Annotated in this window: 121 protein-coding genes, 34 tRNA genes and 8 pseudogenes (1 of these 163 cut by a window edge); 111 read left to right on the top strand and 52 right to left on the bottom strand. The window is 69.1% G+C overall.

What is annotated here, in order from left to right; all coding sequences use genetic code 11:
• The 5 genes from ACNAOU_RS22880 to ACNAOU_RS22860 form a co-directional block, all read left to right on the top strand.
• On the top strand, positions 1–746 hold the end of the coding sequence (locus ACNAOU_RS22880) for a fibronectin type III (protein WP_422758825.1). It extends 1,774 nt beyond the left edge of the window; 746 of the gene's 2,520 nt are visible here — the last part of the coding sequence; its start codon lies off the left edge, out of view; the stop codon is at positions 744–746.
• On the top strand, positions 734–1,567 hold the full coding sequence (locus ACNAOU_RS22875) for a hypothetical protein (RefSeq protein ID WP_422758824.1): 834 nt from the start codon (positions 734–736) through the stop codon (positions 1,565–1,567). The genes ACNAOU_RS22880 and ACNAOU_RS22875 overlap by 13 nt, the downstream gene beginning before the upstream one ends.
• Before the next feature lie 133 nt (positions 1,568–1,700).
• Complete coding sequence (locus ACNAOU_RS22870) at positions 1,701–2,366, top strand: hypothetical protein (protein WP_422758823.1); 666 nt, start codon at positions 1,701–1,703, stop codon at positions 2,364–2,366.
• Positions 2,367–3,201: 835 nt separating this feature from the next.
• Positions 3,202–3,474, top strand: a complete 273-nt coding sequence (locus ACNAOU_RS22865) for a hypothetical protein (RefSeq protein WP_422758822.1) — start codon at positions 3,202–3,204, stop codon at positions 3,472–3,474.
• 133 nt (positions 3,475–3,607) lie between these two features.
• Positions 3,608–3,865: a hypothetical protein gene (locus ACNAOU_RS22860; protein ID WP_193593887.1), complete on the top strand. Its 258-nt coding sequence runs from the start codon at positions 3,608–3,610 to the stop codon at positions 3,863–3,865.
• A 41-nt stretch (positions 3,866–3,906) separates the two neighbouring features.
• On the opposite strand, the gene ACNAOU_RS22855 is transcribed toward ACNAOU_RS22860, so the two are convergent.
• From ACNAOU_RS22855 to ACNAOU_RS22840, 4 genes and pseudogenes are all read right to left on the bottom strand, one after another.
• On the bottom strand, positions 3,907–4,743 hold the full coding sequence (locus ACNAOU_RS22855; protein WP_000480968.1) for an aminoglycoside O-phosphotransferase APH(6)-Id: 837 nt from the start codon (positions 4,741–4,743) through the stop codon (positions 3,907–3,909).
• Positions 4,743–5,545: pseudogene (gene aph(3'')-Ib, locus ACNAOU_RS22850) on the bottom strand (aminoglycoside O-phosphotransferase APH(3'')-Ib). Before aph(3'')-Ib ends, ACNAOU_RS22855 begins: the two are co-directional and overlap by 1 nt.
• A gap of 101 nt (positions 5,546–5,646) precedes the next feature.
• Positions 5,647–6,782: pseudogene (locus ACNAOU_RS22845) on the bottom strand (IS3-like element IS1133 family transposase).
• A 64-nt stretch (positions 6,783–6,846) separates the two neighbouring features.
• The gene (locus tag ACNAOU_RS22840; RefSeq protein WP_193593888.1) at positions 6,847–7,461 is read right to left on the bottom strand and encodes a recombinase family protein; all 615 of its coding nucleotides are present in this window, start codon (positions 7,459–7,461) and stop codon (positions 6,847–6,849) included.
• A gap of 125 nt (positions 7,462–7,586) precedes the next feature.
• Here ACNAOU_RS22840 and ACNAOU_RS22835 point away from each other — a divergent pair, with 125 nt between their 5' ends.
• Positions 7,587–10,472 carry a Tn3 family transposase gene (locus tag ACNAOU_RS22835; RefSeq protein WP_001138082.1) on the top strand — a complete coding sequence of 962 codons (2,886 nt, stop codon included), beginning with the start codon at positions 7,587–7,589 and terminating at the stop codon, positions 10,470–10,472.
• Between the two features lie 133 nt (positions 10,473–10,605).
• Here the strand turns inward: ACNAOU_RS22835 and ACNAOU_RS22830 are convergent, their stop codons facing one another.
• The 3 genes from ACNAOU_RS22830 to ACNAOU_RS22820 form a co-directional block, all read right to left on the bottom strand.
• Complete coding sequence (locus ACNAOU_RS22830) at positions 10,606–11,064, bottom strand: hypothetical protein (protein ID WP_422758821.1); 459 nt, start codon at positions 11,062–11,064, stop codon at positions 10,606–10,608.
• Between the two features lie 37 nt (positions 11,065–11,101).
• On the bottom strand, positions 11,102–13,237 hold the full coding sequence (locus tag ACNAOU_RS22825; protein ID WP_422758820.1) for a hypothetical protein: 2,136 nt from the start codon (positions 13,235–13,237) through the stop codon (positions 11,102–11,104).
• Between the two features lie 190 nt (positions 13,238–13,427).
• Positions 13,428–13,943, bottom strand: a complete 516-nt coding sequence (locus ACNAOU_RS22820) for a helix-turn-helix domain-containing protein (RefSeq protein ID WP_422758819.1) — start codon at positions 13,941–13,943, stop codon at positions 13,428–13,430.
• 135 nt (positions 13,944–14,078) lie between these two features.
• Here ACNAOU_RS22820 and ACNAOU_RS22815 point away from each other — a divergent pair, with 135 nt between their 5' ends.
• From ACNAOU_RS22815 to ACNAOU_RS22800, 4 genes are all read left to right on the top strand, one after another.
• Positions 14,079–14,618 (top strand): hypothetical protein, encoded by a 540-nt coding sequence (locus tag ACNAOU_RS22815; protein ID WP_422758818.1) that lies wholly within the window; start codon positions 14,079–14,081, stop codon positions 14,616–14,618.
• Between the two features lie 97 nt (positions 14,619–14,715).
• The gene (locus ACNAOU_RS22810) at positions 14,716–15,003 is read left to right on the top strand and encodes a hypothetical protein (protein WP_422758817.1); all 288 of its coding nucleotides are present in this window, start codon (positions 14,716–14,718) and stop codon (positions 15,001–15,003) included.
• 14 nt (positions 15,004–15,017) lie between these two features.
• Positions 15,018–15,740 carry a hypothetical protein gene (locus ACNAOU_RS22805; protein ID WP_422758816.1) on the top strand — a complete coding sequence of 241 codons (723 nt, stop codon included), beginning with the start codon at positions 15,018–15,020 and terminating at the stop codon, positions 15,738–15,740.
• 20 nt (positions 15,741–15,760) lie between these two features.
• A complete protein-coding gene (locus tag ACNAOU_RS22800) occupies positions 15,761–16,126 on the top strand; it encodes a hypothetical protein (protein ID WP_422758815.1) in 366 nt (121 codons plus the stop codon).
• A 327-nt stretch (positions 16,127–16,453) separates the two neighbouring features.
• Here ACNAOU_RS22800 and ACNAOU_RS22795 read toward each other — a convergent pair whose 3' ends face one another.
• Complete coding sequence (locus tag ACNAOU_RS22795) at positions 16,454–17,050, bottom strand: hypothetical protein (protein ID WP_422758814.1); 597 nt, start codon at positions 17,048–17,050, stop codon at positions 16,454–16,456.
• A 17-nt stretch (positions 17,051–17,067) separates the two neighbouring features.
• Between ACNAOU_RS22795 and ACNAOU_RS22790 the strand changes: the two genes are divergently transcribed.
• From ACNAOU_RS22790 to ACNAOU_RS22780, 3 genes and pseudogenes are all read left to right on the top strand, one after another.
• Positions 17,068–18,414: an SCO6880 family protein gene (locus ACNAOU_RS22790; protein ID WP_422758813.1), complete on the top strand. Its 1,347-nt coding sequence runs from the start codon at positions 17,068–17,070 to the stop codon at positions 18,412–18,414.
• Positions 18,308–18,574 carry a hypothetical protein gene (locus ACNAOU_RS22785; RefSeq protein ID WP_422758812.1) on the top strand — a complete coding sequence of 89 codons (267 nt, stop codon included), beginning with the start codon at positions 18,308–18,310 and terminating at the stop codon, positions 18,572–18,574. Before ACNAOU_RS22790 ends, ACNAOU_RS22785 begins: the two co-directional genes overlap by 107 nt.
• A 58-nt stretch (positions 18,575–18,632) precedes the next feature.
• A pseudogene (locus ACNAOU_RS22780) lies at positions 18,633–20,167 on the top strand (ATP/GTP-binding protein).
• Between the two features lie 534 nt (positions 20,168–20,701).
• On the opposite strand, the gene ACNAOU_RS22775 reads toward ACNAOU_RS22780, so the two are convergent.
• The 3 genes and pseudogenes from ACNAOU_RS22775 to ACNAOU_RS22765 form a co-directional block, all read right to left on the bottom strand.
• Entirely contained in the window at positions 20,702–21,385 is a 684-nt protein-coding gene (locus tag ACNAOU_RS22775) for a hypothetical protein (protein WP_422758811.1), read from the bottom strand.
• Between the two features lie 89 nt (positions 21,386–21,474).
• On the bottom strand, positions 21,475–22,245 hold the full coding sequence (locus ACNAOU_RS22770; protein ID WP_422759251.1) for a helix-turn-helix domain-containing protein: 771 nt from the start codon (positions 22,243–22,245) through the stop codon (positions 21,475–21,477).
• A gap of 70 nt (positions 22,246–22,315) precedes the next feature.
• A pseudogene (locus ACNAOU_RS22765) lies at positions 22,316–23,406 on the bottom strand (tyrosine-type recombinase/integrase).
• 185 nt (positions 23,407–23,591) lie between these two features.
• Between ACNAOU_RS22765 and ACNAOU_RS22760 the strand changes: the two are divergent.
• Together ACNAOU_RS22760 and ACNAOU_RS22755 are read left to right on the top strand one after the other, a co-directional pair.
• Positions 23,592–25,336: pseudogene (locus tag ACNAOU_RS22760) on the top strand (type IV secretory system conjugative DNA transfer family protein).
• Positions 25,329–25,739 carry a DUF4913 domain-containing protein gene (locus ACNAOU_RS22755; RefSeq protein ID WP_422758810.1) on the top strand — a complete coding sequence of 137 codons (411 nt, stop codon included), beginning with the start codon at positions 25,329–25,331 and terminating at the stop codon, positions 25,737–25,739. Before ACNAOU_RS22760 ends, ACNAOU_RS22755 begins: the two are co-directional and overlap by 8 nt.
• A 34-nt stretch (positions 25,740–25,773) precedes the next feature.
• Here ACNAOU_RS22755 and ACNAOU_RS22750 read toward each other — a convergent pair whose 3' ends face one another.
• Together ACNAOU_RS22750 and ACNAOU_RS22745 are read right to left on the bottom strand one after the other, a co-directional pair.
• Positions 25,774–28,335 carry a DEAD/DEAH box helicase gene (locus ACNAOU_RS22750; protein WP_422758809.1) on the bottom strand — a complete coding sequence of 854 codons (2,562 nt, stop codon included), beginning with the start codon at positions 28,333–28,335 and terminating at the stop codon, positions 25,774–25,776.
• Positions 28,336–30,192 (bottom strand): site-specific DNA-methyltransferase, encoded by a 1,857-nt coding sequence (locus ACNAOU_RS22745; RefSeq protein ID WP_422758808.1) that lies wholly within the window; start codon positions 30,190–30,192, stop codon positions 28,336–28,338.
• 199 nt (positions 30,193–30,391) lie between these two features.
• Here ACNAOU_RS22745 and ACNAOU_RS22740 point away from each other — a divergent pair, with 199 nt between their 5' ends.
• The 24 genes from ACNAOU_RS22740 (at position 30,392) to ACNAOU_RS22625 (ending at position 38,907) form a co-directional block, all read left to right on the top strand.
• Complete coding sequence (locus ACNAOU_RS22740; protein WP_422758807.1) at positions 30,392–31,633, top strand: IS256 family transposase; 1,242 nt, start codon at positions 30,392–30,394, stop codon at positions 31,631–31,633.
• 344 nt (positions 31,634–31,977) lie between these two features.
• Positions 31,978–32,060: transfer RNA gene (locus tag ACNAOU_RS22735), tRNA-Tyr, on the top strand.
• A 174-nt stretch (positions 32,061–32,234) separates the two neighbouring features.
• A tRNA-Met gene (locus ACNAOU_RS22730) sits at positions 32,235–32,313 on the top strand.
• Between the two features lie 139 nt (positions 32,314–32,452).
• Positions 32,453–32,525, top strand: a tRNA-Lys gene (locus ACNAOU_RS22725).
• Between the two features lie 24 nt (positions 32,526–32,549).
• Positions 32,550–32,640: transfer RNA gene (locus ACNAOU_RS22720), tRNA-Ser, on the top strand.
• A 20-nt stretch (positions 32,641–32,660) separates the two neighbouring features.
• Positions 32,661–32,737, top strand: a tRNA-Asp gene (locus tag ACNAOU_RS22715).
• 77 nt (positions 32,738–32,814) lie between these two features.
• Complete coding sequence (locus ACNAOU_RS22710) at positions 32,815–33,285, top strand: HNH endonuclease (protein ID WP_422758806.1); 471 nt, start codon at positions 32,815–32,817, stop codon at positions 33,283–33,285.
• Positions 33,286–33,445: 160 nt separating this feature from the next.
• Positions 33,446–33,518, top strand: a tRNA-Glu gene (locus ACNAOU_RS22705).
• Positions 33,519–33,615: 97 nt separating this feature from the next.
• Positions 33,616–33,692, top strand: a tRNA-Asp gene (locus tag ACNAOU_RS22700).
• A 58-nt stretch (positions 33,693–33,750) separates the two neighbouring features.
• A complete protein-coding gene (locus ACNAOU_RS22695; RefSeq protein ID WP_422758805.1) occupies positions 33,751–33,981 on the top strand; it encodes a hypothetical protein in 231 nt (76 codons plus the stop codon).
• A gap of 129 nt (positions 33,982–34,110) precedes the next feature.
• Positions 34,111–34,386 carry a hypothetical protein gene (locus ACNAOU_RS22690; RefSeq protein WP_422758804.1) on the top strand — a complete coding sequence of 92 codons (276 nt, stop codon included), beginning with the start codon at positions 34,111–34,113 and terminating at the stop codon, positions 34,384–34,386.
• A complete protein-coding gene (locus tag ACNAOU_RS22685) occupies positions 34,383–34,793 on the top strand; it encodes a hypothetical protein (RefSeq protein ID WP_422758803.1) in 411 nt (136 codons plus the stop codon). The genes ACNAOU_RS22690 and ACNAOU_RS22685 overlap by 4 nt, the downstream gene beginning before the upstream one ends.
• Positions 34,790–35,194, top strand: a complete 405-nt coding sequence (locus ACNAOU_RS22680) for a hypothetical protein (protein ID WP_422758802.1) — start codon at positions 34,790–34,792, stop codon at positions 35,192–35,194. Before ACNAOU_RS22685 ends, ACNAOU_RS22680 begins: the two co-directional genes overlap by 4 nt.
• Positions 35,191–35,490 (top strand): hypothetical protein, encoded by a 300-nt coding sequence (locus ACNAOU_RS22675; RefSeq protein WP_422758801.1) that lies wholly within the window; start codon positions 35,191–35,193, stop codon positions 35,488–35,490. The genes ACNAOU_RS22680 and ACNAOU_RS22675 overlap by 4 nt, the downstream gene beginning before the upstream one ends.
• Positions 35,491–35,585: 95 nt before the next feature.
• Positions 35,586–35,658 (top strand) — tRNA-Ala (locus ACNAOU_RS22670).
• Between the two features lie 156 nt (positions 35,659–35,814).
• Positions 35,815–35,890: transfer RNA gene (locus tag ACNAOU_RS22665), tRNA-Thr, on the top strand.
• A gap of 103 nt (positions 35,891–35,993) precedes the next feature.
• A tRNA-Gly gene (locus ACNAOU_RS22660) sits at positions 35,994–36,069 on the top strand.
• 22 nt (positions 36,070–36,091) lie between these two features.
• Positions 36,092–36,174: transfer RNA gene (locus tag ACNAOU_RS22655), tRNA-Leu, on the top strand.
• Positions 36,175–36,670: 496 nt separating this feature from the next.
• Positions 36,671–36,746: transfer RNA gene (locus tag ACNAOU_RS22650), tRNA-Ala, on the top strand.
• 271 nt (positions 36,747–37,017) lie between these two features.
• Entirely contained in the window at positions 37,018–37,563 is a 546-nt protein-coding gene (locus ACNAOU_RS22645; RefSeq protein ID WP_422758800.1) for a hypothetical protein, read from the top strand.
• A gap of 67 nt (positions 37,564–37,630) precedes the next feature.
• On the top strand, positions 37,631–38,323 hold the full coding sequence (locus tag ACNAOU_RS22640) for a hypothetical protein (protein WP_422758799.1): 693 nt from the start codon (positions 37,631–37,633) through the stop codon (positions 38,321–38,323).
• A 52-nt stretch (positions 38,324–38,375) separates the two neighbouring features.
• Positions 38,376–38,450 (top strand) — tRNA-Gly (locus tag ACNAOU_RS22635).
• A gap of 283 nt (positions 38,451–38,733) precedes the next feature.
• Positions 38,734–38,821, top strand: a tRNA-Leu gene (locus tag ACNAOU_RS22630).
• A 9-nt stretch (positions 38,822–38,830) separates the two neighbouring features.
• Positions 38,831–38,907 (top strand) — tRNA-Arg (locus tag ACNAOU_RS22625).
• 16 nt (positions 38,908–38,923) lie between these two features.
• Here ACNAOU_RS22625 and ACNAOU_RS22620 read toward each other — a convergent pair.
• A complete protein-coding gene (locus tag ACNAOU_RS22620) occupies positions 38,924–39,541 on the bottom strand; it encodes a hypothetical protein (RefSeq protein WP_422758798.1) in 618 nt (205 codons plus the stop codon).
• Between the two features lie 34 nt (positions 39,542–39,575).
• Here ACNAOU_RS22620 and ACNAOU_RS22615 point away from each other — a divergent pair, with 34 nt between their 5' ends.
• The 3 genes from ACNAOU_RS22615 to ACNAOU_RS22605 all read left to right on the top strand — a co-directional run bounded on the left by ACNAOU_RS22615 (position 39,576) and on the right by ACNAOU_RS22605 (position 40,491).
• Complete coding sequence (locus tag ACNAOU_RS22615; protein ID WP_422758797.1) at positions 39,576–40,208, top strand: hypothetical protein; 633 nt, start codon at positions 39,576–39,578, stop codon at positions 40,206–40,208.
• Between the two features lie 13 nt (positions 40,209–40,221).
• Positions 40,222–40,294, top strand: a tRNA-Pro gene (locus ACNAOU_RS22610).
• A gap of 120 nt (positions 40,295–40,414) precedes the next feature.
• Positions 40,415–40,491 (top strand) — tRNA-Ile (locus ACNAOU_RS22605).
• A 53-nt stretch (positions 40,492–40,544) separates the two neighbouring features.
• On the opposite strand, the gene ACNAOU_RS22600 is transcribed toward ACNAOU_RS22605, so the two are convergent.
• Positions 40,545–41,558, bottom strand: a complete 1,014-nt coding sequence (locus ACNAOU_RS22600) for a hypothetical protein (protein WP_422758796.1) — start codon at positions 41,556–41,558, stop codon at positions 40,545–40,547.
• Between the two features lie 109 nt (positions 41,559–41,667).
• On the bottom strand, positions 41,668–41,853 hold the full coding sequence (locus ACNAOU_RS22595) for a hypothetical protein (RefSeq protein WP_422758795.1): 186 nt from the start codon (positions 41,851–41,853) through the stop codon (positions 41,668–41,670).
• An 82-nt stretch (positions 41,854–41,935) separates the two neighbouring features.
• On the opposite strand from ACNAOU_RS22595, the gene ACNAOU_RS22590 reads away from it, so the two are divergent.
• From ACNAOU_RS22590 to ACNAOU_RS22565, 6 genes are all read left to right on the top strand, one after another.
• Positions 41,936–42,012: transfer RNA gene (locus ACNAOU_RS22590), tRNA-Val, on the top strand.
• 22 nt (positions 42,013–42,034) lie between these two features.
• Positions 42,035–42,111: transfer RNA gene (locus ACNAOU_RS22585), tRNA-Val, on the top strand.
• Between the two features lie 26 nt (positions 42,112–42,137).
• Positions 42,138–42,211: transfer RNA gene (locus tag ACNAOU_RS22580), tRNA-Pro, on the top strand.
• Between the two features lie 155 nt (positions 42,212–42,366).
• Positions 42,367–42,442, top strand: a tRNA-Asn gene (locus ACNAOU_RS22575).
• A 45-nt stretch (positions 42,443–42,487) separates the two neighbouring features.
• Entirely contained in the window at positions 42,488–42,790 is a 303-nt protein-coding gene (locus tag ACNAOU_RS22570) for a hypothetical protein (protein ID WP_422758794.1), read from the top strand.
• 27 nt (positions 42,791–42,817) lie between these two features.
• Positions 42,818–42,905, top strand: a tRNA-Leu gene (locus ACNAOU_RS22565).
• A 41-nt stretch (positions 42,906–42,946) separates the two neighbouring features.
• On the opposite strand, the gene ACNAOU_RS22560 is transcribed toward ACNAOU_RS22565, so the two are convergent.
• Positions 42,947–43,510, bottom strand: a complete 564-nt coding sequence (locus tag ACNAOU_RS22560; RefSeq protein ID WP_422758793.1) for a hypothetical protein — start codon at positions 43,508–43,510, stop codon at positions 42,947–42,949.
• A gap of 35 nt (positions 43,511–43,545) precedes the next feature.
• Here ACNAOU_RS22560 and ACNAOU_RS22555 point away from each other — a divergent pair.
• The 11 genes from ACNAOU_RS22555 to ACNAOU_RS22505 all read left to right on the top strand — a co-directional run bounded on the left by ACNAOU_RS22555 (position 43,546) and on the right by ACNAOU_RS22505 (position 45,687).
• Positions 43,546–43,618 (top strand) — tRNA-Ala (locus ACNAOU_RS22555).
• Positions 43,619–43,686: 68 nt separating this feature from the next.
• Positions 43,687–43,760, top strand: a tRNA-Pro gene (locus ACNAOU_RS22550).
• A 47-nt stretch (positions 43,761–43,807) separates the two neighbouring features.
• Positions 43,808–43,882 (top strand) — tRNA-Cys (locus ACNAOU_RS22545).
• A 38-nt stretch (positions 43,883–43,920) separates the two neighbouring features.
• Positions 43,921–43,994: transfer RNA gene (locus tag ACNAOU_RS22540), tRNA-Arg, on the top strand.
• A 125-nt stretch (positions 43,995–44,119) separates the two neighbouring features.
• Positions 44,120–44,707 (top strand): hypothetical protein, encoded by a 588-nt coding sequence (locus ACNAOU_RS22535; protein WP_422758792.1) that lies wholly within the window; start codon positions 44,120–44,122, stop codon positions 44,705–44,707.
• Positions 44,708–45,024: 317 nt separating this feature from the next.
• Positions 45,025–45,098 (top strand) — tRNA-Arg (locus ACNAOU_RS22530).
• A gap of 69 nt (positions 45,099–45,167) precedes the next feature.
• Positions 45,168–45,244 (top strand) — tRNA-Arg (locus ACNAOU_RS22525).
• 75 nt (positions 45,245–45,319) lie between these two features.
• Positions 45,320–45,392 (top strand) — tRNA-Arg (locus tag ACNAOU_RS22520).
• Between the two features lie 2 nt (positions 45,393–45,394).
• Positions 45,395–45,480: transfer RNA gene (locus tag ACNAOU_RS22515), tRNA-His, on the top strand.
• Positions 45,481–45,512: 32 nt separating this feature from the next.
• Positions 45,513–45,585: transfer RNA gene (locus ACNAOU_RS22510), tRNA-Thr, on the top strand.
• 29 nt (positions 45,586–45,614) lie between these two features.
• Positions 45,615–45,687, top strand: a tRNA-Thr gene (locus tag ACNAOU_RS22505).
• 95 nt (positions 45,688–45,782) lie between these two features.
• Here the strand turns inward: ACNAOU_RS22505 and ACNAOU_RS22500 are convergent.
• Positions 45,783–46,109: a hypothetical protein gene (locus tag ACNAOU_RS22500; protein WP_422758791.1), complete on the bottom strand. Its 327-nt coding sequence runs from the start codon at positions 46,107–46,109 to the stop codon at positions 45,783–45,785.
• 111 nt (positions 46,110–46,220) lie between these two features.
• Here ACNAOU_RS22500 and ACNAOU_RS22495 point away from each other — a divergent pair.
• A tRNA-Ser gene (locus ACNAOU_RS22495) sits at positions 46,221–46,315 on the top strand.
• An 83-nt stretch (positions 46,316–46,398) separates the two neighbouring features.
• On the top strand, positions 46,399–46,683 hold the full coding sequence (locus tag ACNAOU_RS22490) for a hypothetical protein (protein ID WP_422758790.1): 285 nt from the start codon (positions 46,399–46,401) through the stop codon (positions 46,681–46,683).
• 116 nt (positions 46,684–46,799) lie between these two features.
• Here the strand turns inward: ACNAOU_RS22490 and ACNAOU_RS22485 are convergent, their stop codons facing one another.
• Positions 46,800–47,228 (bottom strand): histone-like nucleoid-structuring protein Lsr2, encoded by a 429-nt coding sequence (locus ACNAOU_RS22485; RefSeq protein ID WP_422758789.1) that lies wholly within the window; start codon positions 47,226–47,228, stop codon positions 46,800–46,802.
• A gap of 47 nt (positions 47,229–47,275) precedes the next feature.
• On the bottom strand, positions 47,276–47,503 hold the full coding sequence (locus ACNAOU_RS22480) for a hypothetical protein (RefSeq protein ID WP_422758788.1): 228 nt from the start codon (positions 47,501–47,503) through the stop codon (positions 47,276–47,278).
• A 222-nt stretch (positions 47,504–47,725) separates the two neighbouring features.
• Between ACNAOU_RS22480 and ACNAOU_RS22475 the strand changes: the two genes are divergently transcribed.
• Positions 47,726–49,027: a hypothetical protein gene (locus ACNAOU_RS22475; RefSeq protein WP_422758787.1), complete on the top strand. Its 1,302-nt coding sequence runs from the start codon at positions 47,726–47,728 to the stop codon at positions 49,025–49,027.
• A gap of 22 nt (positions 49,028–49,049) precedes the next feature.
• Here ACNAOU_RS22475 and ACNAOU_RS22470 read toward each other — a convergent pair whose 3' ends face one another.
• Entirely contained in the window at positions 49,050–49,361 is a 312-nt protein-coding gene (locus ACNAOU_RS22470) for a hypothetical protein (protein WP_422758786.1), read from the bottom strand.
• 143 nt (positions 49,362–49,504) lie between these two features.
• Between ACNAOU_RS22470 and ACNAOU_RS22465 the strand changes: the two genes are divergently transcribed.
• The gene (locus ACNAOU_RS22465; RefSeq protein WP_422758785.1) at positions 49,505–49,765 is read left to right on the top strand and encodes a hypothetical protein; all 261 of its coding nucleotides are present in this window, start codon (positions 49,505–49,507) and stop codon (positions 49,763–49,765) included.
• A 134-nt stretch (positions 49,766–49,899) separates the two neighbouring features.
• Positions 49,900–51,117, top strand: coding sequence for a hypothetical protein (locus ACNAOU_RS22460; protein ID WP_422758784.1), 1,218 nt, complete (start codon positions 49,900–49,902; stop codon positions 51,115–51,117).
• A gap of 114 nt (positions 51,118–51,231) precedes the next feature.
• Here the strand turns inward: ACNAOU_RS22460 and ACNAOU_RS22455 are convergent, their stop codons facing one another.
• Positions 51,232–51,471, bottom strand: coding sequence for a hypothetical protein (locus tag ACNAOU_RS22455; protein WP_422758783.1), 240 nt, complete (start codon positions 51,469–51,471; stop codon positions 51,232–51,234).
• Positions 51,471–51,764: a hypothetical protein gene (locus ACNAOU_RS22450; RefSeq protein WP_422758782.1), complete on the bottom strand. Its 294-nt coding sequence runs from the start codon at positions 51,762–51,764 to the stop codon at positions 51,471–51,473. The genes ACNAOU_RS22455 and ACNAOU_RS22450 overlap by 1 nt, the downstream gene beginning before the upstream one ends.
• A gap of 374 nt (positions 51,765–52,138) precedes the next feature.
• Between ACNAOU_RS22450 and ACNAOU_RS22445 the strand changes: the two genes are divergently transcribed.
• From ACNAOU_RS22445 to ACNAOU_RS22430, 4 genes are all read left to right on the top strand, one after another.
• Entirely contained in the window at positions 52,139–53,161 is a 1,023-nt protein-coding gene (locus ACNAOU_RS22445; protein WP_422758781.1) for a hypothetical protein, read from the top strand.
• Positions 53,162–53,186: 25 nt separating this feature from the next.
• A complete protein-coding gene (locus tag ACNAOU_RS22440) occupies positions 53,187–53,546 on the top strand; it encodes a DNA cytosine methyltransferase (RefSeq protein ID WP_422758780.1) in 360 nt (119 codons plus the stop codon).
• Positions 53,456–54,190 carry a DNA cytosine methyltransferase gene (locus tag ACNAOU_RS22435; RefSeq protein WP_422759250.1) on the top strand — a complete coding sequence of 245 codons (735 nt, stop codon included), beginning with the start codon at positions 53,456–53,458 and terminating at the stop codon, positions 54,188–54,190. The genes ACNAOU_RS22440 and ACNAOU_RS22435 overlap by 91 nt, the downstream gene beginning before the upstream one ends.
• 163 nt (positions 54,191–54,353) lie before the next feature.
• Positions 54,354–55,049 carry a hypothetical protein gene (locus tag ACNAOU_RS22430; RefSeq protein ID WP_422758779.1) on the top strand — a complete coding sequence of 232 codons (696 nt, stop codon included), beginning with the start codon at positions 54,354–54,356 and terminating at the stop codon, positions 55,047–55,049.
• Positions 55,050–55,928: 879 nt separating this feature from the next.
• On the opposite strand, the gene ACNAOU_RS22425 is transcribed toward ACNAOU_RS22430, so the two are convergent.
• Positions 55,929–56,246, bottom strand: a complete 318-nt coding sequence (locus ACNAOU_RS22425) for a hypothetical protein (protein WP_422758778.1) — start codon at positions 56,244–56,246, stop codon at positions 55,929–55,931.
• A 132-nt stretch (positions 56,247–56,378) separates the two neighbouring features.
• On the opposite strand from ACNAOU_RS22425, the gene ACNAOU_RS22420 reads away from it, so the two are divergent.
• Entirely contained in the window at positions 56,379–56,687 is a 309-nt protein-coding gene (locus ACNAOU_RS22420) for a hypothetical protein (RefSeq protein ID WP_422758777.1), read from the top strand.
• Between the two features lie 213 nt (positions 56,688–56,900).
• Positions 56,901–57,428, top strand: a complete 528-nt coding sequence (locus tag ACNAOU_RS22415; RefSeq protein WP_422758776.1) for a hypothetical protein — start codon at positions 56,901–56,903, stop codon at positions 57,426–57,428.
• A 93-nt stretch (positions 57,429–57,521) separates the two neighbouring features.
• Here ACNAOU_RS22415 and ACNAOU_RS22410 read toward each other — a convergent pair whose 3' ends face one another.
• From ACNAOU_RS22410 to ACNAOU_RS22360, 11 genes are all read right to left on the bottom strand, one after another.
• Positions 57,522–57,944 carry a hypothetical protein gene (locus ACNAOU_RS22410; RefSeq protein ID WP_422758775.1) on the bottom strand — a complete coding sequence of 141 codons (423 nt, stop codon included), beginning with the start codon at positions 57,942–57,944 and terminating at the stop codon, positions 57,522–57,524.
• Between the two features lie 699 nt (positions 57,945–58,643).
• Positions 58,644–58,817, bottom strand: a complete 174-nt coding sequence (locus ACNAOU_RS22405; protein ID WP_422758774.1) for a hypothetical protein — start codon at positions 58,815–58,817, stop codon at positions 58,644–58,646.
• Complete coding sequence (locus ACNAOU_RS22400; protein ID WP_422758773.1) at positions 58,814–60,193, bottom strand: putative Ig domain-containing protein; 1,380 nt, start codon at positions 60,191–60,193, stop codon at positions 58,814–58,816. Before ACNAOU_RS22400 ends, ACNAOU_RS22405 begins: the two co-directional genes overlap by 4 nt.
• Complete coding sequence (locus tag ACNAOU_RS22395; RefSeq protein ID WP_422758772.1) at positions 60,103–61,545, bottom strand: zinc-dependent metalloprotease family protein; 1,443 nt, start codon at positions 61,543–61,545, stop codon at positions 60,103–60,105. Before ACNAOU_RS22395 ends, ACNAOU_RS22400 begins: the two co-directional genes overlap by 91 nt.
• A gap of 333 nt (positions 61,546–61,878) precedes the next feature.
• Positions 61,879–62,700, bottom strand: coding sequence for a patatin-like phospholipase family protein (locus ACNAOU_RS22390; protein WP_422758771.1), 822 nt, complete (start codon positions 62,698–62,700; stop codon positions 61,879–61,881).
• A 228-nt stretch (positions 62,701–62,928) separates the two neighbouring features.
• Positions 62,929–63,585 (bottom strand): hypothetical protein, encoded by a 657-nt coding sequence (locus ACNAOU_RS22385; protein WP_422758770.1) that lies wholly within the window; start codon positions 63,583–63,585, stop codon positions 62,929–62,931.
• Between the two features lie 14 nt (positions 63,586–63,599).
• Complete coding sequence (locus ACNAOU_RS22380) at positions 63,600–63,809, bottom strand: hypothetical protein (protein ID WP_422758769.1); 210 nt, start codon at positions 63,807–63,809, stop codon at positions 63,600–63,602.
• Between the two features lie 776 nt (positions 63,810–64,585).
• Complete coding sequence (gene pyk, locus ACNAOU_RS22375; protein ID WP_422758768.1) at positions 64,586–66,430, bottom strand: pyruvate kinase; 1,845 nt, start codon at positions 66,428–66,430, stop codon at positions 64,586–64,588.
• 369 nt (positions 66,431–66,799) lie between these two features.
• Entirely contained in the window at positions 66,800–67,114 is a 315-nt protein-coding gene (locus tag ACNAOU_RS22370) for a hypothetical protein (protein WP_422758767.1), read from the bottom strand.
• A gap of 14 nt (positions 67,115–67,128) precedes the next feature.
• Positions 67,129–67,335, bottom strand: a complete 207-nt coding sequence (locus ACNAOU_RS22365) for a hypothetical protein (protein WP_422758766.1) — start codon at positions 67,333–67,335, stop codon at positions 67,129–67,131.
• A gap of 12 nt (positions 67,336–67,347) precedes the next feature.
• Entirely contained in the window at positions 67,348–67,869 is a 522-nt protein-coding gene (locus ACNAOU_RS22360; RefSeq protein ID WP_422758765.1) for a hypothetical protein, read from the bottom strand.
• Between the two features lie 88 nt (positions 67,870–67,957).
• On the opposite strand from ACNAOU_RS22360, the gene ACNAOU_RS22355 reads away from it, so the two are divergent.
• The 3 genes from ACNAOU_RS22355 (at position 67,958) to ACNAOU_RS22345 (ending at position 69,134) form a co-directional block, all read left to right on the top strand.
• On the top strand, positions 67,958–68,128 hold the full coding sequence (locus ACNAOU_RS22355) for a hypothetical protein (protein ID WP_422758764.1): 171 nt from the start codon (positions 67,958–67,960) through the stop codon (positions 68,126–68,128).
• Positions 68,129–68,267: 139 nt separating this feature from the next.
• The gene (locus ACNAOU_RS22350) at positions 68,268–68,555 is read left to right on the top strand and encodes a type II secretion system protein (RefSeq protein ID WP_422758763.1); all 288 of its coding nucleotides are present in this window, start codon (positions 68,268–68,270) and stop codon (positions 68,553–68,555) included.
• Positions 68,556–68,900: 345 nt separating this feature from the next.
• Positions 68,901–69,134 carry a hypothetical protein gene (locus tag ACNAOU_RS22345; protein ID WP_422758762.1) on the top strand — a complete coding sequence of 78 codons (234 nt, stop codon included), beginning with the start codon at positions 68,901–68,903 and terminating at the stop codon, positions 69,132–69,134.
• A 58-nt stretch (positions 69,135–69,192) separates the two neighbouring features.
• Here the strand turns inward: ACNAOU_RS22345 and ACNAOU_RS22340 are convergent, their stop codons facing one another.
• Positions 69,193–69,354 (bottom strand): hypothetical protein, encoded by a 162-nt coding sequence (locus ACNAOU_RS22340; RefSeq protein ID WP_422758761.1) that lies wholly within the window; start codon positions 69,352–69,354, stop codon positions 69,193–69,195.
• Between the two features lie 311 nt (positions 69,355–69,665).
• Between ACNAOU_RS22340 and ACNAOU_RS22335 the strand changes: the two genes are divergently transcribed.
• Entirely contained in the window at positions 69,666–70,343 is a 678-nt protein-coding gene (locus tag ACNAOU_RS22335) for a hypothetical protein (protein WP_422758760.1), read from the top strand.
• Positions 70,344–70,401: 58 nt separating this feature from the next.
• Positions 70,402–71,208, top strand: coding sequence for a hypothetical protein (locus ACNAOU_RS22330; protein ID WP_422758759.1), 807 nt, complete (start codon positions 70,402–70,404; stop codon positions 71,206–71,208).
• A 189-nt stretch (positions 71,209–71,397) separates the two neighbouring features.
• Here the strand turns inward: ACNAOU_RS22330 and ACNAOU_RS22325 are convergent, their stop codons facing one another.
• Complete coding sequence (locus ACNAOU_RS22325) at positions 71,398–71,637, bottom strand: hypothetical protein (protein WP_422758758.1); 240 nt, start codon at positions 71,635–71,637, stop codon at positions 71,398–71,400.
• Positions 71,638–71,949: 312 nt separating this feature from the next.
• Between ACNAOU_RS22325 and ACNAOU_RS22320 the strand changes: the two genes are divergently transcribed.
• Together ACNAOU_RS22320 and ACNAOU_RS22315 are read left to right on the top strand one after the other, a co-directional pair.
• Complete coding sequence (locus ACNAOU_RS22320; protein WP_422758757.1) at positions 71,950–72,189, top strand: transposase; 240 nt, start codon at positions 71,950–71,952, stop codon at positions 72,187–72,189.
• A gap of 55 nt (positions 72,190–72,244) precedes the next feature.
• The gene (locus tag ACNAOU_RS22315) at positions 72,245–72,760 is read left to right on the top strand and encodes a transposase (RefSeq protein WP_422758756.1); all 516 of its coding nucleotides are present in this window, start codon (positions 72,245–72,247) and stop codon (positions 72,758–72,760) included.
• Positions 72,761–72,819: 59 nt separating this feature from the next.
• Here ACNAOU_RS22315 and ACNAOU_RS22310 read toward each other — a convergent pair whose 3' ends face one another.
• Both ACNAOU_RS22310 and ACNAOU_RS22305 read right to left on the bottom strand, forming a co-directional pair.
• Positions 72,820–73,488 (bottom strand): GNAT family N-acetyltransferase, encoded by a 669-nt coding sequence (locus ACNAOU_RS22310; RefSeq protein ID WP_422758755.1) that lies wholly within the window; start codon positions 73,486–73,488, stop codon positions 72,820–72,822.
• Between the two features lie 114 nt (positions 73,489–73,602).
• Complete coding sequence (locus ACNAOU_RS22305) at positions 73,603–73,848, bottom strand: hypothetical protein (RefSeq protein ID WP_422758754.1); 246 nt, start codon at positions 73,846–73,848, stop codon at positions 73,603–73,605.
• 47 nt (positions 73,849–73,895) lie between these two features.
• Between ACNAOU_RS22305 and ACNAOU_RS22300 the strand changes: the two genes are divergently transcribed.
• The 6 genes from ACNAOU_RS22300 (at position 73,896) to ACNAOU_RS22275 (ending at position 77,565) form a co-directional block, all read left to right on the top strand.
• A complete protein-coding gene (locus tag ACNAOU_RS22300; RefSeq protein ID WP_422758753.1) occupies positions 73,896–74,492 on the top strand; it encodes a hypothetical protein in 597 nt (198 codons plus the stop codon).
• Positions 74,493–74,630: 138 nt separating this feature from the next.
• Positions 74,631–74,852 (top strand): competence protein CoiA family protein, encoded by a 222-nt coding sequence (locus tag ACNAOU_RS22295; RefSeq protein WP_422758752.1) that lies wholly within the window; start codon positions 74,631–74,633, stop codon positions 74,850–74,852.
• Positions 74,853–74,967: 115 nt separating this feature from the next.
• Entirely contained in the window at positions 74,968–75,564 is a 597-nt protein-coding gene (locus ACNAOU_RS22290; protein WP_422758751.1) for a hypothetical protein, read from the top strand.
• A gap of 14 nt (positions 75,565–75,578) precedes the next feature.
• A complete protein-coding gene (locus ACNAOU_RS22285; protein ID WP_422758750.1) occupies positions 75,579–76,163 on the top strand; it encodes a hypothetical protein in 585 nt (194 codons plus the stop codon).
• A 176-nt stretch (positions 76,164–76,339) separates the two neighbouring features.
• On the top strand, positions 76,340–77,092 hold the full coding sequence (locus ACNAOU_RS22280; protein ID WP_422758749.1) for a hypothetical protein: 753 nt from the start codon (positions 76,340–76,342) through the stop codon (positions 77,090–77,092).
• Between the two features lie 143 nt (positions 77,093–77,235).
• A complete protein-coding gene (locus ACNAOU_RS22275) occupies positions 77,236–77,565 on the top strand; it encodes a hypothetical protein (protein ID WP_422758748.1) in 330 nt (109 codons plus the stop codon).
• A 31-nt stretch (positions 77,566–77,596) separates the two neighbouring features.
• On the opposite strand, the gene ACNAOU_RS22270 is transcribed toward ACNAOU_RS22275, so the two are convergent.
• The 3 genes from ACNAOU_RS22270 to ACNAOU_RS22260 form a co-directional block, all read right to left on the bottom strand.
• A complete protein-coding gene (locus tag ACNAOU_RS22270; RefSeq protein ID WP_422758747.1) occupies positions 77,597–77,908 on the bottom strand; it encodes a hypothetical protein in 312 nt (103 codons plus the stop codon).
• Positions 77,909–78,053: 145 nt separating this feature from the next.
• The gene (locus ACNAOU_RS22265) at positions 78,054–78,776 is read right to left on the bottom strand and encodes a hypothetical protein (protein ID WP_422758746.1); all 723 of its coding nucleotides are present in this window, start codon (positions 78,774–78,776) and stop codon (positions 78,054–78,056) included.
• Between the two features lie 165 nt (positions 78,777–78,941).
• On the bottom strand, positions 78,942–79,169 hold the full coding sequence (locus tag ACNAOU_RS22260) for a hypothetical protein (protein WP_422758745.1): 228 nt from the start codon (positions 79,167–79,169) through the stop codon (positions 78,942–78,944).
• A 181-nt stretch (positions 79,170–79,350) separates the two neighbouring features.
• Between ACNAOU_RS22260 and ACNAOU_RS22255 the strand changes: the two are divergent.
• The 4 genes and pseudogenes from ACNAOU_RS22255 (at position 79,351) to ACNAOU_RS22240 (ending at position 81,894) form a co-directional block, all read left to right on the top strand.
• Positions 79,351–79,637: pseudogene (locus ACNAOU_RS22255) on the top strand (DUF4193 domain-containing protein).
• Between the two features lie 106 nt (positions 79,638–79,743).
• Positions 79,744–81,012, top strand: a complete 1,269-nt coding sequence (locus tag ACNAOU_RS22250; RefSeq protein WP_422759249.1) for a DUF4832 domain-containing protein — start codon at positions 79,744–79,746, stop codon at positions 81,010–81,012.
• 146 nt (positions 81,013–81,158) lie between these two features.
• Positions 81,159–81,524, top strand: a pseudogene (locus tag ACNAOU_RS22245) (HAD family hydrolase); the annotation flags it as partial.
• A gap of 13 nt (positions 81,525–81,537) precedes the next feature.
• Entirely contained in the window at positions 81,538–81,894 is a 357-nt protein-coding gene (locus ACNAOU_RS22240; RefSeq protein ID WP_422758744.1) for an HAD-IA family hydrolase, read from the top strand.
• 59 nt (positions 81,895–81,953) lie between these two features.
• Here the strand turns inward: ACNAOU_RS22240 and ACNAOU_RS22235 are convergent, their stop codons facing one another.
• Positions 81,954–82,424: a hypothetical protein gene (locus ACNAOU_RS22235; RefSeq protein WP_422758743.1), complete on the bottom strand. Its 471-nt coding sequence runs from the start codon at positions 82,422–82,424 to the stop codon at positions 81,954–81,956.
• A gap of 10 nt (positions 82,425–82,434) precedes the next feature.
• Between ACNAOU_RS22235 and ACNAOU_RS22230 the strand changes: the two genes are divergently transcribed.
• The 9 genes from ACNAOU_RS22230 to ACNAOU_RS22190 all read left to right on the top strand — a co-directional run bounded on the left by ACNAOU_RS22230 (position 82,435) and on the right by ACNAOU_RS22190 (position 87,004).
• Positions 82,435–82,508, top strand: a tRNA-Cys gene (locus ACNAOU_RS22230).
• Positions 82,509–82,569: 61 nt separating this feature from the next.
• Complete coding sequence (locus ACNAOU_RS22225; protein WP_422758742.1) at positions 82,570–82,902, top strand: hypothetical protein; 333 nt, start codon at positions 82,570–82,572, stop codon at positions 82,900–82,902.
• Positions 82,899–83,213: a hypothetical protein gene (locus tag ACNAOU_RS22220; RefSeq protein WP_422758741.1), complete on the top strand. Its 315-nt coding sequence runs from the start codon at positions 82,899–82,901 to the stop codon at positions 83,211–83,213. The genes ACNAOU_RS22225 and ACNAOU_RS22220 overlap by 4 nt, the downstream gene beginning before the upstream one ends.
• A 309-nt stretch (positions 83,214–83,522) precedes the next feature.
• Positions 83,523–84,383: a hypothetical protein gene (locus tag ACNAOU_RS22215; RefSeq protein WP_422758740.1), complete on the top strand. Its 861-nt coding sequence runs from the start codon at positions 83,523–83,525 to the stop codon at positions 84,381–84,383.
• A gap of 244 nt (positions 84,384–84,627) precedes the next feature.
• Positions 84,628–85,044: a hypothetical protein gene (locus tag ACNAOU_RS22210; protein ID WP_422758739.1), complete on the top strand. Its 417-nt coding sequence runs from the start codon at positions 84,628–84,630 to the stop codon at positions 85,042–85,044.
• Positions 85,045–85,133: 89 nt separating this feature from the next.
• Positions 85,134–86,039 carry a metallophosphoesterase gene (locus tag ACNAOU_RS22205; protein WP_422758738.1) on the top strand — a complete coding sequence of 302 codons (906 nt, stop codon included), beginning with the start codon at positions 85,134–85,136 and terminating at the stop codon, positions 86,037–86,039.
• Positions 86,040–86,124: 85 nt separating this feature from the next.
• Entirely contained in the window at positions 86,125–86,412 is a 288-nt protein-coding gene (locus ACNAOU_RS22200) for a hypothetical protein (protein ID WP_422758737.1), read from the top strand.
• Positions 86,409–86,855, top strand: coding sequence for a hypothetical protein (locus ACNAOU_RS22195; RefSeq protein WP_422758736.1), 447 nt, complete (start codon positions 86,409–86,411; stop codon positions 86,853–86,855). The genes ACNAOU_RS22200 and ACNAOU_RS22195 overlap by 4 nt, the downstream gene beginning before the upstream one ends.
• A complete protein-coding gene (locus ACNAOU_RS22190; protein WP_422758735.1) occupies positions 86,852–87,004 on the top strand; it encodes a hypothetical protein in 153 nt (50 codons plus the stop codon). The genes ACNAOU_RS22195 and ACNAOU_RS22190 overlap by 4 nt, the downstream gene beginning before the upstream one ends.
• Before the next feature lie 93 nt (positions 87,005–87,097).
• Here ACNAOU_RS22190 and ACNAOU_RS22185 read toward each other — a convergent pair whose 3' ends face one another.
• A complete protein-coding gene (locus ACNAOU_RS22185; protein WP_422758734.1) occupies positions 87,098–87,922 on the bottom strand; it encodes a hypothetical protein in 825 nt (274 codons plus the stop codon).
• Between the two features lie 341 nt (positions 87,923–88,263).
• On the opposite strand from ACNAOU_RS22185, the gene ACNAOU_RS22180 reads away from it, so the two are divergent.
• The 11 genes and pseudogenes from ACNAOU_RS22180 (at position 88,264) to ACNAOU_RS22130 (ending at position 98,939) form a co-directional block, all read left to right on the top strand.
• A complete protein-coding gene (locus ACNAOU_RS22180; RefSeq protein ID WP_422758733.1) occupies positions 88,264–90,498 on the top strand; it encodes a hypothetical protein in 2,235 nt (744 codons plus the stop codon).
• A gap of 148 nt (positions 90,499–90,646) precedes the next feature.
• Entirely contained in the window at positions 90,647–91,060 is a 414-nt protein-coding gene (locus tag ACNAOU_RS22175) for a hypothetical protein (RefSeq protein WP_422758732.1), read from the top strand.
• Positions 91,061–91,242: 182 nt separating this feature from the next.
• Positions 91,243–92,385, top strand: a complete 1,143-nt coding sequence (locus ACNAOU_RS22170) for a FliM/FliN family flagellar motor switch protein (RefSeq protein ID WP_422758731.1) — start codon at positions 91,243–91,245, stop codon at positions 92,383–92,385.
• A complete protein-coding gene (locus ACNAOU_RS22165) occupies positions 92,385–93,011 on the top strand; it encodes a flagellar biosynthetic protein FliO (RefSeq protein ID WP_422758730.1) in 627 nt (208 codons plus the stop codon). Before ACNAOU_RS22170 ends, ACNAOU_RS22165 begins: the two co-directional genes overlap by 1 nt.
• On the top strand, positions 93,008–93,646 hold the full coding sequence (fliP, locus tag ACNAOU_RS22160) for a flagellar type III secretion system pore protein FliP (RefSeq protein WP_422758729.1): 639 nt from the start codon (positions 93,008–93,010) through the stop codon (positions 93,644–93,646). Before ACNAOU_RS22165 ends, fliP begins: the two co-directional genes overlap by 4 nt.
• Positions 93,647–93,654: 8 nt before the next feature.
• Entirely contained in the window at positions 93,655–93,942 is a 288-nt protein-coding gene (locus tag ACNAOU_RS22155; RefSeq protein WP_422758728.1) for a flagellar biosynthetic protein FliQ, read from the top strand.
• A 19-nt stretch (positions 93,943–93,961) separates the two neighbouring features.
• Positions 93,962–94,792 carry a flagellar biosynthetic protein FliR gene (locus ACNAOU_RS22150; protein WP_422758727.1) on the top strand — a complete coding sequence of 277 codons (831 nt, stop codon included), beginning with the start codon at positions 93,962–93,964 and terminating at the stop codon, positions 94,790–94,792.
• Between the two features lie 122 nt (positions 94,793–94,914).
• Entirely contained in the window at positions 94,915–95,997 is a 1,083-nt protein-coding gene (locus ACNAOU_RS22145; RefSeq protein WP_422758726.1) for an EscU/YscU/HrcU family type III secretion system export apparatus switch protein, read from the top strand.
• Positions 95,994–96,554 (top strand): FHIPEP family type III secretion protein, encoded by a 561-nt coding sequence (locus tag ACNAOU_RS22140; protein WP_422758725.1) that lies wholly within the window; start codon positions 95,994–95,996, stop codon positions 96,552–96,554. The genes ACNAOU_RS22145 and ACNAOU_RS22140 overlap by 4 nt, the downstream gene beginning before the upstream one ends.
• A gap of 34 nt (positions 96,555–96,588) precedes the next feature.
• Positions 96,589–97,281 (top strand): annotated as a pseudogene (locus ACNAOU_RS22135) (FHIPEP family type III secretion protein); the annotation flags it as partial.
• A gap of 83 nt (positions 97,282–97,364) precedes the next feature.
• On the top strand, positions 97,365–98,939 hold the full coding sequence (locus tag ACNAOU_RS22130; protein ID WP_422758724.1) for an FHIPEP family type III secretion protein: 1,575 nt from the start codon (positions 97,365–97,367) through the stop codon (positions 98,937–98,939).
• 232 nt (positions 98,940–99,171) lie between these two features.
• Here ACNAOU_RS22130 and ACNAOU_RS22125 read toward each other — a convergent pair whose 3' ends face one another.
• Complete coding sequence (locus tag ACNAOU_RS22125; RefSeq protein ID WP_422758723.1) at positions 99,172–99,879, bottom strand: HD domain-containing protein; 708 nt, start codon at positions 99,877–99,879, stop codon at positions 99,172–99,174.
• Positions 99,880–100,087: 208 nt separating this feature from the next.
• On the opposite strand from ACNAOU_RS22125, the gene ACNAOU_RS22120 reads away from it, so the two are divergent.
• Both ACNAOU_RS22120 and ACNAOU_RS22115 read left to right on the top strand, forming a co-directional pair.
• Positions 100,088–100,342 (top strand): hypothetical protein, encoded by a 255-nt coding sequence (locus tag ACNAOU_RS22120; RefSeq protein WP_422758722.1) that lies wholly within the window; start codon positions 100,088–100,090, stop codon positions 100,340–100,342.
• A gap of 174 nt (positions 100,343–100,516) precedes the next feature.
• Positions 100,517–100,747, top strand: a complete 231-nt coding sequence (locus tag ACNAOU_RS22115; RefSeq protein ID WP_422758721.1) for a hypothetical protein — start codon at positions 100,517–100,519, stop codon at positions 100,745–100,747.
• Between the two features lie 159 nt (positions 100,748–100,906).
• On the opposite strand, the gene ACNAOU_RS22110 is transcribed toward ACNAOU_RS22115, so the two are convergent.
• The 7 genes from ACNAOU_RS22110 to ACNAOU_RS22080 all read right to left on the bottom strand — a co-directional run bounded on the left by ACNAOU_RS22110 (position 100,907) and on the right by ACNAOU_RS22080 (position 104,851).
• Positions 100,907–101,500: a hypothetical protein gene (locus tag ACNAOU_RS22110; protein ID WP_422758720.1), complete on the bottom strand. Its 594-nt coding sequence runs from the start codon at positions 101,498–101,500 to the stop codon at positions 100,907–100,909.
• Between the two features lie 269 nt (positions 101,501–101,769).
• Positions 101,770–102,054, bottom strand: coding sequence for a hypothetical protein (locus tag ACNAOU_RS22105; protein ID WP_422758719.1), 285 nt, complete (start codon positions 102,052–102,054; stop codon positions 101,770–101,772).
• Positions 102,055–102,168: 114 nt separating this feature from the next.
• A complete protein-coding gene (locus ACNAOU_RS22100; RefSeq protein ID WP_422758718.1) occupies positions 102,169–102,987 on the bottom strand; it encodes a sigma-70 family RNA polymerase sigma factor in 819 nt (272 codons plus the stop codon).
• Position 102,988: 1 nt separating this feature from the next.
• Positions 102,989–103,210: a carbon storage regulator CsrA gene (gene csrA, locus ACNAOU_RS22095; RefSeq protein ID WP_422758717.1), complete on the bottom strand. Its 222-nt coding sequence runs from the start codon at positions 103,208–103,210 to the stop codon at positions 102,989–102,991.
• A gap of 32 nt (positions 103,211–103,242) precedes the next feature.
• Positions 103,243–103,617 (bottom strand): flagellar assembly protein FliW, encoded by a 375-nt coding sequence (locus ACNAOU_RS22090; protein WP_422758716.1) that lies wholly within the window; start codon positions 103,615–103,617, stop codon positions 103,243–103,245.
• 239 nt (positions 103,618–103,856) lie between these two features.
• Entirely contained in the window at positions 103,857–104,531 is a 675-nt protein-coding gene (locus ACNAOU_RS22085; RefSeq protein ID WP_422758715.1) for a hypothetical protein, read from the bottom strand.
• Positions 104,528–104,851, bottom strand: a complete 324-nt coding sequence (locus tag ACNAOU_RS22080; protein ID WP_422758714.1) for a hypothetical protein — start codon at positions 104,849–104,851, stop codon at positions 104,528–104,530. Before ACNAOU_RS22080 ends, ACNAOU_RS22085 begins: the two co-directional genes overlap by 4 nt.
• Positions 104,852–105,037: 186 nt before the next feature.
• Between ACNAOU_RS22080 and ACNAOU_RS22075 the strand changes: the two genes are divergently transcribed.
• Complete coding sequence (locus tag ACNAOU_RS22075) at positions 105,038–106,606, top strand: hypothetical protein (RefSeq protein WP_422758713.1); 1,569 nt, start codon at positions 105,038–105,040, stop codon at positions 106,604–106,606.
• A gap of 113 nt (positions 106,607–106,719) precedes the next feature.
• A partial coding sequence (locus tag ACNAOU_RS22070) for a hypothetical protein (protein ID WP_422758712.1) occupies positions 106,720–108,283 on the top strand: 1,564 nt, incomplete at its 3' end.

Genomic DNA, 108,283 nt, shown 5'->3' with positions numbered 1-108,283 from the left:
ACGTCAAGCCTGCCCCTCGGCCGGTGACTCAGCTGCAGTTCCCTCCGATCCCTTCAATCAGCACAGTCTCCGCTGCCGCTGGACAGACCAGGGACCTCGACGGCGCGAACCAGGTTGTCTGGGCACCGACCCTCTCCGCTACCGGTTACCTGCCGGCCCGCGTCACACCCATGACCAGCGCAGTCACCTGCCTTGCCGGCGACTGCCAGGCAGGCACCGGCGGTTTGACGAAGACATCACTGACGGATCCCGCGGCCAAGGGCACCCAGTTCGACTACTACGTCAAGGCGGTCAACCCGACAGGCGTAAGCGTCGATTTCTCGGCAAAGGTCAGGCTCACCCAGCGACCGGCCACCCCGGTCCTGAAAACCACCAAGGCACCGGACCTGAGCACCTCGGGTGCGACATTCGCTTCAACCGCTGACGCAGACGGCGGCAACGATCGCGCGAACAAGTTCTGCACCTCCGCGACCTGCAAGTACGTGCTGTCCCGGAACGGCACTCCAGTCTCAACCTTGGACCAGCCAGCAGCCGGCAGCGGATCACCGCTGACCTGGACAACCTCATCCAACCCCGAGGGCGAAACAGTGACTTTCTCTGCCCGGGCCAAGAATGAGGCCGTCACCAATGGCGGGTACAGCGACGTGGCCACCACCACGGTCAACACCTACCCAGGTGACTTCGGCGTAAACCAGTGGCTGGGGACTCCACCGGCAAGGGCCGGGAGCGCTTCATGGCAAACCTGACCAGCACAGACGTCGCCGGCTCAAGCTCATCCGTTGGCACGCCGGGTCAGACGACCGTCGGTTGGGGCGCTTCGGCCGGAGCAGTGTCCATCACGACCACCCGCAGGGCGGTCGCCAACGACACGGTGACGTCCGATCCTTCGCTGGGATTGCCCATGGCCGCCGACGATGACCCCAAAGTGTTTTCCGGCGGCGGTTCAGGCACGCAGTCCGGCAAGGCTGCCCCGGGGGCGACCTACAACTACACCGTGGTCGCCAAGGGAAAGAACGGGCTGACCCGAAGCCGCACAACCGCCAACCTGATCACACCGGCTGATCTGCCTCACCACGCCATCGTCCAGATCACTTGCTCCTACAACACCCCGAGCAACCAGCAAACGGCGCGGTGGGACTGGCCGGACCACTACGTTGGTGCTCGCATGATCGACCTGAACCACGCGCCCCTCTATGGCGCCTGGGCCGGAACTTCCATCTGGGGGCTGCAGCTGGATAAGGGGGCAGCCAACTTCGCGAACACCAGCGGCACGTGGCTGACACCGAGTGACGGCAACCCGAACGTCAACGCCGGGGCCGGCCACCCCTACTACTACGGTGTGACCTCCGGATTCGACATCCAGAACGCCGGGGCCAACGGCGGCCCGCCTTCGGCCCGGTTGAGGCTCACGCTGAGCGCCTACGCGACCTTCGACAGTGGCTGCGGGCCATACCACGGCACCTGGGACCAGCTGACCGAACCCACGTACCCGTGCTACGGCTACGTGCCCGGCCAGGCGTGCCAGGCCGTCAACAACAACAACCGACCACAGTGGAGAACCAAGTGAAGCCCCTCCGTAAAGACAGCCGCCGCAAGCCGGTCCACTACAGGACCGCTGCGGCCGCCGCCGCGGTCCTGGGCCTGTCGGCCTTGACCGCAGCCCTCCTCCTCTCTGGGGAGGTCCCGGTCAAGGCGCCCAGGTGGCAACCGCCATCCCGGCGCTGGCCCCCGCAGACGCGGACACCCTCGTCCTTGCTCCGTACTCGGAGTCGTGGTGGGCCAAGGTGGGCGCCATGGCCCCTGCAGACACAAGACTGGCCGAACTGAACGCTTCCTCCTTCAGTGGTGACATCAAGGCCATCGGATACTCCCGCAGCCAGGACCACGAAAAGCACGACATCCCGATGACCGGACCGTCGCGCTTGTTCTATATCGAAGCTTCCAGTACCGACGCTGCGCAGAAGATTGCCGAATGGCTCAAGAGTGCCAACGGGTTCGAGGGGAGGCGTGTCTTCGTGGAGGGAAGCACGGTGGTCATCGGACAGTCCTGGCTCACGTCGTTCAAGGCACCTGAGCAGACAATGGCCGGCGCGGGAGGCTACGCCGGAGTTCTCACAACGACAGAGGGGTCAATGTACCGCAACCCGGACAACGAAGTCCGGTCGCTGACTGGACCCGATGACACCGCTTCCGCAAGGGCACTCACTGCGGTCATGCGCAATGGGTTCGGCTTCACCGAAGGAACGACTTGGGTTGGAACAAGTCCCGACGGCACTTCTTGGAGCGGAGATTTCCGGTCAGGAGGGGTCGACCCGGAGCAAATCAACTTCACCGGGCCCGAGGCGCCTTGGACGCTACAGCAGTGAAGATCGGGGAGGTCACGAACAACAACGTAAAGTACACGGGCTTCTCCAGTGGGATGGACGGCATTCTCAGCAGTGCCGCCTTCCGGGCACCGGGGAAGGGAACGATGGGTTCAGGACAGGGGCTGGAAGCCCTGCCGTCATCAAGGACGAGGCTGTGTCGGCAGTGTCAAACGTAACGGCCTGGGGTGCGGCCGCGACGGGCATCTATTCAGGGAAGGAAAATGTCGCCACACAAGCGGTGTCGGCCAGCACCCGTTCCATGCAGATGACTTTCACGTATGGTGCAATCGAACAAGCATCCAAGTGAGAGACGAGTTGTTGACGCTTTGCTACCCGGCGTGTAATTTCTGAGAAATGGAGAATAACTTGAAGCGCACAATGACCGGCCTGCTCGCGGCCTCGGCACTGGGAGCCTCCCTGCTGTTCGGCGCCGCGCCCGTTCAGGCGGCAGGGTGCCCGGCGGGAATGCACTGGGTAAACCTCGGTGGCGCCATGGGCGGAACCTGCGCCCCGAACTCCAGCGGTGGAATCGGTAACGGCTCGGGCAGCGGGAATGTCGGCGGCCCAGGGGAGGCGGGGCCGGCACGGCACCTTCCGCACCCGGCTACCAGCCACCGGCGCCCCCGGTTTACCAGGCTCCCGCACCTCCCGTTTACCAGGCGCCCGCTCCGGCCACTGCACCTGCCCCCAAACCTGCACCGGGCTACCAGGCGCCCGTTCCCGCTCCAGCTCCAGCGCCGGTTTACCGTGCTCCGTTGGTCGGTGGCGGTGGCTCTGCCCCCTCTTACACCGCTCCGTCCTACACTGCTCCTTCGGGGGAGGCGGGGGAACCTACGTGAACCCCAGCACCGGGGCCGCAGTACAGCAGAATGCCCAGGGTGGATGGGTTGATGCCGCAACGGGCGCCGAGGTTGACCCCGCGGTCGCAGCTGAAGCACAGGCTGCCTCCGAAGCTCCTGCTGCGGAAGCCGCTGCGGCCGAGGCGAAGGCTGCTGAAGCTAAGGCAGCAGAGGAGAAGAAGGCTGCTGAGATCAAGGCGGCTGCCGCGACCGCTGCCATCAAGGCTAACGTCAAGGACGCCGTGGCGAAGGCCTGGGAGAGCCGCTAAACGCCCGATTAAAAAGCCCCGCTGCGCAGTCGAGCAGCGGGGCTTTTGCTGCCGCTTGTGGTTTTGTTCGCTTGGTGTAAGAAGATAGACTGTTACGGTAAATGCTTTTCCCGACGCACACCCTGGGAGTCCCATGACCACCGCCACCACAGCGAGCCCGCTGGAGTCCTACCAGCACGGCCGCGACAATTTCCTCTCCGTTGTGCTGGGCGCCATGGGAGAGCTCGAAACCTCTGTCCTGGAATTCCAGCACAAGCATGAAGGCCAGGCCCGCTCAGCGGGTGCTGACCTCGCCGAGGCCCTCCGCGAGAAGGCGCGGCTTGAAAGGGGTCGTTTGCGGGAGAGGGCGAAATCCTACGCTAAGGCTTTGGCCAACGATATTCTCCGGTAAGATTGATGTGTTCCCAGGGGATAGGAGAAGTCGCTTGATATCTAGTATGACGTCTGTCGCACCTGCTTGATCGCGGCCGCGATAGCTAGATCGCGTTGCTCCTCTTCTCCATCCGCGTTCCAAGCTGCGGAAAGGCACCCATAAGCGTACGCCTGGTCGAGCAGGCGACGCGGATCGACGTCCAGCGCACGAGAGAATGCGTCCGCCATCTGTGCAATGCGTCTAGGATCGAGACAAAGGTCGTCTCTGTCAGCCGGATCGTAGAACATATTGGCGGCGCCAAAGCCCACTTCACCGACCAGACCGACGGGATCTATCACCAGCCAGCCGCGACTGGAGAACATGATGTTTTCATGATGCAGATCGCCATGTAGCCCACGCAGTTCCGAGGCATTGCTCATCATTTGATCGGCTATAATCGCCGCGTGGACGTAGTCAGTTTGACAACCTGCGTTTTGATCATCGCGCGCCCGCTGAAACAAAGCTGCAAAGCGATCCCGGATCGGGAGAAGGGCAGAAGGCAGGGGTTCCTCAGATGCGGCATACAGCTTCGCCATTAGTTCCGCTGCAATTTCGGTCGCCTGGTAGTCGCCGTGCTCGGCAACGATGTGAGAGAGCATTCGCTCCCCGGCATATTCGAGCAACATCAGATTGTTCTCACGACCGAGCAACCGGACTGCTCCCCTCCCATTGCGCCATACCAGATAGTCGGCCCCGCGCAGTTCATCAGCAATGTCTTCTATAGGTTTCAATCCCTTGACGATTGCAGGAGTCCCGTCTGGCAATGAAACTTTCCAAACGAGGCTGGAAAAGGTGTCCGCAATGAGAACAGGTTGCGAAACGTGCCAATGAGCAGGAAAAACAGGCGGCATGAACATCAACCCCAAGTCAGAGGGTCCAATCGCAGATAGAAGGCAAGGCGTTCGCGGTCGGGGGCTTCGATCCCCAATACATTGAATAGGACAGCGAAGGCGCGCTCTGCTTCATCTGGCGCTGCCCAGTTCTCTTCGGCGTTAGCAATCATGAGTGCCAAATCGGCATAGCGATCTGCTGTTCCGAGCCGCCCAAGGTCGATCAGACCCGTGCATTGAAGAGTTTTAGGGTCCACCATGAAGTTCGGCATGCAGGGATCACCATGGCAAACAACCATATCGGTGCGCTCTTGGTCGAGCCGCACCGGTAGCTCTCGTTCGACACGAGCCAAAAGATCGAGCTGCGGCGTACTCTTGTCCTCGTCCGGTAAGAAGTCGGGATTGACGGCATTGCGGGACACCACATCAACGGCGCGTCCGAACATTCGCGACAGCCTGCGCTCAAACGGACATTGATCAACCGATAGGCTGTGAACAGCGCCAAGTTGCTGCCCCATTGACGGCCACGCTTTGAGCAAATCCGCTCCAGACAGATCAGCCGCCGGTACTCCCGGAATTGCCGTTATCACCAAGCATGCACCCTCCTGTTCCTCCTGCCAGTTGATCACCTCGGGGCAAGCCACACCTCGACCTTTGAGCCAAATGAGGCGGTCACGCTCTCCAGCGAGCTCACCGCGGCGGGAAGCAGGTGCGATTTTCGCGAAGGCATGCCCGTCACCACGTCGAAAAACAAAATCACCAGATTCTCCGCCTCTGACAGGCAACCAGTCAGAATGCGATTCACCAAAAAAATATTAGTTCGATTCAATGGAGGTTCCTTCAGTTTTCTGATGAAGCGCGGAGGTGGCTCAACCTGCGAAAAGAAACGAGTTGCTATGGACTTGCACCGGTTGTGTTCCGGTCTATCTCTCATTTTAAGCGGCTTTTTTTCTCAAATGCCACCGGCGATTTCCAGCCGAGTGTTGAATGTCTTCGGCGTGGATTATAAAAGCCATTTATATATTCGAAGATTGCAATCTCAATATCTCGCCTTGTTTGCCAGTGTCTGCGCCAAATCAACTCAGCCTTTAATGATTTAAAGAAGCTTTCTACTGCGGAGTTATCAAAACAATTGCCTTTCCCGCTCATGGACGGCAGCAATTGATGTTTGAGCAGTAGCTTTTGATATTCATGAGCGCAATATTGGCTCCCACGGTCTGTGTGTTGAATACAACCCGGTGGTGGTTTGCGTAAAGCCAACGCCATATTCAGTGCCCCTTAATGCAAGATCCTGCTTTAATCGATCACCTGTTGCCCAGCCAATCACGCGACGGGAATACAGGTCAAGGATAACAGCAAGATAGACCCATCCTTCTCTGGTCCAAACATAAGTGATATCGCCTGCCCATTTCTGGTTGGGTGCGCTTGCGCTAAAGTCTTGTTTTAATAGGTTCGGTGCAATGTTGAAGGTATGATGACTATCCGTTGTCCGTTTGAATTTACGCGTTCGAACAACTGTAATGTTATTCTGGCGCATCAAACGTCCAACCCGACGCTGCCCAACCTGCAGGCCCAGCGCTTTCAACTCTTCTGTCATACGCGGCCTACCATAGCTCCCCAAACACAACCGATGCTGCTCACGTATATGCGCTAGAAGTATAAGATCACGACGCTGGCGCAGTGATGGAGGACGGCGTTTCCATGCACGTAAACCACGATCTGTTACGCCCATCAAACGACATATGCGTGAACGTGAGAGAGAGCCACGGTAATCCGTAATAAACTGAAATCTCACAGCTTTTGTACTGCGAAAAATATTGCTGCCTTTTTTAATATCTCCTCTCCTCCCGAAGGATACGGTTCTCTTTGCGTAAACGTTCATTCTCACGCAGAAGATCAGTGTCTTGGGTAGGAATTTTAGTTTCATCGGAAATTGATGCGATCCATTTCCCAAGCGTGGAAAGCCCAATACTTAAATCTGACGCAACTTGACGGCGTGTTAAGCCACTAGTGAGTGCTATGCGAACTGCATCACGCTTAAATTCATCACTATGCTTTAATGACATATATGGTCTCCTTGATAACAAATAATGCTCTCAAAAAGACCGGAACGAAACCGAGGCAAGTCCACTACGTAAGTCCGAGAACATGCTTTCCATGGTCTCTGAGCTCGCCTTTGGGACCGACATATCGGTAGAGAGTGACGCGCTCGATGCCGAGTTCCTTGCAGAGATCGGAAACTGAAGTATCGCGCTGGGCCATGGCGGCTTGCGCGAGACGCACCTGAGCTTTGGTGAGCGCGAATTTTCGTCCGCCCTTGCGACCGCGCGCTCTCGCGGAGGCGAGACCCGCCATGGTGCGCTCTCGGATCAGATCCCGCTCGAACTCGGCCAAGGTGCCGAAGATTCCGAACACCATGCGACCGGACGCAGTCGTGGTGTCGATCTGAGCGCCCTTTCCAGTCAGAACCCGCAGGCCGATCTTGCGGTCTGACAGCTCCTTCACCGTGTTGACCAGATGGGCAAGCGATCGTCCGAGGCGATCGAGCTTCCAGACCACCAGCACATCGCCGTCACGCAATGACTTGAGGCAGGCAGTCAAGCCAGGGCGATCATCACGACCGCCGGAAGCAAGATCATCATAGATATTGTCCCGTTCGACACCTGCGGCGCGCAAGGCGTCGTGCTGCAGGTCGAGAGACTGCGAGCCATCGGCTTTGGAGACGCGGGCATATCCGATCAGCATGTATCACAAACGTTGGTTTGAGGCGGCGCTTCGGCCACGATTGCATTGACCTCTGGAAATGTATCTCAACCAGCTTCATAAACAAAGCGTCTTGAACGCTATCAGATTTTGAAAAAGGAACATGTATGCCGCGTCGCGTCACTCTAACCGATCGGCAGAAAGACGCGCTGTTGCGCTTGCCGACTTCACAGACGGATTTGCTCAAGCACTATACGCTGAGTGATGAAGACCTTGGGCATATCAGGCTGCGTCGGCGCGCTCACAACAGGTTCGGCTTCGCCCTGCAATTGTGTGTCCTGCGCTATCCCGGCCGGGTGCTGGCTCCAGGCGAACTGATCCCTGCAGAGGTCATCGAATTTATCGGAGCGCAGCTTGGCCTGGGTGCCGACGATCTCGTAGACTATGCTGCCCGCGAGGAAACACGGCACGAGCATCTTGCCGAGTTACGGGGGCTCTACGGCTTCCGCACCTTCTCCGGACGTGGTGCGAGCGAGCTGAAGGAATGGTTGTTCCGAGAAGCCGAGATGGCGGTGTCGAACGAGGATATCGCCCGTCGCTTCGTAGCCGAGTGCCGACGCACCCGCACTGTCCTTCCCGCGACATCCACGATCGAGCGGCTTTGTGCCGCGGCTCTCGTCGATGCCGAGCGACGCATCGAGACGAGGATCGCCAGTCGGCTGCCTATGTCGATCCGAGAACAGTTGCTGGCATTGCTCGAGGAGACGGCTGATGATCGGGTGACCCGTTTTGTGTGGCTGCGCCAGTTCGAGCCTGGCTCGAACTCTTCGTCGGCCAACCGGCTGCTCGACCGGCTCGAATATCTGCAACGCATCGATCTCCCCGAGGATCTGCTTGCCGGCGTTCCTGCCCATCGGGTGACTCGTCTGCGCAGGCAGGGTGAACGGTATTATGCCGACGGCATGCGCGATCTCCCGGAGGACAGGCGGCTTGCGATCTTGGCTGTTTGCGTCTCGGAATGGCAGGCGATGTTGGCCGACGCAGTGGTCGAAACCCACGACCGGATCGTCGGCCGTCTCTACCGTGCTTCGGAGCGTATTTGCCATGCAAAGGTCGCAGACGAAGCGGGGGTGGTGCGTGACACCCTGAAATCCTTCGCCGAGATCGGGGGCGCCCTGGTCGATGCACAGGATGATGGCCAGCCGCTGGGCGATGTCATCGCGAGTGGGTCAGGGTGGGACGGTTTAAAAACCCTTGTTGCAATGGCAACCAGGCTGACCGCCACCATGGCCGACGATCCGCTCAATCATGTGCTCGACGGTTATCACCGCTTCCGCCGATACGCTCCACGCATGTTGCGCCTGCTCGATCTGCGAGCTGCGCCCGTTGCACTGCCGCTTCTGGAAGCGGTGACGGCCCTTCGTACCGGTTTGAACGATGCCGCGATGACCAGCTTCTTGCGGCCCAGCTCGAAATGGCATCGCCACCTTCGGGCCCAGAGGGCTGGCGACGCTCGCCTATGGGAGATCGCGGTGCTGTTCCATCTGCGCGATGCGTTCCGCTCCGGAGATGTCTGGCTTACTAGGTCCCGGCGCTATGGCGATCTGAAACACGCACTCGTTCCGGCACAATCCATCGCGGAAGGCGGTCGTCTCGCTGTGCCATTGCGGCCGGAGGAATGGCTGGCAGACCGGCAAGCTCGCCTCGACATGCGGTTGCGCGAGCTTGGCCGTGCCGCTCGCGCAGGCACGATCCCGGGCGGGTCGATTGAAAACGGCGTTCTGCATATCGAGAAACTCGAAGCCGCCGCGCCGACAGGCGCCGAAGATCTGGTGCTCGATCTCTACAAGCAGATCCCGCCCACGCGCATCACCGATCTCCTGCTGGAGGTGGATGCGGCGACCGGCTTCACCGAAGCGTTCACCCATCTGCGCACAGGAGCACCCTGCGCTGACCGGATCGGGCTAATGAACGTTATCTTGGCGGAAGGGATCAACCTCGGCTTGCGCAAAATGGCGGATGCGACAAACACCCACACCTTCTGGGAATTGATCCGCATTGGACGGTGGCATGTCGAGGGCGAAGCCTATGACCGGGCGCTGGCCATGGTGGTCGAGGCACAGGCAGCGTTACCCATGGCCCGGTTCTGGGGCATGGGCACGTCGGCTTCGAGCGACGGACAGTTCTTCGTCGCTACAGAGCAAGGTGAGGCCATGAACCTGGTCAACGCGAAATATGGCAATACCCCGGGCCTGAAAGCCTATAGCCACGTCTCCGACCAATATGCGCCGTTCGCAACCCAGGTGATTCCTGCAACGGCAAGCGAAGCGCCTTACATCCTCGATGGCCTGCTGATGAACGATGCTGGACGCCATATCCGCGAGCAGTTCACCGACACGGGCGGCTTCACCGATCACGTCTTTGCCGCATGTGCCATTCTCGGCTACCGGTTCGCTCCGCGCATCCGCGACCTGCCATCCAAACGGCTCTACGCGTTCAATCCGTCGGCCGCCCCGGCGCACCTGCGAGCGTTGATCGGCGGAAAGGTCAACCAAGCCATGATCGAGCGCAATTGGCCCGACATCCTGCGCATCGCCGCCACCATTGCTGCCGGTACCGTCGCGCCAAGCCAGATTCTGCGGAAACTCGCCTCCTATCCGCGGCAGAACGAGCTCGCGACAGCCCTGCGGGAAGTCGGTCGCGTCGAGCGCACCCTGTTCATGATCGACTGGATTCTGGATGCCGAACTCCAACGGCGTGCCCAGATCGGGCTCAACAAAGGCGAAGCTCATCATGCGCTGAAGCGGGCAATCAGCTTCCACCGCCGCGGTGAAATCCGCGACCGTTCCGCCGAAGGCCAGCATTACCGCATCGCCGGCATGAATCTGCTCGCCGCCATCATCATCTTCTGGAACACCATGAAGCTCGGCGAGGTCGTTGCAAACCAGAAACGCGATGGAAAGCTGCTATCGCCCGATCTCTTGGCCCATGTTTCGCCGCTCGGATGGGAACACATCAATCTCACCGGAGAATATCGCTGGCCAAAGCCTTAGCGTAGGATTCCGCCCCCTCCCGCAAACGACCCCTCCTTGGCTGCGAGGCTTGCATGGCCCAGTGAATCCCAATTGGAATGAATTAAGTGGGACATCCGGCCGTGGCGTGTCGTGAGTCATGAGGACCGGGCCTTCACTTAGAAGCCCAGGGCCACGGCTGCTGCGGCGGCGAGCCAGGCGCGTTGGGTGGCGGGTTGGAGGGCGTCGTAGCGGATGGGTCCGTTGACGAGGGCGGGGTCGTAGGGGATGCGGGCGACGGCGCGGACGTGGGGGTGAAGGCGTCGGCGATGCGGCGGGCTTCGTCCTTGGCGCGTTTGAGGGCGTCGCTGGTCATGCTGTGTCTGGCGTCGGTGGATTCGGAGACGATGACGACGGCGTTGCGTGCGAGCTCGGCGTCGTGGCCGCCTCGGGATTGGAGGGTCTGGAGGGTCAGGCGTGCGGCCTCGGCCCGGTCTTCGATGGCTGTCACGGGGACGACGAGCTGGTTCGTGTGGTGGATCATCCTGCGCCAATTGGCGGCCCGGGCCGTGTTGCCGGAGTCCATGACGATGAGGCGGTAGTAGCGGGTGAGGACCTGGTGGGCGATGTCCACTTCTTCGGCGGTGACCTCGTGGTCGCCTTCGTCGTTCTCATCGGAGCGGAGGACGTCGTACTTGTCCGCGGTCTGGTGGTGGACGAATCGGGCGATCTCGGCGGCCTGGGCGCTGGGGAGAGGAGTGCCTGGGAGGAGTCGATGAGGTCCAGGACGCTGTTGTCGTGGCCGCCCTTCTCGGTCCGCCAGCCGAGCGTGCCCTGGGATTCGTTGTTGTCCCACGCGACGGTCGCGGCGCCGCTGTAGCGGGCGAGGATGGCGCTGAGCATGACGACGGTGGGGTCTTGTTGGCCCCGCCCTTGCGGTTGACGACGGCCACGGTGCGGGGGCCGGGCCAGTGCTGGCTCACGGTGCGGACGTCCTCGCGCTCTGCCAGTTCCTCGGCGGAGGGGCTCATCTTCAGGCCCAGGCGGCTGAGGGCGCCGCGCCAGCCCCGCGTGGCCGGCTGCAGCAAGGGGGCGCTGACGAGGAATGAGGTGTGCTTGAGGCTGCTCCGAGTTGCCGGCTTCGCAGCGGCTCCAGCGGCCGGGGCAGGTTCCTGCGTGCGCGCGATGGCGGCGCCGAAGGTCGCGGGCGCAGCGGGCCGGTGCCGGAGTTCCTCCTCGAGCGCAGGGGCGTCGGGGACGGGCGCGGGAGCGGGCTTTGGCGGCACGGGACCCTGCGGGCGCCGTGGGGCGGCCTTGGCTGGGGGCGCCTCGCTGACGGTGCCTTCGGGGGTGACGATGATGAGGCCTTGTCCGTCGGGGTCGGTGGTGCTGACCTTCACGGGTCGGCCGAGCTGGGCGGCGGTGTCGGTGATGAGGCCGAGGGCCTGGCTGAGGACGGCGGCTTCGTCGTCGGCCTGGATGGCGTGGGAGGTGCCGTTGATGGTGACTTCGCCGGTTCCGTCGGCACGGAGGACGGCGTCGATCCTGGGAAGTCGAGGGCCTGCGTTTCCATGGTCTGTCCTGTCCTTGATTGGCGCCTGTCGGGCCTTACTTGGTGCCGTCCGGGGTGTGAAGCGGTTGACCTGCCAGGGCTTGCCGGCCGCGGCGCGCAGCAGCTGCACGTCGTAGTCCCCGGCATCGGTGGGGAACACGACGTGGCAGCCGAAGCCGTTGGCCCGGTCGACTTTGAGGCGGCCGGGGCCGGTGATCTTCCTGACCGGGATGTCAGCCGGGTCGACGTACTGGTAGTCCGCGGCGGCCTGGGGGTGAGGAGCTGCCCCAGGTCCTGGATCCAGACCGTGTCGGCAACGGTGGGGCGCGCGTAGAGGTCCATGGCCTTGGTCGCCGTGTCGAGGGCGGAGGTCTTGCTCTGCTCGTCCCAGGCGATGCCGAGGGTGGGCGGGGCTGTGCCTCCGGGGGCCTGGGACCGGCCGCCGCTGCTGAGCGTCGCCGGCGCTGCGGCGGAAGCGCTGGGTATCTGCCCTTGGGGCGTGGTGCTGGAGGCCGGGGCCGAGCAGGCGGTGCACGCGAGCACGGCCGCGAGGGCTGTCAGGGTCCGTCTCATGGTTCCTCCGGGTGGTCGCTGCCGGGCAGGTACAGGAAGGCGCTGGGGGTGCCGTCCTGGACGGTGCGGGTGTAGTAGGCGTGGTCGTCCGGGGGCGGGTTGCCGTTGTAGCCCTCTTCGAGGTAGCTGCCGTCGCCGTTGACGGCCTTGACGATGCCGACGTGGCCGTAGGCAGGGTCGGCTCCGCCTGTGCCGGGGGCGTACCAGACGACCGCCCCGAGCCGGGGGTGTCGCCGGTGGGCCAGCCCTTGGCGTCCCAGGCGTCCTTCCAGGTCAGGGCCGAGCCGAGCATGTCGCCGTCGGGCCGGAAGGTGCTGTTGAGCACCCTGTAGGGGGCGCCGGCGCTGCCGAGCTGCTGGTTGATGCGCCAGAGGGCGAAGTCGGTGCATTCACGGTTGAACATGCCCAGGGGAGAGGCCTGGTAGAGCGGGGCCGTGCGCCAGGGCAGGTCATCGTCCCTGCCTGCGGTCCCGGGGATGCCGCAGGAGCTCTGACCGCCCGTGGTGGGCACATCGGCGAGGGCGGCGACGACTTCGGTGGCTGCTGGCCAGTAGGACTGGTAGTGGTAGGGGTCGGCGTTGCGCTGGACCCGGTGCGCGGCCGCGGTGGGGTCGAGCTGCTCCCACCCGCTGACCTTCTGAAGGGCCTTGAAGAAGTTGGTGGCGGAGACCGTGGGGTCCATCCGGTCCTGGTAGGACCCCAGACGCCGTTGTCGCGCTGCTGGAAGAGGCCGCGGGAGTCCGGGCCGGGCCCGTCGCCGTGGTCCAGTACGCGCAGGCCGGACTCTCCCATGGCCGTCATGACGGCAATGGTCTGGCCCCGTGCCGAGACGCCCAGGGCCTTTCCGGCGTTGATGACCAGGGCGGCGTTCTTCAGCTGCTCTCCCTGGTAGCCGGCGACGGCGACCTTGGGCAGCCTGCCCGCCTCGACGCTGACGCTTCCCCCGGTGGGCGAGCAGACGTCGGCGGCAGCCTGCGAGCCGCCGCCGGCCATGACGATGGCCAGGACAAGGAGGGCAGGAGTGAGGACAGCCCCTGTGACCAGGAGCGGTCCGCCCTTCTGAGACTGCATGTGCCCCCTCGCACTCGGAGTCCGCTAGGACTCGGCCTGGTCCTCTCCGGCTGCCTGGTCGCCGCCGGCCGTGGGTGTCCTACCTTCCCGGAGCGAGTTCCGGTTCTGCCCACCCAGTCTTTGACTTGATCTCTGGCGATCAGCCATGTCTTCTCGACTTGGTAGGCAGGGATCACCCCGGTCTGCAGCCAGCGGTAGACCGTGTTCCGGGACAGCCCGAAGATCTCCTCGAGGTCCTGGGGCGTCAGGCGCTCCGGGTACTTGGCGAAGAGCGCTTCCAGGTACTTGGGATCCACGCTCAGTCCATCCCACCGCATAGGTCCACCATAGCCCATGAATTGGTACTGTGGTGTACTAGGGGTGATTGAAAGTTACTAACGGCGTATCGGGGGCTCATGGGGGCCTTTCGTGTCAGACGGGACCAATACGATCTTCGCGGACATGACAGGGGGATGGTGAATGCCAGCGTCAGGAAATCGGTGGGTCGCCTTCGGCGCCGAGACCGAAGAGGAGCCGGCACCCGCCGCGGAGGAGCTTCCGCGTTCCTGCCCACCGGGGCCACCAGGCCCCAGCTCAGCGTCCCGGAGCCCGACCTCGCCGACAGGCTTCCCCGGCGCAGCGTCTCCGGGGCCGCCCCGGACTACTGGTGGCTCGGTGTCCACGGGGGCGCCGGCGAGACCTCCCTCGCACGCCTGGACAGGCGCACCAGGGCCGCCGACCACCACTGGCCCATGGCCGGGTCCGGTTCCACCGTCGTCCTCGTCGCCCGGTCCAATGTGCCCGGCCTGCGCGCCGCACAGCGGGCCGCCACCGAATGGGCCTCCGGCGCCGTCCCGGAAGTCCGCGTCGCCGGCCTCGTGGTCATGGCCGACGCCCCGGGGCGGCTCCCAAGGAGATCCGCGACTTCTCCCGGATCGTGGGCGGCGGCGTGCCCCACCTGTGGCACCTCCCTGGATCGAGGCATGGCGCCTCGGCCACGACGTGCCCCCTGAAGGACTTCCCAAGGAAGCCCGCACCGTGCTCGACCAGGTGCGGATCGCAGCAACCACCACCGCCGGACTGCCGGCCACCTAGAAAGAGGAAAAGCCCATGCTGTTCGCCAAGGCCATGGAATGGTCGAGCTTCGTCATCACCGAGATCCCCAACCCCGGCATGGGCGAGGCCCCTCCCGGCTCGGGCGGCCTCATCACGATCCTCAAATGGGTCGCCTGGATCGTCTTCGGCCTCGCCGTCGCCGGCATCCTGATCACCGCCGGGACGATGATGGTCAACAACCGCCGCGGCGAGGGCGGCGAGCACGCCGGCCGCCTCGCCTGGGTCCTGGGCGGATGCATCCTCGCCGCCTCCTCCGGCGGCATCGTCGGCGCCCTCGTCTGAAGAAGGGGCAGGCCATGACGGAACCGACAGTGAACGAAGACCAGAATCCGCTGACCAAGCCCAAGTTCATCATCTCGGCTGTTGTCGTGGCGGTCATCGCTGCGCTTGCCATCATCCTCGCCCTGATCCCCAGAAGCGGCGGAACGCCAGCCGCCGGACCGGCCCCCGCCGCAAGTACCAGCACCGGCCAGCCCAACCCCGCATCGGAGGCCAGCGTGTGCGGCCTCCCCTCCGGCGACCAGGCGAAGCCCGCTGCCGCCCCCGCCGACACCAAGTGGGAGCTGGTCGGGAAGATCGCCGCCCCCACCTCGCCCCAGCAGTTCGGCCCCGGAACGACAGAAGCCAACGGCCTCCGCTCATGCTTCGCGCACTCGCCCACCGGAGCCCTCTACGCCGCCGCCAACGTGACGGCCCTGTCCAGTGCCGGCAAGGCACGGCTCGTCTTCGAGGACCTCGCCGTTCCGGGGCCCGAACGTGACGCGGTACTGAAGTCTTCTCCGAGCGCAGCCCCTGATTCCGTGACCGCGCAGGTCGCAGGCTTCGCCATCCGCTCCTATGACGCCGACCGCGCCGTGGTCGACCTTGCGTTCAAGGGGTCAAACGGAGCCTTGGTCTCCATCCCGGTACCGCTTCAGTGGTACGGCGGCGACTGGAAGTTCGTTGTCCCCGCCACGGGCAGCACAGGGGCAGCACAGATTCCCGGCCTCAGCGGCTTCATCCCCTGGTCAGGCGTCTGATGGCCTGCGAGGGATTGAACGTGGCGAACCCCTTCTGTCAGGCGGGGCAGGCCATCCAGGATGTGGCCGACGACGCGATCAAGAACTGGGCCAAGGCGATTGCCGATGCCGCTGGGCAGACGGCCAAGACGCTCGGGACGTTCTGGGTGAATGCCGGTACCCCGAACCTGACCGCAGCCCCGGGAGGGACGACGGCCAGTGATCCGGTGCTGTTCCTGCAGAGCAGCCTCTACTTCTGGACAGCGGCCCTCGGTGTGCTGTCGGTGCTGGTGGGCGCGGGCAAGATGATCATCGAGCGCAGGGGGCCCCGCTGCGGGACCTGGGCCGCTCGCTCGCGACGCTCGTTGTCGTCTCGGGTGCCGGCGTCGCGGCTGTCGGGCTCCTGACCGTCGCGGCGGATGAGTTCTCGGCCTGGATCATCAAGAACTCCACCAATGGGACCTCGTTCAACGAGAACATCAACGGCATGCTCCAGCTCTCGGCCACCAGCCCCGTCGGAGCGGTCATGATCATCCTGCTCGGGCTGGTTGCGATCCTCGCCCGGTCCTGCAGATCGTGCTCATGATCGTCCGGGGCGGCCTGCTGGTCGTCCTGACCGGGATCTTCCCCACGGCCGCGGCGTTCACCAACACCGAGGCCGGCAAGGGCTGGTTCCAGAAGTGCACGGCCTGGCTGATCGCCTTCATCCTCTACAAGCCGGCCGCCGCCATCGTCTACGCCACGGCCTTCCGCCTCACGGGGGCCAAGATCTTCGGCAACGGCGGGGACGGCAAGGACTTCGGCTCGGCACTCCTGACGACAGTCACCGGGCTGGCACTGATGGTCATCGCGCTGTTCGCCATGCCGGCCCTCATGCGGTTCGTCACGCCGATGGTCGGCGCCGTCGCGGGCGGCGGCGGCGCCCTCGCGTCAGGTGCTGTCGCCGGGGTGGCATCCGGCGCCATCAGCATGGGCAGTGCCGGCAGAGGCAGAGGGTCGGCCAGCACGACACACAGCAGCAGCTCGGACCAGTCCTCCGGGCCCCAGGGACCCTCGGGGACTGCGAGCCAGGGCACGGCCGGGACCTCGGGCACAGCGGGCAGGACCGGGGCCCAGGGCGCCGGCGCGACAGGCGCACAGCCGGGGACAGGAGCAGCCGCCTCCGCCGGTGGGAGCGGAGCGGCCGCCGGCAGCGGGGCCGCCGCGGGCGGTGGCGCTGCAGCCGGGGTGCAGCAGCGGCCGGTCCTGGGGCCGCCGTGCTGGTTGCGCAGAAGGGCCTCGAGGCCGGCCAGGCGGCCGCCGGGGCGGTCAGGACATGGGCGAAGAATCAACAGGGGGTGCCTGAGCAATGGCAGCAGTCGAGAACGCGTACCGGGAACCGACCTACGGCAACTGGCGCCGGCCCCGCAAGGCCGGCATCGGCACGCTGGGCGGCCTCGCCACAGCGGGACTGTTCGTCGGCCTGATCATCACGGTGATCTGCTTCTTCGTCGGCGGCTGGGCCGCCGGCCTGACCGCCCTGGTGGTCCTGGGCCTGCTGCTGGCCCTCGTGTCGGTGACGGACAAGCACAGCAAGTCCGTGGGAGAGAGGGCCTTCGCCCGCCTCGCGTTCCGTGCGGCACGCCAGAAGAAGGCCAACATCTACCGCTCGGGGCCACTGGGCCTGACGCCGTGGGGCGAGTTCCAGCTGCCCGGGATCGCCGCCGGGTCGAGGCTGCACGAGTTCCACGACTCCTACGGCCGCCCGTTCGCCCTGATCCACCTGCCCTCCACCGCCCACTACACGGTGGTCTTCGGCACCCAGCCCGATGGGGCGTCCCTGGTCGATCCCGAGCAGGTCGACGCGTGGGTGGCCAACTGGGGCGGCTGGCTGGCCTCGCTGTCCAATGAGCCGGCCGTCGTCGGGGCATCGGTGACGGTCGAGACGGCCCCGGATTCGGGGGCGCGGCTGCGGCGGGAAGTGGAGTCCAACATCCACGAGGACGCCCCGGACATCGCCAAGGCCATGCTCCGCGAGGCCCTTCAGACCTACCCGCAGGGCTCTGCCACCATCCGCGCCTGGGTCGCGCTGACATTCAGCGCCGCCGCCCGGCCAGGTGGGAAGCGCCGCACGGTCGAGGAGACCGCACGGGACCTGGCCTCGCGCCTTCCCGGGCTGACCGAGCGGCTGGAGTCCACCGGGGCCGGCGCGTGCGCGCCGCTGGACGCCCAGGAGCTGTGCGAGGTCGTGCGGGTCGCCTACGACCCGGCGGCAGCGCGCCTGATCGACGAGGCCCACTACCAGGGCACGCCCGTCGACCTGTCCTGGGGCGAGGTCGGCCCGACCGCGCACCAGGCCGGGTGGGACAGCTACCGCCACGACTCCGGGCACTCGGTGTCCTGGACGATGACCGGTGCCCCGCGCGGCCACGTCCTCGCGTCGGTGCTCGGGCGCCTCGTCGCCCCGCACGGAGATCGACCGCAAGCGCGTCACGCTGCTGTACCGGCCCATCGAGGCCGGCCGCGCCGCGGCCATCGTCGAATCCGACCAGACCAATGCGCTCACGCGGGCCTCCTCGACCACCCGGCCCACGGCGCGGGCCTCGTGGATGCCCGCGCCGCGCAGGCGACGGCCGCGGAGGAGGCCAAGGGCGCCGGCCTGGTCAACTTTGGCATGGTCGTCACCGCCACCGTGCTCTCCCCGGGGCCTGGATGACGCCGTCGCCGTCGTGGAGGGCAACCTGGGCCCCTCGGCCCGGCTGCTGCTGCGCCGCGCCCACGGCTCCCAGGACTCGGCCTTCGCCGCGTCGCTGCCCCTGGGCCTGGTCCTGCCCAAGCACCTGAGGGTGCCCGAAGAGATCCGCGAGGCCATGTGATGCCCACCAGCAACAAGAACCGGCGCACCCCTCCCGGGCCGCGAAACCTGCTGCCGCCATCACGCGGCGGCCCGGGCTCCGCGGCTGGCGGGGTGCCGGGCAGGGGAGGCCCTCTACGTCACGGCCGCCGACGAATGGCGCGGCACCTCCGTCCAGGTCTGCGGGCTGTGGCCCTTCGTCGGCGGCTCCGGCACCCCCATCGTCGGCGTGCCGATCGGCGTCCACACCGACACCGGGGCACCGTTCGGCGGGGACCCGATCAGCTGGTTCATGCACGGCATGATCAACAACCCGTCGATGTTCGTCCTCGGCCTGCCGCACTACGGCAAGTCCACCCTGGTCCGGCACATCGTCCTGGGCCTGGCCGGCCGGGGCATCAACCCGCTGATCCTGGGCGACCTGAAGCCCGACTACGTCGACCTCATCCGCGCCCTGGGCGGCCAGGTCATCAGCCTCGGCCCCGGCCGCGGCCACCTGAACGTCCTGGACCCCGGCGAGGCCACCGGAGCCGCCGCCCGTCTGCACGCCGCAGCCCAAGGGCACCGCGCCGACGCCGACCGGGCCGTCGACCAGGAAACCGCTGCGCGGCTGCTCGCCGCGGCCGTGAAAGGCGGAGAAGCTAGCCGAGCAGCTCATGGCCGACTCGCACAACCGCCGCCTGAACATGATGACCGCGCTGATCACGATTGTGCGCAACGCCAAGCCCAGCGCGCACGAGGAATCCCTGATCGACCGGGCCCTGCACATCGTCGACGAGCGCCTGGACAGGGTGCCCCTCATCGGGGACCTGATCGAGGTCATCAAGGACGCCCCCGACGAGCTGCGCGCCATCGCCCTGGACCGCGGCGACATGGGCCGCTACCTGGACGCCACCGACCAGCTGCGCCAGTCGCTGCACTCCCTCGACGGGTCCGGCCGCTTCGGGGACATGTTCTCCAAGCCCACCGACCAGCCCATGGACCTGGCCAAGCCGGTCGTCTTCGACCTCTCCGGTATCTCCGACACCCAGCGGGACATCCAGGCCGCCTCCCTGCTGGCCTGCTGGTCCACCGGATTCGCCACCGTCCAGGTCGCCCACACCCTCGCCGACGCCGGTCTGGAGCCGCGCCGGAACTACTTCGTCGTCATGGACGAGCTCTGGCGGGCCCTGCGCTCCGGCGAGGGCATGGTCGACCGGGTCGACTCCCTCACCCGCCTGAACCGCACCGAGGGCGTCGGCCAGGCCATGATCACCCACACCATGAGCGACCTCGAGGCCCTGCCCACCGAGTCCGAGCGGATGAAGGCCCGCGGCTTCGTCGAACGCTCCGGCATGGTCGTCTGCGGCGCCCTCCCGGGGCCGAGATGGAGAAGCTGAACAAGGCCGTCACCCTCTCCCGCGCCGAGCAGGCCCGCCTCATCTCCTGGGCCGACCCAGGCTCCTGGACCGACGTCGGCGGGAACCGCAAGCGCGTCCGCCCCGGCCTGGGCAAGTTCCTCTTCAAGGTCGGCGGCCGCCCCGGCATCCCGGTCGCGCTCAAGCTGACCAGCGTCGAGGAATCCCTGCACGACACGAACAAGCGCTGGCACGCCAAAAGTGAGAAGTTCGGGTGAATTCTGACGGTTTCGGCCTGAACCTGAGCATGGTCGCCGGTTGGGGCCGGTGGGGGTGCTCAGGTTCGGCGAACCTGTCCGTCGGCTGGGGCGAGGTCGGGGTGCGCGACGGTGTCGAGGTAGCGGGTGGCGGCTTCGACGCTGAGCCCGAACAGGTCGCAGACGAGGCGGATGTCGCCGCCGGTGGCGTGGATCTCGTGGAGTATGCGGTCCTCGCGCAGGGCTCGGGGCCGCAGCGTGATGCCGGTCCAGGGGTACTGGGGCCGACGGGGACGAGCCGTGGAGCGGTTCGCCTGTTGATGAGCAGGTGGGGGTTGGCGCTGCCGGGCCAGGTCCGGCTGCGGTGGTCGAGCCAGGCCGCCAGGCGGGTGCGCACCGGGGCGGCCAGCGGGACGTCCCGGTCGGCCAGGACGAGGGCTCCGTCGCGGATGTCGGTCAGCTGCAGGTGCCTGAGCTGCCTGCCGGTCAGGGCGTGGAAGGCGACCAGGGCGACCGCGAGGGCGACCACCGGGTCCGGGTTCAGCTCTTCCCGGATCACGGCGGGGTCGAGGGCGAGCGGGATGGTGGCGGCCTTGGGGAGGCCTTCATCCCGCGGGTCGGGTCGGCGAAGATGAGCCGGCGGCCCTTCAGGGTCGTGAAGAGCGACTTGAGCCCGTTCCCGGCGATGTGGCGGCGGCCCCCTGTTCCGGCCAGTGCGGCGGTGACGTGGGCGCGGGTGACCTCGGCGAAGGACTCCAGGCCGGCCTCGGCCCAGCCGTGGACGACGGGCTCGATGCCCAGGATGTGGGCCCTGATGGTCTGCGGGGTGCGCGGCTTCTGCCGCGGGGCCTGGGAGGAGCCCTCGGTCAGGACCTGCAGCCAGACCTCGAGCTGGTCCTTCATGGCCTGCGGCAGGGTGGCGGTCTTGGCGGCGAAGTAGCGTTCGAGTCCGCTCGGGCGGTCCTCGATGAGCAGGCCGGCCGCGGCCAGGACGTCGAGCGTGGAGGCGATGTTGCCCGAGTACTGGCGCAGCTGGAGGACGTCGGTGGCGCGGACCTTCGCGGTCGGGGCGGCCCGGAGGGCCTGCAGGAGCCGCAGCGAGCGGGTCACGTCGTTGCGCTGCCGTTTGCTCCAGCCGGCCTTCTCGGCGTGCTCGCGGACGATGGCGGCGCAGTAGCGGGTCAGCTCGCTGTCCTCGGCCCGGACGCGCGCCGCTACGGCCGCGGGGTCGGGGGCCATCTTGAACAGCGCTGCCTGCACCCCGGCCCCGGGGCCGGTGGGCTGGCGGTCCCTGGCGCGCCGTTTCCAGGGGGCGCGCTGGTCCGGGCTCAGTGGTGGTGCCGCGGCGGGCGAAGTTCAGGTTGGCGAAGAAGAGCTGCTGGCCGTCGCGGTTGGCCCCGGTCAGGTCCAGGGCGCGGCCGGGCTCCTGAGCATCCGGGCCTGTTCCAGGCAGAGCCGGCAGGCTCCCCCGCTCTCCGATGCGGGCGGTGCGGCCGCAGAAGCCGCAGGCCCCTTGCGGGTAGTGGGAGCGCCACCAGCGGCAGGGCCAGCACGTGAAGCTGTGGCGGCGGTAGACGCCGAAGGCCAGGCAGTCCCTGCACGAGCCCGGGTACTGGGGGCTCCCGGGATGGCAGGCGGCGCACATGCCCTGGCTGAAGTAGTCCCTGCCGGTGCCGCACCTGGAGCACGGCGGCGCGGTGAAGGGCCCGCCCGGGAGGCAGTCGTAGCAGCAGTCCACGCGCGGGCGGACCCAGGCGACCCGGTTGGACTGGCAGCGGGTGCACATCGGCGGCGGCCGCAGGGGCGCCCCCGGTCCCGGGGCCGGGCTCACAGGGGCGGCTCGGACCGCGGCCTGCCGAACCTCGGCGCCACGACCGGCGAGGCCGGGGCGCTGCCCGGGCCGGCGCCGTTGACGGCCTCGGCCTTCCGGGCCGGCGGCCGGCGACTTTCTCCGGCTCGGGCGTCATCAGGTCCGAGGGCGTGCACCCCAGGACCGAGCAGAGCACGTCGAGCTCCTCGAGCCTCATCGTCGGCGGCGTCCCGGCCCACCAGGACGACATCTTCCCGGCACTGATCTCCAGGCCGGCCTCGGCGAGCATCCGGCGCATCTGCGCCGACTTCCAGATCCCGCGCTCGGCGGCCCTCATCCGCAGGTTCCACTGCACGGGCTCATCCTTCCTTCCGCGTGACGGCGAAGCGGGACTCGACCCGCTCGTTGGCGTTCTTCCAGGCCGCCTCGACGTGCTCGCTGCGCACGTGGATGTAGCCGGAGGTGGTGGCGAGCCACTGGTGCCCCAGCAGCTCCTGGAGGGCCTTGATGTCCATCCCGGCCCCGTAGAGCGAGGAGGCGCAGTAGTGCCGCAGGACGTGCGGGCTCATCCGTCCCGACCAGGCCGGCAGCCACTTCTCCACCTGCAGGCCCAGCGCCCGCCGCAGCGCGTTGCCGCCGACCCGCCCGCACCGTCCCAGCTCCCGGTCGAAGCGCTCCGATGGCAGCAGGGGCGCATCGGGGTCTGCCCAGTCCTCCCCGTACTGGTGCCGGACCTCGCCCAGCCACCAGTCGATCAGCTCGGCCGCGCCGTTGATCGCCGGCACCAGGCGGGGCTTCGGGCCACGGCCGTGCGAGCCCTTGCCGAAGCGCACGTGGAGCTTGCCGAAGCCGCCCAGGTCCGGGCGCCAGTCGCGGATGTCCAGCATCACCGTCTCGTTGATCCGCAGCCCCAGCCGGCGCCACAGCGAGGCCGCGAAGTAGTCCGCGCCGCGGGCAGGTACTTGCGGGCCTGCGGGATCGACTGGCGCCAGGAGGTGAAGAACGCATCGATCTCGGCCTCCGACGGCGGCACCCGTACCTTGCCCAGCGACTTCCCGGACTGGCGGTTGAACTCGTCGATGGGCTGCTCGACCAGCACCCCGGTCGCGCGGTGGATCCGGCCCTGGTAGCGGCTGATCACGAACTCGTAGAACAGCGCCAGCGTCCCGGCCTTGCCGGCCCTGGTGCTCACGCTGTGGCCCAGGCGCCGCTGCTCGGCCAGGAACCTGTCCGCGTCCTGGCACGTCGCCGCCCACAGCGGCCCGGACACGGACCGGGCGAACTCGATCACGATCGCCCGGGTGCTGCGGATATGGCCATCGCTCAGCCCGGCGGCCGCCATCGCCAGCGCATGCTCGTCGACGATCTCCTGCTCGAAGTCCTCGACCGCCTGAGCACCCCAGAACTCCGGATCCCCGGCCCCGCCGCCCGGCAGCGCCACCAAGCCCATCAGAACCCGACTTCAACAGGAGCGACCATGCATCGACCATACAAGCAAACCGTCACTGTGGTCGACGGTCCATCAGTTCCCGTCCACGGCGGAAATGAACCGACACCACCTGCCAGAACGCGGCCACACACCGCGATCCACCCCAGCGAACCTGAGCGGATAGAGATAGAAGGAGGATCACTCTGATGGGCGCACCGAACAGCGGCAGGCGGTCCCAGCTCGACCCCGGCACGGTCCTGCTCTGGGTCCTCATCATCGCCGTGGTGCTGGCCGTCGGGGCGGTCACCGGTGCCGTCCACCTCGGCTCCGCCCTCGCCCACGACGGGCAGCGGCTGCCGGCCAACCCCTTCGAACTGGTCCTCGGCCTGCTCGCCCGCAAGGTCATCTGGCCGGCACCGTCCACGTGGGTCCTGGCCGGCCTCGGCGCCGTGGTCGCCGCCTGCGCTGTCCTCGTGGCCCGTGCCGTCCTGCGCCGCCGCGCCAAGCGCTCCCGGGTGGACGCAGCAGCCCAGCACATGGCCAAGGGCCGGGACCTCCGGGCCCTCAGCCTGGCCGGGGCGACGGCGACCGCCGAACGCCTCGGAGTCAAGGACTCCCCGGGCGTCCCTGTCGGCAGGACCGTCCTGGGCCGCCAGATGGTCTACGGCTCCTGGGAGGACATGCACATCGACATCTGGGGCCCCCGCACAGGCAAGACCACCTCCCGCGCGATCCCCGCGATCTCGCCGCCCCGGGCGCTGCCCTGGTGACCTCCAACAAGCGCGACATCGTCGACTCCACGCGCGACGTCCGGGCCGCCGACGGGCCGGTATGGGTCTTCGACCCCAGGCCGTCGCCCTCGAGGAACCCACCTGGTGGTGGAACCCCTCTCCTACGTCACCGACGAGGTGCGCGCGGCCCGCCTCGCCGACCACTTCGCCTCAGGTTCCCGCGGCCCCGACGCCAAGACGGACGCCTACTTCGACCCAGCCGGACAGGACCTCCTCGCCGGCCTCCTCCTCGCCGCGGCCCTGGACTCCCGCCCGATCACCCAGGTCCACACCTGGCTCACCCGGCCGGCGGACGACGAGGCCGTGGACATCCTCCGCGCCCACGGCTACGCCCAGACCGCCAACGCGGTCGGCGGCGTCATCAACGCCCCCGAGAAGCAGCGCGGCGGCGTGTACGGGACGGCCCTGCAGATGGCCTCCTGCCTCACCAACCACCAGATCGGCCAATGGGTCACCCCCAAGGGGAGGGCGACAGCCGGCCGCAGTTCGACCCCGCTGACTTCGTCCGGTCCAAGGGGACCCTGTACAGCCTGTCCAAGGAGGGCAAGGGCACCGCCGGCCCCTCGTCACCGCCCTGACCGTCGCCGTGGTCGAGGCCGCCGAAGAGCTCGCCGTCCACTCGCCCGGCGGCCGACTCGCAGTGCCCATGGTCGGGGTCCTGGACGAGGCCGCGAACGTGTGCCGCTGGCGCGAGCTGCCGAACCTCTACAGCCACTACGGCTCCCGCGGCATCGTCCTGATGACCATCCTCCAGTCCTGGTCCCAGGGCGTGGAGGTCTGGGGCCGGGACGGGATGCGCAAGCTCTGGAGCGCGGCCAACATCAAGGTCTACGGCGGCGGCGTCGCCGAAGCCGAATTCCTGGGCGAGCTCGCCCAGCTCGTCGGCGAGTACCGCTACACCAACACCACTCAGTCACGGTCCAGGCAGGGCACATCCACCAGCCACGACAACGACCGCAAGGAGCGCACCCTGGACGTCTCGGACCTTGCCGCCTTCCCCGCGGCCGCGCGATCATGTTCGCCTCCGGCGCCCCCGCCGCACTGCTGGAGACCGTGCCCTGGATGAGCGGCCCCAGGCCGAGGCGGTGCGCGCTTCCATCGCCGCGCACGACCCCGCCAACCAGCCCGCACCCGCCAAAGCCGGGGTGTCTGATGGGTGAGGACCTGGGAGAGTGGGACGACGACCCTGAGGATGCCACCATCTCGGAGCCGGCCGGGGACGCGCCCGAGCTGTTCTACCCCAACGTCGCCGAGTTCGTCAGGGAGAAGCTGGCAGTCAGCTACCGCCGCCAGCTTAACGTCCAAGGCGGGACCACCTGGTGCCCGCAATGGTGGAAGCACGCCGAAGCCATCAGCCGCCTCGAAGCCCTCTGGCGCGCCTGGGAACACCTCCGCCTCGACGGCACCACCGGCATGAGCGTCTGGTGGCGCGACCACGCAGACCACCACATGACCGTCCTCCTCTCCACCGACGGACCCTTCAAAGGCTGCAACCCCGACGACGGACACCGCTCCAAACTCGCCCCGCTGCCCTGCGAGGAACCACCGGCAGGTCTGTTCTGACTGCATGCCTCCGATGGTGACTTCAGCAACCCGATCAGTACGCCAGTGAAACGTCCCGGTATGCGGAGTCTGCATCAACTGCTCCCAGCACCTTCGTCCGCACCTCGGGGAGGGTAAGGTCCAACACTCTTAGCTCTCCGTCAATTCGGGAGATTGCTTCGATGCGGTGGAAGTCCTCGCCATAGACCTCGGCAAATCGAGCAAGGCCCCGCAGCTTCGGAAGGGCGTCGGGGAGCCATGAGCCATGCGGGTCAACGATGCTTGCCTGAACTCCCTCAGCCCCTTCGGCGAAGAACAGGAAGTCGGGACGGAGTGAACGCCATGCACCGTGGGCATCCTGGTAGGCGATGCTCATCGAGTCCCGCCCGCCTGTGGGATTCCGGTACCAGGCCACCAAATCACCGCGCTGCAGCTCGGTATCGAGCACTTGGACTTCGTCGGGGTTGAGTTTGCCGATGGGGAACATGCCGTCCTCGTCGGACAGGAGGTGCAGCGGACGCTGGTCGATGACCTCTACCTTCTCACCGAGCGAGCGGCGAGTCTCCTCCTGGCGATTCCTGGGAAGTGCCATCGGGATGAGTTGAGGGTCTGTGCTCATGGCGGCGATCTCCGCATACAAGCTCTGCCGGCTCTCGGGCAGCTTCTTGACCGCCACCCGATGCTTAGTCAGCCACTCGGCCGCCAGTAAGTCTGCTGTCCCTTCCAGGGCGGGTCTCGTCTGCGGCAACATCGACAGTGCGGCTACGCGCACGTGGGCGTCGCGCAGAACGTCTTCGTCGTCGGCTTCTTCGGCCAGGTGGTCAATGTAGGTTCGTGCGATATCAGGTGTCACCACACGCGCACCGTGCCGATAGGCCTCCTGGATAGCCCGTTCGTCAGCCGCTTCGGTCCAAGTCTCGTCCGCGCGCATCCCATATCGCGCGTGGCCACGAACTGTCCCTCCCTCGACTGTGACCACATCTGATTCGGCTCTGGCTACTTCCTTCGAATACTGCGCGGCGAGGCCGTCGAGCACACCGTGGAGCCGCTCGTGTGCCACTCGACCTGCCTCCGGGACAATCCCGTCGGCGGCGAGTGCATGCGCTAGGGCAGTCAGACGCTTCATGGGATTGGCGTGTTTACGAGGAAGAGTCTCTGCGGGCAAGGCGGAGAAGAGCTCCCAGACGAGAGCCGGTACACGCTCGTTAGGAGTCATGAGCTCCGGGTCAATAAGGATACGGGGTCCGATCTCAGGCCCGGCCTCATTGAGGCCGTTGCCCATGATCTCCTCGAGGACTCGGCTCGCGGTGGCCTTATTGAAGCGCGGCAGGATGCACTCGACGCTGTTCAGGACGTCATTGCCTTCGATCCGGCGTGCCAATGGTGTGCGTATCATCCGGCCGAGCAGCTGGGTGATGTGGGTTTCGTCCTCCGCCGGGCGGTACGAGACCATTACTTCCGCGCGAGGACAATCCCACCCTGTGCTGATTGCATCTTTGGCCAGTAGAACCCGGACATAGGTCGCGTCTTGGACTCGCTCGGGCGAGATGTACGGGATGCTGTGGGGGCCAAAAGATTGGGCGGTGTGCTCGCCAAAAACATGCGCGATGGCGTTTGGCCCGATCTCGGGCCATTCGCTCAAGATGACGTCAATAGCAGAGGCGACCTCCGCGGGCGACGGCTTGTTCGGTACCTGCAGCACCAGGAGCGGAGCGACGGGCTCGGGCTCCTTTTGGGCTACGCCGTAGTCGGCCCAGGCTGCCGAGAGTTGCTTCACCTTGCGCACACCCCGCCGGAGCAAGACAGTGTTGAAGTCACCGGTCTCGGCCGGGAAGTCGAGCACGATGTCGTCCTTCAGGAGCCCGGACTCCTGGATGCGGAGGGGATCCACAGTGATCGTCCGCAGGCGGATCCGGTTGTCCTGGACCCCTGCCGCGCTCATCGCCTCCTCGAACCTCTTGACCGTGGCAGAGATTCCCCACACGATCGGCATCGGAGGGACGGATCCATGGCCGTTGATCAGACGTCTCACGATCGTGGGAGTATCCGTGGAAGGCCGCCGGCCCATCCCCCGGTGGGCTTCGTCGAGCACCATGTAGAGGGTGATGTCCTCGTCTTCGATGGTGTTCTTCAGCGTGTCCCAGAAAGTGTACGGAACCATGTCTGGCGTGGATGCCACATCAGACAGCATGCCCAGGTCATCGTGCCCACGTACGAGCAAGCTGTTCTTGGATAGCTTCGACGTGTTGAGGAAGTACACATTGCCGGGCTGGAGCTTCTGGTAGCGGAACGGGTGCTCTACAGTCACGAGGCGATTTCGGAGCCGGTCCGAGGCCTGCTCCAGCCGGTAGCGGGTTTGCTGGTTCAAGGATGGGTCGTCGCTGAACCAGAGCACCACTGCGCCGGGGTCAGCGGCGGCATCGAACTCCTCGCTGCCCCAGAAGAGCGCCTCGATCACGCCGGCCGCCATGACCGTCTTCCCAGCGCCGGTCGTTGCGGTGAGGGCCACCGATGATACGCGCCCACTGGCTCCGCGATAGAACTCGCGCGCGTCGGCCAGTTCCTTCAGAGTGTCGCCGGCGGCGTCGACCTGATAGTCCTTGAGGGTGAAGCGCATTTAGAAGTCACCGTTGCTTTCGCAGTTGCGGAGGTAGTCCTCATAGAGACGGACCGTCTCTATCCCCGGGATCTCATTCGCAACCTGCTGATAGCGGCCCTCGTCGTCTGTGACGATGTAGACGATCCTCACGCGCTCCTTCGCCCGTAGGGCGGCGGCGAAGTCAGCCGAACGATCGAGATCGTTGATGATTCCGTAGTTGTCGGCCACAGCCCATCCGTCCGAGAGCTTCCCGATCAGCTCGCCCTCTGCACCTGCTCGCAGCCAGAGCATCGGTGCGATAGCTGCGAAGGCACGGTCTGTGCTCACCCGCCAAGGGGACTCGTATGTCAGGGTGAAGAAGGCTGCGTTCTCCTTGAAGCCCTCGGCCATTGGGAACTCGTCGGTGAACTTGTAATCACCTTTGATTGGGCTGCCGTCAGGAGTCTGTCCGGTGATCGCCGCACGTAGGCGGGGTTTGGTGATGTAGTCGCAGATGCCCCACTTCTCCCACTCAGGGTCTCCGGGGCGAAGGCCCGCCTTGCGGAGTTGTGCCTGTTCTTCCGCGCCAACCTCATTGTTCGTCACGGAGATGGATACGCGGCGGCCTCCGTCTTGCCTGTTCAGGCGCATCACGGCATGGGCTGTTGTGCCTGATCCGGAGAAGAAGTCGAGGACAACGGCCGATGGTTTGTCCTTGATGAAGAAGCGCAGCGCGTCTTCGACAGCGTACAAGGACTTGGGGAAGGGGAACTTCCGGTCGACAAGGATGTTGTTGAGCAACCGTGATCCATACTGCGTTGCATCGTGCGCATCTAGGTTCCACTGTGTTCCCGGGAGGGTGCTCCGCTCGTCACCGTCGATAGTTGAGGTGATCATCGAGCCGTCTTCACGCCGTCCGATCACCTGGTAGGTTCCGTTGGCAATCTTGGAGCGTTCCCCTGATGCGAGGTAGTAGATCGGCGTTCTACCGGCTGCAAACTTGCCGATTCTCAGGGCACCATCGGCGATGGCTTCGGCGGCTCGCTGTGGTCCTAGCATCCATCGGCCTTCACTCCCGTTCTTCCGCCATGGGAAGACCGCGACCTGACCTTCAGGCACCGGAACGCTGTCCGGGCTGGCATCAAGTGGAAGGGAAGTTCCCACACCCGTAAAGCGGCTGCCATCGGCGCTGATGAAGATTGGATAGAAGTTGCCTGGCGAATCGCGTCGCGTCGCCCCGGACCCAGAGCGACGAAGCAGGTCCCACCGGATCTCGCCCAGATGGGTACGCCCTTTCCTGGTTACCCATTCTGGTCCGAGAGCGAGTGGACTCGGGCCGGCGTCGCCGAGCTTGACGAAGTATGCGAACTCGTCGGAGCGCCCGAATGCTCGGTTCCTGGCGACGGCGGCCGGATTGGTCGCGATGCTTACCATCTGGATGTTCGCCTCTGCGAACGTCTGTTCCAGTAGCAGGCCGAGCCGCAGGTACTCCTTTTCATCGATGGTCACGATGAGAACTGAGGCGTCGGGTTTGAGGAGGCGCTTGGCGAGCTTCAGCCGGCGCTCCATGAAAGCGAGCCACTTGGAGTGTCGGTAGAGATCGTCTCCTTCGACGTAGTCATTGTTGTACTTCCAGTCGCGAGCGCCGGTGTTGTAGGGCGGGTCGATGTAGATCGCATCGATGGCGTGCTCGTGCGTGAACGTCAGTTGCTCGAGAACATGGAAGTTCTCCCCATTGATCACGGTGTGGAAGGGCTTGTCGCCGCCTCGTTCGACAGTGCCGTCCTGGCGCAGGCCTGGGTAGATCCGGTCCCGGAACTCTGCAACGAGAACGAGGTCATCGAGCTGTGCTGTGGAGGATTCGGCCTCCGAGCTGTCGGCGAGGACGAGTTCCACCGAACCACCGGTGATCGCGACAACTTGCCATAGGCGCTGGTCGCCACGCCCCGTTGAACCTCTCGGGGGCAAGACCAGTGGAGTCCAGCAGAGTGGTGTACGACGGACCTGAGTGAGCGCGTGCCTCCAACGTAGGCGCGGCCACCAGGTGGATCCTTCGAGTGATCTCTCACAACCAACCTCGAAGAAGGACACCTTGATGACCGCTGTGCCCAGTATCGACCCTGCCGAGTTCCTGACCGAGCAGCTGTCCCAGGCGAGCCCGGATCTGATGCGGGACCTGCTCACCACGTTCGTCAACGCCCTGCTCTCCGCGCAGGCCGACGCGGTGTGCGGCGCCGGCTACGGCGAACGGACCCCGGAGCGGGTCAACTCCCGCAACGGCTACCGCCACCGCGACCTCGACACCCGTGTCGGCACCCTCGACGTCGCGGTCCCCAAGCTCCGCACCGGCAGCCTCTACCCGGACTGGCTCCTGGAGCGCCGCAAGCGGGCCGAGCGTGCACTGACGTCGGTGGTGGCGACCTGCTACCTGCTCGGCGTCTCCACCCGGCGGATGGACAAGTTGGTGCAGACCCTCGGGATCACCGGCTTGTCGAAGTCGCAGGTCTCGGTGATGGCCAAGGAACTTGATGAGCACGTCGAGCAGTTCCGCACCCGCAGGCTCGAGGACGCCGGGCCGTTCACGTTCGTCGCCGCCGACGCCCTCGTACTCAAGGTCCGCGAAGGCGGACGAGTGGTGCCGGTGCACGTGCTGGTCGCGACCGGCGTCAACGCCGACGGGCACCGCGAGATCCTCGGCGTCCAGGTCACTTCGAGCGAAGACGGGGCCGGCTGGCTCGCGTTCTTCCGCGACCTGACCGCCCGCGGCCTGACCGGCGTCAAGCTCGTCACCAGCGACGCCCACGCCGGCCTCGTGTCCGCGATCGGCGCCACGCTGCCGGGTGCCGCGTGGCAGCGGTGCCGCACCCACTACGCAGCGAACCTCATGAGCCAGACCCCGAAGTCGTCCTGGGGCTGGGTCAAGGCGTTGTTGCACTCGATCTACGACCAGCCCGACGCCGAGGCCGTGCACGCCCAGTTCGACCGTGTCGTCGACGCCCTGGCCGAGAAGCTCCCCAACGTGGCTGAGCACCTCGAAGAGGCCCGCGCGGACATCCTAGCGTTCACCGCGTTCCCGAAGGAGATCTGGCGCCAGATCTGGTCGAACAACCCCAACGAGCGGCTCAACCGGGAGATCCGTCGCCGTACCGACGTGGTCGGGATCTTCCCCGACCGCCCCTCGATCATCCGGCTCGTCGGCGCGGTCCTGGCCGAGCAGCACGACGAGTGGGCCGAAGGCCGCCGCTACCTCGGACTCGACGTCCTCGCCCGCGCACAGGCCGTCGACACCGGCGTCGCCGAGGAGGTGACCGCCGAGCTTCAGGCCCTCACGGCCTAACCGACACGCCCAACCGAGGGATCAACCTCGTACACCACCCCATCGGACTTGACCGCAGCGAGCCAGCGGCCCGGCCCAGGTCAGGTAGGTAGATGAAGTGAGCCTCGTGGTGGCCCGACGACGTCGGGAAACAGCCTGCGAGTCCAATGCGACAGTCGTCGGTAGACGTACCGGTCCGGCCGGTCCGGGACGTCTCCTCCATGTAGCCGTCCCTCGAGCCCATACGAGCCTCCGCGCCGTCCCTGGGCCGCACGAGCGGCAGAAGGCAGTACGGACCAGGGCCGAACCAGCCAAGGCGCCGGGGCGTCCGGCCGTCGGGCCACCAGGAAGCTCACTTCCCTCACGCGTCGTTCGAGTAGTGGACAATCTCAACTGCCTGTAAAGCAGTCGGCTTCGGCCTTCGTAGGTTCGAATCCTGCACGACGCACCCGGCCCGAAAGGGCCTGATCCCCGTTGGTGTAACCGGCAGCACGACCAGCTCTGGACTGGTTAGTCGAGGTTCGAATCCTTGGCGGGGAGCTCAGCTGCGCCTCCTGCGCGGCACCATCTTGGCTGACGCTGAGACGCCCTTTCCGGGCAGACTCGCGAGGCCATTCTTCGTAGCGGAGTAGAGGAGCTAGGCCGTCCTCGCGGGCCTCATAAGCCCGAGATCGCCAGTTCAAATCTGGCCTCCGCCACCACTCTTCCCGGTCCTGCACCGGTGTTCCTGGCCGTTCCGACGGCCTGCTTGAAGCGAGTGTCCGGCGACGCCTTGGGTCTCATAAGCCCGACGGTCCTGGTTCGAATCCAGGCCTCGCTACCAATCTTTCTTTCCCGCAAGCCCCTCTAGCTCAATTGGCAGAGCAGGCGACTCTTAATCGCAAGGTTCCCGGTTCGAGTCCGGGGAGGGGTACGCAGTGCGCTCGTCGCACTTCTTGGAGGAGCCAGCCAATAGCCGGCGATGGCACCCGTCTCGAAAACGGTATGTCCGAAAGGGCGTGCGAGTTCGACCCTCGCCTCCTCCGCCAGGCGCCTTCGGGTGCCGCTTGCGCTCGTAGCTCAGCTAGGTAGAGCACCCGGTTGTCAGCCGGAAGGCCGCCGGTTCAAGTCCGGTCGGGCGCGCCAGAACCACCCGGTTCTCAGCACCATCCGCACCACCTTGTCCGTCACCACCTCGAGTGCCCGGAAGGAGGGCCGCTGAGATGACCAACCCCGGAGCCGTCGCGCTCCTCAACGCCACCAACGAGCCGTTCGGGCACATCCCGTTCCCGCAGGCCGTCCGCATGCTCTTCCGCGGCGTCGCCGAGGTCGTGGTCGCCGACACCAGCCGCGCACCCATCGGACCGCACCCGTGGCCCAAGGTCATGCGTCTGCTCCGCAAGGTCATGGAGACCTGGCTCGACCGGCCGGCCGCCTGGCACCGCGGCGGCGTCTTCATCCGCGACCGGCACCGGTGCGCCTACTGCGGCGCCAAGGCCACCACCATCGACCACATCGTCCCGCGCTCCCGCGGCGGCAACTGGTCGTACACCAACTGCGTGGCCGCCTGCGAGACGTGCAACTTCGACAAGGCCGACCGGACTCCCCAGGAGGCCGGCATGGTCCTCAAGTACGCCTGGCCGTATGTCCCCACCATCGCTGAGCTCCGGGCCCTGGCCCGCGCCGAGCGGTGACCACCAACGATGAGTCGTCAGCCGCTCGATAGGCGGTGCAGATGACGGGCCCGTCCTGACGCTGCGGGCCCTACCTCGACATGCCGGGCGACTTGGTACCCCGCGCTGCACGTCGAGGTTCAACGGCGCCGGAGGCATCCGGTGTCCAGGCGTCATTCCTGCCCCCGTCGTCTAGCGGCCCAGGACCCCGGCTTCTCAAGCCGGTAGCGCCGGTTCGAATCCGGTCGGGGGTACCCAGAACGACGCCGACGGCTACACCGGCCGGCCGGCGTCGTCACCAGCAGGCAGGCACTGCGCACCCCACCGCGGGGTGCACCGTGACTGCACGATGGCCCTGTAGCGCAGTTGGTTAGCGCGCCGCCCTGTCACGGCGGAGGTCGCCGGTTCGAGCCCGGTCAGGGTCGCCATCACCACCCACCCAGCTGCCGGCTTACGTCGGAGAGCGAACAACGAAGGAGGCCAGCCGTGGCGAAGATCAGCAGCTCCAGCATCAAGCTGACCCGCGAGGAGGAGCTCGCCATCCGCGACCGCGCCCTCATCGGCAGCCCCTACCGGTGCGACCACTTCGCCGCCGGCACCCGGGTCACCATCGCCAACGAGACGTACGACGTCCTCGAGGCCGACGCGACCCGCACCACGCTGCGTCTGCGCGCAGCCGACGGCAGCGAACGCACCGTCCTGCGCGCCGGCTCCTGACGCCGGCCGCCCACGTTCCTGCCCCCGTCGTCTAGCGGCCCAGGACCCCGGATTTTCAATCCGGTGGCGCCAGTTCGAATCTGGTCGGGGGAGCCACTGCTGCGCAGCCGCTTGGAGGTGACTGCGTGCATGACGGAGGCGCGCACGGTGCCCGGCATGAACAGCCTCCGCATCGTGACCCGCCTGGCCGTCGCCGGCGGCATCGTCGCCATCATCGGCATGCTGATCGCCGTCAACGAGACGTTCCAGCTCGCTACCGGCGACTACAGCCCGGGCGTCTACACGACAGGCGTGTGGCTGATGTTCCTCGGCTGCGCGGCCGCGATCGCGATGCAGCTGCGCCGCGAGACCCTCATGGACCGCGACCGCGACAACCGCCCGGTCCGCGTCGAGGTCTCCCGATGACGCCCACGACGCCCGACCAGGTCGTCGACGCGCGGGCCGCGCTAGAGGACCGAAGCGCCGGCCGCTGGTGCTCCGAGTGCCGCGAGCACGGAAGCCACCACACCGACCGGCACGCCGAGTTCGTACCCGTTCTGCACACCCCCGAGGAGGCCGCAGCCGGGCCGCAGCCGGTGCGCCGCGCTCACCGCGCGGCCGCCATTGTCGTCTGTGCACTGGGCCTGCTCATCGAGGCCACCTTCCTGGCCCGGATGCTCACGCTCCTCGGCGACCTGCAGCTGCTGGAGGCCGTCGCCCTCACCCCGTTCGTCGTCATCGGCGCCGTCGTGACCCTCGTCGGGCTTCAGTGGCTCGACTGGGCCGACCCCGAGACCGACGGCCCCTCCACGAACGGAGCGGAGTCCTGGTGAGCGGCTGGTGGATGCTCGCGGCACTGCCGCCGGCCGCGGTGGCCATCTACGGTGCGCACGTCAAGAACGTCATCGTCGCGCTCCTCGGGCTGGCTGTGACCCTCGCGGTCATGGTCGGCGTCACCTACGGCGACCTTCGGGCCTTCCAGGAAGAGCGCGCCGCGCGGTACGCCGAGCAGAAGGCCGACGTCGCCGCGGTCTACGAAGCGGTCGAGGCCAAGTACGACGTCGACGTCGAGCCGCATGGCTACCCCGGCAACACGTACGAGACGTGGACCATCGACGGCGTCGAGCAGACCTGCCGGCTCGCCGGCAACGACCTCGAGGAGAACGCCGAGGACCCAGTCCTCACGTGCGTCGTCGACGAGTCCGAGATCCCGTCCTCAGAGGTAGCGCGGTGAACCCGACCAAGCTCACCCACGCCGACACCGGAGTCCGCCCCGCCTGGCATCAGGCCGCCGAGAACGTGCTCTGCGCGCTGGCCCTGGCCCTGCTGCTCGGCAGCTTCGGGCGGATGGTCTGGCAACTCATCCACCTCGAGCTGGTCGGCCTGGCCTGGACTGCCGCGCTGGCCTGGGCTGCCGCAGCCGGCGTGGTCCTCGCGCTCGGGGCCGTCGAGGGGGTGGACTACCGGCTCGCCGCCCGCCGGCGGGCGGCTGCGCTACCCGCGCAGCGTCACCTCACCGTCGTGCGGTGACAGGCCCTGCTGTCTTCCGCGGTGACCATTGCGGCTGCGGCCGCACCCGGCACCATCCGTTCAGCAGCACCCGGCCGCTCCGCGCGGCCACACCTGGGGCCTTGGCGCAATTGGTAGCGCAACTCCTTTGCAAGGAGAAGGCTGGGGGTTCGAGTCCCCCAGGCTCCACAAGACGGTGTCCGGCCCGCAACACGCGGTGACCGGCGCCGGCAGCTCCCCTCCCGGGTGACTCCTGGGGGACGGGGCGCCTGACCCGGCGCGGGCTCCAATTGGGGTTCGTGTCGCGTTAGCCGGAGGGGGCTAGTCACCCGCGCTCCGACCCAGGCCGCCGTAGCTCAGTTGGTAGAGCGCACCCATGGTAAGGGTGAGGTCCTCGGTTCGATCCCGAGTGGTGGCTCCAAGCCCGCGCACCCCCGGCTCCGGCCGGGCCGTGTTGCTCACGCCGAAAGGCGGTCCCCGAGCGTGAAGCTGCGTTCAACGAAAGCGGGTAGGGGACTAGCTGTGCGGATGTAGCTCAGTTGGCAGAGCGCGACTCTTCCAAAGTCGATGTCGCGAGTTCGAATCTCGTCATCCGCTCCAAGGCCGAAAGGCCCTGCCCCGCGCCCCCTTGGCGGAATGGCAGACGCGCCGGCCTCAGGTGCCGGTGTCCTTCGGGACGTGGGAGTTCGACTCTCTCAGGGGGCACGCCGGGCAGAGGGTTCCCGTCGACATCGTGCGGCATTGCCGAGGCGAGAACGACAGGCACCATCTGTCCAGTCCCGAGCTCCGCCGAGCCCGGGGAAGTGGAACCCGGGAAGCTCCCGTCGTAGACGGGGTCCTGGCAACGCGAACCGAACGAGGCGCCGAACGCCGACGAGGATGCTTGACACCTCGCCGGCACCCAGCACCTTCTCACTCACGACGCGAAGAGGCCGCCAGTCTTAGGCTGGGGAAGGCCTCCACCGTCAGGCACTGAGGCACCCGGGTAGCCACCCGGTAGTGGGCTCGCAGCCAACAGTTGCTCCCGACTGACTGAGACGGACCCCGGAAGGCCTTCCGGACCGTCGCCCAGGGAGGGTCTGGTCCCGGATGAGCCCCGTGTGGGGGAGGGACAGCTAGAGGAACGGCACACCCACCGACTAGATCGGGAGACGTGCCCACGCCGGAGCTCCAGGTTGGCACCTGGAAGGGTCCGGAGCCTGGGGATGTAGCTCAGCTGGTAGAGCGCGCGCATGGCATGCGTGAGGTCAGGGGTTCGAGTCCCCTCTTCTCCACCACTCGTCGCCCACGTGGCGAAGGAGTAGCGGAGCCCCTCCCGGGGGCTCCAGCCAGACGGGACTGCCAACGCGGGAACCGTCACCCGGACCAGGCACTGCGCAAGCGGGACGCCCGGACGGGGAGCCGGCCAGTTGGTCGGAAGCAGAGGAGTTCGCCGGCTGGCGAGCTCCTCTGACTGCTTCCCGGGCCACCCCCTCACCGCCCTCCGCGCCGGGGCAGGGCTCGTGGGCCGTGACCTCCGGCACAGGACCTCCCACAAGGAGGCTCACCGTGACCGTCACCATCACCCACCCCGGCGCCCGGCTGCTCGCGCCCGCCCTGGACACCCTCGCCGACGTCGTCGCCGGCGACTGGACCACCGCCGCCCGCCTGTGCGCGAACAAGATGACCGACCCGGCCGCCGCCGAGCTCGCGCTCGAGGTGGCCGCCGTGCACGCCGGCGTCACCCGCATCCCGCGCCAGCCGTACGCCTACCGGGCCCACCACCGCTTCCTCGTCATCGACGAGCACCACGCGGTCGTCGCAGCCGCCCTCGACCTCCACATGCGCCTGTGGCTCGGCGCGTGGGACACCCTCGAGCAGGTCGCCCCGTCCGGCGCGAAGCCGCTGCCCGGCTGGAACGCGACGAAGCTGCTCAAGCTCCGCTCCGAGCACCAGGTGCCCGGCGGGTGGGCCCGCAAGCCGTACGCCCTCACCAGCCTGTTCCTCGCCCCGCCGGCCGCGCAGCTGGCGCACCAGGTGCTCGTCGAGCTCGGCGCCGCGACCATGCGGCCCGTCCCGGTCGCTGGAGGCCCGGCCGTCGTCCGCGTCAGCTGAAGCACTCCGCCCCGAGGGGTGTGAGGAAGAGGCGGTTGGACAGTCCGAGCTCTAAAGTAAAGAGCCTATGCGGACTACTTGGATCTCGGCCTCGGCAGCAGCTTGGACGTTCGGCGGACTCGCAGCAGTTCTCGGCTTCGCCCTCTCGCCCGTCCCCACGGACGTCCCCCTCGGGACCGCGGCCCTCGTCGCGTCCCAGCACGACAGCCGGTGGGTGGTGTCCATCTTCCTGCTCTTCGCCTCCGCGATCGGCATGTGCTTCGGCGTGCGCGCCATCGGCTTCCTGCTGCGCGACGCCAGCGGGTTCATCGCCTGGAACACCGCCATCGCCTACATCGTCGGCTCGGTCGGCATGGGCGGCCAGGCCATGATGCTCGCGTTCGTGCGAGCGCTCGTGAACGCCGACCGGAGCAACACCTACGTGCTCGACGTCATCAGCGCCGACCTGGTCCTGAACGTCCTGCTGCTCACCTGGAGCGCCGGCCTGTTCGCCGGGCTCCTCCTTCTCGCCGTCGGGCTGTGGCGGGCAGACGCGACGCCGCGGTGGATCCCCGCCGCGTTCCTCGCCTTCGTCGTCAGCCAGTTCCTGAACCTGCCCGGCGGCATGGTCGTCGACACGCTGCAGTTCGCGCTGCTGGCCGTCTGCATCGCCGGCGCCAGCTTCTGCGTGCACCAGCAGACCCGCCAGCTCGACGCCGTCGAGGCAGCGCAGCTCAGCACCTCCGTCCGGGTAGCCCCGGACCCCATCGCCCGCCACTGAGCGGGCCTAGAACGAGCCGCCCGCGCACCGTTGTGTGCTCGGCCGGCCTCATGCGGACGTAGCTCAAGCTGGCAGAGCGTCTCGTTGCCAACGAGAAGGTTTGCGGGTTCGAGCCCCGCCGTCCGCTCTCTAGTGCGTGCCCCGCTGGCAGTGGGCAGCACCTCGAGGAGAGCCCGTGCCAGCGGGACGCCTCGAGCGCGACGAGGGCGTCGCAAGCTGAAGACCGGCGGGAAGTGGTTGTCCTCCCGACTTGGAAGGCCAGCCAGCCCCAAGGGAGCACCCGTTCGACTCGCGGTGCCGTCGGCACGGAAGCTCGTGCACGCCCTCGTCGATGATCTTCCGGCCCCGCCATCAACGGGGCCGGCGCGGGAGCCGTCGGGTCCTAGGCCCACCCCGACGCCCCGCACCCCGCCCGCCTGCTGGAACCAGGTAGACAGGCACGGTTGAGGGCCGTGTGCGCTTCGGCGCGTGAGGGTTCGACTCCCTCGGTGGGCACCACATCTCCTGGCCCCGGTGGCGCAACCGGACAGCGCGGCCGACTTCTAATCGGCGGGTTCCGGGTTCGAGTCCCGGCCGGGGCGCCACCCTAGAGGCGGCGGGTCAGCGGTTGTCGCCGGAGCCCTGCAGCACGCCGCGGTCCTTGCGGCTCGCGAGCTTCACAGCGTTCGCCGCGACCGTGTCGTGCGGGTCCAGTCCGTACGCCGCGTGGACCTTCAGCCAGGCACCCACGAGGGCGGTGAGCCGGTCGACGAGCAGCGCACGCCGCTCGGACGACATGGTCCCGGCGTCGTCGCGCATGAGCTTCTTGATGACCTCCTGGACCCGGCCGGCCACGACGACCTGACCGCAGACCGCGGACACGACGTCGTTGTACCCGCCGAGCTGTTCGAGGTCCTCGGAGTACATCGGCCACACCAGTCCGAGCTCGGAGTGGAAGCGAGCGAGGTACCAGGCGACGTCGCCGAGCTCCTTGGCCATCCCGTCGGTGTCGCCGGCCAGCGCCTTCTCGACGACCTCCGAGCACTCGCCGCCGAGGCCGAGGCTGACGTACGCCAGAGCGGCTGCGGAGCCGGTGTCGGCGTGGGGGTAGATGGCCGTCGAGGCCGCGGCCTCCATGTACTCGTCGAACTGCATGCTGGTGCTCTTCCGTCTGGTCCGGATGGGAGAGCTGACGGTCCCGATCGGGACCCGCCCGGCAACCCGCGCGGGCAGGGGCACTGCCCTCCCAGGGCGACCGACCACAGTCACGCGCATGGGAGTTCTGACGTGGTCCGACGACCAGCTACGTGAGGCAGTTCGGTCGGCGACGTCTTACTCAGGGGTTCTGCGTAACCTCGGCTTGCGCGGCAAAGAGACGAAGTCCCTGAAACGCCACATCACCCGCTTGGAGCTCTCGACAGAGCACTTCAAGCCGGTGCGGAGCTACTCAGATGAACAGCTCAAGGAGGCTGTGGCAGCATCCCTGACCGTGTCGGAGGTCCTCCGTCGCCTTGGGATGACGCCACGGGGAGGAAGCCACGCTCACGTCTCCAAACGCATCCAGCGGATGGGTCTGGACAACAGCCACTTTGTGGGGTCGCAGCGGGGGCCGGTAGATGGCGTGAGCTGGAACCGGAAGACTCCTGCGGACATCCTCGTCCGCAAGCCCGCGGGTTCGCCCAGGACCGCGACCAGCCAGCTGAAGCGCGCACTCCTCGAGTCCGGAGAGCCGCACGAGTGCGCCGAGTGCGGCACAGGACCCGTGTGGCAAGGCCGCCCCTTGACGCTGCAGGTAGAGCACAAGGACGGAGACGCAGCCAACTGCTTGCGAGAGAACCTCTGCTTCCTTTGCCCCAACTGCCATACCCAGACTCCCACGTACGCCCGGAAGAAGAACCCGGGCTAGCAGCGGACACAGCCCGCGCATAGGGAAGCGGCCATCCCATCCGCTTTGGGCGCGGAAGACCCTCGGTTCGAGTCCGAGTGCGCGGACGAGCGGTGCCGTCAGCAACGACGGCAACCCCGGGTGATCGCCGGGGTGGGGAAGCCCACCGCAGCTCTCCACCGCCCTGCACGGGTGGTGTCGCCGGCCAGGTCAGGCCGGCATCACGAAGGGGTGTAGCTCAGGTGGTTAGAGCGCTTCTCTGATAAAGAAGAGGCCCGCGGTTCAACTCCGCGCATCCCTACCAACGCCAGACCACCCCTCCTCGGGTGAGGAGAGGCCGGTCTGGGACAGCGGGCGTCAGCGCAGCTCGATGGCCGCGAGGAGCGGCCGGTGGTCGCTGCGGTACCCGCCGAGGCTCTTGTGCTTCACGAAGGCAGCTGCGCTCTGGCGGCCCAGCCACACGTAGTCGATGTAGCGGTTGCCGTGCGTCGGAGCGACACTGCCGAGGCCGAGTGCCTCGTACGACGAGGTGGCGTACTGGCCGATGCGCTGCACGTACTTCGGGTGCTGAACCCGAACGTCGGCGGCGTAGTTCCAGTTGAAGTCGCCAGTGCCGACGGCGGTGCCCTCAGCAGTGCGGTACAGCTTGGCGACCTTCCGGATGGCGCGGCGGGCGACCTTCGCGTTGGCGTTGTTCGCCGGAGTGCCCGGGCGCGCGTGGTCCTCGATGCCGGGGACGATGTGGGCGTTGATGACCGTGACGAGCTTCCCGGTCGCGCGGTGCCGCAGCTGCACGACGTGCGCGGCACGAGCGGTCCAGTGGTAGCCCTTCCGGTGGCCCGCACGAGCGCTGTTCAGGCGCTCGACTCGAGAGCCGACGAGCTCGAAGGTCGACTGGCGGAACGAGATCGGGACGCCCGCGGAGCCGGCCTGCTTGACCGTCCGCCAACCGTCGACGCCGTTGAACCAGTCGCGGTTCCGGTCGGCCTCCTGCCAGCCGATGATGTCGATCTGCGAGCGGCGCATGATGGCCGAGCGGTCGCGGATGATGTTCGACGCCCGCATGTAGCGGTTGATGTTGACCGACGCGATCGTGAAGGTGCGCGAGTTGCCCTTGATGGAGCTCGTCGTCACCGGCTCCGGCTCGACCGGCTCAGTGACCTCGTCCTCGCTGCCCTCCTGATCCCAGTCCTGGTCCCAGTCGTCGCCCCCGTCGTGGCTGCCGGCCTGCGCGTCCTGGCAGAACCGGATCAGGTGGTCCGGGAGCTGCAGGCAGTCGACGCCGGTCCAGTCGTACGGGCCGTGACCGCCCGGGTGCGCGTTGGCCGCCGGGGGCTGCAGGAGCGTGCCGCCGAGTACGGCGAGGAACACGACGCCGATGACGGCGCGGAGGGCGGAACGGACGGGGGAGGGGGAGCTGAGGTTGAACGCATGGTCCTGGTATCGGACCGGCCGGATCCCCCTCAATAGTCAGAATTGACTAGGGTGCGTGGCCTGCGTCACCCCGCTCTCGAGCGGCTCTGGCCGCCACCGCGGCGGTCACGTCGCGCTGCAGGTCGACGTCGTCGGCCGGCACACCTCGCAGCTTTGACAGCACCGCGACGAGCAGCTCTCGCAGCTCGTCGTCGCCGAACCGGTCCTCCTCGAGGGCACGCTTCATCCTCATCTCGTCCTCCATCTCGGGCCACGGCCCGCCGGAGGGCACCCATCGCGGCGCCCCTCACCTACTACGTGCGGGGCTCTGACACCGGCGTGTGGCGCAACCTGGCGGCGCAGCTCCATGACGCGGAGAAGGTTGGGGGTTCGAGTCCCTCCACGCCGACCACCCCGCCCAGGCGGGAGCACACCGGCCTGTAGCTCAGCCTGGCTAGAGCGCCCGTTTCACGCGCGGGATGTCGGGGTTCAAATCCCTCCGGGCCGACCAGCAGTACCCCGGAACGTGAGCATCGTCGGGGCGTGGCGCAGCTTGGTAGCGCGCCTCGTTCGGGACGAGGAGGCCGCAGGTTCAAATCCTGTCGCCCCGACCGTGTTCACGTTCCACCCCGAGGGCTTGTAGCTCAGATGGTAAGAGCGCCGGCGTGAAGCACCGGAGGTCGCAGACTCGACCCCTGCCAGGCCCACAGGACGCCGCTCCCGCGTCCAGTCGTCCCCACCCGGGCCGACCCTACGGGAGCAACGATCCCCGGTAGCTCAATTGGCAGAGCAGCCGACTGTTAATCGGCAGGTTCCTGGTTCGAGTCCAGGTCGGGGAGCCACGCTGTCGCGGACGTTGACGACGTCACCGATGGCACACTGAGGGGGTGGCTGGCGAGTACCTGAAGGTCGTGACGCCGCCCATCGCCGAACGCCCCTCGGTGCTCGTCGAGCAAGGCGGGCGCTGGTACATGGGCGAGCTGCGCCAGTGGATGCAGCTGCACGATCAGAGCTGGAAGGCGCAGGTGCAGTGGCACCGGGAGCCCGGCTCGACCTTCATCAGCGACTTCCCAGCCGACCGGGTCGTCGAGCACACCGCGGAGACCGACGTACGGCTCCCGGAAGGCGAGCGGTACTGGCCGGACGGCCCAGACGCCCCGCCCCGGTCACCGCACTCCCTCCGCAGCTGACCGACCACCGGTCAGCGTCACCTTCTTGCGCGCGTGCGTGGAATTGGCAGACCGCGCCGGCTCAAACCCGGCGGTCCTTCGGGGCGTGTGGGTTCGAGTCCCACCGCGCGCACCACCACTCGACGGCCGAGCCTGCCAGCGTCCCAGCGCCGGCGTCTACGCGCGGCTCTCAGCGACGCCGCGGTAGTGCTCCCACGCCCGCGGGTCCACCTCGACGCCGCCGCACGGACGCTGGGTCACGAGCTGCGCCTGGTCCGCCGCCTGCGGGAAGCTCTCGGTGCGCGAGTACACCTCGCCGCCGGCTGTCGCCTGCAGCTGCTCGAGGTCCTCGAGGAGCCCGTAGACCGAGGAGTCCTCGTACAGCAGCTCCCCGTACCGCGGCAGGTCGTCGGCCATCATCGCGGACATCCACCCGCACATGTCGATGACCTGGCTCTGCGCCACCCACGTAGCCGCGGCCGCCGGGCTGGAGTACTGCGAGATGCGCAGGCTCCCGGCCGTCCCGTCGCACGACCAGGTCGCGTCGTACGCCTGCACCGCTTCCGGCTCGGGACCCGCGGCGACGGCGTCGCACAGACCCGCCTCGGTGACGCCGTCGACGAGGTGCTGGACCGCGGCGGGGTAGCTGACGGCGTCATCGCCGCCGCAGCCGGCCAGGGCCGCGGGGACGAGCAGGACGGAGACGAGGGACCAACGCACGCCGGGAGTATGACTCGGCATCACGACATCTGTCCGGACATCCGGGCAGCCCATCTGGGGAGTAGCGCAGCCCGGTAGCGCGTCCGCCTCGCACGCGGAAGGCCGCGAGTTCGAATCTCGTCTCCTCCACCCTCCTCTTGCCGCACGAGCGAGAGGCACGCCAGCTGGGCGTGAGCGCCGGCGACGGCGACGTGCATCGGAGCGTGGCGCAGCTTGGTAGCGCACTCGGCTGGGGGCCGAGGGGTCGCAGGTTCAAATCCTGTCGTTCCGACCGGGTCCGCACGGACCTTGCACCACCCGCACGACCAACACCACCCTGGTCCCGTGGCCGAGAGGCGAGGCGCACGACTGCAGATCGTGCATACACCGGTTCGAATCCGGTCGGGACTTCCAAGCATCACCCCGGCGCCGTCACCGGCCGCCGGGCCCCTGCCGCCATGGCGCAACTGGACAGCGCGGACCGCTCCTACCGGTCAGGTTCCAGGTTCGAGTCCTGGTGGCGGCGCCCGTCTCGCACGCTTCCTGCTTCAGCGGACCCGGGTAGAGGACCCGGGTGACGGCGTGGGTCTCAGGCGCGAAGCTTGGCCTCGCCGAGGTCGTCAGGCCCTTGTACCCGTCGATGAGCCAGGTGTGGTCATCCTCGACCGGAGCGTCGGTCGGTACCAGCCAGAGGGTGACCTCGTTCTTGATCGGCACCAGGTAGGGCGTCTTGTCCTTCTTGGTGACCCAGTTCATGTCGGCGGTGACGGTGAGCTTCAGCTGCAGACGGTTCCCGTCGGCACCCTTGTCGACCTCGGCGCGTGCCGGCGAGACCGCGAAGTTCATCACCTCGGGCTCGTCGCTGCTCTCCGGGAAGTACGTGAAGGCGTCGTTGTAGAGGGAGTAGTACATCAGCGACCAGATGGCGCCGACGTCACCGGACCGGCTGTTCCCCGATGTGACGCGCTTCACCGCGGCGTCCCAGTCCTTCTGGGCGTCCGGGGCCATGAACGAGCGGGGGCCAGCGAAGTCCTTCGCCGTCAGGTCCCCGGCGTTCGGGGCACGGATGAGGTCCGGGACGAACGAGTTGGCGAGCAGCAGGTCACCGACCTCGCAGTACGCGTCGTCGACGGCGTCCTGACCGAACTCCTGCACGCCCGGCCCGCGGAGCGACTCGACGTCCCGCGCGCAGAAGCCGCCGGTTGGCGTCGGAGACTCCGGGCTCTCGCTGGCGGATGAGCTGGTGCTCGCCGACGTGGGGTTCTGGTTCGGCTGAGATGACGCTTCCTGGTCCGCGCCTCCTCCGCACGCCGTCAACGCGAGCAGTGCGGTCATGGCGATGGTTGAGCCGAGCGTGTTCCGGGAGCGAGTCATGATGGCGTCTTCCTGTTGCAGGTCCCGGGCCGCGAGACGGGACCGGTGTGGCAGCTGCGGACTGTAGGCGTTGTCGACGACAACGCGTGCACCGCATCCGCGTGCAGCGCCACCGTGCCTGTTCAGCCCGATGCCGCAGTTCACCGAACCAGCACCGCCCCCGACGAGCTGGTGTTCGTCGACGCCCCCGTAGCTCAGTGGAGAGAGCGTCCGGATCCGGCCCGGAAGGTCGCGAGTTCGATTCTCGCCGGGGCTCCCTCGTCGCGGCTGTGCGCGACACCGGCCGCCGGCCGGCAACGAGCTCTCCGAGCTCGAGCAGCACCCTGCCCCCTTGGCACAGATGGATAGCGCGCGGCCTTGCGGAGGCCGAGGACCCTGGTTCGAGTCCAGGAGGGGGCGCCACGTCGTCGCGACGTTGCACGCGACGCCCGGCCGCACACTCGTGCGCCGGCGCCGGACCCAGTCCGGGCAGCACCTGCCCCGTTAGCTCAGCGGATAGAGCGCTTCACTACGGATGAAGAGGTCCCAGGTTCGAATCCTGGACGGGGTGCTGTGGCCGTTGAGCAACTGGCGGCTCTCCAGGTTGTGTCCCTGGCGCCTTCACGGGCATGCGGGTTCGAGTCCCGTCGGCCACCCCACATTCGGCGCCGCACCCGTGCGCGCCGTCCCCGCCTCGGTAGCTCAGCAGGCAGAGCGCGTTCCTCGTAAGAACGATGTCGCCGGTTCGACCCCGGCTCGAGGCTCTAGTACTCCCGGCCGCCGGCCGGCGCTCGCCGGCGAAGCACAACGGCTCGTGCACCCGCCTTGTAAGCGGTTGGCTGCGGGTTCGAGTCCCGCCGCCGGCTCTCTCACCACCAGCTCGCTCTCGAGAGGCCCACCCAGGGCACCGGCAGCGGCCCCGACCGGGAAGGTCGGGGCCGCTGTGAAGGCTGGTTGAGGCTCAGGCCGAGATGGCGAACAGGTCGCTGGGGAACAGCTCGTCCTGGGTGAAGAGCGTCTCGACGCGAGACGAGGTGTAGGTGGTCCCGTCGGCGCGCAGCATCTGGATGCTCTTGCCCACGACCGGGATCTCCGCGGCGCGCCGGTCGGCGTCTGCGGTCACGGCCAGGAACAGGCCGGTCTCGGCGTTGCCGAGGTAGTGCCCGACGAGCTCGCCGTCGAGGGTCACCTTGCGGTCGATGTCGATCGTGTACTCGGAGCCGCGCTCCGACCACAGGATGTACATGGTCGGCAGGGGCTGAGCTGGGATCGTGACGTCGTTCTGCATGGTGCGCTCCTTCGTGTCTTGGGGCGCAGGCGCGCCGAGGTCACGACCACCGTCGCCGTCCCGCGAGCCGCCGCAAGACCTCATCGCCGCCCTCGAGCGGCCACCAGCCCTGGGAGGGCAAGCCGATAGATGGCGCCGGCAGCTGCTTGCTAGGCAGTGGGTCCCCGTTCACCCGGGGGCGTGCGGGTTCGACCCCGCCCCTTCCGCTGCGCCTCCGGCGCACCCCGCTCGCACCCGATCCGGGCCGAGCATCCACCCACCCTTCGAGCACCTCGAGAGGAGCACGACGATGAGCACCACCCTCACCCGCACGCCCGCACAGGCCGTCGCAACCAGCCAGGCCGGCACGGCATCCACGCCCGCGGCCGACAAGTTCGACCAGCTCTGGGCGACCATGCCGACCGCCGACCGCGTCGTGCTGCTCGGTCACGACCGGCCCGACCTCACCACGGCCGACAAGATCCGCCTCGCCGCCACGCTGCGGCGCCTCGGCGCCCAGGCCCGCGGCGCCGGCCGGCCGCGTCAGCGCGGCGGGAAGGGACGTACCCGCGGACGCGGAGCGCGCACCCGCTGACACCCCGCGGGGTGACCTGCTGTCCACTGTCGAGTCCCCGAACGCTCAAGCGCCCCGCCCCCATCTTCGGGGGCGGGGCGCTCGGCGTGCTGCGGTGCGCGCTGAAGTCGCGCCGGTCAGTGGGCGGCGTCGTACGCCTGCTGCACCTCGGCCGGGATGCGGCCGCGCTCGGAGACGTCCATGCCCTGGCCCTTGGCCCACTCGCGGACGTCCTTCGAGTTCGACTTCGAGGACGACGAGCCGCCCGAGCTCTTCCGGCCGCCACGTCGACCGCCGCCGGCGACCTTGCGGGCGTGGCCGACGTACCCGGCGAGCGCCTCACGCAGGGACGAGGCGTTGCCGTCGTTCAGGTCGATTTCGTAGGTGGAGCCGTCGAGGCCGAAGGTGACCGTCTCGGTCGCCTCGGTGCCGTCCAGGTCGTCCACGAGGACGATGTTGACCTTCTGCGCCATGGTGCGTTCCTTTGCTGGTGAGGTGCTTGGTGCGGTGGTGGAGGTGCCGGTGGATGGTGCGACGGGATGGATGGTGTCGTAGTTCGGCGACAATTCGGGATGTCGTCGTTCGACAACATTCGAGGGTCTTCGCCTGCGGGTCAGGAGGCCTTCGCCAAGGCTCTGCTCTTGCGCTTCTTCTTCGGCTTCGGGACCACTCGTCCGGCGGCCCGGAGACGGGTGTTCATCTCACGGAACGGCTTCCAGCACTTCGGACAGGACTCGACCTCGATGGTCTCGCCTCCGTCCATCGTGTGCGTGTGCGTCTCTACCTTCTTCTGCGTCTCGCAGAAGTCGCACTCCAGCACCACGTCAATTCGTTCTGCCAAGGGGGACCGCTCCTTCTTCCGAGATTGCCTAGCGGACTTGACCGGACCATAACGCTTTCTTGAGACAAGCGCACGGCCGGGGTAGGCGCGTCGTGACAGAAGGCCCGATTGCGGCATTGTGAAAGACGTTCGCGAAGGCACGTTGATGGCGCCGTTTGTCGTACCTACAAGTTATGCCGACTGCACCTGGCGGTCAGCGACAAGCGGTCGCGGAGGAACGTCATGAATGCCAGCAACGCCGCCCACGACCAGCTCGACTTCGACTTCGGGACCGGCTTTGAGCCCGCCGCCGTCGCGCCGACCGACGACCCGCTTGCCGGCCTCGAGCCCGCCGCCGGCCAGACGCCCCCGAAGGTGGTCCTGTCATACGGCCTGGGCGTCGACTCGACCGCGATCCTGCTGCGCTGGCTGCACGAACCGACCTCCCGCGACTTCGACCTCGACGACCTCGTGGTCGTCACCGCGATGACCGGCGACGAATGGGACAAGACCGGCACCGACGTCGAGCAGCACATCCTCCCGCTCCTGCGCCGCCATGGCGTCCGATACGTCCAGGCTGCCCGGGCGCGCCGGCACGTCACCACAGCCGGAGCGGGGCTCGTCGTCCTTGACGACTCGACCGCCCCGCACGTCCTCCACCTGGATGGCGCGTACAAGCTCTCCGACGAGATGAGAGAAGCAGGAACCCTGCCGCAGAGTGGCGGAATGAGAGCCTGCTCCGTGCATTCCAAGGGAGACGTTCTCGACCCCGTTATCGCGCGCATCACCGCCGGTCAGCCGTTCCGTCACATCATCGGTTTCGAGTCCGAGGAGCAGCGCCGCGCAACGAAGGACGCTCTCTATAACACGAGCACCCGGACGGGCGAGTACCCCCTCCTGGAATGGGACTGGGACCGTGCCATGTGCGAGGCCTACATCACGGGAAAGACCGGCGTCGCATGGTCCAAGAGCGCCTGCTCATTCTGTCCATTCGCCGCAGGGTCGAAGGACGGCCGAAAGGCGCTGTTCCAGCGCTATGTCGAGAACCCCGAGCAGGCCATCTCGACGCTCGCAATGGAGCACCTCGCGCTTGCGTTGAACCCGAAGCAGGGACTCATCGCCGGCAAGCGGCTTGCCGACGCGCTCGTCGAAGCCGGCCACGGACACCTCATCGACCTGCTCCAGCGACGCCTCGACACCGAGACGTACGCCGTCTACGAGGTGCGCCGCATCCTGCGCCCGAAGGCCGACGACCCCACCAAGCTCGCCAACGCCTCCCGGTCAGTCGCCACGGTCTTCACCGGGACCCGCGCTGAGGCAGCCGCCGACCTGCGCGCCCGGGCGGCGACGCTCGGGCTCCCGGCTGGCGTCGGACCGGACGGCATCGCTCGCGTGCACATCCGCGAGCGTGGCGAGACCCTGCCGGCGCTCGAGCACTACCTCGTCGCGGCGCCGGCCGGGGCGCTGGACAAGCAGGTCGCGAAGTTCGAGGCCTGGTGGGCCGAGCTCGCCGAGGACGCCGCGCCGGAGCTCCCCGCCGCCTGACCGCGACGGGCGCGCGGGAGGGTCAGCGGGTGGCGACGACCTCGAGGGCTGCGGCGTGGTTCGCGTACGCCTCCTCCTCGGTGGCTGCGAACCTCTCGAACCCGTTCCACAGGTCCCGGGCGTCGTTGTCGTAGATCGCGGTCCCGAAGATCTGCGGCCCCTCCGCGTCCGCGAACAGGCCCTGGTCGAGACCCATCCACACCGTCGCGACCGTGAGCTCCTCGCGCTGGTCGGTCTTGAGCCGTCGGTACTCCTCGTCGCTGCTCAGCTCGACGAACCGGTCGAGGTCGATCGGCTCACCGTCACGGTCGAAGTAGAGGCTGTCGGTCGGCAACGCGGGCTCCTTGGGAGGAAGGTGGCTGGAAGGGTCCGCCGACGGTGCGACCCCGACACCCGGAAGCGAGCAGCCTTCGGCATCAGTCCGGTCTCAACACGGCACCGATTGCGGAGCGGACCGCGGCAGGCACAGATGGGGGCATGGCGAACCAGACCCACCTCCTTGACGACGCGCAGACGCTCGCCGCTGTCACCGCGCACGCCGACCTGCGTTTCAGGCCCGGCCACCGAGTCATCGGCCTCCACGACGACGTCCTCGTTCGCGGCTGGCGCTGCGAGGAGGCGACCGTCGAGGTCGTCATCTCGACCCGCACCGGCCGCGTGTACGCCCAGCGCTACCGCGGGACCCTCAGCGCCTTCCTCGCCGCGGCGGCCGAGGAGACCGTCCGGACGGCGGCGTAGCAGCCGCCAGTTCACTGGCGCCCGCGACAAGCTGTCCACAGGCTGCGGCCGAGAGCCGCAGTGATGTCGGATCCGGCTCCTACCGTTCCACCCGCACCGGCCAGTCCCCACGGCCGGACGAGGAGGAACCGCTCATGACCGCAGGCACCGCAGCTGCCGCCCCCAGCACGGCCGGCCGTGTCACCACCGCCACCGCCGACCTCGACCACGGTCTGCGCGCCGCGTCGAAGTTCATCTCCCGTCGCGCGAAGAACCCGGCGCTGGCCGCCATCGTCTTCGACTTCACGCCCGGTCACCTCACGGTCACCGCCAGCGACTACGACACGTTCTACTCGCGCACCTTCGACGTCGACGGTGACCTCGTCGCCAAGCTCGCAGTCCCCGCAACCGAGGTCACCCCCGCCGTGTCCCGGCTGACCAGCCGCGCCTGGCACGTCGAGCTTGCCGCCAAGTCCGACGGGCTCCTCATCAGCCACCCGGCCGGGGACGTCCACGTCGCGCGCCTGAACCCGAACGACGAGGACAACTTCCCCGACCGTCCCGCCATCTCGTGGGGCCGCCCCGTCACGCTGACCTACCGCCAGTGGGCCGACCTGTTCCGCGTCAACGCCACCGTCGGGACCGACGACATGTTGCCCGTGCTCACCGGCATCCACCTCGTCAACGAGAACGGATCGCTCACCGCGTCCGGAACGGACCGGTTCCGGCTCTCCCTGGCCACCACCGACGCCGAGAGCGACCACTCGTGGACCGCCCTGGTGCCGGCCGTGCACTACAAGCGCGTCCTCGACGCGTTCAAGCCGGCCAAGGCCGACCTCGACACGACCATGCTGACCGTGGAGGTCGACGACGCGCAGCACTTCCTCGCCGCCGGCGCCACCCACGGTGCGCCGCGGTGGATCCGCGTCACCGGAGCGGACGCGGTCGCCGACGTACATGTCCTCGAGGGCGACTTCCCCCGGCTGCGCAGCATCTTCGGCCCGAACGCCGAGCCGGTCGGCACCACCGCCCGCGCCGACCTCCGCACCGCGGTCAAGGCGGCCGCTGCGGTCGTGGACGTGAAGCAGGACCCGCTCGAGATCGTGTTCGCCGACGAGCAGGTGACCGTCACCGCCTACGGCGCCAAGACGACCGTCAATGAGCGCTTGGCCGGCACCCGTGGCCCGGGCGAGGACGGCACGGTGGCCATCACCGCCCAGCTGCTCGTCGACGGCCTCAACGCCCTGGCCGGGGACGACATCACGTTCTCCCGGCACAAGACCACCGGGCCCATCCGCATCAGCGACGGCGACGAGACGTTCACCTACGTCGTCATGCCGTTGCGTCCCGGACGGGCCGAGCGCATGGAGTGAGCCCCCCAGTCTCCGCCTGCTGGCACCGGTCGGGGGACCGCAGCCCGGGCGTCGAGTGAACGAGCCCCGCCTCCTTGGGGAAAGAGGCGGGGCTCGTTCGCGTTCGCGGGCGCGCTACCGGGACTCACCCGGGTCCGGCGCCGTCGCCTCGTCGGGAGCGGGGCCGTCGGTTGGCTTGTGGCGGGGGCACAGCGCCTCGTCCTTCGGGCCGATCCACCAGCCCTCCTCGCGCGCCTCCTCGCGGGCCTGCGCCATCCGGGCGGTGTCAAACTTCGGAGGCAGGTACATCTGCGTGCCCTCCGAGCAGCCATCGTGGTCGCACCACGCCTCGTAGGCGATGACGCGCTCGAACATCAGTCCTCGTCCTCCGTCGCCCGCCACAGGTCCTGGCGGGCGAGCAGCGCCTCGGCGAGGCGCTCGCCGTCGATGTGTCCGAACCCGGGACGCTCCTCGGCGCACCCGTTGTCCACCAGCCATCCGGCGAGCTCATCGGGATACACGTCGTCCGTCGTGGCCGCCAGGTCGCTGCCCAGGAGTCGCTCAGCGAGCTGTTCACCGTCGATGTGGCCGTACCCGGGGCGCGCCTCGGCGTAGCCGTTCTCGACGAGCCACGATGCGAGAGCCTCCTGATGCTCGAACGCGCTCATGCCGCACCGCCCGCGACCGAGCCGGTCTCGTCAGCCGGGGCCGGCGGCCGGATCTGCAGGGAGGCGGCACCGAGGGTCACGTCTCCAGGAGTGCCCGCCCACGCGGCGCAGCACCCGCACGAGGCGTAGTAGAGCCCGCACGCGTGGTCGACGCAGTTGCGGCAGTTCGCACGCGCCTCGGGGAGGCGGGGTCGGGCTGCGAAGCGGAGTAGAAGCCGGGACGAGTCATGGCGCCATGGTGCCGCGCCACCACCGGGCAGCAGTCACCACTCCCGTCACGCGCAGCCCGCCACGCGAGGCAGCGGACCACCGGGGCGGGTGCCGGCTTGTCTCGACGGTCGCCGGCACTGCGCGGCTAGCTCCGACCGGCACCTGTGAGGAAGCACGAACAACCTCACGCAGGAGCCCGCATGCCCGACACGACCAGCCCCGCTCGAGCTGGCAGCCAGCTCGCCTCACCGAGCTCGGAGTTCTGCCAGCGATGGGCCGACGGCCGCCACACCTGGCGCCACGCCTCCCAGGGAGGGTTCGACGCCGACCTGTACGACGTCGTCCCCCTCGACGAGTCCGTCGCCCGCGCGTTCGTCACCCGACACCACTACTCCGGCACCTACCCGGCCGGCCGGCTCGCCTACGGACTCACCACCCTCGACGAGACCCTCAACGTCGACGGCACCCTCGTGAACGGCCAGGCCCTGGTCGGCGTCGCCGTGCTCTCCGTCCCGATGACCGCGAGCGTCCTGACCAACGTCTTCCCCGACCTCGAGCCGTACGCCCAGACGCTCGAGCTCGGCCGGTTCGTCCTCACTGACACCCCGGCCAACGCCGAGTCGTGGATGCTCGGCCAGGTCTGGCAGCACGCCGCAGACGCCGGCATCCGCGGCATCGTGTCCTTCGCCGACCCGATGGCCCGCCACCGCGAGGTCCTCGAGGTCGACGACGACGGCAACGCCGTACGCCGCATCGAGCAGCTCACGCCCGGCCACGTCGGCGTCATCTACCAAGCCACTAACGGCATCGCGTGCGGCCGCTCCACGGCACGGACCCTGAACTACCTGCCCTCACGAGGCCTTGTGCTCTCCGAGCGCACCCTGTCCAAGATCCGCACCCAGGACTCCGGCAGCGACGCAGCCGAGAAGTCCCTCGTCGCGATGGGCGCCACCGTACGCCGTGCCGGACAGGAGCCCCGCGAATGGCTGCGCGACGCCCTCGCCGAGCTCGGCGTCGCAAAGGTCCGCCACCCCGGCAACTTCCGCTACGCGTGGCCGCTCGGCAGCCGCCGCGACCGGGCCCGCACCCGCATCACCGCCACCCGTACGCCGTACCCGAAGGCCGACACCGCTCGCATCATCCCCACCCTGCGGCCCGCCGCCCCGCTCGAGAGGACCGCCGCCTGATGGACGCCATCGACCTGTTCGCCGGGTGGGAGGCTTCACCGAAGGCGCCACCCGCGCCGGAGTCCGTGTCCGCTGGGCAGCCAACCACGCCCCGGTCGCCGTGGCGACCCACGCACGGAACCACCCCGACACCATCCACGAGTGCCAGGACCTCCGCCAAGCCGACTGGACCGCGCTGCCGAAGTACCAGCTGCTCCTGGCGTCCCCGGCCTGCCAGGGCCACTCGCCGACGTCGCAGCCCCGCCGGCGCGCGTACCACGACGCGATGCGCGCCACCGCGTTCGCGGTCGTCGACTGCGCCGACGTCACCGAGCCGAGGCCATCATCGTTGAGAACGTCCCGGCCTTCACGCGTTGGAGGCTGTACGGCCTGTGGTGCGAGATGATCCGCGAGCTCGGCTACGACATCGACGAGCGGATCGTCACCGCATCCAAGCACGGCGTCGCCCAGCGCCGCACGCGGCTGTTCCTCATCGCGACCCGGCGCGGCGTCACCGTCCGTCCGCTGCGCGTGCAGGAGCAGGAACCGGCCTTCGAGCCGCTCCTCGAGACCAACGTCCCCGACCACCTGTGGGTGCCGGTCGCGGCCGCCACCCCGGGAGTCCAGGCCCGCATCGCCAAGGGGCGCGCCAACCATGGCCGCCGGTTCCTCACCCAGCACGTCACCGGCCACCCCGGCGTCCCGCTGCACGAGCCCATCCGCACCATCACGACCGCGCACTCGCACTGGAACCTCGTCGACGGCGACTACTACCGGGCGCTCACCAGCCGCGAGCTCGCCCGCGGCATGGGATTCCGCGACACGTACACGTGGGACGAGGACCTCAGCATCGGAGACGTCACCCGCGGCATCGGCAACGCCGTCTGCCCGCCCGTGGCCACCGGATCGTGTCCGCCGTCGCCGAGGGCGTCTACGAGGCCATGGCCGCCTGAGCACCGACACACTCGTCAGGTGGAGGTGCTTGCGCGTTCGACCGCAGGCGGCACCATGAGTCCCAGACAGCGAGAAGCCCCTGCGGCGGCTCGCTGATGGGGTCGGACTCCGGTTCCCTCTCCTGGTGTGGTGACCAGTGCAGCGGCAGGCGACCAGTTCGCCTGCCGCTGCTCCACGTTCCGGGGTCTGCAGCAGCCGCCGGCCACCCAGCTGCCCGGCCGCGACTGCGTGACGTCCCAAGGACGGCACCGTTCCAGACATGACCGCCGCCTCCCGTCGCCGTGCCCGCCGCAACAAGCAGACCCGCATCGACCAGGCCCAGGCCCGGGTCGACGCGCGCCGGGCCGCGCGTGACGCCGCTCGAGCGGCCGGGCTCAACCCGAGCCCGAAGATCTGGACTCGCAAGGACCACGAGGCCCTCAACAGCGAGTACGGCCCCACCGGAGGCACGAAGCAGCGGTACAAGCACGCGAACAAGCGGCACGCGAAGGCGATGGCGCGCAGGGACGCGACGTACGCCCGCATGCGCGTGGCGCTCATCGCTGCGACCGCCGACCTTCCCGTCCGGATGACCGACCTGGTCATGTTCGGCTCGCAGGTCCCCACCATCGGGTGGGGTACCGCCGTCGACTCCGCCGGCAACGAGTGGCTGTGGAAGTTCCGCTACCGCTACGACAACGCGTTCCTCGAGGTCGGTGTCAGCGACGGCTCCGACTGGCAGCCCCTCGTCACCGACTGCCACTACGCCGCCTCGCGTGACGACGTCCACAACGACCCGTACCGCGGCTGGCTCACCGAGGCCCAGGGCGTCACCCTGCTCACCGGGCTGTTCTCCGAGCTCGCACCGCCGCTGCCCGGCGAGCGCTTCTCCGAGCGCCTCAAGAGCAGCCTCGACGCGCTGCTCGGCCGTCTCGACGACACCGACGATGCCCCCTCCACGCCGGAGGAGGACTGACCATGCCCAGCGCAACCACGACAAGCCGTCGCCACGCCACCACCCTCGGCCGCGCCGCGCTGCTCTCCCTCACAGCGGTCGTGCTGTCGTCCTGCGGTGCCCGGCCCGCAGACCTCGACGCCCTGCCGCCCATCGACGCGACCGTCACGTTCAAGACCATCGAGAAGGGCGAGGAGGTCCGCTACCGCGTCGAGGTCACCTACCCCGACGACCCCGATCTCTTCAAGGTCGACCTGCCCGACGACGCCAACCGGGAGCAGAAGGACGAGGCCCGCGAGTACGTGCGCTACGCCGGGTTCGAGTGCTGGCTCAACGTCGAGCCTGACGACTACGAGTACGTCCAGCTCGGCGACACCATCCCGCTCGGCCACCCAGCCAACGACGACCGAGGCTTCTACGGCGAGGTCCCGGGGCGTGCGAACCGCCTCGAGACCTCGCGCCCAGCAGCTTCGTCCCGGAGGGCGAGTACACCCCGACGCCAGCGAGATGACCCCAGCAAGCTGACCCCGCCCCCGGCCAGCCGCCCACACACACTGGCCGGCGCGGTTGCGGGCCCGGTCCGACCCCTGACGGTGAGCAGCTCACCGACAAACAGGAGAAGACCATGCCCCGCACCTCACCCGCCGTACGACGCGCCACGACCTCCGTCCTCGCAGCGTTCGCCGCGACCGCCCTCATGTCCGGCTGCTCCGCCACGGAGTACCCCGCCATCGACTCGACCGTCACCTTCAAGACCATCGAGAGCCCGCGCATCGAGGAGTCCTGCGGCGGGTTCCCCATGATGTGCAGCGACAACGACATCCCCACCAAGTACCTCGTCGAGATCACCTACCCCGACGACGCGAGCCTGTTCAAGACCGACTCGTACGACTACGAGAACTACGTCGGCGACGAGTGCTGGCTGGACGTGACGCCTGACGTGTACGCCGCCCTCAACCTCGGCGACACCGTCAAGCTCGGCCACCCGGGCACGGACGACAGCATGACCAGCCAGGACCTCCTCCCTGCTGCGAGATCGCCGAGGACATCGGCGACTACACGGCCGAGGAGGAGTACGCCCCCGGAGACTCCGAGTTCACCGGCGTCAATCCGGGCGGCGAGAAGCCCGCGACCGGCTCGGACACCAACGCGGACACCGAGACCAGCTCCGAGACCGACACCCCGCCTGCCGGCTGAACCGCCAGCACTGCAGCACATGAGCTCCCGCCTCCACCCGGAGGCGGGAGCTCTCGCATGCACGCAGCTCGGGGTTGCCGCACACCCCGTCCCCGGCACGGTCCACGGCATCCGACAACCCACCCTCTCCCACCGGAGCGGAAGGAGACACCCGTGTCCAAGCACGCACCTGCTGACCTCCCCGACCACGAGGCCGAGGACAGCGCACGCATCGAGGCCCTCACCTCGACCGCCGACATCACCGACGAGACGATCGAGGTCTACACCAACGGCGCCTGCTGGTACCTGGCCTGGTGGATGCACCAGCTCTCCGGGCTGACCATCACCACCCTCGGCTACTACGACGGCGACGTCCTCGACCAACTCGACCACGACCCTGGCCCCTGGGACGGCTACGCCTGGAACCACGTCGGCGTCGTGTTCAACATCCCCGGCCAGCTGGGCCGGAGTTCCTCGACATAGTCGGCCACGAGTCCGTCTACAACGCGATGGACCGCTGGTGCGGCGACGAAGGCGAGGAGCACGGCGCGTACGACATCGACGACATGGCCGACTTCGTCCCCGTCATCACCTACGACCCGGCCAAGATGACCGGAAGGCCGCCGCGACCACCCGCGCGATCGCCGAGCTCGTCCTGGCCAGCGCCGGCGTGCCCCTGCTGCCCTCGGCCGCAGCGTGAACGCCGAAGCTCCTGGGCCCGACGGCCGGCCGGCCGGACCCAGCCGCGCCCCGCTCACCGGGGAGCAGCTCCTCGTGAAGGACCGGCACGGAGACACCGTCGGCATCACCGCCGGCGTGCTCGACCTCGAGGCGTCCTACGTCTTCAACGCCGGCCAGTGCCTCGCCCTGGCGGTCGCGCTCAGCGAGCGCACCGGCTGGCCGATGTACCTGCGCGTGGGCCACGGCATCATCGGGCGTCGCCGCAACCCGTGCGATTACGCCATCCACGCGATGGTGCAGAAGCCCGACGGGAAGCTCCTCGACGTCGACGGCATCCGCGACGAAGGGGACTGGGCCCGTTCCGGCTGGGAGATCGACCCCGTCATCATCCCCGCCGCTGACGCCCGGACCGCACTGAAGAAGTACACCGCGGGCATGGTCACCCAGGACGTCGCCGTCGCCGAGCAGTTCGTCGACGCCGTCCTCGAGCTCGCCGACACCCCGCGCCGTCGCCCCGTGGTCAACTCCTCGACCCCCTTCTGAGGACCAGCCTCAACTCACCTCCGCCTGCACCCCCGTCGTCCACCGGACGGCGGGGGTGCTGTCTGTGACGAACCCGACCTCGACCGGACTCGGTCACGGCGTTGGACGAACCTTCGCGCGGCCCGGCACGCGCGCATGGGTAAAGACATGCACACCTTCGTACGCCGGCTCCGCGCTGCCCTGGCCTCGACCCGCGACCACGGGTTCGTCCTCCTCGACGTCCTGATCGGCATCGCTGTCCTCGCTCTCCTGCTGCTGACCGCGATCCAGTCGATCGGCCCGATGCGTCAGCGCTCGTACCAGTCGAGCTCGCAGTCCGACGCCCGCCAGGTCGCCACCGCCATCACCGGAGCGCTCACCGACAAGCCGAGCCTCGCCGCCGTCGGCCTGCCGACCGGAGACTCGGCCCTCACCGAATCCCACCTCAGCACCCTCGGCGTGAACCTCAGCAACGGCGTCAGGGTCGCCCGCTACGCGCCGCTCGGCGGCGACGACTTCGCCCTGTGCACCGTCCACGAGACCGGCAGCACGCCCGACGCGTACACGCTCTACGACTCCCGCGCCGGCCGCATCACCGGCACCGCCCGCGGCAACGGCGACTGCCAGCCGACCGAGTCCGGCGACGGCGTTCCGTCCACGCCGCCGTTCGCGGCCGCGGCACCCGGCGGGCCCTCCACGCCCGTCGAGGACAGCTCTATCGCGACCCCGAACCGTCTGACGCTCACAGACCTTGGCGGAGGGCAGGTTCGGGCGACGTGGTTCCCCGGTCTCCCGCTGACCGACGGTTACCGGATCTACCTCGACGGGGCCTTCGTCCAGAGCATCGCGTACACGGAACCGCGAAACGTGACGCTGTCGGGCATCTCGCCCGGCTCCCACACGGTTCAGGTTCGGCAGTTCGCCGACACCCGGGTGGGTCCCCGTCACGGGAACCGTCACCGTGTCCTGACCCTTCCCATCGCCTCGCGCCGCACACCGTCCGGGTGTGCGGCGCGAGGCGATCCACGGTGCCCGTCGGCAGCTCGTCCAGTTCGTGACGGCCGCCACGCCCAAGAGGGACGAATTCCGGCCAGGGGTCCGGCCAGGGGTCCGGCCAGGGCTCCGGTCAGGGAGCTGCGTCGGCCTTCGTCACAACGCAGGACACCCCGCCACCTCGAGAGGTGGCGGGGTGTCCTGTTGTCCTGGAGAGACGGACGGAGTGTCGCTGACCCTGATTCAGCGCACCGCGATGGTGAAGGTCTGCTTGACCCACTGGCCGTCAACGGCCCGTACCGTCGCGGAGAAGCGGACCTTACCGGCCTTCTTCGGCTTGCCGGTCACCAGCGCCTTCGAGCCCTTCGGGGTGACCTTCAGGCCGTTCGTCACCTTGGTGATCGTCCACGACTTCACGCGCGGGCCGGTGACCTTGATGGTGGCGGAGTACTTCTTGCCCTTCTTCGCCCCGGGGAGGAACTTGCCGGTGGCGAACTCCAGCTCGACGGTCGTGTCAGAGCCGCCGCCACCGCCACCGTCGTCGTCACCACCGGGGTCGATCGGCGGCGGGGGCGGGGAGTGACCGGCGGCGGGGGCGGCGGGGGAGCCACGCCGATAGCGACGGGGACCGTCACCGACTGCACGGAGCCCTTCGCGTCGGTGACGGTGACGGACACGACTCCGACGTACGCCGCGATCGGGATTCCGGACACGTTGCCGGTGTTGGCGTCCATGCCGAGCCCGACGGGGAGCCCGGATGCGGAGAACTTGTACGGCGCGACCCCACCGGAGGCTGCGACCGTCGGGGTCCCGGCGATCTCCTTGCCGGCCGTTCCGGCCAGCGTCGAGATGAGCGGGTTGAGGACGAGCGGGTCGACCGGGGGAACCGGTGCTGCGTCGACGACGACGTTGACGTTCACCTGAGCGGTGGCGCCGTTCGCGTCGGTGACGGTGACCTTCGCGGTGCCGGTGAACGCGGCGGCGGGGGTGCCGGACACCTGGCCGCTGCTCGAGGAGATGGTCCACCCGGACGGCAGGCCGGTCGCGGAATAGGTGTACGGGGCGCGGCCGCCGGTGACGGCGACGACGGACGTGGCCGGCAGGAGCGTGCCGGCGGTGCCGCTCAGCGTGCCGGTCGCCTGGATGGCCAGGGGAGCCGGGGCGTTGACGACCGTGCTGATGCTCACCTGTCCGGTGCGTCCCCGAGCGTCGGTGGCGGTGATGGTCGCGCTCTGCGTCTGCGCGGCCGCGGCGGTGCCGGACACCTGACCGGTGCTCGAGTTGATCGTCCACCCGGACGGCAGGCCGGTCGCGGAATAGGTGTACGGGGCGCGACCGCCGGTGACGGACACGACGGTGGTGGGCGCGAGGACCTGGCCGGCGGTTCCGGTGAGCGTCGAGGTGGTGGCCTGCACCGTCACCGGGGGCAGGTCGTTGACGACCGCGCGCACCACGGCGCTGGCGGTGCGGCCGTAGGCGTCGGTCGCAGTGACGGTGACGTTCGTGTCGGCGGGGTCGGTGGGAGTGCCAGAGATGCGTCCGGTCGCCGGGTCCATCGTCCAGCCGGCCGGCAGCCCGGTGGCCGCGTAGGTGTACGGCATCACGCCGCCGGTGGCGTTGACGGTGGGGGTGGAGGCCAGGGGTGAGTCGACGGTGCCGCTGATGGTCGTGGTGGTGGCCTGCACCGACAGCGGGTCGACGGTCACGTCGAGGTTGACGGTGTAGCGACCCATCGAGCCGTAGTCGCTGTACTGACCGGCGACGGCGGGGTTGCCGTTGCCGACGCCGTCCACGATGGCGGTGTAGCGCCCGGGGTTGCGCGGCAGGTTCGCCGTCCAGGTCGCGTCGAGCGAGCCGGCGAGGCTGACCGGGTTGACGAGAGCGACCTGGGCGCCGGAGGCGTTGAGAACGCGGATCTGCAGGTCGGTGTTGGACAGGCCGGCCGGTCCGGCGGCGGCGAAGGTGACTCGCCCTCTCCGGTGAAGCTGAACGCGTCGATGTCGGTGCGGTCGCCGATGAGACCGTCGATGGTCTCGCCGGCAGCGACGGGGGTGGCGTTCTGAGCGTTGTCGCCGTGGTCGTCGAACAGCTTCGGCGCCTGGCTGGCGATGATGGCGACGTCGTCCTCGTAGTTGTCCGCTCCCGGGTACTCGCCGTTGGACCAGTGCGAGACGCGGCGGCTGTACGAGGCGCCCATGATCGGGGCGTAGGCGCCAGAGCCGCTGTAGTAGTCGTTGCGGTCGGTGCCATCGTGACTGAGCCCGAAGGTGTGCCCGGCCTCGTGGGTGGCAGCCTGCGCGAGCTCGTAGCCGCTGGTGGTGGTGCCGGCAGTGAAGACCCACGCGGGGTTGTAGCTCTGGGCGCCGACCTCGGAGAAGATGTCGAGGTAGGCGATGCCGCCGCAGCCGCAGCTGGCGTAGATGGGGCCGCTGTTGGTGACCTTCACGGTTACGCCGTACGTCGAGTCGTCGAGGGAGTAGCGCGTGAGCGCGTCCGTCGACGGCGGCAGCGTGGTCACGTTGACGTCGAAGGGTGCGTAGTCCTCCGAGACGGTGGCCCATGCGGTGTAGATCTCCGCGCGCTCGGCCGCGGTGAAGTTCAGGTCGGCGGGTGCGGTGATGGAGTACGGGGTGACGTCGATGGGGGTGCCGTACGCGCCCGTCCACTGCGGGGTGTTCCAGGCGGTGCCGGAGACGGTGCCTCCGGTGAAGTCGAGGTAGATCGTGTGGTCGGAGTCGGGCCGCGAGGACAGGTCGAGGACGTTGGCCGGAACGGACGCAGCGTCCACCCGGGGCGCGGCCTGCGCGGTGTCGTGCGTGTCAGCTCCGGCAGCATCATCGGCGTGCGGGTGGGCGGCGTCGACGAAGAACAGGTCACCGCAGTAGTCGACCCACAGCGAGTTGTCGGCGGCTGCGTGGTTCAGCTCGCGGCGGGTCAGGTCGTTGACGTCCTGGATCGCGTCCTTCGCCGCGGCTGGCGCCGGCGACTTCGCGAGGGCCTGGGCCAGCGGCGCGGGCTTGCGGACGACGTCGTCCTCGCAGGTGGGGTCGGCCGAGGAACCCGGGAAGCGGCGGTTGCGGGCGTCTGGGCGGGGAGGACCCCGAGCGCCACGGCGGCGGCGACGCTGAGCGCCAACGGCCTCCATGACGACGGTGTGAACAAGGTCCGTGTGGTGGGGCGGCGCACGAGGAAGGGTCCTCCGAGAGTTGAGCCAGGCGGCAGGGTGGGTTCACGGTCCGGGGTTGGTAGCCGTGGGCCAGGTGCCGCTGCTGCTTCCCCCTGTGTTGACGCTGTGGCTGGTGTGACTTTCCGTGGCGTCGACGGCACAGGGTGTCACAAGGTGGCGACATCCGTGGCAGTTCGAGCGGACCGTCGCGGCAAGGCCGTCGAGACCTAGGCCACACCAGCATTCCTCGCCCTGGACTGGGTGCCAGTTCGGCTGCGCGCCTGTCCTTCCTCCGCTGGGTCTAGGCGAGGCTCAGGCGGTGACGCCGGCCTGGAGCAGAGCGTCGATGGCGGCTGCTTCGCCCATCCGGAAGAGGGTGCCGGTGTTGGTGAAGTCGAGCATCGTGCCGCAGTAGTAGCTGCGGTCGAGCAGGCAGGGGATGAACTCGACGTCGCCGCTGAACACCGCGGGCGAGCGGTTGTGGATGGAGATGGCCAGCGAGCCGATGAGGACGTCCAAGGGCGTGCGCAGCGACCGGGCCGCCGGAGGCTTGGTGACGTCGAGGGCGAACACCCGGTCGCCCGGCCCGGCGATGGCGGCCGCGGCCGACAGGGGCAGGTTCTCCGAGATGCCGGCGTCCACGTGCGGGGCCGGCCCGTCGCCGTCGTCGAGCATCACCGGAGGGAACACTGCGGGGATGGCGGCCGAGGCGGTGAGCAGGTCAGCGAGCGGTCCGGTGACGTGGTGGCGTGCCAGGCCGGTGTTGAGGTTGGTGGTGGCGACGATGGCGGTGACGGGCAGGTCCTCGAGCCGCGCAACCGGGATCCAGTCGGTGATGAGGTGCCGCAGCCGGTCGGCTGAGAACAGGTAGGGCCGCATCCGCAGGACGTTGCCGGGGATGGAGGCGCGGGAGCCGGTGAGGTCCTTGGCGCGCATCGACATCCACCGGTCGGCGATCTCCTCGACCCGCTCAGGGGTGGGGTCGTAGGCCAGGGAGCAGGCGTTGATCGCGCCCACGGATGCGCCGATGACGATGTCGGGCTGGATGCCGGCTCCGAGAAGGGCGCGCATCATCCCGATCTGCGCAGCACCGCGGGATCCGCCTCCGGAGAAGACGAAGATGTTTCTGCTCATGGGCGCCGCCGGTCTGGTTCGGGGAGGTGCGCGATCTGCGTCCTCGTCGGGGACCTTCGGCGTGCCGGGCGGCAGCCGCAAGGCTCCCCGTTGGGAGGGCACCGTCGCCACCGTCCCGGGCTCCGCAATCAGGCACGCCCACTAGATGGTGGGCGTGCCTTGCGGCGCGCGGCTGGTGGGGCCAGCGGGCGGGTACGTCCCGGCGGCTCAGGCGTCGGCCGGGTGGGGTCAGCTGCGGCAGCGGAACTTGCTGCGGTCCGCCTTCCAGTAGTTGAGCTTGGGCTTGAGCGAGAAGCGCGTGTCCGCGTGTCCGGGCTGGGTGAGGGTGAACCTCAGCTTGGGCTCGGGGCCCAATCGCTTCGGTGCGGGCGCGAGGTAGACGCTGTGGGTGCCCTTGAGGCGGGTGACCTTCTTGGCGGCGACCACCTTGCCGCCGCAGCCGATGGCCTGGATGCGCACCGTCACCTCCGGGCGCGCCTTGCGGATCTCGAACCGCCAGCCGCCGTAGTAGGCGTCGTTGTAGCGGATGTAGTAGGTGAGGACGCCGGTCTTGATGCGGGGCTTGCCGTTGTCCGGATTGCTGGGCCCGTCGTCGTCAGGGTCGGTCGGCGGGGTGTACGGGATAACGACGGTGAAGTCGAGCTGGGCGGAGCCTGACACCGTGACCGGGGTGGCGCTGGCGGGGTCGCTGGTGAGCCGCCACGTGCCGTCGCCGGCCGCCTTGAGGTAGCCGCCGTACCAGCCACCGTCGTAGCCGGTGTTGAACCGCATCGCCGGCAGGTAGGTGCCGTCGGGAACGTTCATCGTGTACGCCGAACCGTCGCCGGGGTTGACGGTGGCCGGAAGTCCTGCGACGGCGGACTCGTCCCACCAGAAGCCCGTCACGGACTGGATATCCTTCACGCACGCGCGGGTGCACAGGGCGAGGGTGAACCCGGCCCTCCGGGGGCGTCGGCGTCTTCGCGGTTCAGCTGCCACTGGACGGTCCCGGTCACGGTGGCCGCCGCGGCGGCGGCGGACGGCGGGGCGAGCGGGCCAAGGACCGCGACCGCAGCAGCCAGCAGCAGGGAGACGAGCGACGCCGTCACCGAGACAGACGACGGGGACATGCGGGACATCTGACGCACGGAAGACCTACCTGGTGAGAGGAGAAGGGGTCGCTGCACTGTGCCAGCGCCACCACCTCGCCGCAGTGGATCGGATTAGCGGCGCCTTTGCTGCGCGTCGGAGGGCAGGCACAGTGGTCACCGGCGGGCGCCCGTAAGCGCCCAGCCACCACCACCCCACCCGTCCCATCTGGAACGGGCCGTGGATGCCCAGACCAAGCAACCGAGAGGCATCCTCAGATGAACACCCAGAACATCTCGTTCGAGCAGTACCTGCCCAGCTACTCCGTCCAGGCCGCCGGCCCCCGCGCCCGCATCCTGGTCACCCAGCAGGGCACCACGACCACGCTGGTCACCGTCGACCACGCCACCGCGGACAAGGTCGCCGCCCAGCTGGGCAACCTCGCAGACGCACGCACCCAGGTGCTGCACCTGCACGCACGCCGCAACCCCGGCGAGGTCAGCTACTACCGGCGCAACCTCATGTCCGCGCTCCTCGCTGGAGCACGCGAGGTCTCAGCCGGCGCCGGCGTCGAGCCGCTGCTCGCCGCGGCTGCCAGCTGCACCGACGCCGAGCGTCGAGCCATCGCCGACGAGGTCGGCCGCCTCTTCGACGGAACCGAGGACGTCATCGTCCCCTGCTACGTCGAGGACGGCACCGGCGAGGCCTCCGTCCTCGAGATCGCGAACGGCTGGCTCTACGAGGAGCTGCGTACCGGCACGCCGGACGCGCTGGCGAACATCCTCACCGAGCTCCTCGACGGGGAGTCCGGCTGGCTCTACGAGGGCCTGCTGGCCCACCTGCGCGGCATGGACAACGCCAACGGTGAGCTCATCGACGACATCGCCGACCGCGCGTGGGTCGACGTCTCCATCGACGAGCGGTCCCTGGCAGCCTGGGTGCGTCGCAACCTCCCCGCCACCGGGCAGGAAGGAGACGCTCTCGCGAAGGTCACGTACCTGCACGAGCTCATCGACGAGCTCGAGGACAACGACGACCTCGCCGAGTTCACCGCGGGCGAGCACCTGCTCGCGCGCTTCGCCTGACCCCAGCGCCGTTCGACCGACACAACGACGAAGCCCGCCCCACAGCATGTGGGGCGGGCTTCTCTGCGCCGATCGGAGGAGCTGCGGCGGCTGCGCGGGTCAGCGTGCGCGCTGGGCACCAGGCTCGAGCCGACGGTGTGGACGTAGACGCGGTTCGTGCCGCCGACCACGCCGGGGATGCCTGAGACGACCAGCACGATGTCACCGTCCACGGCCAGGCCGTGCGAGCGGACGAGCTCGTCGGCGTGGGCGGTCATGGCGGTCGGGTCCAGCATCGGCGGGACTAGGTCACCGGTGACGCCGTGGTACATCGCGCAGCGACGCAAGGTCTTCTCGCTGCCGCTCAGTGCCAGGACCGGGACACCCGGCCGGGATGCGGAGACGGTGCGCGCCGACGCGCCGGTCTCGGTCAGGCACACGACTGCGGTCGCGCCGGTCGCGGCGACCATGTCGCGCACGGCACGGGTGACCGCTTCGGAGATCGTGCCCGTCGCGGCCGGCGGAAGCGGCCGGTGCAGCTCGGGTGCCTCGGTTGCCTGGGCGCACAGCGACTGCATGTACGCGACCGCCTCCACCGGGTACGAGCCGGCTGCGGTCTCCGCGGACAGCATGACCGCGTCGGTGCCGTCGAAGACCGCATTCGCGACGTCGGAGGCCTCCGCGCGGGTGGGCCGCGGGCTGGAGATCATCGACTCGAGCATCTCGGTCGCGGTGATGACCGGCACGCCGCGAGCGTTGGCGCGGGCGATGACGCGCTTTTGAGCGACCGGGACCCGCTCGGGACCGATCTCCACGCCCAGGTCTCCGCGGGCGACCATGACGACGTCGACGACGTCGAGGATCTCCTCGAGGTTGTCGAGCGACTCGGCGCGCTCGAGCTTGGCGACGATGTGGGCGTCGGAGCCCAGCCGGGTGAGCGCGGCGCGGAGGCTGCGGATGTCGTCCGCGGTGGACACGAACGACAGCGCCACGTAGTCGACGTCTGCGACGGCGAGCTGCTCGAGGTGCTCGAGGTCCTGCACGGTCGGGGTCGCTGCGGACACGGCTGCGCCGGGCATGTTGACGCCCTGGCGGGACTTCAGGATGCCGCCGGTGATGACCTGGACCGTCACGTCGTCGCCCTGGACTGAGACGACGGTCGTGTCGATGAGGCCGTCGTGGAGCAGGACCCGGTCGCCGGGCTTGAGGTCGGCGGCGAAGGCCGGGTAGACGACCGGGATGGCGCCGTCGTCGCAGGTGCGGACGCCGGCGCGCAGGAGGACCAGGGTGCCGTTGTCGAGCTGGACGGGCGCGGGGAGGTCGCCGACGCGAAGCTTGGGTCCCTGGAGGTCGGCGAGGACGGCGACGTGGCGGCCGACGGTGACGGCGGCCTGGCGGACTGCGCGGATGGCGTCGAGGTGCTGGGCGACCGAGCCGTGGCTGCAGTTGACGCGGACGACGTCGACGCCGGTGCGCAGCAGCTTCTCCAGGACCGGCGGGTCGATGGACGCCGGGCCGATGGTGGCGACGACCTTGGTCGAGGGGCGCCCGGCTGCGGGTCCGGCGATCTCGGGCAGCAGCCCAGCCTCGGTAGTCACGGGCGTCCGACGCTGACGAGTGCAGCGCCACGGCTCGGATCCGGAGGTGGGTGCCGCGGGCTCGGGGACTGCCAGGGAGGAGGGGATGCTGCTCATCGAGGAGCTGCAGCCGAGCGGGCGGTAGGCCAGAGGGCTGGCCGCGTCGGGCTGGGTGGGGACTGCGGGGTCGCAGGTGAAGACATGGGAGGTGAAAGCTCCTTGGGTCGGGGTCGTGACCGACGGTGCGGAGCGGGCGCGTAGCCGCTACCCAGCCCACGTGTGACGTGCGTGATCCGCGCCTGTTCGCGGTGCTGGCACGCAGGTGCACCCCCGCCCGGAGAGGGCGGGGTGCACGGATGACGCGACGGGCTCGAGGGTGAGCGCGGGATGTCAGGCAGCTGGTGTCAGGCAGCTGGTGTCAGGCAGCTGGTGGCGGTCAGCTGGTGGCGGCCGCCGGAACGGCGGCGGGGTGGTCCAGGAGTGGGCGTCGACGAACGCCTCCCATGCCTCGCCCTCAGCGAGCGAGCGGACGAACTGGGCGCCCTTGAGCGCGACGGTGATGCTGCGGCGGTGACCGTTGATGCGGGCGGTGCGTCGCTTGTGGTCGACGTCGAGGACGACGCCGAACCAGTGCTCGACACCGGAGCCGGTGCGCATGGTGACCTGGACGTGGTCGCCGGCGGCGAGGGGCTGCGTGTGCTGCATGAGGGGTGCTCCCTTCAGGTGTGGTTGTTCAGCGCCACCGTGTGAGGCACGACACGTCCCGCAACTTCCGTGCCTGCGAAGGTCCCTGCTCGCCGTGACGGCGCAACGCCATCGCTGCGCACCTCGAGCTGCTGCAACCGGCTGAGCTCGGGGAGCGAGCTCGAGCCCCCACGGTCGGTCGCATCCACCCCAAGCAACGAGAGGAGCTCCACCGTGCTCACCCGACTTCGTACCTACGCCTCCACCCGCGCGCTCCGCGCCGGCATCCGGCTCTCCCACGACGCCCGCATCTTCGGCGTCCGACTCGGCCGGGCCGCTTCGCGCTCCCCAACGTCGGGCTGCTCGCGGTCGCCACGATCGTGTTCAGCCAGTTCGTCGCCGGAGAGCTGCAGCTCATCATGGACACCCACGAGAAGAACCTCATCGGCATCGGCGTCACCGGACTGATCCTGCTCGTCGGCGCCTACCGCTGGGCCGGAGCCCTGCCCGGCGTCGACAACCGCGACCGCTCGTACGGAACCACCGGCAACGGGAAGCTGTCCGACCGCCGCGGTGCCGTCATCATCCTCGGCCTCGACTCCGCCCACGGCGGGTCCCCGGCCGCGCGGCTCCTCGCCGAGCTGCCCAACCTCCGGTTCCTCGCGCTCATCGGCACCCCCGAGACCAGGGAGATGAACGTCGCCAACCTGCTGCTCGACAAGATCGCCCCAGCCGCCGGCGTCAGCCTCGACAACATCGTCATCCGCACCTGGCACGACGGCAACGCCGAGTCGGTCGCGGACGCCCACATGGCCACCACCGGGCGCTGCACTGGATGGGCAGCCGGGGCTCGACGCCAGCGAGATGGTCGTCGATGTGTCCGCCGGCCGCCGAGCAGCAGCGTTCGGTGCCAACAACGCCGCAGACGCCCTGTTCGTCGAGACGCAGTACCTCGCCGCCGACTGGGACAAGAACACCAACAAGCCGATCCCCGGCACGGCCGGCTTCAAGGTCATCACGACCTTCCACGAGTGACCCACCCGGATCACTAGCCAGCTCCAGCCAGCTCCAGCCAGCTCCACCTCATCACCCCGTGAACCGACCCGGTTCACGGGGTGACCTGTCTGTGCGCCCGCCGGGACGTCGCTGCCGCGGGGTGCGCATGGGAGGAGGCATGACCCCTCCCGAGCTCACCCATGCCCTCGTGCGCTCGGACGCGAGCCGGGAGGGCCGGGCCAGGCGAAGCGACGGCGGGTTCGTCATCCTCGACGTGCTCCTCGGCATCCTCGTCCTAGCGATTCTGCTGCTCACCGTCATCATGTCGGTCGGGCCCTACCGGCAACGTTCGTACCAGGCCAGCGCTATCTCCGACGCCCGACAGCTCGGCGGACGCATCGAAGCGACCCTGTCTGACAACGCGACCCTCGTGGGCGCGGACTGCCCGCCGGTGAAGACGCACTGAGCGACGCGCAGCTGTCGAGCCTCGGGGTCAACCTCACTCGCGGCGTCGCGGTCGCCCGCTACACGCCCCTGAGCTCGACGAAGTTCCAGGTGTGCCTGGTCCACTACTCCGGCAGCACCGTCGACGCGTTCGCGCTCTACGACTCCACCGTCGGCCGCGTCACCACCTCCGGACGCGGCGCCGGCCCGGCAGCCTGTGTCCCCGCCGGAGCACCTCCAGTAACCCCCACCCCGACCGACTCCCGTCCCCGACGTCCGGTCCGGAAGTGCCTGTCCCGACCACTCCGGGCCCGACGACACCCCGGCGTCCTCCATCGGCACGCCGACCAACGTCAAGGCCGACGCCGTGCCCGGCGAGACCAAGGCCACCGTCACCTGGGACGCCGTGCCCGGCGCCGCCGGCTACGCCATCTACCTCGACGGCAGCTCCTCACCTGAATGGACCGGCACCGGCCTCACCGCCGACCTCACCAGCCTGGCCGTCGGACCGCACTCAGTGACCGTCACCGCCCGCGCCGGGGAGACGAGTCCGCGAAGTCACCCACCTCGACCTTCACCATCTACGGCGACAACGACATGATCGCCAACGCCCACCCCGTGTCCATCTCCGGAGCTGGAGCAACCTGGACCACCCGCGACTACACCAACGCGAACGCGACCCTCGAGCCCGGCGAGACCGAGGACCTCGGTGCGCAGCGCGGCAAGTGGTGGACCTTCGTCGCCACCAGCTCCGGCACGACCCGCCTCACCGTCATCGCAGCCAGCGACGGCACCGGACCCTTCCTAACGGTGGCATCCACGCGTGGAAGTCCACCGCGACCACCATCGCCGGCGTCCAGGCGTCCCCGAAGGTCCTCGCCGGCTACCGCTCCAACGTCGCCACGTTCAGCGCCGTTGCAGGGGAGACCTACAAGATCCGCATCGGCAACACCTACGGCGAGATCTCCAAGTACCGACTCAAGGTCGAGACCAGCCCCGCCAACGACGACCTCGCCGGCGCCATCACGATCCCCGCGATCGCCGCCAGCGACACCTGGACCTCCCCGACCAGAACAACGACCTGGCCGGCCTGCAGGCCGGAGAGACCGACAACCTCGGCGCCCCCCGCAGCATGTGGTGGACCTACACCGCCACCACCGGCGGCACCACCCAGGTCAGCATCATCTCCGCCAACGACGGCAGCGGCCCCTACCCCAACGGCGGCATCTGGGTGTGGGAGACGTCCGCCAGCACCATCGCCGCCGTCGAGGCGTCGCCCGTGAAGGCCAACGCCTACCGCGCCAACGCCACCACGTTCAACGCCACCAAGGGCCAGACGTACAAGGTCCGCATCGGCACGACGTACAACGAGGTCGCCAACTTCCGAGTCCGAGTCGAGACCGGCCCCGGCAACGACAACGTCTCCGACGCGGTGAGCATCAACGCGCTGTCGAGCGGCCAGTCCTACACCTCGCCCGACTGGACCAACGCCTTGGCAGGCAAGGAGGCCGGCGAGAACGACGACCTGTCCTCGCGCGGACTCTGGTGGGCCTACACCGCTACCACCACCGGCAGCGTCCGCGTGTCGGTCATTGCTGACAGCACCGGAGCCACCCTCCCGCGACCGAGCACCTACGCGTGGGACTCCACGGCCACGACCGCCAGTCAGGTCCAGACCGGGACCCGGTACGGCGACTGGGGAACGAGCGTCATCACGTTCCCGGTCACCGCGGGCAAGACGTACAAGATCCGCGTCGGCAACGTGTACGGAGACCTCGGGAAGTTCCGGCTCAAGCTCGACGCCCTGTGAGGGTGAACGACCCAAGCAGCACGTCGCAGACCGGCCTGGAGTGCGCATGGGGACGGACGTGACGACCCCTCCGGCGCCGCACGCCCTCACGCCCCCGACGGGCGCCGGCGCTCGCGGTCGCCGTGACGACGGGATCGTCATGCTCGACGTCCTGGTCGGACTCGTCGTCCTCGCCATCCTCCTGCTCACCGTCATCACCTCCGTCGGCCCGCACCGCCAGCGCTCGTACCAGGCCAACGCCATCTCCGACGCCCGCCAGCTCGGCGGCCGCATCGAAGCCGTCCTGTCCGACAGCTCAACCCTCACCGCAGCCGGCATGCCAGCCAGCGAGGACGCCCTCACCGACTCGCTCCTCGCCACCTTGGGGGTCAACCTCACCCGCGGCATCGCCGTCGCCCGCTACACGCCCCTGAGCGGCACCCAGTTCCAGGTCTGCCTGGTCCACTACTCCGGCTCGACCGTCGACGCATACGCCCTGTACGACTCCACCCGCGGCCGCGTCACCTCCTCCGGCCGCGGCGCCGGACCGGCAGCATGCGCACCCGCGCCCGGCGCCCCCGACCCCGACACCCACCGGCAGCCCGTCCCCGACCAGCGGCCCCGAAGTCCCCACCCCCACCGTCCCCAGCCCCAGCACCCCACCCGCATCGTCACTCGCCACACCGACCGGCCTGCAGGTCAGCTCCGTCCCCGGCGAGGACAAGGCTGCCGTCAGCTGGGACGCTGTCTCCGGTGCCGCCGGCTACGCCCTCTACCTCGACGGCGCCACCACGCCGGCCTGGACCGGAACGACCCTGGCCGCCGACCTCACCGGCCTCGCGATCGGTCCGCACTCGGTGACCGTCACCGCACGTGCGGGCGGTGACGAGTCGCCGAAGTCCCCCGCCGTCGACGTTCACCATCTACGGCGACAACGACTTCATCGCCAACGCCCACCCGATCCCGGACCGACCCGACGCCGAGTACCGCACCCGCGACTACTCCACCGCCGGCACCAGCGCCGCCGAGGCAGGGGAGGAGGCTGCGAACAACTACTACTCGCGCTGGTGGACCATCACTGCCCCCCCGCGACACCCACTACTACCTCGAGGTCGTCGGCCCGGCCGACGGCTCCGGACTCGGCACCTGGTACTACCCCGAGCTGTACGTCTGGAAGACCACCACCACCTCCACCGCTGGCGGCCTGGGCGCCACCGTTGTCGACAGCGGCGCCATCACCCCGAACCGGGTGTGGTTCGACGCCCAGCAGGGGGAGACGTTCAAGGTCCGCGTCTCCACCGGCGGGTCGAACCACGACAACCGTCGCTACCGCCTCATGGTCGCAACCGGTCCGCTCAACGACTACAACGCCGGCGCCGAGACCATCCCGGCCAACATCGCCCCTGACTCGACCTGGCGCAGCCCCGACACCCGCCCCCAGTACGCGGCCACCGGACCGGCGAGCCGAGCGGCTCGAACACCCTGTGGTGGAACTTCACCCCGAGCCAGTCCGGCACCTACTACGCCAACATCGGCGGGCCGAGCTCGGGCGGCAACCCCTACGAGCACCACACTTACTGGGTGTGTCCCTATTGGCTGAGCGAGTTGCACAGGCACCGTGCGGCGCATGCCGTACCCCAGTGACCTGACCGATGAGCAGTGGGACCTGCTGGAGCCTGTCTTCAACGCGCCGGGCAAGCGGGGTCGCAGGCACGCCGATGACCTGCGGAGCGTGGTGGACGCGATGCTGTACATCGGGCAGACCGGCTGCCAGTGGCGCTACCTCCGGAGTCGTTCGGACCCTGGACCCGGGTCTGGTCGCAGTTCCGCCGCTGGTCACGCAACGGCACCTGGGCCCGGGCCCTGACGGTGCTGCACGCAGCCGCGCGCCGACAGGAGGAAGGGCGGAGCAGACGCCCTCGATGGTCGTCATCGACACCCACTTGGCCCGCGGTGCCTCGAACGGCGGGTTCACGTTCCACGATCGAGGCGGCCCCTACGGCCGCACCAAGGGCGCGAAGCGAGTCGTGGCCGTCGACGTCACCGGCCTACCGGTGGCTGCGCTGGTGGTGCCCGCCTCGGCCCACGAGAACAGGGCCAGCGACCTGATGTTGGAGCACCTGACCCAGCAGGGCGTCGCCGGCCGGCTCGAGCTCGTCTTGGTGGACCGCGGGGTGACCGCGGCCGCCGCGCGGGACCTCAGTCGGGAGCACGACCTCGAGGTCCGCCGGGTCGGGTGGGATGACAAGCAGCCGGTCTTCCGCCCCATTCGGCACGCCTGGCGCGTCGAGGTCGCCCACGGGCGCCTGGGGCGCTCCCGCCGGTTGGCGAAGTCGTTCGAGAACACGACCACCTCGGCGACGGGCTGGCTTCAAGTGGCCTGCATCGCCACGACGTTGCGCCACCTCTCCCGAGCTAGCACGCCGGCTGCCAGTTGACCTCGCTGCCTGAGCACTCATGCGGACCGCACTCATCGCGGCAGATCCGGATGTTCGAGTCATGTGGGGAGCGGCCTCCCGAACCACGGCCCGCAAGGGTCGAAGCCGCGCACAGTGACGCGTTCTCCCGCCTTCGAGGCACGCCAGTCCTTGGCCGTAAGACGCATGTGCGTGAGTTCGGCTAGCCCTCGCCCTGAAAGGTTCATGGTGACGCCGTTGTCGCGGTACCCCACGTGCCGCGAGACCCCGAGCGAAGCAGCGTTGTCGGAACGAGCCGAGGTCACCGCAGCGAGAGCGTTCAGATGGTCGAATGCGAGCGCCAGGACCGCTGTGCGCATCGCGATACCAACGCCACGCCCTCGGGCCGAACTGACCAGCCACGACCCGGAGTCGACAGTGCGGAGGTCGAGAAAGTCGTCGGCTTCGAGTGACTGCACCCCCACCAGGGCACCGTCGTGTTCGACCGCAAAGTCGAGGCACCACGATGACGGCGACCACGTGCCGAGCGCGCCAGTAGCCCTGGTAGACGAGACGCCGCCGATGCTGCGCCAGATCTTCGCCGGGAAGGCCTCGGCCGACGGGTCGTGTTCGTAGTCGGGCGGCTGTATGGCCGCCAGCAAAGGGAGGTCTCGCTCCTGCACCGGACGGAGGAGGACGTTGTCGCAACGAAGCCGAAGGCCGAACAAGGGCCAATGCTCGACTGAGGCGTCGTTGGGAGGTTCGGACACCGGAGCAGTCTCACACGCGTGAGCGACAGGTCGGTCGTGTCGCGTCTGGGCTGACGGAACGTGCATCGGCATGAGCACGCACTCGTCGCGGGCAGATTGGGACGCCGTGCGCCTTTAGTCCCAGCCGAGGAACGCGGAGACTTCATCGCCCAGCAGATGCCTCACCCGCGCCCTGTCGGCGGGTGAAGCCTGACTGAGCACGTACACGACATCCTCCAGCGCACGCACGTCGTCGTCCGGCGTCGCATCCTCGGATCGGTTCTCGACGAACAGCACCAGGACGCGGAGAGCCTCAGCCAGCAGCGTCGTCAGGTGGTCCTCGGGCACGGCCAGAAGGCTAGCGCTAAGAGGTCCGCTCATCGGCAGATCCGGTAACTGGCGTCGCCAATAGGGACACACCCAGTTACATGGTCTGGGACACCGCCGCGTCAACGCCGGTGGCTTCGCTCGGCACCGCGTACGCGTCCGAGACCCGCAGCTACAGCTCGGCTCGCGGCATCTCGTTCCACGGCGCAGCTGGCCGGACCTACAAGCTTCGAGTCTCCGGCACCACAAACACGCCTTTCCGTCTCCAGGTCGCCCGCGGCCCGGTCAACGACATGCTCGCCACCGCAGCTGAGGTACCCGCCCGCCCTGTCCGTCGGGACCCCTGGGTGTCCGACGACGTGGACAACACCCGAGCAGGAGCAGAGCCGAGCGAGCCGACCCCTAGCGACTACGGCATGTGGTGGACCTACACGCCGACCACCAGCGGAAACCTTCGAGTCGAGGTCCTCGCCCCCGCTGACGGCCTCAACTACACCCGCTATCGCAAGCTGTACGCGTACCGCACCACGTCAACCGACGTGACCGCGACCGGAGCGTACATCGCCAGGGACCAGTACACCGGCGACTACGACCCCATCATCAACGTCGCCGTCGTCGCCGGGCAGACCTACAAGATCAAGATGACGACCGCTGCAGGGCAATTCGGCCGCTACCGGATGAAGTTTACCCAGTTCTGATCCGACCTCGTTCCGGCCGCTCTCGAGCGGCTCGAGGGTGCGCGACAGCCGCGGTCCGAACGGGACAGTCCAGGACGTGCTGGTAGCAGTCGACGGACCGGGGTCAGGCACACCGCGTCCGCAGAACTCGCGACCTCCGTGTCCTGCCCGGACTGCGGAGACGAACTCGTCGTACGCCTCGCCCGGGGCAGGGTTCCGCACTTCGCCCACCGACCGCGACGCAAGTGCGACGCCGCGAAGGCCCGCGCACGCAGCGCCGCCGAGCGCCGCCGTGCCCGCCTCGCCGCACAGCGGGCAGCCGCGGACGTCGACGACACCCAGCCGTCCCTGTTCGACCTCCCCGCGCCGGACGACGCGTAGACGACCAACCAGGCCATCGACTGCCCCTCGAGAGGGTGGACACCGTGAACGACAGCTCACACCCGCCCCACTTGGATCCCCATCTTCAGCTCTGCGCCTACCCCGGGAGACCGCGATGACCCTTTCCGCCATGACGAACTGGCCGCCGGCCCTGCTCGACCTCCCCGACACCCCCGAGGTGTGGGACACCACCGGAATCCGCCCCCGCGCCCGGCTGCGAGTCAACGGCATCGAGCTCACCCTGCAGGCCCTCGAAGTCTCCAACGACACCGACAACTCCGGGTTCACATACCAGGTGGCCACCGACGAGCAGGCCGAGGAGCACCTCCTCGAGCTGTACAACCCGGAGGCAGCGTTCGAGACCTGGTCCGGGTTCGGCAAGACGTACGCCCTCTTCGCCACCCCGACCAACCCCGACGACATCCCCGCGACGCGAATGTTCGTTGCCGACCTCACCCTCGACCGGGCCACCTGGTCAGGGCAGATGCCGGAGTTCGAGGAGCACGACCGCAAGACCGTCACCGTCGTCGCGCGCGGCCACTGCGGGCTGCACCTCGAAGCACGTCGCGTCGATGGACCCGACCAGGAGTTCGTCGAGTACCCCGAGGACCGTGCGCACCTCGCCGCGCTCGCCGGCTGGGACGGCCCCTACCCGACCCTCGACCTCGACGGCGCCCAGTACGTCGTGCTCGTCGTCCCGTTCGGCGACTGACCCGACCTCCAGTGATGGCTGCGGTGGCTGCCGTGGAGACTGCGGTGGCGGCGGTTGCCGTCGGACCGCAGCCCACGACGGTCCGGCCGGCCAACCACCGCCACAACCCAGGAGGCCACATGGACCTCACCGCAGCCCAGCAGTCGGTGCGAGAAGCACGCGCCGCCGGCAACGAGCATCTCCACAAGCTCGTCGAACGCTTCATGCCCGGCGTCAGCGACCTCGAGATGAAGCCATTCCGCTTCAGCGCCACCAGCGTCGCCTACGTCGCCGTCGGCACCTGGTGCGACCAGGCGTTCGAGTTCGAGCAATTTTCCGACGGCACCGTCCGCGGCTACGCCGTCGCTCTGTGCTCTGCCTGCAACAACTACGACCACTGCATCAAGGCTCGCGCACTGCGCACGCCGGCTGACATCGCCGACGCCATCGACAACGGCGTCGCCGCGACGTGGACCAGCAGCGTCGACCAGTGCCACCCGTGCCGTGAAGTAGCCGCCGCCAAGGCCGCCGCCGAGACCGTCGCCGGCCGGTACGCAGCCTGGCGCTTCAAGAGCCGCTGGGGCCGCTCCCACACGGACGTCCTCGCACTCCCGCACTGACCCGCTACACCCCGCACGTCAACCCCGACCGGCCCGCAGCGAACAGCTGCGGGCCGGTGTCGTTGCGCTGGAGCCACCGACGCGGACCGTGAGAGCCGGGCCACAGCCCTCCCGACCGGCCGTGCGCAGCCCGCCGCGGTCACCCGCCACCCGTCCCCTCACCAGGAGAACTCCTCGTGCGCAACACCGCCCGCCGCATCGCTCTCGCGCTCACCGGCGCCCTGACCGCCGCGGTCGCCCTCACTGCGACCACCGCCCCCGCCAACGCCGTCACCGTGTCCTCGGACAAGGTCACCCTGACCTCCGCTGACGTGGTCGTCGTCCCGGCCGGCACCTGCGTCGCCCACCCGATCGACTACTCCGTCAGCGTGCCCGCCGGCACCGAGACGTGGGGTCTGGACGTGTGGGTCTACAACGAGGCCGGCGGCCTCGCCGACTCCATGATGCTGCGCAGCAGCAGCTCCGCACCGGCGGGCACCGGCACCGTCCAGTTCTGCGACTACTCCGACCAGCCCGGCCTCTACACGTTCGTGCCCGAGCTGGACTACCGCCTCGGCGGCATCGCCTACAACAACGTCGCCGTCCCGCAGTTCCAGGTCCGCGTCATCGGCAACGTCACCACCGGCACCAGCATCAAGGCCAAGCGCAAGGGCGCCAACGTCACCGTCAACGCCAAGGTCACCGTGAAGTCCGGAGCCGTCACCTCCCCGGTCGTCGGCGGGACCGTCGCGATCCAGAAGAAGGTCGGCCGCACCTGGAAGACCGTGAAGAGCGGCGTGACCACCACGACCGGCGCCGTCAAGATCAAGGTCAAGGCCAAGCGCGGCACCACCCTGCGCGCCCAGTTCGCCGGCATGGGCGAGTACACGGCCGTCGGCGCCGGCGTTCCGATCCCCGCATCGACGTCGAAGGCGATCCGCATCCGCTGACCCGTCTTCTCTGACTTCCTGAGCCGCACCCCGGCTCGAAGGAGCACCCGAAGCCCGCCTGCGTAGCCCGCGCCGGCGGGCTTCGGTGCGTCGCCAGACGCGCGGGGACTGCGGGGATAGGTCGACGACACACCGTGCCCAGCATGACGGTCCTACTCTTCCCCGCCCGACCGGCCTCCGACCAGCCTGCCGTGCAGCTCGTCCCCGTGCCCACACCCACCCCGACAGCCCAGACCGCACCGGTCGTCCAGCTCGCACCGGTCAGGGTGCTGCCCGGAGAGTCCACCGCGGACCGCGTCGCGCTGGCGGCGCTCATCGCGGCCACCGGACCCGCGGCTGCTGGCTACCTGATCGACACCGGCATCCCGGCCGTCCAGCTGCTCGCCAACGCGCTCGCGGCCGCGGCGTTGACCGTGCACGTCGCAGCGCGCTGCTCGCGCCGCTTCGCGAGCTCGCGGCCAGCCACCGCCTAGCGCCCACCTGGGCGCCCAGCTGCGCCCGGCGTCAGGTCTGGACGTTCTTAGCGCGGTCGGCGGCGCCAGCGGCCACGACCGCGTCGAGGTCGCGGTCCCACACCCATGCCGCCACAGCCAGCACGATGCACCACATCCACGGCAGCGGAACGAACGACGGCACGTGCGCCCAGACCTCCAGGAGAGCGAGAGCGCCGAACGGAACCGACGCGGCCGCGACGATGCTGGCCCAGAACCGCTGGCGCGACACGTCAGGGACGGGCGCCGCTTGCCCAGCGGCGTCATCCGGAGACACGGGCAGCGGGGGAGTGGGACGGAACACCGGACCTCCAGGAAGGCTCACCAGCGGCAGCCCGTCGCTGCCCGCGTGAGCACATCCTCGCGCACGACGCCGACCTGCATGCGACGGTCGCGTCACCCTGTGGAGGAACCGCGAACCGGCCCGGCGTCCTGACAGGACACCGGGCCGGCGTAGAGATGACGGGCGCTCAGACTGCGGCCGGCTCTTCGTGGGTGAGCGCCTCAAGCTGCGGCAGCAGCTGCGGGCGGTGGGCGGCGACCCAGGCATGCAGGTCGTCGAGGTTCACCTCGAACGTCGGAGAGCAGTGCTCGAGCCACTCGTCGACCCACGTGTACTCCTCGACGAGGTAGTCACGCATGGCCTCGACAGCGCGCTCGTGGTCGCAGGTGTCGCCGTTGGCGTAGTCGTCGTTGGCGGCGAGGCCGACGATGTCAGCGTCTTCCGCGTGCTCGGTCAGGAACCAGTTGGCGTAGCAGGTGCCCGAGTCGTCGAGCTCCCACGCCTTCGCGATGACGCGGACCGGGATGTCGTCGCTGCCGTCGAGCATGTCCAGGACGAGCTGGTGGACGGCCTTGCGGGCAGCCGGGCCGACCTGGTTCGCGGCGTCGATGACGCCACCGAGCTCGTACGCGCAGGACTTGGGGTCTCCTGTGGCCAGGGCGGCACCGACGGTGCGTCGCAGCTGGCAACGCTGGGACGGGTGGACCTCGGTCCACTGGTGCAGCATCACGTAGCGGTTGAACGACGCGAACGCCTTGAGGTTGCGGCGCAGGTCCTCGACCTGCTGAGGGGTGCCGGTGAGAACGGCCTCGGCGGGCTCCTTGGTGCCGAGGTGGTTGCCGCGGGTGACGAGGAGGCGGTGCTGGTCTCCGGACTTCATCGCGGAGAACTCGAATGTGTTGGTGAACATCGCGTAGATGCCTTTCCGTGGTTGACGGGGTGCGGGCATCCACGGCCCAGCACGATGAGTGCGGGCGAGTGGGTGGCGGTGCCGGCCTTCGAGGCTCGGCCCTGTGCCGGTGCAGCGGGGACGCTGCACGGACCACCGTGCCTGCCGGCCACGGTCAGGCAATCGTCAGGAGGTCACAGGGCCCAACGGGATCGGGTTGGTCGTGGTGTTGCGCGAGTACCACTCGGCGAACGTGAGCGACTGCTCCTGGCTGCGCTTCCCTTGCCGGTCCGCGCCCGCAGGCGCACCTTCAGCCGAGCGTTCGATGATGATTCGCTCGTAGTCAACGAACGCGTGTTCGGGGTACTTCTTGCCTCGCGCGGACTCCCGTTCGGGACTCTGACTCTCCGTCATGCCGATCGACGATACCGGCGCTGCCCCTTGAGTCGCACCTGACCCTCTAGCCACGAATGGACCACTGCCCCTCTACGCCCTGGTCGACGTCGGCCAGTCACGGGGGTCTGGTTGCATCGTCGCGCCGATGCTGGACAATCGCCGCGCGACCCCCACCGCACCGACTCGCAGGAGAACACGCATGGCTACTGACTACGACGCCCCCGCAACACCGAGGAGGAGTCCGAGGAGAGCCTCGAGGCGCTGAAGGCGCAGCGCAACGACACCCAGTCCGGGAAGGTCGACGAGGACGAGACCGAAGCCGCTGAGGCATTCGAGCTCCCGGGCGCCGACCTGTCCCACATCGAGCTCGCCGTCGAGGTCGTGCCCATGCAGGACGACGAGTTCACCTGCAACCGATGCTTCCTGCTCCACCACCGCTCCCAGCTCGCCGACGCCGACGCCCTCATCTGCAACGACTGCGCCTGAGCTGACCACCGCACGCATCACCGCACTCCCGTGACTCGACGCAAGGCCTACGCCTCCGCGGCCAGGATGCTCACCGTCCTGGTCGCCACGGCACTCCTGCCGCTCGCTGCACCGACCCCAGCGCCAGCGCCCCGCGCGGAGGAGAACGGACGTTCAAGCCGAACGCGCTGAGCCCACGCGCCGACCTCCCGAATCCGCATCGCGGCAGTACCGCTGGCTGGGCGCCGACCCCAAGCCGGACAGCGCGACGGCGAACGACGTCTACTACCGCGACCAGGTCTACTGGGGGCGCATCGAGCCCTCGAACAACGCGTGGGACTTCACGTGGATCGACGACGGGCTGAATGCTGCGGCCGAACGGGGTGGGAAGTTCGGGTTCCGCGTCATGGCGTACTGCCCGGGTTGCTGGATGGAGTCCCGGTCCGACTTCCCGAGCGTCACGCCGCCGTTCGTGCCTCGCCAGGCTGGTGGCTACATCCCTGACTGGAACGAACCCGCATTCCTCGCCCAGTGGCGCGAGCTCATGGCGGAGCTGGGGCGCAGGTACGGCGACGACCCTCGCCTCGGGTACGTCGACGTGGGCGGCTACGGCAGCTACGGCGAGTGGCACGTCAACTCCGGCGAGCGAGTCTCCGACCGCAACGGCCTCGCCGTGGTGGACGCCGTCACCGCCGCGTTCCCGCGCAAGCACGTCCTCATCAACACCATGACGCCCGTGCCGGTCACGCTGAAGGCGTTGAGGAGGAACCCCAACCTGGGGCTGCGGACCGACAACCTCGGCTGCCCGGACATGTACTCGACGGTCCCCGGCGACCCACGGCTGCAGAAGGTGTGGCAGACCCGGCCGTTCTTCTCTGAGTGGTGCACGCGCGCGGATCCGGTCCTCGGCGCCCAGCAGGCTCGGAAGTTCCACATCTCGACGCTGTCCTCGAGCAACATGCCGTGGGCGTACGACTCGTTGAACGGCAAGCAGCGAGCCGCCTATGACCGCATCCGCGCCTCGGCCGGATTTCGCATCCGCGTCCGGGCGGTCACACTCCCGGCCCGCATCGAGGCCGGCTCGAAGATGCGCGTGACAACCTCGTGGGTCAACGACGGAACTGCCCCCACCTACGACGAGTGGGTCGCCCGTCTGGTGTTCGTCAACCAGCACGACGACAGGACCGTCACCGTGAACCTCGGTCGACCGTTGATGGGCCTCACCGACCGGCTCACCACCTCCGCGACTGTGTCCACGCGCGAGTTGGCGCGAGGCCGACACGACGTCTACCTCACCGTGGTCGACCCCACCGGGTACGCAGCCCCGATGCACCTCGCCAACGCCGGCCGCACCGCCGGCGGAGCGTACAAGCTCGGCAGCATCATCGCCCGCTGACCACCGCAGGCGGCGCTCCCGCGCGCTCGCCGCTCTCGGCGACACCGCGTGCAAGGGGACCGGGGACTCAGGCAGCCCGTGTCCCCGGTTCCCTACATCGACACAGATGACTACCGCTTTCCGCCCCGGCCCGCACGGTGCTCCGCATGGACGGCACGACCGCGACCCTGGCAGCCATCGCTCCGCCGCGCGCCGACACCGAGCCGTGCGAAGCGGTCCTCTTCGACGTCGACGACACTCTCTACGAGGTTGCCGAGCTGGTCGCTCAGTCGTGGCGCGTCAACGCCGCCAGCCTGGCCGACCTGGGACTCGACGTCGACAACCTCACCGCCGCCTACGACCAGCACCGGTTCCGCCGAACCATCTCCGATGCCCTCGCCCGAGCTCTCCAGCAGGTCGGCCACCCGGCCCACCTCGCCGAATCCGTGCACCGCATCTCGCAGGGCCACACACCCACTCGACTGACCGCCTACGCAGGTGTCGCTGACCTCCTGCGGGCCCTGCGCGAGGCGAACATCCGCACCGGTGTCGTCACCAACGGCGAACCCGACCGGCAAGCTCGCCAAGCTCGACGCCCTCGGACTGCGAGACGCCTTCGACGTCGTGGTCGTGTGCGACGGCACCCGGGTTCGGTGCAAGCCGCACCCGGACGGCTTCCAGGCCGCGCTCGACGCGCTCGCCGTACCGCCCGCCCGCGCCCTGATGGTCGGGGACCGGATCGACTACGACATCCTGCCCGCGCTCGAGCTCGGGATGCACGCCGTGCGGATCCGCCTCGGCAACCACGCCGGCCAAGAGGCCGCCCCGGCCATCGTCGAGAGCGACGACCCTGGCGTGGTCTGGAGTCACGTCCTCGGCCGCGTGGCTACCCTCCCGGCATGAGCAGCCGACTGCGAGCGCACCTGGGCTTCGCGCTCCTGCTTGCTCTCTGCTCCCTGTTGTCAGCAGCAGCGCTCGTCTACTGGTTCGCCGACCTGACGTTCCAGTGCGCTCCCGACTACAGCGAGTCGACCATCGTCGCGCCGGAGTCGTACCGCGGCCGGCTCCTGTGCTCGGTGACCGACGGAGAAGTCGGCACCAGCGGCTGGGCCATCGCGCTCCTCGCCCTCCTCCCGCTGGCTGCGATCGTCGCCGCCGGCGCGGCGTGGTTCCGAGGCCGCCGCCGTGGTCTGGCGCTGGCGTGCTGCCTGGTGGCCATCGCGCTCCCGTGGGGCATCCGCCTGACCGCGAGCACCATCCCGGCCGACTGCACATCTGGCCAGTGGGACCGCTACGGCAGCCCGGGTTGCGAACGCAACGAAGAACTGCGCCCCGGCCTGGGGCAGTACGACCGCGACGCCGTCAGCTGACCAGGCGGTAAGGCCGCCGCGCCCGGACGCCCTCAGGGCACTGGGGAAGCCGCGACGCGGCACTGTGCACCTCGGTCCCTTGGCCGAGAGGCGAGGCAGCGGCCTGCAAAGCCGCCTACGTGGGTTCAAATCCCGCAGGGACCTCCACAGCCCCACCTACGGGGCGCCCAGCAGGTTCCCACCTGAAACCGCACGGAGGACAGCACCGATGGCCGACCCGACAACCGCGCCTCACGAGGACGCCACCGGGCTGTTCCCGCGCGACACGACCGGACCCACGACCTACTACGAGATCTGGGAGTACCACGGAGAGACGCCGATGCGTCGCGTCGCGCTCGGCATATGGGAGCGTGGATACGTGAAGCAGGACCAGGCCGAGGAGGACGCCACGAAGCTCGCAGCCGACCCACGCTGGACCCAGTTCAAGACCGAACCGTCGTTCCGCGTCATCACCGTCACCGTGACCCGCACCCCCACCGGCACCCCTGCCGCCGTCCCCGACGCAGCCCTTCCCGACGCAGCTCCTGCGGGCGAGGCATGAGCACCGCCGAGCTGCTCCAGTGCCGCGACGTCCTGCTGCAGGCGCTGCACGCTGCCATGGAGGAGCGCGAGCAGCGCACCGGCATGGCCGACAGCGTCGACCGCGACGGACAGCCCACCAGCGAGCTCGCCTGGATCGTGCACGAGCGCGAGGTCATGGCAGAGGCGACCAACCGGCTGCGCGCCGACAGGGGCCTCCCGCCGGCCGACCGGCTCGCGCTGATCCGCGCCGAGGGCCTCGCCACCGGCCACTGCGACTACGACACCAAGTTCGCCCTCTACTGCGCCGAGTACGCCACCGGCGCCAAGTAGCCGCCCGGCCCGTCGGCAAAATCTCGAGCGTCACGACCGCCCCGAAGGCGGGGAGGGTTGCGGCCGCACCACGGACACGCACCTTCGTGCGGCCCGGCGCGAGCCGTCCACCCCTACGAGAGAAGCCACCCATGAGCCTTCGGCGCACCCTGACCTCCTGGTCTCGACCCTCGCGGTCACCGCGAGCGCCTCCGTCCTCGCCTCCACCATCACCGCCGCACCCGCGGCCGCCGCTGACGCGAACCGCGACGCGTTCGAGTGCTGCCCGCGCTCGACGCCAACGGCGCCCCCGTCATCAACCCGGCGTCCATGACGCTGCTCAGCGAGCAGACAACCGCGCTCGCCGGGCTCGAGGGGACGGTCACCCAGACCACCTACGCCCTGCCGGGCGACCGGCGCTGCGACGTCGTCCGCGTCCACGTGCCCGCCGCCGCCCAGGGGCGCACCGTGACCGCGACCTCCAGCTACAAGCTCCAGGCGAAGTACGTCACCGCCACCAAGAACGAGCTCGTGTACCGCGGCGGCGGCGAGAACATCAACATCCCCGTCGCCAAGACGCCCGCCACCATCGGCGGGCGCACCGAGCTCGCCGGCGAGGCCGTGGTCGCCAGCCACATCTACGACGTGACACAGACCGGAACCGACTTCGACACGAGCGAGCCGTACACCTCCACCGCCCTCGGCGTGAAGTGGTCGCTCACCATCACCATGGCCGAGACCTCGAGCACCCACTACGTCGCGGTGCCGAAGAAGACCGTCAAGGCCGCAGCCGCCGCGCGCGACCTCGCCATCACCGACCGACGCCGCCGCGATCGTCAAGCACGCGAAGAAGACCGCCAAGCGGATCCTCCACGACGCCATCGACCACGCCAAGGGCAAGAAGGCGAAGAAGGCAGCCAATCGCCTCTACGCGCAGAAGATGCGCGCGGCGAAGAAGAACGCCGACCAGATGATCGCCGCCGCTCAGGCCACCTACGCGAAGGCCGTAGCGCCCATCGCCGTCGTGACCCCGTCCCGGGCGCCGCCGGCCAGGCCACCGGCCAGGGTCGTCATCCCGATCCCCGACCCGCCGGTCACCCCACCCCGGACCCGACCCCGGACCCGACCGTCGACCCCACCCCGGACCCCGGCACAGACCCCAGCGACCCGCCGGTCGACTCCGTCGAGTGACGCGTAAACGGCCCCACCTGCTCCGCGGGTGGGGCCGTTGCTGTCGGGGCGTTCGCGGACATCCCTCCCGGCCCTTCACTGCGCTCCCCGCCGAGCAGCGCACAGTGAACGCGTAGCCCTACCCGTGACGTGAACCGAAGGACCCCGACATGACCCGCCTGAGCCCCACCGAGGACCTCATCCTCACCCTGCTCGTGTCGCGCCGCAGACTGGGGAGCACATCTTCTGCATCGACACCGTCAACATGGCGGCGCTCAAGCGACTCCAGGACAAGGGCCTCGTCAACCTGCTCAACCGCCCCACCGAGAAGGCCATTCAGGTCAGCCTCACCGACCGTGGGCTGGTGCTCGGTGCGGACCCGAGGGTCACCGAGAGCCTCAACCCCGCCACCTGCCAGTCTTTCTACATCGGACCGAAGTCGTCGGAGCACCAGTTCCACTGCGACCGGAAGAAGAACGGACACAAGGGCAAGCACCGCTACACCGCCTACGGCCACCTGAAGAAGCCCCTGCGCTGGACGGACGCGGAAGCGGGTGGGCTCGCCTCCACCCGGTACGGCGACCAGCTTCGCCAGCACGAGGCGGACCGCCGTGTAGCCCTCGAGGAGCTCATCGCTGAGTTGCGTCCCGGCGCCGACATCGAGCACTACATGGCCCTCTGAGCCAACGGGGACACCGCACCTTCCGCCGGCACCACTGAGGCGCCCACGGATCCCGGCCGGGACAGCGTCGCCACGCACAGTCCCCGGTCATGACCGACAACCGCCAGGACCAGACGACCGCCCTCGTCCAGCCCACCGACGCCGAGCTCGACTCAGCCGCGGAGAACCTGGTGCACACCGGCAGCCCCGTCGTCCACGTCGCGGGCGACTGGCACGGACACGGCGCCTGGGCCATCGCCCGCGTCATGTCCGCCGGCAGCAAGGGCATCCGGTTCATCTTCCACGCCGGCGACTTCGGCATCTGGCCCGGCAAGCTCGGCAAGAAGTACCTCCTCAACCTCGACAAGGCCTGCGCCCGCTTCGGCGTGACCCTCGTCGTCACCCCCGGCAACCACGAGGACTGGGGACGCCTGAGCACCCTCAAGGTCAAGGACCGCGGCAACGGACTCGGCGCCGTCCAGTGGGTCGGCGAGCACATCGCCGTACTTCCCCGCGGACACCGGCTCACCCTCGTCACCCCGAACGGCAACCGACGCACGTTCGTCTCCCTCGGCGGAGCACCGTCGATCGACTTCGCGACCCGCAAACCGCACCTGTCGTGGTGGCCCGAGGAGATGATGAGCCTCGGCGACGTCTACCGAGTCGCCGAGGACGGCCACGCCGACATCATGGTGACCCACGACGCCCCCGGCCCGCCGACGCCGTCCCGCGCGTCGAGCTCATCCTGCGCAACAATCCCGGCCGCTGGGACGCCACCGCACTTCACTACGCCGCCCAGGGACGAGAGCTCGTCACCGCCGCGTACGAGGCCGTCCGCCCGCAGTGGCTCTTCCACGGCCACTACCACGCTCCCGGCCAGGCGATCGTCGAACACCCCGACGGCACCCGCGGCCGCGTCGTGTCCCTCGACGAGCAGCACACCTCTTACAACATCGCTCAGCTCGACCTCGACGTCATGGAGCTCGTCTACAGCTAGCCGCCCGCTAGCTGCCTGACGCGCAGCGCGCACCGTCCATCACGTCCCACACCTGACGTCCCGGACCTGCACGTCCCAGACCCCGCATGCCCCTGAGGAGAACCGTGTCCCACCCAGCTCCCCGGCCCATCGAGCCGCTGCCCGTCGTCGAGCTCGTCGACGGCTACGTCCGCAAGGCGCTTCACGACGCCGACGCGTACAGCAACGTCGAGCTCCTCGACGAGAGCGGAGTGTTCTCCCTGCACCGCGTCGCTGCCGAGATCTACGCGCTCGGGTTCCGCGACGGAGAAGACGCCCAATCGCGCCGCCACGACCACGAGCGGATGCGAACCACCATGCGCCAGGAGCAGGCCGACCGCGCCGCCGCTACCGAGAAGGGCGGCCAGCCGTGATCTCGAACATCGACGTCAGCCTCCCGGCCGCCGACCAGCCCACCCCAGAACCCGCCACGGCGTCGGAGCTGTTCCAGGCGGCCATGTCGGCGCTCATGCCGCTCAAGCTCGAGGCATTCCCCGACCGCGTCACCAAGGACGAGGACGGGCTGCTCGTCGCGATGGCCGTCGCACTCCGCGCGGACTGCACCCGCCGACGGGTCGGCGCCGTCATCGTCGACGTCCACGGCCGCATCGTCGGCACCGGCCGCAACGGCGCCCCCGCCGGCCGGCCCGGATGCCTGTCCGCCGGCGCGTGCCCCCGCGGCCAGCTCGACACCACCCAGATCGCTCCCGGCGCCCCGTACGGCGCCGGCGCCGGGAGGTGCATCGCGCTGCACGCCGAGGCGAACGCCTGCCTGTACTCCGACCCCGCAGCCCCCGCGGCGCCACCGTGTACGTGACGGATCCTCCCTGCGACGACTGTTCCCTGCTCCTCGCCGGCTCCGGTCTCGCACGTGTCGTGTGGCCCGAGCGCGAGACCGATGGCAGCTGGCGGCCTGTCGACAGGCTCATCGGGCCCGACCAGCCGATCGGCGGCCACTACAGCTGAGCCCGACGGCGCAGGTACCGAACCTGAGCAAGACGCTGCCCCCGAACCGTCCGGTTCGGGGCAGCGTGCGTGGACGGGGTTGGTCGCCCGGGCTCAGCTGGCGAGCGCGGAGACGGTGTCGCGTGCGAACGCGTGAAGGTCCTCGTCGTCCCAGTCGATCCCGTCTCGTTCGCTCGCCTCGAGGACAGCGACGAGCAGGTCGGGGCGGGTCGCAGCGAGGCGGGTGACGACTGCCTTCTCGTCGAAGGCGATGTAGAAGTCGGCCTCGGCGGCGAGGAGCTCATGGGCCAGGCCGTCGAGTGACCCGCCGGTCTGGGAGTGGAACCAGACGATCGACTCCTGCACCTCGAGACACTCGGGGTAGGAGCCCTCGAGCAGGTGGGCGACCGCCTCGCGGTCGAGCTGGTCGACCCACGTGGCGGCGTTCATGTCGTTCATCGCCTCGATGCCGCCGATGCGGACACCAACGATCGGGCCGTCGACGGTGGCGAGGATGCTGCGCAGCTCGCCGCGCAGAGCCTTCGCGGACGCTGCCGGCAGCTGGGATGCCGCCGACAGTACGCGCCCGATGTGGACCGCGGGCGGGAACATCGGGTTCTGCCAGGCCTGCCCGGTGGGGGCGGGGGAGTCGGCGAGTCGGGACACGGTCAGGTGCCCGGTCCTCGGGTCGGCCAGGTCGTGGCCGCGCATCCCGAGCGTCGTGAGCTTGTCGATGAAGTCGGTGTCGCGGGAGTAGAACGGCAGGAGCCGGTGGAGCTCGCCCAGGTCGCGCGCCACGAGTGCGGCCGCTTCGGTGTCGAGGCCTCGCAGGGAGGTGACGGTGCGGGTGGTGTCGTCGCTGGTGGCGAGGAGCTTGGCGTTGCCGCCAGCGGTGAGGGTGTACTTCGGCACGATGGCCCTTTCGTTGGGGGCGGGCACCAGGCCCGCCTGACGGTGGAGGGCGACGTGCCCCGGCGGTGTTGCGGGGGCGAAGCGTCTTGGTGCCGTGGCTGACGCGGCGTGGTGTCCGTGTTGCCCTACGTGCGACACCCACAGTGCCCGCCGTCGTCGCGGGTACAAAGGCAGCTGCCCAGAAGACTGCAAGCAGATGTGGCCGTCCTGTGTACCGACCCTGCTTGCCGTGGTCGCGTGTAGTCGGACCTTCAACCAGTGGAATCCGCTCCACGGCCGCACCCGCGCGCTGATTCCGACATCGTGCCCGCCCGCATCCTCGGGCGGACGTCACCCCGCTGACTGGAGACCCATCCGTGACTTCACCTGTGACCACGCTCGTCACCGCGCCGCGCCGCGCCCGCCGTCGAGCGTTCCCCCTTCTCGCGTTGATGCTCGCGGCTCCGATCGCGTTCTCGTCGCTCACTGGGGCGGCGGCGGCTGAGCCCATCCCGGACCAGGACGCGCGGCCGTACCAGCTCGAAGGGTGGGGTCAGGTGTTCACGGCCCGCACCAACGACTGGGGCGTCGTCGGCGGCTCGCACTCCATGACGGCGGGCGCTCAGGTGCTGGGCGACCAGCCCCCGGTCGAGATGGACGAGGCGGACGAGACCGACGGGACCCCTGACCGCGAGCTGGACGTTCTCGCAGCGGTGAGCACGATGCTCGGATCGCAGTGGAACAACTCGACGAACGCAACCTACGCGGCCGCCGCCCAGACGGGGCGCGTATCTGCACAGGAGGAGCCCAGCGCCGGCTCGGCGTCGGTTCGAGTCCTCCAGCGCACCAACGACGGCGCTCCGGACGTCACCACGCTCGCCGGGTCCATCTTCGCGAACTGGTGGGGCGACGGCGAGATCCCCGACGACGAGCTGCGCTTCACCAGCGACGACTACGCCTCCGACCAGGACGCCCTGATCGCCAAGAGCCCCGACGCTTGCGTGCCGGCCGGCCGGATCGCCCACACCTCGACCGTCCTGAAGAACGTCAAGACGAAGCGGGTCTACTTCCCCGGGGTCGAGGAGGGCGTCACCCTCGGCCGACTGGTGGGCAGCTCGGAGCTGACCATCGAGGGCACCAACTTCGTCAACACCGCAGGCACCCGCGGGCTCGAGGTGCGAGCCTCGTCCTCGCCGTCGACCTGGTCGCTGTTCAACGACCGCTTCACCCTCGAGGTCACCGAGGCCTCCGCCAGCGCACGCGTCGACGGCACCGAGCCGTACGAGCCGAGCGTCGACGAGCTCGCCGCAGCCAAGGGCGCATCGCTCGCCGACGGCACCGCTGACGTCGACCCCACCGCCACCCTCACCAACGCCGCCGGCGAGGAGGTGCACGTCGAGGTCGGCGACTCCGCCTACCTCGTCGACTCGGACAACCCCGACCTGCGCGCCGAGGTCCGCATCGGCTGGTCCTACAAGTTCGGGCCCACCATCTACAACCGCGACTACGTCGACCTGCTCGGCGCGACGGTCGACCTCGAGCGGTTCGACGGGGACGACTGGCAGTACCTCGGCACGCTCGAGACCGCCGCTGCCGGCGCGTCGGTGACCGTCCCCGTCGGAGGCATCGACTGCCCGCCGGCCGACTACGACGACGACGGCCTCCTCGACAACGACGAGACCGAGACCCACCACACGTCGCCGCACAAGGCTGACACCGACGGCGACGGCTACAGCGACGCAGCCGAGATCGCCGACGGAACCGACCCGCTCGACCCGCTCTCGCCGAAGCCTGCCCCCGAGCCCGACCCCGACCCGGAGCCGGTCCTCGACACCGACGGTGACGGGCTGCCCGATGCGGAGGAGAAGCGCATCGGCACCAGCGCGGTCAACCCCGACACCGACGCGGACAAGCTCTCCGACGGCGACGAGGTCCTCGTCTACAAGACCCTGCCGCTCGTCGCAGACACTGACGGTGACGGGATCCCCGACGGTGACGAGGTCTACATCTACGGCACCAGCCCCGTCGACTCGGCCTCCAACCTGACCACCGCCGACCGGGACCGCGACGGCCTGTCTGATGCTCGCGAGCGCGAGCTCGGCACCGACCCCACCCGCGCGGACACCGACGGCGACGGCCTCGGCGACGGCGTCGAGGTCACCGGGTCCGCCAACACGTACGGCCACAAGGCCACCAACCCGCTCAACCCCGACACCGACGGCGACAAGCTCCCCGACGGTCGCGAGGTCCGCCACGTCGGCGCCAAGCGCCTGGCCGGCATCAAGACCGACCCGAACCGCGTGGACACCGACCGCGACGGCCTCACCGATGGCGCCGAGGTCCTGACCCGCACCAAGACCGTCGTGCGCGGCGTGAAGGTCAGCCTGCGGTCCAACCCGGTGAAGAAGGACTCCGACGGAGACGGCCTGTCCGACAAGGTCGAGCGGACCGGCAAGGCGAACAAGCTCTACGGGCACAAGCCCACGTCGCCGTGGCGCTCCGACACCGACGGTGACGGCATCAAGGACGGCGCCGAGGTCAAGGCCGGCACCGACCCCACCCGGCCCGGCGCCGCCGGAACCCGCCCTCGAGCACACGGCTACTACGCCGGCCCGCTCGACTGACGTACCCGGCCCCAGCTGACGCCAGCACGAACACACCAGCACAGACGCCCCTCGACCGTCCGCGGTCGAGGGGCGTTCGTGTGCCCGATGGTCCACCACACACCAGCGCGCACGGTCCACGGTCACACCTCAACCAAGGGAGCACCCGATGCAGAACCTCACGACCAGCACGACCGGCCGGCGCCTCAGCGAGCACGACCAGGAGATCGTCGACCGGATGGGCTGGGACCTCGACGAGCTCGAGGCCCGCGCGACCGAGCTCACCGGCTACCCCGCCCAGGTGACCGGCCTGTGGCCGCTCATGTTCGACGCCATGATCCGCGTCGCGGCGGGACCGTTCACCATCGACTACGACGGCCCCAACGCCATCTACTCCATCGACGGCACCTGCGGCCGCTGTGGCAGCGACACCATGTACATCCGCTCCGGGAAGACCCCCGAGCAGCTGCGCGAGCTCGCCGCCCACCACGCCCAGATCCGCCGGCCCGGCGCCCTCGGCGTCATCACCCGCCTCGCCAGGCGCGCGTGGGGCTGCTGCCGGCAGCCCAGCTACAGCCTGTGACACCTCCGCCACCAGCGAACCTGAACTGATCTGGCACCACCGACGTCCGCCTTCCCGAACCCGGGAAGGCGGACGTTGCACGTCCCGCCGCGCGCAACAGGCGAGGAGTGTCGCCCCGGGCGCGGCAGATCGGACGCGGTGCATGGTTGCCCCCACGATCAGAGGCCGGACGGTGGCTATCCGTGACCACCCAAGAAGCCACCGCAGACACGCGCCCCTGGACCCCGGCATCGCCGGCCAGCTCCCGCTACCCGGCCCTGCCCGGAGCGGTCGAGGACCTCGCGCGACTGCTGTCGGTCATCGCCTCGCGGCCCGTGCGCGCCGCGGACGTCTTCGTGACCCAGGCGCACCGCACGTCGCTCGAGAACGAGGACACCCACTGGTTCGGCACCACCTCCGGTGTCGCCGTTGGCATCCGCGCTGTCGAAGGCAGCGTCCTGGCCGAGCTCATCCTGGGCCTGGACCCCGACCCGTTCCCGCGGCCCCTCTCGCCCGTGCAGGACCGCATCCTCGAGGGCGAGTTCCTCCCTCTCCTTGACGAGGTCACCGCCGCCATCTCCGAGCCCGGCTTCCCGGCCATCTCCAGCGCCGGCACCCGCGGCAACGACACCCTCTCGACCCTCTCGGCCAACGGCGTCCTGACCGTGGCCACCGTCACCCTCAGCGCACCCCGGTCCGGGACTGCGCACACCACCGGCTCCGGCACCGTGACCTGCGAGGTGGTCCTGGCCGCCCCGACCACCGTGCCGTCTCGCCGTCCCGTGGTCCTCATCGACGACCTGGACCCTGTCACCGGGGACATCCCGCTGACCCTCCAGGTCATCTCGCCGCCGACCCGCGTTCCCGCAGGACGGCTGGCAGCGCTCACCCCCGGCGACTCGCTGATGCTCGAAGCAGATGCGCAGACGTGGCTGGTGAGCGTCGGGAGCGTGCACCTCGCGTGCGGGCAGCTCGGCACGATCCGCAACCGGCGGTCAGTGAACATCGACATGACGTGGAGGCAGAACCCCATGAGTGACCAGATCCTCTCCGGCCTGGCCGCAGCACAGAAGGCCATCGACGAGTCGGCCACCGAGCCCGTCGCGGACAGCGACCTCGGCTCGCTCGGCGGAGTGGGACTCAACGTCGCCATCTCCCTCGGCGAGACCGAGATGCCGCTGCGCGAGGTCGTCGCCATGCACCCCGGCCTGGTCCTCGAGCTCGACCGCGAGGCCGACGCACCGTGCACGGTCCTGGTCAACGGCCTCCCGTACGCCAAGGGCGAGACCATCGTCGTCGGCGGCCGCGTCGGCGTCCGCATCACCGAGCTCCTCAAGGCCAAGTGATGGGCGCCGTGATCACGGCGCTGCAGATCGCGTTCGTCTTCGTCCTCCTCGCCGTCTTCGCGTGGGGGATGAAGCGCATCGGCGGTCGCCGCGCCCCCGCGGGGCTCGTCTCCGTCCCCGTACGTGCGCCGCTCACCGGCCGCGCGTCCCTCACCGTCGCAACCGTCGCCGGCAAGGCCTACGTCCTCGGCGTCACCGAGCAGCAGGTCACCGTCATCGACATCCGCGACGCCGCCGAGCTCGAGCTCGCGACCACCGCGGCCGACACCGCCGAGGACGGGCCTGCTTCCGGCGACGACCCATCGTCACCGCCGAACACCCTCGGAGCCGCTCTCGTCTACGCCGCGGCCCACGCCAAGAAGGCGTGGGCCGCGCGCCGATCGGTTCCCGCGACCACGGACCAGGCCACGCCCGAGCAGGCAGCCGCCTGGGACGCCGCCTGGAACGGCGCCTCTCCGCAGCAGGGCCCGCAGGTCCAGGACGTCCCCCAGGTCGGTGCCGCCGCCACGGCCAAGGTCAGCCCCGCCGCGTCTGCCCTCGCTCCCGTCCCCGTGAAGCGCTCCAAGTCCACGAAGACCACGAAGGCGTCCCAGCAGGCCCGCGCACGGAAGGCGGTGACGGCATGAACGACCTCTTCGGCTCCGGCATCCAGACCGTCGTCACCCTCGGACTCATCTCCCTGGCCCCGTTCATGCTCGTGATGATGACCGCGTTCACTCGCATCGTCGTCGTCCTCGGCCTGACCCGCTCCGCGCTCAACACCCCCGGCATCCCGCCGAACCCGGTCATCATCGGCCTCGCGCTGTTCCTGACCGCTTTCGTCATGGCGCCCACGTTCGCCGACATCAACACCCACGCGCTGCAGCCCTACCTGGCCGGCGACATCGGCCACGTCGGCTTCTTCAACCGGGCCATCGACCCGATGCGCGAGTTCATGCTCGCTCACACCCGGGAGAAGGACCTCGCGCTGTTCATCAACCTCACCGACAGCCCGCGCCCCGACACCCCCGCGGACGTCGCCACCACCACGCTCGTGCCCGCCTTCGTCATCAGCGAGCTCCGCACCGCGTTCCTGATCGGGTTCATCATCTACATCCCGTTCATCGTCATCGACCTCGTCATCTCCTCGGTCCTGTCCGCGGTCGGCATGGTCATGCTCCCGCCCGTGCTGGTGTCCCTGCCGTTCAAGCTCCTGCTCTTCATCGTGGCCGACGGCTGGTACCTCATCGTCCAGTCCCTCGTCACCTCGTACAGGACTTAGGAGGAGACGTGACCGACACCGAAGTCATCGACCTGGCCCTCAAGGCCATCGTCCTCAGCCTCAAGCTCGCCGGCCCGCCGCTCATCGCCGCCACCGGCGTCGGCCTCGTCGTCTCGCTGCTCCAGGCCGTCTTCCAGGTCCAGGACCAGGCCCTCGTCATGGTGCCCAAGATGGCCGCGGTCGCGCTGTCCATCGTCATCTGCGGCCCGTGGATGATGGAGTCCATCACCGAGTTCGTCAACGAGCTCTACACCGCAATCCCCGCGCTGGTCGACGCCGGCAACACGGCCGGCTGAGCGGGAGAACCAGACCACCATGGACGGGTTCAACGGTCTCGGGGAGCTGTTCGCCAACGCCTCGAGCCTCATCGACTCTGCGCTCGTCGAGTCGAGCGTCGTGTGCTTCGCGCTCATGCTCGCGCGCGCAGGCGGGTGGGTCGCGATGGTCCCGATGTTCGGCGCCAAGGGAGGCGCGGGCATGGGGCGCATGGCAATCGCCATCGCCATCGCGCTGGCCCTCGCACCTGTCGCGGCCACCCGCGCCGCCGAGGCCGGCGTGGACCTGCCCACCTCGCCCGTCCCGTTCATGGTCGCCGCCATCGGGGAGGTCGCCGTCGGAGCCATCACCGGGTGGGTCACCGGCCTGCTGTTCGCCGCCGCCGAGATGGCCGGCTCGATGGCCGACGCCACCTCCGGCCTGTCGTTCGCTTCCCTCGTCGACCCGGTCTCCGGTTCCCAGCAGGCGTCGTTCGCTCGCCTGTTCTCCATGACGTTCCTGGCCGTCTGCTTCGCCGCCGACGCCCACCACCTCCTCCTCGCCGGGTTCGCCGGCACCCTCGACGCTGTACCGCCCGGAGTGTGGCCGGCGTTCGAGAAGGACGCCCTCGGCGCAGTCGCCACCGGCGTCATGGCCCTGATGCGCGCCGCAGTCGAGATCGGCGCCCCGCTGCTCGGCGCCCTGTTCCTCACCGAGGTCGCACTCGGCCTGGTGTCGAAGTTCTACCCGCAGATGAACGTCCTGATGCTCGGCCTGGGCGTGAAGGCCGGAGTCGCACTCTCCACCGCCGGCATCGCTCTCATGCTGATGCCCCAGCGCGTCGAGCCCATCGTCTCGACCGGGCTGCGCACCCTCCAAGGCATCTGGTAGCCCCCTCCGCACGGCGGCGGTGACTGCATCCGGGCTCCCGGACGGCACGGTGCTCTCAGGCGCTCCCAACCGGGAGCGCCATAGCCGCGCGCACCACGCGACGAGAGAGGAGGTGAGACCACATGGCTGACTCAGGAACTGGCGAGAAGACAGAAGCCGCCACACCCCAAAAGCTCAAGGAGCTGCGGAAGAACAACACCGCCCGCCGCTCCCAGGACCTCCCGTCCGCGGTCTCACTCGTCGTCCTCGCGATGGCGCTCCCCATGCTCGTCGGGTCGATGTTCGACGCGTTCCGCGAGGTCATGGTCAACTCCCTGACCATCGCCGGAGCCGTCGACGAAGGCACCGCACCGCACGAGCTCGTCTCAGCCACCTGGGACGCCACCAAGCCCGTCCTCGGCCCGCTCGCCCTCGTCATCGGCGCCACCATCGTCGCCCACGTCGGGTTCACCCGCTCCAAGCCGAACCTGATGGCGCTCAAGCCGAAGCCCGGCGAGGTGTTCAACCCGGTCAAGGGCATCAAGCGGATCGTGTCGGTCAACTCCCTCGTCGAGCTCGCCAAGGGCGTCGCGAAGGTCACCGTCGTGTCCGTCGTCGCCTACCTGTCATGGAAGGCCGGCGTGTCCGAGCTCCTCGCCGGAGTCGCATCCGTCGAGGCGTTCACCAGCTCGATGGGGGGCTCCATCCACGGGCTCGTCGTGAAGGTCGCCATGGCCGCGGTCGTCATCGGCATCGCCGACGCCATCTGGCAGAACAAGCGATACAACAAGCAGGCCCGCATGTCGAAGTACGACGTGAAGCGGGAGTACAAGCAGTCCGAGGGCGACCCGATGATCAAGGCGCAGATCCGCGCCCGCGGTCAGGCGATGACCCGCAACAGCATGGTCGCCGCTGCCGCAGACGCCGACGTGGTCGTGGTCAACCCCACCCACATCGCCGTCGCGTTGTCGTACTCGGCCGAGATGCCGGCTCCGAAGGTCCTCGCCATGGGCGCGGGTCACGTCGCGCTCCGCATTCGCGAGATCGCCGACGAGAACAACGTCCCCATCCGACGCGACGTCCCGCTCGCGCGTGCCCTGCATTCTTCGGCCGAAGTCGGACAGTTCATCCCGGTCGAGCTCTACGTCGCCGCCGCGACCCTGCTCGCCGACGTCTTCAAGCAACGAAGCGCGACCACCACCGCGCCAGGAGGAACCACCCGATGAGCACCACCGCACCCGCACCCGCCGGCACCGGCAAGCTGCCCGGCCGCACCGGAGCGTCCTCCCAGCGCATGGCACGCATCGGCGTTCCCCTCGCGATCGTCGGCGTCGTCGTGCTGCTGGTCGTGCCTCTCCCGACCGCGCTGCTGGACCTGCTGCTGGCTGCCAACCTCGTCGGCGCCGTACTCATCCTGCTCACCGCACTGACGGTCAAGAAGCCGCTCGACTTCTCCATCTTCCCGGCCCTGCTGCTCATCGCGACCCTGGCACGCCTCGCGCTCAACGTCTCCACGACCAGGCTGATCCTCCTGCACGGAGACGCCGGCCACGTCGTCGAGGCGTTCGGCAACTTCGTCATCGGCGGCAACATGATCGTCGGCTTCGTGGTGTTCCTCATCCTCGTCGTCATCCAGTTCGCCGTCGTTACCAACGGTGCCGGCCGAGTCTCCGAGGTCGCCGCCCGCTTCGCGCTCGACGCCATGCCCGGCAAGCAGATCGCCGTCGACGCCCAGCTGTCCTCTGGCAGCATCACCGGAGAAGGAGGCCGAGGCACGTCGTAAGGAGATCGGCGACGAAGCCGACTTCTACGGCGCGATGGACGGTGCCTCGAAGTTCGTCAAGGGCGACGCGATCGCCGCCGTCGTGATGGTGACCATCAACCTCATCGCCGGCTTCCTCGTCGGCGTCGTCCAGCAGGGCATGGCCCCGGGCGAGGCCGTCACCCGCTTCACCCTGCTCTCCATCGGCGACGGACTCGTCTCCCAGATCCCCGCGCTCCTCATCTCGGTCGCCTCCGGCATCCTGGTCACCCGCATCGGCGGCAGCGACAAGGATGACTCCGGCCTCGGCTCCGACCTGCTCGGCCAGATGGCCGGATCCCGCTCCGCGCTGTGGTCCGCCGCCGCCGTGTCCATGGCACTCGGCATGCTCCCCGGCCTGCCGTTCCTCCCGTTCTTCGCGATGGCCGCCGCCTGCGGCCTCGCCGGCTGGCGTGCCCCGAAGTGGACGCCGATGGTCGACGAGGAGGCCGAAGCCGCCGCCGCGGCCGCCGTCGCAGAGCCGCCGCCGGTCGACGAGATCGCCGACCTGGTGTCGCAGATGGCTCCCGACCCCCTGCGCCTCGAGCTCGCACCCGACCTGCTCGACCTCATCGACCCCGACCGAGGCAACAACCTCGTCGAGAAGGTCAAGGGCCTGCGCCGCAATGTCGCCGGCGAGCTCGGCGTCGTCCTGCCGTCGGTCCGCACCGCCGACAACGAGTCGCTGCCCGCCTCCACGTACGTCGTCAAGGTGTTCGGCGTCGAGGTCGGCCGCGCCGAGCTCCCGCCCGGCTGCGACCTCGTCGTCATCGACGCCACCACCCCGAGCCGATGGGTCGCGAGACCGTCGACCCCGCCTTCGGGATGCCCGCCGTGTGGGTCACCTCCACCCTCGCCGACGCCTACCGCCGCAACGGCGCGACCGTCATCGACCGAGGCACCGTGCTCGTCACCCACCTCGGCGAGCTCGTCCGTCGCCACGCCCACGAGGTCTGCACCCGACAGGACCTGCGCCGCCTCCTCGACGCCCTCAAGGAGACCGCGCCCGGCGTGGTCGCCGAGTACGACGACCCGGCCGCCTTGTCGGACCTGCACGAGGTCGTGCGCGAGCTCCTCGTCGAGCAGGTCCCCGTCCGCCAGCTCGAGCGCATCGCCGAGTCCGTCGCCGCCGCGCGCCGCACCGGCCGCACCCTCGACCAGGTCGTCGAGGCCACCCGCACCGCCCTCGCAGCGACCATCTGCATGAAGGCCGCCCCGTCCGGAACGATGCGCGCGGTCACCTTCGAGCCTGCGCTCGAGGGCAAGCTCGTCGAGTCCGTACGCCCCGGCGAGGCTGGAGCGTTCCTGTCCCTCGACCCGATGACGATGAGCCGCCTGCTCGAGGGCGCGTCCGCCGCCGTCGCACAGGCTGAGGCCACCGGGGAGCGCATCGTCATGGTGTGCCACCCGAGCATCCGCTCTGCGGTGCGTCGCCTGTTCGTCTCCGCCCGCCCGGACCTGCCGGTCCTGTCGTACGCCGAGCTCGTGCGCACCGTGAACGTCGAGGTCGCCGCCGAGATCGGTCTGGCCGCTGAGACCGTCCCGGCGGGGTCGCGTCGTGACCCGCGTGGGGAGTGGTTCCGCGACCACATCACCGTGCACCACAAGCCCGCCGAGACCGACGACGGACTCCACGGCGAGCTCATCGTGTCCGGCCCGTCCCTCGACGCCGTGCGGAACTGGGTCAGCGGCGCCTACCCAGACGCGGTGCTCGTGTCCTGGAGTCGGTACGGCCTGACCGGCAGGTGCGTGCGCGGCATGTTCGTGCCCAACCCGGACCAGGACCTCGCGGACCTCGCCGCCGACGCGCTCGCCTTCCTCGCAGCGGCAGCGACCACGTCCGCCGGGTCCGCGACCATCCCCGTCATCGCGGCCGCGGCCGCGGAGCCGAAGCCGTCGCGCGCCACCCGCAAGAAGGCCGAGCAGGCTGAGCAGGCCGAGAGCTCGACCGTCTCCACCCGAGACACCGCTCGAGACTCTGTCTGCGACGACTCGTGGTCGGCTGACGCGTTCGCGCTGCTGAACAGCATTGGCATCGAGTTCGGCCAGCACGTCGACCCCTTGCCTGCCGGACAGGACAACGACGTCCGCTTCTCCGTTCCGCTGCGGCACACGCACCCCACCCCCACCCCCGAGCCGGCACGCCCGGCTCGTCCGGCGGTTCGCCGTGAGCTCGTCTCGACGAGCCGGGCCCCCAAGCCACCCGAGCCGGCTCCGGCATACGGCAGCCCTCGGCGTGCTGCTCTGCCCTCCCAGGTGGCCGCAGCCGGGCTCGGGGAGCAGCAGGAGACGATTCTCGTTGACACGCTGTCAGCTGCGGCGGCTGCCGGACGGCCGGAGGAGCCCCGACCTCGACCGAGGAGCTGACCCTGGCGCAGAGGCTGCTCGAGGAGGAGTCCGTCGAGGACGTCGTGCTGCCCGAGGGTCCGCGGTTCGCAGACCTCCTCGCTGGGCTGCAGAACTTCCCCGAGGGCCTGCTCACCGACACCACGCCTGACACCGAGCTCGTCGCCAAGCCGCGCATCCCGCAGCGACGGCCGGCCGGCCTACAGCGCTGACGAGGCCCCGCCGGCTCGCGGCCGTGCGGCGTGGGGCCTGGTCAGTTGCTCGCGTGCAGGGCGAGGTTGGCGTTCACCCGCGCTCGCCAGCTCGCGACCCCGCCGTCGCAGACCCTCCTGTGCCGGCCGGTGGGCTCGATGGCGTGCTCGCCAGCCGGTCCTTCGGCGATCCACATCGGTCCGAGCGCGTAGCCGCCGACGATCCGTGAAACCCGCGCGTGCCAAGCGTGCTCGTCGAAGGTGACACCCTCGAGCTTCTCGGCCTCCAGTCGCAGCAGCGTGCGGTTGGCGGCGAAGACCGGCCAGGTGGCGCCCATCTCCCACAGGTCTGCGGCACGGACGATGAGGCCTTCGACGCTCATGCCCTCGGCGGTCAGTCGGGTAGCTGCGATGGCGTCACAGACCGCCTCGATCTTCTCCTCGGCCCAGCCGTGCTCACGCAGGAGCTGTGCGGCCAGGTCGGCGGAGTGCGCTTCGGCGTCGGCCGCTGCTTCGTGGTGGCCGTAGCCGGCGTCGTGCAGGAGGGCTGCGACGACGGCTACGTCCGGGTCGTGCGGGACGGACTGTGCGAGCGCGCGGCGACTGAACCGGCCAGCCAGCTGCACGACGTGCAGAGCGTGGTTCGCGTTGTGGTACGGCAGGGACGGGTCGTACAGCGCGAGAGCAGCGACCACCAGCGTGCTGTCGATGCCGGCGCCGGTGAGCACGTCGGACCGGCCGGCGCCCGCGTCGGTAGCGCTGTCGGTCATGTCGAGGGGAGCCCGAAGGCCGTCGCGAGTGCAGGCACGTGGCGCACCGTGCGCGGCGCCGCCGTTCTGGCTCGCGAGGTCGACGTGTCGTTGGCCACCCGGCTGCCCTGACCCGGCCGACCGGGGGTCACGGTTGCCTGAGCAGCGTGTGCGGCGAAGGTCTGCAGGGACCGCAAACGACCCCTCGCCGAGAAAGTGGGGTGATGGAATGAGGGACGACAACGTCGTCCAACTGGCACTGTTCGGCCCCGCGGTTCCCGCACGGCAGCTGGTTCTGCCGTCCGACGAGGTCTCCGAAGAGACCCAGCGCACCCTCGACGTGATGGACGAGCTCCAGACGCAGGTCGAGACGCTGCTCGACGCCTTCCCGCCAGAGGAACGCGAGCAGGCCGCTCGAGGCCTCTACCTCGATGCCGACGACCACCCCAGGACCCGTCACGGCGCACTGCGCGCCGTCTCCTGAACACGGCTCACCGCCGAACACCCAGCTCCCTGCGGCCGGGCCCACACTCGTGGGCTCGGCCGCAACCCATTCCGCCTGGCCAGACCTTGCCCGCCCCGTCCGCGTGCGCCCCGGCCCGCTGCCGGCCGTCTGCCGGCCGTCTGCCGTCGCCGTCGCGACAGGCACAATGGCGGGGTGGACAACGACACCGCAGCCCGCCGCCGGGAGATGCTCGAGCGCCTGAAGGCGGACATGGACCGCCCCGTCTCGGAGGAGGTGCAGGAGACCCTCACCGCCGTCGCCGCAACCGAGCTCGAGGTGGAAGCACTCCTCGCGCTGTTCCCGGACTCGGCGCGCGCGGAGGTCCTGCGCGGCATGTACCGCGGGGATGACGAGGTGCTTCGCACGACGTACGACGCCGGCTGACTCCAGCTGACTCCAGGGCAACCCACGCAGAAGCGCTCGCCGCTGCGCGCGCGTCATGCCGGTCATCGGACCGGCAGGGACAGGAGAAGGACCGACCCAGTAGTACTGGGTCGGCCCTTCGTGTCGTGCTGGGTGCTTGATGTGCTGGTGGTGCGTGGGTCACGCGGCCTCGAGGACGCGCAGGTGCGCGCCGGCCAGGTACTGCTCGGGCGAGACGATCGCCAGGTAGGGCAGGTGCTCTCCCAGCACCTGGTGGGCCGCAACGAGGCCCTTGTCGTCGGTGACGATGACGACCGGCTCACCGTTCGCGCGGTGAGCGGCCACCGCCGCGGCGACGAGGGTGAGGTCCTCGTGGTCGATGCGGGTGCGACCGAAGACGTCGAGGATCTCCTCGAACAGGAAGAAGTACTCCGAGTCGTTGAACGCGGCGACCAGGTCGATCGCGATCTCCTTCTGGACGTGCTTCTTGACCTCGACGGGGTTCGACGCGGCCTGGGCGAGGGTGATGCTGGCGACCGCCGAGGTGACCTCGTCGCGCGTCAGCGGGCTGCTGGCGTGCAGCTGCTCGATCAGGATCTGCTGCTGGAACTGCGGCACGACGAAGCGCGCGTAGTCGGTCTTGCCGACACAGGTTGCCTCGCCCATCGCGAGCAGCGACGCGGTCTTCGCGCCCTTCCCACCCTCCTTGCGGAGACGGTGGATGTTCTCGACTGCATTGCGGACGGTGCAGACGTCCATGATGACGTTCGACATCTCTGGTCTCCTTTGTGAAGGTGCGGGCCGCGGTGTGCGACCCGACTGAAGGTGGGTCGCGCGCGGGGCGCTCCTAGGAGACGTACTGTCGCCGCTCAGCTGCCGGGGACCACCCGCCAGGACGAGGAGATTCCCGTCGGTCAGACCGGGCACGCCGAACGGCACCCCACCAGCAAGGGCGGAGTGCCGTTCGACGATGCAGCGAGGCAGCGAGGCAGCGAGGCAGCGGCGTAGGGGAGTTCCCGGAGGGCGAGGGGTGTCGCTGTGGCTCAGGCGGCGAGAGCGCCGCGCACGGCAGCGGCGATCGCGTCGGCGCTCGGCCCGTCGTGTCGCCATGCCCGCAGTACCGCCTCGATCGCGAGCTGGTCGCCGGAGCGGTACAGGTCGTCGAGCGCTGCGCCGTCGACCCGTCGGCCGTGGACGTACCACTCAAGGCTTCCGTCGGCTCGAATGACGGCGGGACCGTCGATGCGGTGGGCGACGCCCTCGATCCACCACGACCGCGAACCGTCGAGGCTGGTGCGCATTCCGGTGAAGACGGCGTCTGGCGGCATGGCGGAGTCCTCGAGGTAGGGGAGCGCAGGGCAGTTGCTGCAAGGGGAGTCGGGGTGTGTCATAGCGTGCCGCTGCGCCGGGCCGACGCAGTGCCTGGCAGGCACGGACCGACGTCAGGCGTTCAGCTGCGCGGCGTACATGCGGCGGGCGTGCATGGATGCGGCGAGGGACACCGCGGCGGTGACCGGGCGGGACGGCTGCTGGGCCGGTTCATCTGCATCGAGGACGCCGCGGAGCTTCCGCAGGGCCTCCATCCGCAACTGGGAGACGCGCTGAGGGGTGACACCGAGCCGGTCGGCGATCTCGCCGTTGGACTCCCCGCGTACGAAGTGGGCCTCGATGACCTCGCGCAGTCTGTCGGGCAGGCCGGAGACCGCCCCCACGAGTGCAGCGTCGAGCTCGCGCTTCTCCAGCGACTCCAAGGGTGTCGGGTCGGCGTCGACGAGCTGCAGTGCGAAGTTGTCGTCGCGGGTGGGGAACGTCTCGTCGAGGGAGACCATGACGCCGGCGTGCAGGTCGGCGCGGAGCTTGCGGACGCGGTCGAGGGGCAGGCCGGTCTTCTCCGCGATCGCCAGGTCAGTGGCGTCCTGGCCGTCTCGGGTGAGCTGGTCGGCTGCGGCGCGGAGGACGTTGACGTTGTCGCGGGTGCGACGGGGCAGGGGGTCGTTGCCGCGAGCGGCGTCGACGACGCCGCCGTAGATGCGCTGTCGTGCCCACGCGACGAAGGGGACGCCCTTGGACCCGTCGAACCGGGCGGCTGCCTGTACGAGGCCGAGGAGGGCGCCGGAGACGACGTCGTCACGGTCGGTGTGCCGTGGCGCACGCGCCAGGTAGTCGTAGGCGATCTTGTGCGCCAGCGCCAGGTGGTCCTCCACCAAGGTATGGACGTCAGCCTGTTCGGGCTGGACGTCGACGCTGTCGAGAACGGTCACGTCAGCGGCCGCCTCGAGGCAGTCCGGCGACGTCGATGACGGTGGCCGCGGCGGCGGCGTTCTCCTCGGCGACGGACACGACGAGCTCGTCGCGCAGGACGGTCACCTCGTCGGGCGCCTGGATGCCGAGGCGAACCTGGTCGCCACGCACGGACAAGACGGTGAGGACGATGTCGTCGCCGATGTGGATGGCCTGGTTGGTACGACGGGACAAGACGAGCACGGTGCGGTTCCTTCCGCTTCGGTTGTGAGGGCTCAGGCCGCGACGAGCGCGGCGCTGGTGGCGTGTGAGTCGTCGAGGACGACCTGGACGGCGGTGCTGGTGGCCGGGTTGACCACGACGGGTCCGCGCAGGTTCGCGGTGAAGGAGCCCTCGCCGCGCTGGGTCACTACGACCCACACGGCGGCGTCCTTCGGGTCGGTCAGCCCGAGCTGCTGCCACGAGGCATCGGGGACGTCGATCTCGTAGTCGGGGAAGAACGCGCCGGCGAGAGCGAGGACGAACTGGAGGCCGGTGTCGGGGTCCGCCAGCACGCCGTACACGTCGGTGTCGGGCAGCGGGGTGAACTCCAGCGACGTCAGGTCGGGGAAGCCGAGGAGGCCTCGGGGCAGGTCCCACGTGGTGGTCATCTTGTTCGTCCTCTTCTCTGCCGCGTCGTCGTGCGAGTGACGGGCGCGGTTCTGGTGTGGTGGTTGGGACTGTCCGGAAGGTCCGGGGCGGTGCAGTCATCCCCGGACAGGGCGCCGGCGGACCGTCGTTGCGGGCGTCGTTGGGGCCGTCGTCGGGGCGGTGGTTGTTGGCAGCAGCGCGCACGCCTTCGAGGTGTCGGAGGCGTGCGGCAGGGTCTGCGGGACGGGCGGGGTGCTGCTCAGCAGCAGGGCTCGTCCGGGTCGTGCGAGGGGATGGACGGCGGGTCGACCTTGAACGCGTCCATGCGGCTCAGGAGAACTTCCTCGGCGGCGTCGAGGTACCGGGAGTCGTCCTCGAGCAGCGCAGCGAACGGGTCGTGGTCCTCGGCCGCCTGCGTCGTGGAGGCCGAGAAGTCCAGGAGGCGTTCCGGGAGCGGGCCGACGTCGGGGCAGTGCTCGCCGAGCCAGCTGGCGTAGACGTAGTTGTCCGGGTCGATGACCAGACCGCCGCCGACCAGGTCGACGGTCATCATGGAGACCGCCTCACGCAGGCCCAGCCAGGTGCTCACCGCCAGCTCCCACCAGTCGCCGTCCACGCCACCGGGGGCGAGTGCGTGCGTGGTGGTGGCGGTGTGGACCTCTACCTGGGCGAGCTCAGGAATGAGGGCCGGACCCATGCCGGGGCACTCCGGGTCGTCGCAGTCGTGCATCTCCTCACGCAGGTCCTCGCGCGCCTCGACGTACCGGCAGCGGAACACCACGAGCCGCTCGGTCGGCGGCGTGTAGTGGTCGGCGATCGCGCCGACGGCGTCCATGAGGGCACGCACGTTGACCTGCATCGCGGCGTGCACGGCCGCCTCGGAGGTCTGCATGCTCTTCAGGAGCGCTTCGACTGCAGCGTCGCGCGCGGTCATCGCCGTGCTCCTGCTGCGGCGACGGACCGGCTGGAGATGCGCAGGTCCGTCAGCGCGCACGGCAGCTGCTCGTTCACCGCGGCCAGGATGTGGTCGGCGTCGTAGCGGGCGAACGTCGCGTGGTGCGGATCGCAGGCGATGGTCGCCACGCCGTAGCGGACGCTGACGAGCGTCCCGGTGATGCCTCGAGACTGCAGCTCGGCGTTCACGAGCTCCTCGATGAGGTCGCGGGTGGAGGAGTCGCGCAGGCCAAGGCCGGTCAGCAGGGCAGCGAGGCCAGCGGCCGCGTTCCCTTCCGGCAGTGCAGTGGAGGTGGTCACGACGGCGACGGTGTGTGCGCTGGACGGTTCGTCAACCACGCACTCGTGCGAATCTGCCGTGACGCGGCCGGCGGAGAGGGTTCGGGCGGCCTGCGGTGGGCGTTAGGTCGTGCGTACTTGAGCGTCGACCGGCAGCCTGTTTCGCGGCGGGACTGCCTCGCACGTCAGACGCGGCACCGTGATCTCATGGCTCAATCCCCGGTTGCGAAAGCGCAGCGCAGCGCCATCAAGATGCTGCAGGCTGCGCTGGACAAGCGCCCCGACTCCGTGGCGCTCCAGCGCGCTCTGGCGGACGCCGCCTTGGAAGCGAACGTGTGGGAGGTGCTGAAGAACCTGGTCGAGCTCCGCACGCTCGACCGCGCGGTTGCACGCAAGCTCGCGACGTCCGCCCCGCGCGTGGCCGTTCGTTCGGCCGCGTTCCGCAACGTCGCTTGGACGGCTGAGGAGATGCTCGAGCTGCTGGCCGGCGAGTCGCACGCCAGCGTTCGACATGAGGCGTTCCGCGTGCCCGGCCTCCCGGACGACGTGTACCGCGACCTCGCCGCCGGCTCGAAGCCGCAGCCCAGCAGGCTCCTGCCCGCGGCCGGCCACCTGCCGCTCGACGTCCTGGTCCGCGCCTACGAGGCCGCACCCGTCGACAGCTCGCACGAACACCCGACCGAGCTCCTGCTGGCCAACCCGGAACTCACCTTCCGGGTGGCGGTCAGCTCAGCAACGGCGCTCCCGTGGCGGCTCCTGGCGACCTGGTTGCTGCCAGAGCCGACGCAGGGTTCGGCGGAGCAGACCCGGCTGCACGACGCCGTGCGCGACATCTGCGCAGCGGTCGACGCATCGGCAGCTGAGCATGAGCAGAACTCGCCGTGGCGAGCGTTCGGAGACCTGCGCATCCTGCGTGAGCTGCTCTCCGGCTACGGGACCGGCGCCATCCGGGCGGGCGCGGTCGAGGAGCTGACCGATGCTCAGCGCCAGATCGTCGTCACCTTCGCTCGCTACGGCGTGTGCGCCTCGGACGACTACCTGACGTTGCTGCTCGACTCTGCCGACGAAGCCCACCCCGTGGTGCTCGAGTTCCTCGCTCGCCCCGAGAGCAAAGGGCTCTCAGCGAAGGACAAGGCGCGGTTGCGGCGCGCGTTCATCCTCGCTGCCTCGCGTCTGAGCTTCGAGGAGGCACAACAGGCGCTGACGAGCGAGAAGCTGGAACTGTGGAACTGGCTGACTGCGATGCCCGAAGAGCTGGTCGCCCGCATCGGGCCCGAAGGGGTGCGCGACGTCACCTCCGCAGTCGTCGCCGCGGACCGATGCCCGGCGTGGCTGCACACCGTCCCCGACGCTGACGCGTTGGCGCGCTCCCTCGGCCCGAGGGCTCTCGCCGCTGCCCACTCCTCCGCGCACAAGGCAGGCAACGGTCAGCTCATCGACGTCGTCGACCGCGCACTCGTCGCGACCCTCGACAAGCCGGCACCCCTGTCGGGGTCGGCGCGCGACAAGCTACTCAAGATCGTCGGGGACGGTCAGGTCGCCGACGAGATCCTCGCCGACGTACCGCTCGCCGTCGTACTCGAGTCGAAGAGTGACGTCGGGTCCCTGTTCGTCGAGCGTCTCGTCGTCGCCACCACAGCCGCGGGCGGGTCCATCACTGTGGCGCTGCAGACCTTGAAGACCGTCTCGGCCGGCGGCACGCGTTACGGTGACGCGGTGCCCATCCTCGAAGCAGTCCTGGGTGTGACCGTCCACGAGGAGCCCTCGGCCGCGTAGAGACGCAGCCACTGCCGCGCGCCGCGACCTCGTTTCGTGCGAACAGGTGCCGGACGACGTGGTTGGCGGAGGTGAGCTTGCCAGCGTGGCCCCGTCCGGCACGGTTCCCGAGCGTGTCCCTCGACGTGCCCGCCGTGTTCAGCCTCGCCCTGCCCGGGCTGGGCGTCCTGGCCGTGGTGACGGCACGCGGAGCCGCCGGGACGCCCGGGAGCCCCGAGATCCGCACGAACGTCGAGCACGGCAGCCAGCCGCCGGCAAAGGTGAAGCCCGGCCGGCGCCGCAACACCCGCAAGCCCGGCAAGATCTCCTCCGACGCTCAGCTCGTCGACGCCCAGACCGACGCGCCCGCAGCCAGAGACGCCAACCGGGAGCACGCGACTGACACCCTCGACCGCCCCGAGAAGACCGCCACTGAGCCCCGCTCCGAGCCCATCTCCGCCGCCGTCTCCGAAATCGCTGAGGAGATCGGCGAGTCGGCAGCGAACAAGGTGACCGCGACTCCGGTCGAAGCGGTCCCACCCACCGTCAGCGAGGCTGACCGCTCGAGCTCCGAGTCGACCAGGCCCCCCATCACGGGCCGCTACACCCGCACCGATCGAGTCGAAGCGACGCTCGACGGACTCCCCGCGGTGGACCGACGGCCCGCCTTCAACCCCGTCCCCGCACGCAGGCCCGTCAACCCAGCCGCAGGCGAGACCCCAGCGGCGCCGGCAGCGCGGGTGCACCTGGTCCACGTCCCCGACGACCTCTCGACCCTCGAGGCCGTCGACGGAGAGACGGGCGAGCGCGCGCCCGACGCCACCGGCACGGCTCGCGCCACCTGGGCACATGCCGGCGTCCTGGGTGACCTCTCGAACGCCTGCCACGCTCTCGAAGCCGCGTGGAGGTCTGGAGACGCCGAGGCTGTCGCCGCCGTCGCCGCTCACGAACGCGCCCTTGCGTGGGTGGCATGGGTCGCCGCCGCATGCGTGGACCCGAACCCGTCTCGGCCGAGGTACGTGGGGCTGGCGTGGCGCACACTCAAGGAGGCAGTCGACGCGGCAGGCCTCGACCTCACCACCGCTGCCGGGCGCGACCACCTCGCAGCCACCAACTACGCCGCGCTCCTCCCCGCGGAAGCCGCGAACCTGTTTTCCGACCTGCGCGTGATCGTCGATGTGGCCGGCACCCCCATCCGCGTGGACATGCCCGCCTCCGCGACAGCGCTCGCGTACGCCCAGGCGGCCGTCGCCGCCGCCAACGGCGACCTGCTCTCCCTCGACGACCTGCTCGCCACCCTCCCCACCCATCCGCTGGGATCCCTGCTGGAGGCGGTGGCGGACGAGTTCGATCAGGACCGCTACGTCGTCGGCGCGATGCGTCAGGACGCTTGGGGTCTGGTGTTCGCGCACCTCGGCCTCCTGCGCATCGCCAAGACGCGCCCCCACGACGCGCCCGCAATCACCGCGGCTGCCGACCGCGTACGCGAGCTGCTGGTCCACCTCAGCCCTGACGCGGCCGCCGGCCAGGCCGCCCCTGGAGAACGCGCCCTCGAGACCTCCAGCGGCACGCTCGTCATCTCCGACCCTGACGGCTCCCGGCTCCGCGTCCGCGTGCGCGACCTCGTGACCGACGGCGTCTACTGGCAGGCCTGGGCCGCCTCGCGCCGCAACGAGCCCCGCCTCGCGCGCACCCTGC

The organism is Paenarthrobacter sp. C1, assembly GCF_049315185.1.
GTDB lineage: Bacteria > Actinomycetota > Actinomycetes > Actinomycetales > Micrococcaceae > Arthrobacter > Arthrobacter nicotinovorans.
Note: the sequence above shows the minus strand (reverse complement) of the source record. Positions and strands in the feature narration are given on the sequence as shown.

Coding starts and splice junctions, on each gene's coding strand:
- ACNAOU_RS22875 (WP_422758824.1), top strand. CDS start 734: ATGGCAAACCTGACCAGCACAGACGTCGCCGGCTCAAGCTCATCCGTT.
- ACNAOU_RS22860 (WP_193593887.1), top strand. CDS start 3,608: ATGACCACCGCCACCACAGCGAGCCCGCTGGAGTCCTACCAGCACGGC.
- ACNAOU_RS22855 (WP_000480968.1), bottom strand. CDS start 4,743: ATGTTCATGCCGCCTGTTTTTCCTGCTCATTGGCACGTTTCGCAACCT.
- ACNAOU_RS22840 (WP_193593888.1), bottom strand. CDS start 7,461: ATGCTGATCGGATATGCCCGCGTCTCCAAAGCCGATGGCTCGCAGTCT.
- ACNAOU_RS22835 (WP_001138082.1), top strand. CDS start 7,587: ATGCCGCGTCGCGTCACTCTAACCGATCGGCAGAAAGACGCGCTGTTG.
- ACNAOU_RS22825 (WP_422758820.1), bottom strand. CDS start 13,237: ATGGACCCCACGGTCTCCGCCACCAACTTCTTCAAGGCCCTTCAGAAG.
- ACNAOU_RS22820 (WP_422758819.1), bottom strand. CDS start 13,943: ATGCGGTGGGATGGACTGAGCGTGGATCCCAAGTACCTGGAAGCGCTC.
- ACNAOU_RS22815 (WP_422758818.1), top strand. CDS start 14,079: ATGGTGAATGCCAGCGTCAGGAAATCGGTGGGTCGCCTTCGGCGCCGA.
- ACNAOU_RS22810 (WP_422758817.1), top strand. CDS start 14,716: ATGCTGTTCGCCAAGGCCATGGAATGGTCGAGCTTCGTCATCACCGAG.
- ACNAOU_RS22805 (WP_422758816.1), top strand. CDS start 15,018: ATGACGGAACCGACAGTGAACGAAGACCAGAATCCGCTGACCAAGCCC.
- ACNAOU_RS22790 (WP_422758813.1), top strand. CDS start 17,068: ATGGCAGCAGTCGAGAACGCGTACCGGGAACCGACCTACGGCAACTGG.
- ACNAOU_RS22785 (WP_422758812.1), top strand. CDS start 18,308: ATGCCCGCGCCGCGCAGGCGACGGCCGCGGAGGAGGCCAAGGGCGCCG.
- ACNAOU_RS22775 (WP_422758811.1), bottom strand. CDS start 21,385: ATGGCCCCCGACCCCGCGGCCGTAGCGGCGCGCGTCCGGGCCGAGGAC.
- ACNAOU_RS22770 (WP_422759251.1), bottom strand. CDS start 22,245: ATGCTCGCCGAGGCCGGCCTGGAGATCAGTGCCGGGAAGATGTCGTCC.
- ACNAOU_RS22755 (WP_422758810.1), top strand. CDS start 25,329: ATGGGTGAGGACCTGGGAGAGTGGGACGACGACCCTGAGGATGCCACC.
- ACNAOU_RS22750 (WP_422758809.1), bottom strand. CDS start 28,335: ATGCGCTTCACCCTCAAGGACTATCAGGTCGACGCCGCCGGCGACACT.
- ACNAOU_RS22740 (WP_422758807.1), top strand. CDS start 30,392: ATGACCGCTGTGCCCAGTATCGACCCTGCCGAGTTCCTGACCGAGCAG.
- ACNAOU_RS22710 (WP_422758806.1), top strand. CDS start 32,815: ATGACCAACCCCGGAGCCGTCGCGCTCCTCAACGCCACCAACGAGCCG.
- ACNAOU_RS22690 (WP_422758804.1), top strand. CDS start 34,111: ATGACGGAGGCGCGCACGGTGCCCGGCATGAACAGCCTCCGCATCGTG.
- ACNAOU_RS22685 (WP_422758803.1), top strand. CDS start 34,383: ATGACGCCCACGACGCCCGACCAGGTCGTCGACGCGCGGGCCGCGCTA.
- ACNAOU_RS22640 (WP_422758799.1), top strand. CDS start 37,631: ATGCGGACTACTTGGATCTCGGCCTCGGCAGCAGCTTGGACGTTCGGC.
- ACNAOU_RS22615 (WP_422758797.1), top strand. CDS start 39,576: ATGGGAGTTCTGACGTGGTCCGACGACCAGCTACGTGAGGCAGTTCGG.
- ACNAOU_RS22595 (WP_422758795.1), bottom strand. CDS start 41,853: ATGAGGATGAAGCGTGCCCTCGAGGAGGACCGGTTCGGCGACGACGAG.
- ACNAOU_RS22560 (WP_422758793.1), bottom strand. CDS start 43,510: ATGCCGAGTCATACTCCCGGCGTGCGTTGGTCCCTCGTCTCCGTCCTG.
- ACNAOU_RS22500 (WP_422758791.1), bottom strand. CDS start 46,109: ATGCAGAACGACGTCACGATCCCAGCTCAGCCCCTGCCGACCATGTAC.
- ACNAOU_RS22490 (WP_422758790.1), top strand. CDS start 46,399: ATGAGCACCACCCTCACCCGCACGCCCGCACAGGCCGTCGCAACCAGC.
- ACNAOU_RS22475 (WP_422758787.1), top strand. CDS start 47,726: ATGAATGCCAGCAACGCCGCCCACGACCAGCTCGACTTCGACTTCGGG.
- ACNAOU_RS22465 (WP_422758785.1), top strand. CDS start 49,505: ATGGCGAACCAGACCCACCTCCTTGACGACGCGCAGACGCTCGCCGCT.
- ACNAOU_RS22460 (WP_422758784.1), top strand. CDS start 49,900: ATGACCGCAGGCACCGCAGCTGCCGCCCCCAGCACGGCCGGCCGTGTC.
- ACNAOU_RS22455 (WP_422758783.1), bottom strand. CDS start 51,471: ATGTTCGAGCGCGTCATCGCCTACGAGGCGTGGTGCGACCACGATGGC.
- ACNAOU_RS22450 (WP_422758782.1), bottom strand. CDS start 51,764: ATGAGCGCGTTCGAGCATCAGGAGGCTCTCGCATCGTGGCTCGTCGAG.
- ACNAOU_RS22430 (WP_422758779.1), top strand. CDS start 54,354: ATGACCGCCGCCTCCCGTCGCCGTGCCCGCCGCAACAAGCAGACCCGC.
- ACNAOU_RS22425 (WP_422758778.1), bottom strand. CDS start 56,246: ATGTGCTGCAGTGCTGGCGGTTCAGCCGGCAGGCGGGGTGTCGGTCTC.
- ACNAOU_RS22395 (WP_422758772.1), bottom strand. CDS start 61,545: ATGGAGGCCGTTGGCGCTCAGCGTCGCCGCCGCCGTGGCGCTCGGGGT.
- ACNAOU_RS22390 (WP_422758771.1), bottom strand. CDS start 62,700: ATGAGCAGAAACATCTTCGTCTTCTCCGGAGGCGGATCCCGCGGTGCT.
- ACNAOU_RS22380 (WP_422758769.1), bottom strand. CDS start 63,809: ATGTCCCCGTCGTCTGTCTCGGTGACGGCGTCGCTCGTCTCCCTGCTG.
- ACNAOU_RS22370 (WP_422758767.1), bottom strand. CDS start 67,114: ATGCAGCACACGCAGCCCCTCGCCGCCGGCGACCACGTCCAGGTCACC.
- ACNAOU_RS22355 (WP_422758764.1), top strand. CDS start 67,958: ATGGTCGTCGATGTGTCCGCCGGCCGCCGAGCAGCAGCGTTCGGTGCC.
- ACNAOU_RS22350 (WP_422758763.1), top strand. CDS start 68,268: ATGACCCCTCCCGAGCTCACCCATGCCCTCGTGCGCTCGGACGCGAGC.
- ACNAOU_RS22335 (WP_422758760.1), top strand. CDS start 69,666: ATGTGGTGGACCTACACCGCCACCACCGGCGGCACCACCCAGGTCAGC.
- ACNAOU_RS22320 (WP_422758757.1), top strand. CDS start 71,950: ATGCCGTACCCCAGTGACCTGACCGATGAGCAGTGGGACCTGCTGGAG.
- ACNAOU_RS22315 (WP_422758756.1), top strand. CDS start 72,245: ATGGTCGTCATCGACACCCACTTGGCCCGCGGTGCCTCGAACGGCGGG.
- ACNAOU_RS22305 (WP_422758754.1), bottom strand. CDS start 73,848: ATGAGCGGACCTCTTAGCGCTAGCCTTCTGGCCGTGCCCGAGGACCAC.
- ACNAOU_RS22300 (WP_422758753.1), top strand. CDS start 73,896: ATGGTCTGGGACACCGCCGCGTCAACGCCGGTGGCTTCGCTCGGCACC.
- ACNAOU_RS22290 (WP_422758751.1), top strand. CDS start 74,968: ATGACCCTTTCCGCCATGACGAACTGGCCGCCGGCCCTGCTCGACCTC.
- ACNAOU_RS22285 (WP_422758750.1), top strand. CDS start 75,579: ATGGCTGCGGTGGCTGCCGTGGAGACTGCGGTGGCGGCGGTTGCCGTC.
- ACNAOU_RS22275 (WP_422758748.1), top strand. CDS start 77,236: ATGACGGTCCTACTCTTCCCCGCCCGACCGGCCTCCGACCAGCCTGCC.
- ACNAOU_RS22265 (WP_422758746.1), bottom strand. CDS start 78,776: ATGTTCACCAACACATTCGAGTTCTCCGCGATGAAGTCCGGAGACCAG.
- ACNAOU_RS22260 (WP_422758745.1), bottom strand. CDS start 79,169: ATGACGGAGAGTCAGAGTCCCGAACGGGAGTCCGCGCGAGGCAAGAAG.
- ACNAOU_RS22225 (WP_422758742.1), top strand. CDS start 82,570: ATGGCCGACCCGACAACCGCGCCTCACGAGGACGCCACCGGGCTGTTC.
- ACNAOU_RS22220 (WP_422758741.1), top strand. CDS start 82,899: ATGAGCACCGCCGAGCTGCTCCAGTGCCGCGACGTCCTGCTGCAGGCG.
- ACNAOU_RS22215 (WP_422758740.1), top strand. CDS start 83,523: ATGACGCTGCTCAGCGAGCAGACAACCGCGCTCGCCGGGCTCGAGGGG.
- ACNAOU_RS22210 (WP_422758739.1), top strand. CDS start 84,628: ATGGCGGCGCTCAAGCGACTCCAGGACAAGGGCCTCGTCAACCTGCTC.
- ACNAOU_RS22205 (WP_422758738.1), top strand. CDS start 85,134: ATGACCGACAACCGCCAGGACCAGACGACCGCCCTCGTCCAGCCCACC.
- ACNAOU_RS22175 (WP_422758732.1), top strand. CDS start 90,647: ATGCAGAACCTCACGACCAGCACGACCGGCCGGCGCCTCAGCGAGCAC.
- ACNAOU_RS22165 (WP_422758730.1), top strand. CDS start 92,385: ATGGGCGCCGTGATCACGGCGCTGCAGATCGCGTTCGTCTTCGTCCTC.
- fliP (WP_422758729.1), top strand. CDS start 93,008: ATGAACGACCTCTTCGGCTCCGGCATCCAGACCGTCGTCACCCTCGGA.
- ACNAOU_RS22150 (WP_422758727.1), top strand. CDS start 93,962: ATGGACGGGTTCAACGGTCTCGGGGAGCTGTTCGCCAACGCCTCGAGC.
- ACNAOU_RS22145 (WP_422758726.1), top strand. CDS start 94,915: ATGGCTGACTCAGGAACTGGCGAGAAGACAGAAGCCGCCACACCCCAA.
- ACNAOU_RS22140 (WP_422758725.1), top strand. CDS start 95,994: ATGAGCACCACCGCACCCGCACCCGCCGGCACCGGCAAGCTGCCCGGC.
- ACNAOU_RS22130 (WP_422758724.1), top strand. CDS start 97,365: ATGGGTCGCGAGACCGTCGACCCCGCCTTCGGGATGCCCGCCGTGTGG.
- ACNAOU_RS22125 (WP_422758723.1), bottom strand. CDS start 99,879: ATGACCGACAGCGCTACCGACGCGGGCGCCGGCCGGTCCGACGTGCTC.
- ACNAOU_RS22120 (WP_422758722.1), top strand. CDS start 100,088: ATGAGGGACGACAACGTCGTCCAACTGGCACTGTTCGGCCCCGCGGTT.
- ACNAOU_RS22110 (WP_422758720.1), bottom strand. CDS start 101,500: ATGTCGAACGTCATCATGGACGTCTGCACCGTCCGCAATGCAGTCGAG.
- ACNAOU_RS22105 (WP_422758719.1), bottom strand. CDS start 102,054: ATGCCGCCAGACGCCGTCTTCACCGGAATGCGCACCAGCCTCGACGGT.
- ACNAOU_RS22090 (WP_422758716.1), bottom strand. CDS start 103,617: ATGACCACCACGTGGGACCTGCCCCGAGGCCTCCTCGGCTTCCCCGAC.
- ACNAOU_RS22085 (WP_422758715.1), bottom strand. CDS start 104,531: ATGACCGCGCGCGACGCTGCAGTCGAAGCGCTCCTGAAGAGCATGCAG.
- ACNAOU_RS22075 (WP_422758713.1), top strand. CDS start 105,038: ATGGCTCAATCCCCGGTTGCGAAAGCGCAGCGCAGCGCCATCAAGATG.